This window comes from Photorhabdus heterorhabditis (genome assembly GCF_018448905.1).
Lineage (GTDB): Bacteria > Pseudomonadota > Gammaproteobacteria > Enterobacterales > Enterobacteriaceae > Photorhabdus > Photorhabdus heterorhabditis.
In genome coordinates this window covers 57,672-173,014 of sequence record NZ_RCWA01000002.1, presented here as the reverse complement: position 1 = coordinate 173,014, position 115,343 = coordinate 57,672, and the positions used below count along the sequence as shown (strand labels likewise).

Here is a 115,343-nt window from a genome sequence, read left to right as displayed (position 1 = left end):
CTCAGGTAAGAGTGCCTGAGTCACAGTAGCAAGTTCTTTAAAACATTCCCGTAGTTTTTCACTATGTTCATTAAGACGGCCAGCATTAGCCAGACGTGGAGGCTTTGCAGGATGGAATTGCACCAGATATTGCTCAACATGGCGGATAAAAGTATCTAACTGACCATTAAGTTGAAACAGTGTAATTTCTCCTTCAACTTCCAGTGAATCCCGAGCAACATCCGGTATATGATGGCCTTCATCAAGTACTAATAACAAATTCTTGGCGTCGGGTAGCACCGATTCACTCTCCAGTGCCGCCATCACCAACGCATGGTTAGCGACCACGACATCCACATTTTCGATTTCACGGCGAGCAATAAAAAATGGACAACGATGATAGTATTGACAATTACGTCCAAGGCAGTTTGCTTTATCTGTGCTAACTTTCGACCATAAAGTATCAGACAAAGCCAGTTTGTGGTGATCACGCAACCCATCCCAAGCAAAAGTTGTATAGTCACTGTGCAACCTGCGACACAGTTCTCTCTCTTCACTATTAGCAAGTTCTGTTTTGTCCTCAACCAAAAATATTAAATCTATCTGTCCACTGTTGTTTGCACAGATGGCTTCGAGATTACGCGGGCAAACATAACGACCACGCCCAAAGGCCCCAGTAAATTTCAAATCGGGAATGATTTTGCGTAGCAAAGGAAGATCTTTGCTGTAAATCTGATCCTGTAAAGCAACATTAGCAGTACTAACGACCAATGGCTTACTTTCTGATCTGCTCACAGCAATGCCAGGGATCAAATAAGAAAGGGTTTTACCGATTCCGGTTGGCGCTTCAATAACTAAATGACGCCCTTCTTGATCGGCAAGCGTTTTTGCAACTTCGGCAATCATCTGCCTCTGTGGCGCGCGGGGAATAAAGCCATTAATGTGTTGAGGTAACGCCTTATACCACTGGCTTATTTGATTTTTTATTGAACTGGAAAGTGCCATTGAACTCTGCTGTCATAAAACCGAAGCACTATTTTCCCACAGAGCAGAAATGAAATCAGCTCAATATCGAGACTACAAGGCTAATTAAATAATTTAACGCCAATTTCATGTCAATAAGAGGCGGACTAAACACACCAATAGTATATGACAATGACATTCATTTAACTTCATCTACTTAGCTGCTCAAAGCATCATTCATAATCCAAAAAGTAAGTTGGTTATTGCCTTGTCAGCTATTCAGAACCCTATATACTTTCTATTTTCTATGGCACCAGAGAACAATAATGAAAAAATTACTTATCATGTTCATCGCTATCTTTGCATTCGGTTCAATCGGCGGCGTATTTTTAGCGGGCCTTAATATGTACACCCGCTCAACCACACCAATGGAACCACCAACCAGTCAACAACAAGAGGCAACTACAGCGCCGATACAGCAATGATAACGGACCACGACACGATTTTATCTTTTATATAAAGTAGGAGCTTCCATGAATAATTCATACTTTGTCAGTGCACAATGGCTGAAGGATCATCTTGATGATGAAAATATCGTCATCCTTGATACAACCGCACCACCACCACCTCAACAAATTGATTGTCATAAACTCTGGCTAGATACACACATTCCCGGTGCCCAATTTTTTGATTTGGATAAAATTGCAAATCATCAAAGCGGATTACCTCATATGCTGCCAGATCCGCAAACGTTTAGTCAGGCTGTTGGAGCAATGGGCATTAGCGAAAATCATCTAGTCGTGGTTTACGACCAAGGCAATATGTTCTCTGCCCCTCGCGCATGGTGGACCTTCAAAATATTCGGCAGCCACAACGTTCGTATTCTTAATGGAGGTTTACAAGGCTGGCAACAAGCAGGATTTACAACAGAATCAGGTGAAGTGACACGCAATCCTCAAACCTTTAATACCCGTTTCGATGCCAGCAAAGTGAAATCACTGCAACAAATTCTGGCTTCGTTAAATGATCCACAAATTCAAATCGTGGATGCCAGAGCAACGGACCGTTTTCAAGCTAAAGCACCAGAGCCACGCCCTGGACTAAGAATGGGCCATATTCCTGGTAGTAAAAACGTTCCGTGGACTATGCTGGTAGAGAATGGTCACTTTAAATCATCAGCTGAAATTACAGATATTTTCCGTAAACAAGACGTTGACTTAAATAAACCTGTTATCGCGAGTTGTGGCTCAGGTATGACAGCCGCTGTTTTGGTACTAGGTTTAGATATAATCGGCAAGAAAGATAGTTACTTATACGATGGATCATGGGCTGAATGGGGAGCAAATGATGCCCTACCTCTGGAGAAATGATTAACCACAAAAGGGCATATTCACCCTATGCCCTACAATAAATAAAATAATCCCAGGATAAACTGTAAGTATTGACTTTGTAAATAATATAACCACTATTTAATACAAACATTCTGATATGCCTTTTTGATAATGAAATAGCATCCTACTTAATAATTTTCATATCGTTATTATTCAATTTATTAACTCCTTAATTAATGTTGTTTTTATCAAATAAAGTCACATGAAATAATTAAATAAGTATATTTAAATATTATTATCATTAACTTAAAATTCAACTCTATATTTTATTTAAAAATAAGATTAAGCTTATACATAGTATGTAAGGAAAATTGCATTCAAGTGTATTCAAAAGCTTTTGCTTGAACACTGCCTTGAAGCCCCTTTACTACAAAGAACAACAGATAAAATACCCAGGTACAGTAAATTATAAAAGAGTTGAATATTAATGTCTTAACTAGAACACAATATCAGCATTTATATTATAAAGATGGAGAGTAAAAATGGCTATTTACCTTAAAGATCAAAAAATAAATCTTGCGCTAAGCTTTATCAGTGGCTCAGGAAGCATAATAACCGAAAAACCAGAACCCACTCTCGTTGCAGAAAATATTAAAGAATCATTGGAAAAGAGTCTGGTTACGGCCAATAGTTTCTCTATCGTTTGGGGGCCTGCTGTCTTTCGTATTAATAATGGCGAAAACGCTAAGGATAATAAAGACGACCACGTTTTATTCATTGTGAAAAACCGCAGATCCCCATATGACTATCGAATCGTTATCCGAGGGTCATGGTCTGACATTAATTGGCAAGTTGAAAACTTTGCTGTACACGAAACTGTAAACTGGTCACTTTGGGACCCCAATATTCCTGAAGAATTTAAAGATGCCAAGATCTCTTATGGAACGCATATAGCATTAGACTATATTGTTAACCAAGTAAAAAGTAATAATACTCCTGGTTACGGCGAATCACTCATTGATGCAATTGATAAAATTGCCCAAGAAAAAGGAGTGCACAATATTACCATTACAGGGCACAGCTTAGGCGGCATTCTAGCTTCTACTCTCGGATTATACTTAAAACGGTTATATCTTAATAAGCGAAAAAATAATATTCGTATTCATGTTTGCTCTTTTGCTAATCCAAATACCGGTAATGATGTTTTTGCATCTTATATTAAATATGTCTTTAACGGCTCGTCAGTAACGAGCTATAAGAGCAATTTTTTAAGGATCTATAATCGTAAAGATGTTATTTCCTTGATCTGGAATTTGGATGGATTAGAAACAATTCCGACCATCTATGAACCATTAATTAAACTAGATGAAGAATTAATTAATAAATTTAAAAAGATTGTTCTTCTTGTAAAAGATAAAGGTTATACAAAACTCACTCCAAATTTACCTTTTACATCACCTATTTTAGAATTAAATCTAAATAAACAAGTCATTTTTCAACATATTACAGCATATGCAAATCAATATGGTATGAATTTAGTTGAAGTCAATGACGGTACTCAACCACCTATTGATGATATTGTTGTTATTAACAGTAATTTATCTCAAGATATTGTCGCCTATTTCTTACTTATACCTATTCCCGAAGATAACACTAATATTGCATAATCTGATTTATACCCGTTATCTTTCAAGTTGCCTGTTTGTTGGCTGCACTCACTCACCCCGGTCACAGAGTTATCTATGCTCCCGGGGATTCGCTCCCTTGCCGTCGCGATACATCTTGAAATCCATCGGGTATATATTGTTTTTTTATCCCAAAAAAATGGAGCTTTTAATAAAAGCTCCATTGAATACGATATCACTTATTTAAACATAATAATAAAATCATATTTATACAAACAATACTAATTCATTATTATTTAAGAATAATATCAATACTATTTCCCTACATTACTATTCTTTGGAAATTAATATAACATTGTAAAATTGCAATAATATTTTCACGTAATCATTAAAATTATAGCTCTTGTTATTCGCTTTTAATTTCATAATGAATAATTTATATTTTGTCAAATAAAACAATATCAAAAATTTCCATGAACTTATTTGACATATTTAAAAGTTATTATTAACTTTAAGTTTAATTCTACTTTTTATCTGAATAGAAGACTAAAAACATTAACTTTTGATGTTTAAACCTAAACATCAGACTAACATTTTTCATATAAAAAATAGGGAGTAAAAATGACTATCTCTTATGAAAACCAAAAGGTAAATCTCGCACTAAGCCTTATTATTAACTCTGGAGGTATAAAAACTTACAAACCAGAACCGGGCATCGTCTCGGAAAATATCCAAAAATCATTGGAAAGCAGTAAGGCTACCGCGAATAAATTCTCTATCGTTTGGGGGCCTGCTGTATTTCGTGTTGACAGCGTTGATATTGATAAGAAAAAGAGTGTTATAGACAAAAAGGACGATCATGTTTTGTTCATTGTGCAAAATCGCTATGACCCAAATGACTACCGCGTTGTCATTCGGGGATCATGGTCTGATATTAACTGGCTCAATGAGGATATTATTGTCTGTAAAACTACAGACTGGGCGCTATGGGATTCAAAATCACCTAAAAATGCGAAGATTGCTTATGGAACGAATATGGCATTGGATTACATTATTAATCAAATGAAAAGCAACAACTCTCCGGGTTATGGAGAATCGCTCACTGATGCAATTGATAAAATTGCCCTGAAAGGAGGGATACAAAATATTACCATTACAGGACACAGTTTGGGAGGCGTGCTGGCTTCTACCATTGGTTTATATCTAAAGAGACAGTACCTCGATAAAGGAAACAATAATATTCGTATTCATGTTTGTGCCTTTGCAGGCCCCACTGCCGGTAACGATGTTTTTGCTTCCTACACTGAATCTGTTCTTAATGAAATATCTACTGTTGGTTATAACAGTGATTTTCTGAGAATTCATAATAGTATAGATGTCGTTCCCCTAGCCTGGCATATAAATGGATTGGAGAAAATTAAGACTATTTATCCAATATTAACTGGCACAATTAACACTCTTATTTTTTTTGTTCTCGGTAAAAATTACACTCAAATATTCCCAGATTTCTCTATTCATTCAGATATTCCAATATCACCTATAATGTCGTTTGACGATCTACTCATTAATATCGGGAATCAACATGTTTATGCCTATACCAAAGAGTATGACATGAGTTTCATTACCATTGATGATAGTTCAAATATACCGACTGATTACGATATTATTGTGGTTAATGATAGCCTATCCGAAAGTATTGCTGAACTTTTCAAGTTTCTAACCAAAGGTAAAATCGATATTGCATAATTTTATTTTATTATGCATAGCTTTGATTTAGCATAAATGGAGCCTATATTATAGGTTCCATGCACGGTAATAAATTACATTTTAATAGAGTAATTCAATTATTTCTTCCTACATATCACTAAAATTACACCCATTCACTATCACTCACTTTGTAGATATACCCAATAGATTTCAAATTGCAGCACGGCGGCAAGTGAACGCATCCCCAAGAGCATAGATAACGATGTGACTGGGGTAAGTGAAAGCAGCCAACTTGAAAGATGAAGGGTATACCAATTTAAATTATTTTCCATAGGAAATATCACCACCACTTTCTCCATATTATCATTATTAAGAACTAATATAATTTCACAAAAACATAGCTTAATTTTTATCGCTTACTTTAAAGCTCATAATAGATAATTTATTTTGTTAAATAAATTAACATTAAATTACCCTATACTCATATGTAGCTAAATTAAAGGTTATTACGAACTTTAATTTTGTTTTTAGTTTTAATTGAAAACAAAAAATTGGTTGGCAACATTCAAATCGAAACATTAAATTAACATTTATCCTATAAAAAAATTGGAAGTAAAAATGACTATTTCTATTGAAGAACAAAAAATAAATCTCGCGTTAAGCTTTATTAGTAGCTCAGGAAGTATATTAACTTACAACTCAGAACCCGCTATCGTTTCAGAAAATATTAAAAAATCATTAGAAAGTAGTAAGATAACAGCAAATAAGTTCTCCATCATTTGGGGGCCTGCTGTTTTTCGTGTCGGTAATATTGATGTTAATAAGAAAAAAAGTGTTATAGATAAAAAAGATGATCACGTTTTATTCATTGTGAAAAATCTCGAAACTCCAAATGACTATCGAATTGTTATTCGAGGATCATGGTCTGATGTTAACTGGTGTGATGAGAACTTTAATGTAGGTACAACTGAAAACTGGTCAATTTGGGACCCCAAAGCCCCTAAAGATGCTAAAATTTCGAAAGGAACCCACATCGCCTTAGACTATGTTATTAATCAAATAAAAAGTAACAATACACCTGGTTATGGAGAATCATTGATTGATGCAGTTGATAAAATTGCTCTGGAAGAGGGAGTACAAAATATTACTCTTACAGGGCACAGTTTAGGTGGTGTATTAGCCTCTACTATTGGCCTGTATTTAAAAAGGCGGTACATCGAGAAAGGAAATAATAATATTCGTATTCATGTTTGCGCTTCTGCCTGCCCGTCCACCGGTAACGATATTTTCGCATCCTATGCTGAATCTGTTTTTGACGGAACATTAATACCGAGTTATAAAAGTGATTTTCTAAGGATACATAATCGTAAGGATATCGTTACCCTAGCCTGGCATATAAAAGGGTTAGAAGAAATTAAAGCTCTCTATCCAATATCATTTTTAATAGTTAACGGTTTTATCTCTAATGTGAAGGACAAAAACTATACCCACCTTACCCCTGATTTACCTTTTACTGAACCCAATTCAAGACCTTCTCTAGGCTTAGTTGAACAACTCGTATTTCAACATATTGATGCCTATACCGAACAGTATGGTATGAGCTTAGTCGCAGTTAATGATCGTTCTGATCCACCTGTTGATTATGACATTGTTGTGATTAACGATGGCCTTTCTCTCAGTGTTAATAAGCTTTTCTCATTCATAGCCGAAGGTAACGACGACACCAAATAAATTTATTGAGTTACCCCTTCCGCTGATTAAGTATGGAACCTTATTAAAGGTTCCATTACAATAATTGGTTCTTAATCAGCAATCACACTAAAGAAATCGCATGTGCTATATCAGCAGACGTTTTTAACTTCCTTATCTCTTCAAAGAGTGCTGTCGCTTCTTCATATTCTTTTCGTAAATAACCGAGCCACTGCTTAATACGAGCAACATGATATTGCCCGGTATCACCTTGCTTTTCCAACCGAACATATTTTTGTAATAACTGAACAACTCCTTGCCAGTGCATTTTAGGCTCGTTATATTTCACCACCCTGCCCAAATTGGGAACATTAAGCGCTCCCCGTCCGATCATGACAGCATCACAGCCTGTAATACCCATACAATTCTGCGCACTTTGCCAATCCCAAATCTCACCATTGGCAATAACCGGGATAGAAAGACGCTGACGAATTTCACCGATCGCTTGCCAGTTAATACGTTCCGCTTTGTAACCATCCTCTTTGGTCCGTCCATGAATGGTAATTTCCGTTGCACCCGCTTGCTGCACTGCATCAGCAATTTCAAATCGCCGATCACCACTATCCCAACCCAGACGAACTTTGACCGTCATAGGCAAATGAGAAGGTACAGCCTCACGCATTGCTTTTACCGCCTGATAAATCAGTTCCGGATCTTTTAGCAACGTCGCTCCACCACCACTACCATTGACCGTTTTCGACGGGCAACCACAATTCAAATCGACGCCATAGGACCCTAATTCAATTGCTCGCGCCGCGTTTTCTGCCAGCCATTGCGGATATTGGCCCAAGAGTTGAACCCGTACCAAAGTGCCAGATAATGTCCGGCTTTGGTTACGCAATTCAGGACAAAGCTTATAAAAAGATTTTACTGGCAACAGGCTATCAACGACCCGCAAGAATTCTGTAATGCACAAATCATACTCATTGATTTCACTCAGAAGTTCCCTGACTAAAGAGTCCAGCACACCTTCCATCGGAGCCAGTAAAACCCGCATTAATTAACCTCTGATGTTAGGCGCTTTATTTGATCGATCCGCATGATTGTTGCTACGCTGACGCGAAGGTGCCCCAGAACGGCGATGGCTATTTTTCTGACGGTTATCGCCACGTCCCTGACGGCCATTCTGAATAGGTTCAGCTTTGATGGTTGGATCTGGCTCATATCCGGGGATTGCCATACGGGGAATCTCCCGTTTCAACAGACGTTCAATATCTTTCAGCAATTTGTGCTCATCAACACATACCAGAGAAAGTGCCTGCCCTGTAGCATCTGCCCGCCCAGTACGACCAATACGGTGGACATAATCCTCAGATACATTAGGTAGTTCAAAGTTCACCACATAAGGCAGTTGATCAATATCCAGACCACGGGCAGCGATATCTGTCGCTACCAGCACCCTGATCCGACCCTCTTTAAAATCAGCCAGAGCACGGGTTCTTGCCCCCTGGCTTTTGTTACCGTGAATAGCTGAAGCCGTTACGCCATCCTTATTCAACTGTTCTGCCAGACGGTTTGCTCCGTGTTTAGTACGAGTAAAGACCAAAACCTGCTGCCAGTTACGACTGCCAATCAGGAAAGAAAGCAATTCACCTTTACGCTTTTTATCTACAAAGTGAACAAATTGCTCAATCTGTTCTGAAGCAGAGTTACGGCGGGCAACCTCAACACTGACAGGATTATGCAATAATTTACTAGCTAAGCTTTTGATCTCGTCAGAGAAAGTGGCAGAAAACAGTAGGTTTTGCCGTTTCGGTGGTAACTTATTCAGTACCCGGCGGATATCATGAATAAAACCCATATCCAGCATACGGTCGGCTTCATCCAATACCAAAATTTCCACCTGCGATAAATCAACCGCATTCTGGTGTTCAAGATCCAGTAAACGCCCGGGCGTTGCGATCAAAATATCGACACCACCACGCAATTTCATCATCTGAGGATTAATACTAACTCCCCCAAAGACAACCAAAGAACGCAGTCTAAGATATTTGCTGTAATCACGTACATTTTCACCAACCTGAGCCGCCAACTCTCGAGTTGGCGTCAGGATTAATGCTCTGACTGGCCGACGCCCTTTCGTCTGAACAGGGGAATTATTCAGCAATTGTAGCATCGGTAATGTAAAACCTGCGGTTTTACCCGTGCCTGTCTGAGCACTGGCTAATAAATCTTTACCAGCTAATACGACAGGAATTGCCTGCTGTTGGATTGGCGTTGGTGCTGAATAACCTTGATCTTCAATGGCACGTAAAATATCAGCACTTAAGCCGAGTGATTCAAAACTCATAAATAAGAAATACTCCAGACTTCACCATTCCTGAACTACATTCAGGGGCAGTTTTATGGGAAGAAAATCAGACGCGGTAAACACCACAAAGAAAATAACACAAACTGCAATGCGCCATATCTGGATTATTATATCAGATATATTTTCTGATGATGCAACTAAAACTACAGGTATTCACCCGGTAGTTTTCATGATCCGTGACATTTTTCTGTAATTTACATTGATTTACTATAAGTATAAGGTTAACCATATGATTGATATTTTGTTTAAGTCTTTTGATTATTTGCAACAGGACCCATATCCATGTCAGTCAACAACACTCAAACCTCCAGAGGCGAACAAGCCAAACAACAGCTACTCAAAGCAGCTCTTGAGATTTTCGGTAAATCCGGATTGGCTGGAGCAACGACCAGAGAAATAGCATTTCGTGCTCAACAAAACATTTCCTCTATAGCTTATTATTTTGGCTCTAAAGAGGGACTTTATCAGGCGGTGGCCCAATATATTACTGACACAATAAAGACTGAATTTACTGATCTTTTTAAAGAAATTGATGATTTTTTTTCATCACCAACTCCTTATTCACCAGAAAATATACTAAGGCTAATTCATGAAGGATTTCTTGGAATTAATCGTTTGATGATTGAAAAAGAGAGCATCAACATCAGCCTGATAATGGCCAGAGAACAGTTAGCGCCAACCGATGCCTATACCTTAATCCATGAACAGGCACTGGCTCCTCTCCACAATAGATTAAATAAGTTGATTGCTAACTATATTGGTGCTGATGAACATCAGCTTTCTACTATGCTCCATACACATGCTCTGATGGGTGAAATTCTCTCTTTCCGAATGGCACGAGAAACCTTATTACGCCAGACAAACTGGAATAATATCGGACCAGACGAGTACAAACTGATTGATCAAATCCTCATCCAACATATCGATTTATTATTAAACGGACTTAAAAAAGACAACTCATACAATTAGAACAATAGGGCGTATCATGTACCGCAAGAAACTAACACTAATAATATTGGTAGTCGCTGTTATTCTTGGCGCTATTTTAGGCAGTTACTATTATCAGAGCAAAAATGATAATACGTTAACACTCTATGGCAATGTAGATATACGCACGGTCAATCTCAGCTTCCGGGTTGGTGGTAAACTCGCCAGCCTGCAAGTTGATGAAGGCGATACGATCACGGCGAATCAGGTGATTGGTCAATTGGATAATGCACCATTCATTAACGCACTTAATAAAGCAAAAGCCACTCGCGATAGTGCTAAAGCGCATCTGGCAATGATGGAATATGGCTATCGCACAGAAGAAATTGCACAAGTGCGCTCGGAAGTTGCACAACGTGAAGCCGCCTGGCGTTTCGCTGATAATTTCCTCAAACGTCAGCAAGGTTTGTGGCAAAGCAAAGTTATTTCAGCCAACGAACTCGAAGATGCTAAGACTAACCGCAATCAAGCATTGGCAGCTTTGCAAGCAGCAAAAGATAAACTGAACCAGTTTCAAGCCGGCTATCGTAAAGAAGAAATTACAGAAGCCAAAGGCCAACTTGCTCAAGCCGAAGCAACTGTTGCTCAAGCGGAATTGGATTTACAAGACACTCACCTGACCTCCCCTTCGCCCGGTACCATCCTGACCCGTGCAATTGAGCCAGGCACGATGCTGGCAGCAAGCAATACTGTATTTACGCTTTCTTTAACTAATCCGGTTTGGGTAAGAGCTTATATCAGTGAAAGCCACCTTGGGCAGGCAACCCCGGGACGTGAAATCTTACTCTACACTGACAGCCGTAAAGATAAACCTTATCACGGTAAAATTGGTTTTATTTCGCCAACAGCTGAATTTACGCCAAAGAATGTCGAGACACCCGATCTGCGCACCGATCTGGTCTATCGGTTACGCATTATTGTTACCGACCCAGATGATGCTCTACGTCAAGGTATGCCAATTACCCTGCATTTTCCTGATTCAGACCAATAAGGAGCTGTCATGAGCAGCTCTGAATACACGATAAGGCTGGAAAAAGTAGAAAAAACTTTTCCTGGCCTAAATAATCCTGCGGTATCCAGTCTGACCGCAGAGATTTACGGTGGCTCTGTCACCGGACTTGTGGGACCGGATGGAGCAGGAAAAACTACGCTGATACGTATGTTAGCTGGCTTACTAAAGCCAGATAGCGGTTCTATTGAAATCATGGGGCTTGATCCGATTAAAAATGGCGTACAAGTACGATTTGAATTGGGCTATATGCCACAGAAATTTGGTCTGTACGAAGATCTGACCGTATTAGAAAACCTGAACCTATACGCGGATTTACGCAGTGTACAAGGTGACGAACGTCAAGAAACTTACGAGCAACTACTCACTTTCACAGACCTTACGCGTTTTACCGGGCGACTGGCTGGGAAGCTTTCCGGCGGCATGAAGCAAAAACTGGGACTCGCCTGTACTCTGCTTGGCAAACCCAAAGTTCTGCTACTGGACGAACCCGGAGTTGGCGTCGATCCGATAGCCCGCCGCGAACTCTGGCAGATGGTTCACGCATTGGCAGATGATGGCATGCTGATCCTATGGAGCACTTCCTATCTAGACGAAGCTGAACGATGCCGCGACGTCCTATTACTCAATCAAGGAAAATTACTGTATAACGGGCAACCGCAGCAACTCACTCAAAAGATGTCCGGGCGTTCCTTCCTGCTTGGCGCAAAACAGGATTCTCGCAGAAAAACGCTGCAACACGCCCTCACCCTACCACTAGTAACAGATGGCGTAATTCAAGGCAAATATGTACGGCTTATTATTAGACCTGATGCTTCCCCGCAAGAGCTGCTTAACCAACTTGAACTACCTGATGCTGAAATAGTTAAAGCGGCTCCCCGCTTTGAAGATGCTTTTATAGACTTACTCGGTGGTGGTCCTGCCCGTCGCTCAGAACTGGCGGAAATTATGCCACAAATTAACGTCAACCCTACAGAAACAGTGATTGAAGCACAGGATTTAACTAAGAAATTTGGTGATTTTGCTGCTACCGACCATGTTGATTTTCAGGTAAAACGCGGAGAAATCTTTGGCCTGCTTGGCCCAAACGGCGCGGGTAAATCCACTACGTTTAAAATGATGTGCGGGCTTATGGTACCGACTGGAGGTAAAGCGCTGGTATTAGGAATGGATCTGAAAATCAGTTCAGGGAAAGCGCGTCAACATCTGGGTTACATGGCGCAGAAATTTTCACTGTACGGCAACCTGACCGTTGAACAAAACCTGAAATTCTTTTCAGGCATTTATGGTCTATGTGGGCGCAAACAAAAAGAAAAAATCGATGGTATGGTCAACGCTTTCAATCTCAAATCGGTTTTACATCAAACAACCGACGAATTGCCACTAGGGTATAAACAACGTCTTGCTCTTTCCTGCTCACTTATGCATGAGCCAGATATTTTGTTTCTGGATGAACCAACTTCTGGTGTTGATCCGCAAATACGACGTGAATTTTGGTTGCATATCAACGGTATGGTAGATAAAGGCGTTACTGTCATGGTGACCACTCACTTTATGGATGAAGCCGAATATTGTGACCGGATAGGGCTAATATTCCGCGGTAAACTGATTGCCGCCGGAACGCCGGATGATCTGAAACAGCAGGTTGCTACTGACGAAAATCCTGACCCATCAATGGAGCAAGCATTTATTGATCTGGTCATTAACTATGATGAGGAGCCACAATGAGCCTAAATCAGCATGCTCCAAAGAAAGCAGTCCACTTCTCATGGGGGAGACTGAAAGCCCTTTGTGTAAAAGAGACCAAACAGATCTTGCGTGATCCCACCAGCGGGTTAATTTCTATTGTCATTCCGCTGATTCTACTGTTTATCTTTGGATACGGTATTAATCTCGACTCCAGTACCGTTCGTATTGGTATTTTAGTGGAGCAGCAAAGCGAAGATGCCCGTGAGCTGATACATGCTTTTGCTGGTTCACCATATATTGAACCCAAAATCAGCGATAATCGTCAGCAATTAATTAATATGATGCAATCAGGGGAAATACGCGGGCTAATTGTTATTCCTGTGAATTTCGATGCTCAACTTGCCCGCCCGGATGGTAAAGCACAGATCCAGGTCATTACTGACGGCAGTGAACCCAATACAGCCAGCTTTGTACAAAGCTATACCAAAGGAATATGGCAGATTTGGCTACAACAAAAGGGGCAAGATCAGGGAAACGCTGCCACTCCATTAATTGATATGCAAATCCGTTATTGGTTCAATCCAGCGACAATCAGCCAGCATTTCATTATTCCCGGCGCAATAACCATTATTATCACCGTCATTGGTGCAATCCTGACATCATTAGTCGTTGCACGGGAATGGGAACGCGGCACAATGGAAGCCCTACTTTCCACTCAAATTACCCGCACCGAACTATTGCTTTCCAAACTCTTGCCTTATCAAGTGCTGGGATCTCTCGCCATGGTGCTCTGCATGTTAGTGTCAGTATTCATATTGGGTGTACCATACCGAGGCTCATTGTGGATATTGTCTGCAATTACCAGCCTCTATCTGGCCACCGCCCTTGGTATAGGGCTACTGATCTCCACCGTTACACGCAATCAGTTTAATGCAGCAATGATCGCGTTAAATGTCGCCTTTCTACCTGCAATTATGCTTTCCGGCTTTATTTTCGAAATAAACAGCATGCCTGCATTTATTCAGATAGTGACCTATTTCATCCCCGCACGTTATTTTGTCAGCAGTCTGCATACTCTTTTTTTGGCAGGAAATATCAGCACAGTATTAATGATAAACCTATTACTACTGATTGCCTCGGCTGTTTTGTTTATTGGCTTAACCGCATGGAAAACCCGGCGTCGTTTGGATTAGAAAGGAGCTGTTATGTTTTATCGTCTTTACACACTGATTATTAAAGAATTACAGTCCTTGCTCAGAGATCCTCAGACACGAGCTATATTGGTTATGCCGGTTATCTTTCAGATGATCCTATTCCCACTATCTGCAACGCTTGATGTGACCAATGCTACCATTGCTATTTTTGATGAAGACAAAGGCAAAGCCTCTATTGAACTTACTCAGCGACTGGCAAAATCAAAAGCATTTCCTGACGTAATATTGCTGACTCACTCACAAGAAATACAGCCAGTAATCGATCGCCAGAAAGCTTTGTTAGTGGTACGTTTCCCCCAAGATTTCAGTTCTAAGATTGCCAGCCATGACCCTGTTTCCCTCCAGGTATTGCTGGATGGACGCAACTCAAACAGTGCTCAAATTGCTGCGGGCTATATCCAGGAAATTATCCTGAACTACCAACAAGAATTAGCAGGCAACATACCAAAAGCCAATAATAGTGAATTAGTAGTCCGCAACTGGTATAACCCAAATCTCGATTATAAATGGTTCGTCGTACCGTCTTTAGTTGCACTGATTACCACAGTCGGGATATTAACTGTCACTGCACTGTCAATTGCTCGAGAAAGGGAGCAGGGAACATTGGATCAGCTACTGGTTTCACCAATGACCACCGGGCAAATTTTCATTGGTAAAGCCGTTCCGGCTGTCGTTGTAGCTACTTTTCAGGCAACCTTAGTTTTAGCCATTGGTATCTTCTGCTATCAAATCCCATTTTCTGGCTCACTACCGCTGTTTTACTGCGCTATGCTGATATACAGTTTATCGCTGGTAGGATTTGGCTTATTAATATCTTCTCTTTGTTACACTCAGCAACAAGCCTTTATTGGTGTATTTGTCTTTCTTATGCCCGCCATTTTAATCTCCGGTTATATTTCCCCAATCGAAAATATGCCGGGATGGTTACAAAATCTCACTTGGGCTAATCCTATCTGGCATTTTAATGACATAACCAAGCAGATTTATCTCAAAGACGCGGATTTTACTGTTATCTGGAGAAGCCTGTGGCCTCTTCTGGCGATCACTGCCACAACTGGCAACCTTGCCTATTGGTTATTTCGACGGAAAATTGCTTGATAAAAACGGCCCTGCATTTTGACTAAGCAGGGCTTTATCAGAAACATATCAGTAAATTTAGCGACGATCGCCAAAAATACGCAACAACATCAAGAACATGTTGATGAAGTCCAGATACAGAGTCAATGCACCAACAATAGAGAATTTACGCAAATTCTCTTTATCATTCACATCCAGATCTTCACCCATTTCTTTCAGCTTCTGAGTGTCATAAGCGGTCAAACCAGCAAAAATAACTACTCCAATGTAGGTTACAGCCCACATCAACATTTCACTCTTTAACCAGAAGTTAACCAAAGAAGCCAAAATGATGCCGATCAATCCCATAAATAAGAAGCTACCAAGGCCACTCAGGCTACGTTTAGTGGTATAACCGTAAAAACTCAGTGCCCCAAACATCCCCGCCGTCACGACAAAAGTAGTCGCAATGGAGCCACCAGTATATATTTTAAAAATACTGGAAAGCGTTAGCCCTGTCAGAGCTGAATAGAGCATAAACAACCCAGTGGCTAATGAAGCGCCCATGCGGTTAATCATGCCAGAGAGGACAAAAACCAATCCCAACTGAGCAATAATCAATCCATAGAAAACGACTGAGTTTGAGAAAATATATGCAACAACAGCCTCACTTTGTGACGCATACCAAGCCACAAACGCCGTTAACAACAGACCACAAGTCATCCAACCATAAACCTGGGCCATATAAGCTTGCAGTCCGGTTCCCGCCTGTTGGATTATCGAACCGTTTGAGCGTGGATATCGATCCATAACGCTTACCTTTTATGACAATGTTTAAAGATTCAGGCTGTTTAACAGCAACAACCCATTCAAGTTTTATACATTATCACAGAATATAATCAAAACAATTAACCATTCAATAATTACTTGTATAGTCGTTTATTTACCTCATCAGTTTTCGAAGCGTTTCGCAAAAACAGGAAATAGCGTCATAACCAGCGTCTCGCCGCTTCCTGATCGCTTTCACGGGATTCAACCCAACGCTCACCATCAGGCAATAACTCTTTTTTCCAGAAAGGCGCCTTTGTCTTTAGGTAATCCATAATAAATTCAGCAGCGTCAAAAGCCATGCTACGATGCGCACTCGTGACACCAACAAACACAATTTCATCACCCGGATAGAACTCACCTACCCGATGGATAATGCTGATTCGCTGCAATGGCCAACGGCTGCGTGTTTCAATGATAATACTCTGTAGCACTTTTTCCGTCATGCCGGGATAGTGTTCCAGCCTCAATCCATTCACACTATCCCCCAAATTATGATTACGAACTTTACCCGTGAAAGTGACAATAGCACCATCTTCATCACATTGAGAAAGCCACTCGTACTCCTCCCCTATACTGAAATTTTCCAAGCCAACAAAGATACGGGTATTTTCCACTAATCACCCTCCAGTCACTGGTGGGAAAAAAGCCACTTCATCACCATCCTGTAATGGATGTCCGCCATGAACAAAAGATTGGTTTACGGCTGACAGCAATTTTCCATTTTCCAGCGCCAAAGCCCAACGTTCTCCTTTCGATATTAATTCATGTCTTAAACTATCAACGGTTGTGTAACTATTATCTAAATCCAGTGAATCAGTACCTACCAGCTCCCGTATTTGAGCAAAAAACAGTACCTTTATCATTATTCCGCCTTAAAATGGCCTAATTTTCCGCCTATTTTCTCGAGCAAACGAATTGGTCCAATGACCATATCTTTCTGTACAGCTTTACACATATCGTAAATTGTCAAAGCCGCGACTGATGCCGCTGTCAGTGCCTCCATTTCGACACCGGTTCTCCCTGTCAGACGACAACAAGATTCAATTCTTACTCGGTTATATTCTGTCTGAGCTTCTAGCATGATTTCTACTTTAGTCAGCAATAATGGATGACAAAGCGGAATTAATTCCCATGTACGCTTTGCCGCCTGAATACCCGCAATCCGGGCGGTTGCAAACACATCACCTTTGTGATGACTACCCTCAATAATCACGGCCAATGTTTCTGGCTTCATTTCAACAAAAGCTTCTGCCCGTGCCTCACGTGATGTGTCGGCTTTCGCAGAAACATCAACCATATGGGCTTCGCCGGTAGAATTAATGTGAGTCAATTGAGACATTTCTAACTCCTGAAAAAAACAATATCAAAACAGTCAATTAACCGCCGATGACAGAAAGATTTGGTGTGATACCGCTGTCACCTTGATGAAGGAAATGGGTTTCCCGTTTATGACGTAATCCCCCCTGAATACGCAATTTCAGATCATCCAGTTGTGCTTCGTTCGATAACAAATCTCGCAGTGGTATCCCCTGTTCACCAAACAGACATAAGTGAAGATTACCTATTGCAGAAACACGCAGACGATTACAGCTCCGGCAGAAATCTTTTTCATAAGGCATAATCAAACCAATTTCTCCCTGATAATCAGGATGACTGAAAACCTGAGCTGGGCCATCACTACGTGAGCGTTGAAGTTGATTCCAACCATTGTGTAACAAGTGTTCACGAATAGTCTCACCGGGAATGTGATACTTGCGAAACATTTCACCACCGTCACCGGTCTCCATTAATTCAATAAATCGCAATTGAATCGGACGATCTTTTATCCAATGCAGGAAAGCTGGCAGACTGATATCATTAACGTTTTTCATCAGCACCACATTAACCTTCACTTTACTGAATCCCGCTTCAAATGCCGCATCAATCCCCCCCATCACCTGAAAAAATTTGTCCTGTCCGGTAATCGCATGAAACTGGCGGGGATCTAGCGAATCCATACTGACATTCACTGCGGTTAAACCAGCCTCCTTCCATCTGGCAACATCACGTTCCATCCGATAACCATTTGTAGTCACAGCAAGGGTTTTAATTAATTTATTTTCACGAATAGAGGAAACGATATCAGTGAAATCACGGCGCATAGTTGGTTCGCCACCTGTCAAACGTATTTTCTCTGTACCAAGATCAGCAAACGCTCGACCAATATAACGGATTTCAGATAATGTCAAAAAGGAGTGGTGCCCGCGAGGTTTATAACCATCCGGCAGGCAATAAGTGCACCGAAAATTACATACATCAGTGATTGAGAGCCTCAAGTAATAAAACTTGCGGGCAAAAGCATCTGTGAGTTGTTCCACAATAACACCTTCCAAATATGGGAGATGCGGGCATTTCTGCACCACACCCTGGTGACTCAGTGGTCACGGCCAAAGCATCATATCGCTGTACAAAACGGTGACTTAGATGCAGAAGCTAGGCGTTAATTTCAACACCTATGATTCAGTGTAAAACGACATTCTCAATATAAATTCTAGCGCTTAAAAAAGAAAAATGCGAATATCCACTTTCGTTATATAATTTATTATACAATGACTTAGCAAATTCAAGAACAAATAACAAACAATCATAATGATCATTAGTAAAAACTTGTGTTAAATCACGGCACCAATCCAATTAATCGTGTTTTATAATAAATTACGCTAAAATTATTCGGTAAATATAAGTTCAGTCAGCAACAGGAATTCTATGCGAAACCGCACATTAGCCGATTTAGATCGGGTAGTTGCTCTAGGCGGAGGTCATGGCCTTGGGCGTGTCATGTCCTCTCTTTCATCACTAGGCTCCCGCCTGACAGGCATTGTCACCACGACAGATAATGGTGGCTCAACTGGAAGAATCCGGCGTTCTGAAGGCGGTATTGCCTGGGGAGATACCCGTAATTGTTTAAATCAGCTTATTACCGAACCCAGCGTTGCATCAGCAATGTTTGAGTACCGTTTCGGTGGTAATGGGGAGCTAGCGGGTCATAACCTAGGTAATCTGATGCTTAAGGCGTTGGATCATTTAAGTGTCAGACCTCTTGAGGCGATTAATTTAATCCGTAGCTTGCTGAAAGTTAATTCTCATCTGATTCCAATGTCCGAACAGCCAGTTGACCTGATGGCAATAGACGATCAAGGCAACACCATTTATGGTGAAGTCAATATTGATCAGTCGAACTGCATTCCACAGGAATTAATGTTATACCCTCCAGCTACAGCGACAAAAGAGGCACTGGATGCTATCACTCAGGCCGATCTTATTGTTATCGGCCCCGGCAGTTTTTTTACCAGTCTGATGCCATTACTGTTACTTGAAGATTTAACCCAAGCACTGCGTCGTAGCAACGCCAATATGATTTATATTGGTAATCTTGGGAAAGAATTAAGTGTTGCCGCAGCAGAGCTGACACTGAAAGATAAGCTAGAAATGATGGAAAGCAAAATTGGGCATCGGATAATCGACGCAGTTATTGTCGGCCCCTGCACAGATATCAGTGGACTCAGTGACCGAATTGTTACTCAGCAAATACTGGAAGCACAGGATATCCCCTACCGCCACGACCGTGAATTACTGCATCAGGCGTTGGAGAATACCCTGCAAAACCTTGGCTAATCATGAATTGGTAATAAACTGCTCACGCAATGTCTGAACCTGATCCCGAACATTAGCCGCCTGTTCGAATTCAAGATCCTGCGCATGCTGGTACATTTTCGCTTCCAGCTCGCGGATTTTGTTTTCCAACTCTTTGGCGGATAGCTTGCTGAATGCTTCTGTTGTGACAACCGTTTTGCCTCTGGTTTTCCCTTTACCACCAGCAGGCTGCCCAATTTGCAGAATATCACCGATCCTCTTATTCAGACCTTTTGGAACAATACCATGCTCTTCATTAAATATTTGCTGCCTGGCACGACGGCGCTCTGTTTCACCAATCGCTTTCGCCATTGAATTTGTAATTTTATCGCCATAAAGAATCGCTTTACCATGCAAGTTACGGGCTGCCCGTCCAATAGTTTGAATTAATGAACGTTCAGAACGCAGGAAACCTTCTTTATCAGCATCAAGAATTGCTACCAGAGAAACTTCTGGCATATCCAACCCTTCCCGCAGCAAGTTAATACCTACCAATACATCAAACTCACCTAAACGAAGGTCCCGGATAATTTCCACCCGTTCAACGGTATCGATGTCTGAGTGCAAATAACGAACCCGCTCACCGTGTTCTTCCAAATACTCAGTTAAATCCTCTGCCATTCTCTTAGTCAGAGTCGTCACCAGCACCCGCTCATTTTTCACCACCCGAGTGCGGATTTCGGATAATAGATCATCAACCTGAGTTGTTACCGGACGAACTTCCACTTCAGGATCAAGCAAACCGGTAGGACGCACTACTTGTTCCACGACATCACCAGCAGATTTTTCTAGTTCATATTTGCCTGGTGTTGCAGAAACATAAATTGTCTGCGGAGCTAGTGCTTCAAATTCTTCAAATCGCAATGGGCGGTTATCCAACGCGGAAGGCATACGGAAACCGTATTCCACCAACGTTTCTTTACGAGAACGATCTCCTCGGTACATACCACCAATTTGCGGGATTGTAACGTGTGATTCATCCACCACCAGCAAACCATCAGCAGGGAGGTAATCAAACAATGTTGGAGGTGGCTCTCCTTCGGCACGACCAGAAAGGTAACGGGAATAGTTTTCAATGCCGGAGCAATAGCCTAGTTCATTCATCATTTCCAAATCGAACTGAGTACGCTGAGTAACACGCTGCTCTTCCAGCAATTTACCATTTGCCAGCAATACCTTGCGCCGCTGCTCAAGCTCCACCTTAATCTCTTCCATTGCCTGAACAATACGCTCTCGCGGGGTAACATAGTGAGTTTTCGGATAAACCGTATACCGTGGAACATTGTACTGAACTTGTCCTGTCAACGGATCAAACAGTGACAGCCGTTCTACCTCATCATCAAACAGTTCAACACGCAAAGCGTGTTCATCAGATTCAGCCGGGAAGATATCAATCACCTCACCACGTACTCTGAATGTCCCCCGCTGAAATGCCTGATCATTGCGGGTATATTGCAGTTCGGCCAAACGCCGCAGAATTGAGCGCTGATCGATGATCATACCGTTGGTCAGATGGAGCATCATTTTCAAGTAACTATCCGGATCACCCAAACCATAGATAGCCGATACAGATGCAACCACTATCACATCCCGCCGCTCCAGCAAAGCCTTCGTTGCAGATAAGCGCATTTGTTCGATATGTTCGTTTACTGAGGCATCTTTTTCTATAAAAGTATCAGAACTCGGGACATAAGCTTCAGGCTGGTAATAATCGTAGTAGGACACAAAATATTCTACCGCATTCTCTGGAAAGAAATCTTTCATTTCACTGTAAAGCTGAGCCGCCAATGTCTTGTTCGGAGCAAGTACCATGGTTGGCCGGTTTAAATTCACTATTACATTAGCAATAGTGAATGTTTTACCTGACCCCGTTACTCCTAGCAGAGTCTGATGGGCAAGCCCGTCCTCCAACCCTTCCTGCAATTGGCGAATTGCCTCTGGTTGATCACCACCAGGCTCGAAGTCAGAACGTAATTTGAACACCTTACTCATAGGTATCTCACTTTCCCAAAACTCGTTTATCTATAATACTGGATAAAAAACCAGCTTCAAGCCAGTTTTACAAAAACATACTTAATTCAGGTAACTTCTACATTAATTGATCCATTAATATCAAAATAAATATTATTTTATCCCCAAAATCATCTTGATTTTTTCATTTTTCATATGATCGACTGAAAGGTAATAACACGAGGTATCATCCCCGAACATCCAGGGCTTGATTTTAATTAACTTATTGATATTAAAATAAATTAAAACTAAGACGAGAATAACATCAACCTTAACTAAAGCCGCGTATTTTCTTGCGTTACGCACCTTTTCTAAGTCTAATGCACAAGGTTATCCACAGGAATAGTGGATAACTCTATAAACCCTATTAACAGTACGAAGTTGCAACATCGTCCCACAAAAGAAGTAACCCCCAACAGTAAAAATTTTTACTATTTTTTTAACCTTATAATTCTAGTTATTCACTATCAGGAAAAAACATAATTCTCCTGAAAAAATAAGAATTTTCTTATTGAAATTCGGCACAAAATGAAGTAATTGCTCTCACACGACCAGATTAGCTTTCGCAACACTCTTGCATTGGACCAAGATTTACGGCAATTTTTGCTAAATCTGTTCAATGCTGCCCACATAAGGGTATCTGTCGAGATAAACGGGCCTTACTGTCTCAAACAGCAAACGATGCTAATTTCAGGGCAGAATTTTTATTCAATAAAAACCAGCAAGCAGTTTTCTTGTACAAAACTTGCTTACATAATAGAGGAGATAGTCATGGCTTCCACCTATTCGGAATAAAATGATCATTTTCATTTCAATAATAGGAATAACTCTTATTTCCTATGTTTCCGGTAACAACAAATTCAATTTCATTATTATGACCCCCTTGCTTCAAGAAGGGAGCAGGACAATGTTATCAAGAAAAAAATCACCTTATTGATACGCGTAACATTACATCTTTATCAAGGATATAATGTATATCCTTGATAAATTCATATCAACACGCCAACTGCTCTATATCTGTTATCTTTCAAGTTGCCTCTTTATTGGCTGCACTCACTCACCCCGGTCACAGTGTTATCTATGACATGGTTATCTATGCTCCCGGGGATTAGCTCCCTTACCGTCGCGATGCATCTTGAAATCTATTGGGTATATAAGATGGATTCCATAGTGAGTTTTCAAAAAAATGATAGATACAAAAATATAGGATCTACATTGCCTTAACAATACATCTAATATTCCGCTGGCTATTTTCGATCAAAAACCATTAAAATCAGTTCACCTTTGTACCTATCATCCACAATTTCAATCGTTTGCTGTTCCAAAGCATCTATGTTATCCCAAAACATTTGTGTACTGCCACTCCTTGGCTATTTTTATAGCGTTACCATTTAGTTAATTTATTAATTTAAACCAAGATGTTTATTTCACTTCCTCTATTCTAGAGTGGTTCCCTAGTGCTAAAAGAAATAACCAGTTTTCAAACTCGAAGGGTAAAATAGCTCTCCCCCGAGAGACTTATAGTTGGAATAATGTTTTGTTTGATGCTATTAAACTACTAAAAAACACATCAACACAACTTAACATTATTGTAATAGAATCCGTAAAGTCAACATAAAAATAAACATAAAGTTCATTTTCGTGTAAACTTTATAATGAATTTCACTTAATACCATGATTTAACTTTTATTTTTTAAATATAAATTTAAATTCATGAGCATTTTTTGACACAAAATATGCTAATATCAACAACCTGACATATAAGATATTAAAGTAAAATCAATAAATTATTGCAATGAGTGTTTTTTTCACACTGGAAAATATCAGTATGCAATATAGTAATACAGTAATTTTTACATAAGGGATTCTCATGAAAACGTCTAACGCACAGCGAAAAACAAATATCATTAAGAATATAGAATATCTGATACGTACCCGAGGTGAAACAAAGAGCTCATTCTCTAATCGAACAGGATTAACACGCACCACAATTTATAAAATTCTGGATGGACAAGTCAATAACGTACAACAATCTACTATTCTCCGAATTTCCGATTTTTTCGGTGTTTCCTGTGAGGAAATAGAAAATTACGACCTTGAACAATTAGAACGCCTCAATGAAACTCTTTCAACAGAAGGAAATAAAAACCCTTCAGCCATACCGATCATTCCACAATCTGAATTCTTATCCGTCTCTGAGAAAAAAATAGGCCAGCTTGTTACCGAGTACCCACTTACCTATTTCTTTGGTGACGAATCAAATATGCTAGCCATCAAAGTCGAATCGGAAATAGAAGATATCTTTATACCCGGTGAAGTGATCATAATAAAACGACCTCCCGCATTAGTAACCAATACCCCATTATTGTATTACTCTAATAAAATTGGTTTTTTTATCCGGCAAGAGAAAGCTCATGACAGCATAGATAGAAAACACGAAAAGTCTACCCAATTTTTGGGCTACATTGTAGGAGAAAGACTATAAATGCCGGCAAATCAGAAATTTAAGTTATTGGGATTTACAAGATACGGTAAATTATCAGCAAATATCATGGTGCTGGCAACGGGTAAGACCATTACTATGGGGCTGAAAGAATTGGTTGACAGTGATATTTCAGAAGATCTGAGCAGGCATGAACTCAGTACACTATATCGCAAATTATACAGCCACAGTAACATTGTGACAGCTTATGAACTTGGTGATCGTCATGAACGTTCATGGCAAGCGTATTTACTCATCAGTGTCGCACTCAGTACCATTTATATTTTCTCGACAATATGTGGCGTGAAGCCCATTCATGTCCCTTTTCTTAATATAGTCACTCCTCCTGGTGTTTTTATTTATCCAATAACTTTCTTGCTGGTCGATATTCTTAACGAATTCTACGGATTACGTCTGGCAAGAAGGACAATTATTATCTCATTTGCAGCAAATTTACTCTTTGTATTGGGGCTTTGGGGAACCGCACTCATACCCGGCGTTCCAGAATGGGAATTCGGTGACACTTACAGTGGAATAGTTAATAGTATCGTAGCCGTATTATTAGCATCATCCCTTGCCTATTTTATCTCTGAGAATATAAACTCATATCTTCTCTGTAAAATAAAGTCTCTCACGAATTCAAAATATCTTTTCCTGAGAGTAATAACCAGTACTGTAATCGCTTCAGCATTCGACAGTATAATATTTTGCTCAATTGCTTTTTATGATGTTCTCAGCATAGATACCATAAAAGAAATGATTATCGCACAGTTCTTAATTAAAGTTACCTATTCTATCTTGGGTGTAGGCCCTATTTATCTGGTACGAAAGATATTTCGTAATTATATCAATCGACCAATCGATAACCCAACCAACAAAGCAGTTGCCGAAATATAAAATAGCGAAGATACCTTTGTCAAACTATAGAAAAATTACTGAAAAATATAATTTTTATGCCGGAAAGCTCTTCCGGCCTATTAACTATATACCCAATAGATTTCAATTTGCAGCGCGGCGGCAAGAGAACGCATCCCCAGTCACATAGATAATTATGTGACTGGGGTAAGTGAAAGCAGCTAACAAAGCAGCAACTTGAAAGATGAAGGGTATAAATAATAATTCAATTAACTAGTAATTTTAAATCTATATGCTCACCTAAATGGTCAAAACATTCTCCCGTCAAATGAGGAATAACACCTAATAACGGAGCAGGTAGCATATGTTTTAATGTCGCCAGATATTCTTTCTGGCGTTTACCCGCTGGTTCAACCTCATTAGCTATCCAGCCTGCAAGATGTAATCCTGAAAGTTTAATAGCTTCTGCGGTGAGTAGTGCGTGATTAATACAACCTAGTTTCACACCAACTGTCAGAATAACAGGTAATTGTTCTTTGACTACCCAGTCAGCAAAAGTCGCCGATTCCGATAAAGGGGTATACCAACCGCCAGCACCTTCTATCAAAACCCAATCTGCTTTATTTTCTAGCCAGCGCAATCCTTCCGACATAATAGAAAAATCAATAGGTCGCTTTAAATCAGCACTGACAATATGGGGTGATGTCGCCTCAACAAATACTAATGGATTAACTTCATCATATTGCAAAGGTACAGAACTATTTGCCATTAATGCCAGTGCATCCGAATTACGAATGCCTTCTGGCGTTATTTCACTTCCCGAAGCCACTGGCTTATAACCTGCTGTCTTATATCCCGATTTATTCGCAGCCTGTAACAAAGCACAACTTACAACTGTTTTACCCACTTCAGTATCTGTACCCGTTAAAAACCAGCTCTTAATCACGATAAATAACTCCAAAAATAATTTGATAACTAAGAGGTAAATGTTTATTTTCTCGTGGATAAGCCTGTTCCAAAGCAGTCAATCGTCCACGGGTCATCAGTCCCTGCTGGCGCCCACTATGAAGATGAGTCGCTCCAATCCCTTTCAAGGAGGCCAATAGAGGAAGGATATTAGGATATTGCTGTCGATAGACCTGACTAATCAGGCAATGCCGGAAACCCTGGCAAGCATCTTTAATCGTCTGTTGTGGCAGAAAATGATTAATATGCTGATAATTATCAACCACACTCCAAGCTTGCTTCAATTCATATAACGAACCTTGCGCCAACGTGGAAAACAGAATCAGTCCACCAGGACGGGTTACTCGGTAAAGTTCTTTTAAAGCGCCGGATAAATTATCACACCATTGAACAACCAGATTACTGAAACAGATATCAACACTGCCGTCAGAAAGCCCTAAACATTCAATATCCCCTTGCAAGTAATAGTCAGCCACTTGCTGTTTACGAGCATGATCCAACATACCCGATGCCAAATCCAGTGCAATCACCTGCTTTCCCTGTTGCCGCCAACGGTGACTGAAAAAACCGGTACCACAGCCAGCATCCAATACTAATCTTCCAGGATGTCCATCCACTTGTTGCATGAGGAATTCACCTGTTTGCTGTTGCAATTTTGCCACAACATCATAATTGGCAGCGGCTCGTCCAAATGCCCCGGCAATCGCCCGTTTATTGACAGATTCAGCGACGGAACTCATACAACACCTCCGTCAGCATATCAATATCCTGTTGCGTATGACTGGCAGTCAGTGTGATACGTAGTCTGGCGCTACCCGGTGGTACGGTTGGTGGGCGAATAGCTTTGACCCAAATACCGTTTTGTTGCAGATATTGGGATAAAGACACACTTAGTTCATTATTGCCAACCATCAATGGCTGGATCGCCGTGGCTGAATCTGTCAGGGTAAATGGTAATTTCTGTGCTCGCTGACGGAAATAATCAATATTCTGCTGTAATCGTTGACGCAATTCATCACCAGATTGTATCTGCCGGACCGCTTCCGAAATAGCCTGCGCTTGTGCCGGAGGCATAGAAGTGCTGTAGATAAGATGACGTGAGTATTGAATCAGATATTCAGCTGTCTGCTCATCACAAAGCACCGCAGCACCACTCAACCCAAATGCTTTGCCAAAAGTCACAATCAGGATTTCTGGTTTTACTTCCTGTTGCCAGCAGTTTCCCCTACCCTGTTCACCACAGACACCAATACCATGAGCATCATCCACCATTAACCAGTTTCCAGAAGCGTTGGTTTGCTGATAAATATCAGACAATGGTGCCCTGTCACCATCCATACTGAACACCCCTTCCGTCACTACCAAGGTTTTCCCAGCACAAGGTTTTGCCAGTAAATCCTTAAGTGATTCAGGTTGATTATGTAGAAAACGCCGCAACTGAGCAGGGGAATGCATGGCAGCCTCCATTAATGAGGCATGACTCAGACGATCTGCAATAATTCGATCCTGCTTCGTCATTAACGCGGCAATCACCCCCTGATTAGCGGAATATCCTGAAATGAACAGTAATGCTTTTGGATAACCCAACCAATTAGCTAATTGCTGTTCCAGCACCTGATGAGCTTGCGTATAACCGGTAACATGACCTGAACCACCACTCCCAACGCCATATTGTTCCGCTCCCTGCTGCCATGCGGAAATAACTGCGGGATTTGCACTTAACCCAAGGTAATCATTACTGGAAAAATTGAGATATTTGCCATCAAAGGTATATAAAAATCGTCCATCTGATTTCTGATTAACCTGCCGCTGACGCCATAAAGAAGAGTCCCGGCGCTCGGATAATTGTCGGGAAAGATAAGCTGACCAATTCATCATAATGCCGCATTATAAAATTGTTCGTTATCTGCATTAATGATGGCTTCTGCCAAATACTGCTGCTGCTGATTATCCCCGAATGCCGTCTGCGTCTGCTGAGGATTAATACCCAATTTTCGGAATAGTTGTAAATCCTTATCTTCCGCCGGATTAGGCGTAGTTAATAACTTGCAGCCATAAAAAATAGAATTGGCGCCAGCCATAAAACACATTGCCTGCGTCTGCTCATTCATCTGTTCGCGGCCTGCGGATAATCGAACATGAGAAGCCGGCATCATGATCCTGGCAACGGCAATCGTGCGGATAAAATCAAAAGGGTCTACATCTTCGTTATCAGCCAGTGGAGTGCCTTTGACTTTTACCAGCATATTGATTGGTACACTCTCCGGCGGTTTTGGCAAATTCGCCAGTTGCACCAGCAAAGCAGCCCGATCGCGAATCTCTTCCCCCAAGCCGACAATACCACCAGAGCAGACTTTTATTCCCGCATCCCTCACCTTATCGAGAGTATCTAATCTGTCCTGATAGGTCCGGGTAGTAATAATGTTGCCATAAAATTCTGGCGAGGTATCAAGATTGTGGTTGTAGTAATCTAATCCCGCATCTGCCAACCGCTGAGCTTGTGAACTATTGAGCATGCCGAGCGTCATGCAAGTTTCCATCCCTAACGCTTTGACTTCTTTAACCATTTTCTCCAAATACGGCATATCCCGTTCATGAGGATTTTTCCACGCAGCCCCCATACAGAAACGGGTGGAACCTGCATTTTTAGCTTTACGGGCAGAATCAATCACCTGCTCCACTTCCATCAGCCGTTCTTTCTCAAGCCCTGTTTTATAACGGGAGCTTTGCGGGCAATATTTACAATCTTCCGGGCAAGCGCCCGTTTTGATGGAAAGTAATGTACTGACCTGTACCTGCTGTGGGTCAAAATACATACGGTGAACCTGTTGTGCTTGAAATAATAATTCAAAAAAAGGCTTACCAAACAGTTCTTGCGCCTGCTTAATTGTCCATTGCTTGCGTTCAATCACAATGACATCTCCAGTGTGAAAAAAGTCTCGTCAGTTTAAATAATGTCGCTATACTGTCAACCAATTTCAAATAAATTAGTTTACATGTATCCATTATGATTTCTTCCGATATTGAATTTGATCTGCGCCATATCTGGCATCCTTATACCTCCATGACCAAACCACTCCCGGTTTACCCTGTTGTTAGCGCTTCTGGGGTGGAGCTGGAACTGGCTGATGGTCGTAAACTGATAGATGGCATGTCTTCATGGTGGTCTGCCATTCATGGATATAACCATCCGGTACTGAATCAGGCAGCTAAGGCTCAGATTGATAAGATGTCTCATGTGATGTTTGGTGGAATAACTCATCCATCTGCGGTCGCACTGTGTAGGCAACTAGTCGCGATCTCTGCACCAACACTCGAATGTGTATTTCTGGCTGATTCAGGTTCTGTTGCGGTAGAAGTAGCGCTGAAAATGGCATTGCAATACTGGCAAGCAAAAGGTGAAAAACGTCAGCGCATTTTGACATTACGTCATGGTTATCATGGTGACACGTTCGGCGCTATGTCTGTCTGTGATCCCGACAATTCAATGCATAATCTTTACAAAGGCTATCTACCACCACATCTGTTTGCCGCATCACCTCAGTGTGGATTTAATTCTCAATGGAATGAACAAGATATCATCCCATTCCGCACTTTGCTGGAGCAGTATTCCCATGAGATTGCTGCGGTGATTCTGGAACCTATTGTACAAGGTGCTGGGGGAATGCGGATTTATCATCCTGAATATCTACGTCAAGTCAGAGCGCTCTGTGATCAACATCAGATTCTGCTAATCGCGGATGAAATTGCCACCGGTTTTGGTCGCACAGGAAAATTGTTTGCCTGTGAACACGCTGAAATTGAGCCGGACATTTTATGTGTAGGAAAAGCGCTGACAGGCGGCTATATGACGCTATCAGCAACGCTAACAACGCGTAAGGTAGCCGATACTATCAGCAACGGTGAAGCAGGCTGTTTTATGCATGGTCCAACATTCATGGGAAATCCATTAGCGTGTGCTGTAGCAGAAGCCAATTTGAAATTGTTATTACAAAGCCCCTGGCAACAACGAATTAAATCCATTGAAAACCAATTACGTACTGAGCTGATGTCACTAAAATTCCATGAAAAAGTCGCTGATGTCCGGGTATTAGGTGCAATTGGCGTGGTAGAGATGAAACAGCCGGTGGATATGGCTAGGTTGCAACACCATTTTGTCTCTAAAGGTGTCTGGATTAGGCCATTTGGCAAGCTAATCTATTTGATGCCACCTTATATTATTCAGCCAGAGCAACTTTCACGCCTGACAATGGCTATTTCCAGTGCAATCAATTTGTGATTTCCTGTTATTAAGCACACTTCCTGAAGTTACGGATAACATATAAGTTCAGCCAGTGATAATGGAACAAAAGAGCAAGTATCTGCTATCTGTCCATTATCACCATTCACATATTAATTTATCGCCAGCACTGTTACCCACATTGGACCTTTACCAACTGGATAACGGCTTAATTCAGTCAAATTACCGGTATATTCATCAATAGAAGAAACTGAGATATGGTCAGATTTCTGACCGGATACAATCAAGTATTTCCCACTATGATCGATAGCAAAACCGCGGGGCTGGGTTTCAGTTTTATAATGTCCTGCCAGAGTCAAATTGAAACCGTCTGGTGAAATAACAAAATGGCTAATCAAACTTGAGGTACGTTCGCTGGTATAAAGGTGACGACCGTCCGGTGTAATATGAATATCCGCAGACCAACGAACACCAGCAAAATCCTTCGGCAATGAATCGATAGTCTGAATAATCCGGTATTTCTCCCACTTACGATAAACATCAACAGTAGCGTCCAATTCATTAATACAGTAAATCACCTGTTGATTCGGGTGGAAAGCCATATGGCGAGGACCAGCACCCGTTGCTGTAGTCACTTCCTCCGCTCGCTGCTCGACCAGAGGACTCTCTTCTGCTATCTCAAAAATACGCGTGTGATCTTCTTTCAGACAAGGAACCAATAACTGTTTATTATCCCAATCAATATTGGCTGAATGCGGAGTTTGCAAGCCTTCAATAACCTGAACAGGCGCGCCGACAATACCTTGATCATCAATTGAGTTGATACTCAGATTGTTATAACTATAGGAAGCAGAGAACAAAAAACGGCCTTGCTTATCAGTAGAAATATGCGTCGGACTGCCTGGTATTGGTGAAATCCCTTGCTGCACTAACTCTCCATTAGCGCCAATCTGGTAAGTAACAATACTGAATTGTGGGCGGACCCCAACATAAAGGTGCTTACGATCCGGACTAACCACCATGGGTTGTACTTCTCCCGGCACATCAACTACCTGAATCAACGATAGCTCGCCCACACTATTCAGGCTCCAAACATGAATTTGACGACTGTTTGGACTCGCTATATAAACCACTTGTTTCATCTTCACTCCTCAATTATCCGTTACCATTTATTAACCTGTAACGACTCTTTATTGATTTTATCGGTTAAACTCACCGCACAATTGGCTTAACTTTATTCAGTTACAGTGTAATATCTTTTACATTAATATAGTTATGAGGCTAACCTATGTCATATCGCGTTATTGCACTGGATCTGGATGGTACATTACTGGCTCCTCAAAAGAATATCTTGCCAGAATCACTCGTTGCCGTGAATGAAGCCCGTAAGGCGGGTGTTAAGGTACTGATTGTTACTGGCCGCCATCATGTCGCTATTCACCCCTTTTATCAGGCTTTGCAGCTAGATACTCCTGCTATCTGCTGTAATGGTGCTTATCTGTATGATTACCATGAAAAGAAAGTATTAGCCTCAAATCCGCTATCACCTCAAGAAGCCATAAAAGTTCTCACATATTTGCAAGGCACAGATATTCACCGTCTGATGTATGTAGATGATGCCATGTTATATGAAGAACTGCATGACACAATTGCCCGCACCATAGCATGGTCCAATACCCTGCCTGAATCTCAACGCCCAAATATGCAGCATGTCAGTAGTTTTCAGCATGCTATTGGTGAAGTACAGTCTATCTGGAAATTTGCAACCTGCTCTCCTGATTTAGCAAAACTGCGAGAAATTACTGAACAGATCGAAAATGATATAGGTTTGGAATGTGAATGGTCATGGCTTGATCAAGTCGATATCGCCAAAAAAGGCAACAGTAAAGGAATGCGTCTGAAACAATGGGTTGAATCACAGGGAATAAGCATGAAAGATGTTATCGCTTTTGGCGATAATTTCAATGACCTGAGTATGCTGGAAACCGCCGGGCTTGGTGTTGCCATGGGTAATAGTGTGGATACAGTCAAAGAGCGCGCTGATCTGGTCACTCTAGATAATACTCAGCCAGGGATTGCCGAAGTTATCCGCAAATATGTTCTTTAACTGCTGATAACAATACCTACAAAACGACACTCAGGGGCGTTCTCAATGGAAACCCCATGAGTGATGAGTGACAAGTGACAATAATGGTAGTAGGTGTCCCCGTTTAGAGAAACAGATAGCAGCTTTGCCTCTCAAGGACAATTCTTACAACTACCGATTAAGAGAATTGCCGATTAAGAGAAACGCTTTTTATCTGGGCATAAAGCCACTGTCCTTGTCGCAAATTAAGCTCATCCCTTGCCCATGGAGTAATGCTTGCCCATAAGTAATGACCACTCAACGTCAATTTAACATCTACCTGCCCATCATCATCAAAAAATTCAACCACCTTTGCCGCCAAAACATTACGGATACTGCTACCACGCGGTGGCTCCAAGACCAGTGAAACATCAGAAGCATCTATTCTGATACGCAAATCAGTTCCCGGTTGAACATCAATTTTAGGCAACCATAAAACCTGGTCGGCTAATACCACCGCTGTCATTTCATAACGGCTATGGTGTTCAACCATTGAGACATTCAGAATGCTACTGAGCGTCTCTTTTTGTAACCAAAGGCGTAATACATTGCTGGACCAAACCTCCTCCAATTTTCCTACTGCCCTAACCTTCCCGTTATCCATTACAATCACATTTTCAGCCAGGCGAAGAATTTCATCCAGATTGTGGCTGACATACAAGATCGGAATTTTGACATCGTCAGAAAGCCTTTCAAGATAAGGCAACAATTCTCGCTTACGGGGAAGATCTAACGATGCTAGTGGCTCATCCATTAAAAGCAGTTCAGGGGCAGTCAACAAAGCCCGACCGATAGCAACCCGCTGTTTTTCACCGCCGGACAATGTAACAGGAAAACGGGATAATAAATGCTCAATCCCCAGCAAACTAATAATGCTATCAAATTCCGGCTTCATCACTGGAGACATACCGTATCGAAGATTGCCTTTTACCCGATAATGCGGAAAAAGCCGAGCATCCTGAAAGACATAACCTATACGGCGTTGCTCTGATGGCAAGCAGATACCTTTTTCAATATCCACCAATGTATGATCATTGAGGATAACCCGCCCTTTTTGTGGATGTATCAAGCCAGCAATAACATTTATCAGTGAAGTTTTCCCTGCACCTGAAAGGCCAAAAACAGCCGTGATACCTTCTGTTGGCAACTGCGTATTAACCTGTAAATGCAGATCACCAAGCTGCTTTTCAAAATCCAGTTTTAACATGTTGCCCCCAGACGTTTCCTGCCCCAACGGGTTAACCATTCAGAAACCATCAGTGACACCAACGCAAGAATAATCGCAATTACACATAAACGAGCCGCAGCAATTTCTGCTCCAGGCGTTTCAATCAGGGTATACATTGCCAAAGGGATTGTTCGCGTTTCACCTGGAATATTCGATACAAAGGTGATAGTTGCCCCAAATTCACCCAATGAACGAGCAAATGCCAAAATGGTACCAACAATAATACCCGGCAAAGAAAGAGGAAGTGTGATGGTAAAAAATACTCTAAACGGATTGGCCCCTAGAGTACGAGCTGCCTGTTCCAAACGTCGGTCAACACTTTCCAACGCCAGCCGTATTGCCCTGACCATCAGCGGAAAAGCAACAACAGCAGAAGCCAGCGCAGCACCATGCCAACTAAATGCAAAACTTATCCCAAACCAATCATATAACCATTCGCCAATAAATCCACGACGCCCCATGCTGATCAGCAGTAAATATCCCACGACCACTGGCGGCAACACCAGCGGCAAGTGGATGAGGCTGTCAAGTAATGATTTACCGGGAAACCGGAAACGAACAAGAATCCACGCCATCAAAATCCCAAATGGCAGACTGAATAACACCGCCACACCTGAAACTTTCAGACTCAGGATAATGGCTTGCCATTCGTATTCACTCAACATCTCCAAAAGATCTATTCCTAAAGTGGACGAAAACCGTAACGTTTGAAAATTGCCGCGGCTTCAGGGGTTTTCAAATATTCATAAAAACGGAGAACTACCGGATTATTGTGATCTTTGATAATCGCCATTGGGTATTCAATCGGTTTGTGGCTCTCTTCCGGGAAAATCCCCACAACTTTGACTTTATTACTGGCAGCTGCATCTGAACCATAAACAATCCCCAATGGAGCTTCAACACGTTCCACCAACGCCATACCACTGCGTACGTTACTAGTACGAGCTAGCAGAGGATTAACCGTCTCCCATACCCTCAAATATTGCAATGATTCTTTAGCATAGATACCAACCGGAACATGATCCGGATCACCGACCGCTAGGCGACCCCCGTTCAGCAAGGATTTCCATTTTGTCTCTTTATTAATTTCAACTTGATCGAGTTTGCTATCTTTCGATGCAATCAGAACCAATTGATTACCCAGAATAGTAAAACGGGTTTTATTAATAATCAGTTCCTTCCCAGAAACATAATCCATCCACTGTTGATCTGCGGAAATAAAAATATCTGCCGGAGCGCCTTGTACAATCTGACGAGCCAAAGTAGAAGATGATGCATAAGAAGCCACCACATCCCCTTTTGTCTCTTGCTTATACTGTATCAAAATATCATCAAGTGCATTGGTCAGCGAGGCAGCAGCGAATACTGTTACTTTTTCCGTAGCCCATGCCTGCCATGCTAAAGCAAAAGAAAAAACGATGCCTATCAACAACTTGTCAAAACTCTTTTTCATTTGTTTTCCACCTGCTATTACCAATTTGTTCGTTGTATATAACAAGATATAGCGCTAAATGGAAGGCTATCCTAATATTAATCGGCAAATTGTGAGCAACTTTCACTATCTGATTTCATTTGAATCAATATGCTAAAATAACAAAATCAGACAAATAGAAATGAACTTATTATGGTGAGCTAAAACAAATTACCCGACGAACCGTCGGGTAGTTAAAACAGTATCTGGTGTACAAAGAAATATTAGTTTTACTTTTCAGAATGGCCAATGCGGGAAATGATATTAAACAGTTCCCCAAAGCCATAAATTAAACCTAAAATTCCGGCCGTCATTACCGGTACCATGACCAGGGCGAAAGCCATACTTTTAATCAATTCAAACATAATAGCCTCACATAATGGCTCATAAAACGAGCCAACAACATAACACATTTTTAACCATAGCAAGTAATACCGCTATAATTAGATATCATTCTAAACAAAGACAAACAACTATAACCGGCTAAATGTGCGCTTTTGCGAGTTAACCAATAAAAATTTACAATTTTATTTCCTGAAAAAGACTATTATGCAAGCAGAAATTCTATTAACACTGAAATTACAACAACGGTTATTCGCCGATCCACGGCGAATATTATTACTAAAACAGATTAAAACAACAGGTTCTATCAGTCAGGGAGCAAAACTGGCTGGCATCAGTTATAAAAGTGCCTGGGATGCCATCAATGAAATGAATCAGTTAGCAGATGAAATACTGGTAGACCGAGTTACTGGTGGCAAAGGCGGCGGCGGGGCAAATCTGACCGATTATGGTGAACGTCTACTACAACTCTATGATTTATTGGCACAAATTCAACAAAAAGCCTTTGATGTGCTGAAAGATGACAAACTGCCCCTCGATAGCCTATTAGCTGCAATTTCCCGTTTTTCTCTGCAAACCAGCGCCCGTAATCAATTTTTTGGCACAATTATTGACCATGATCATAATCGGGTACAGCAACATATCTGTATATTACTAGCAGATGGTCAAACATCTATGAATGCTGCGTTGACAGAGCAAAGTGCCAAACGCCTTAGTCTGGTCAAAGGTAAGGAAGTACTGGCACTGATTAAAGCGCCTTGGGTGAAGTTAACCAAAGAACAATCCCCTGCCAGCCATTTCGATAATGCTCTGACAGGCCAGATCAGCCAAATCGAAACCGGAGAAGAAAATACAGAAGTCATCATCACTCTTGATGGCGGTGAAACCCTTTGCTCTATTCTGTCCAATCAAGAAGCTGACAACTTAAAACTACACTCTAAAGATAAAATCACAGCACTTTTTAATGCCGATCAAGTGATTATTGCAACTCTTTACTAAGATGTTAATTAAAAGTTAATATTGACATTCGCTGTCATTCCGCTTATTTGTGAAAACATATTTGCGTTGCTTAAAAAGGAATATAAAAATGTCTGAATTGCAAATAACGCAAGGCTGTTTCCGTTTAAGTGATACCCATACCTTACAATTACCTTCACTGAAAATTACTTCCGGCGAAAGTTGGGCTTTTGTTGGTGCCAACGGCAGCGGAAAATCATCATTAGCCCGAGCGCTTTCAAATAAATTAGTACGACTTTCTGGTGAACGAAAGTGCTCATTTCACACATGTATCAGCGTCTCTTCTGAACAATTACAAAAGCTAATTAAAGAAGAATGGCAACGCAACAACACTGATCTGTTAAGTGACGATGAAGATGATACTGGTCATACTGCGGCAGAAATTATTCAACTTCATCATAAAGATAATGAACTCTGTCTGGAACTGGCAAAACAGTTCGGCATTATGGATTTACTTTCCCGTCGTTTTAAATATCTCTCTACCGGTGAAACCCGAAAAACAGTACTTTGTCAAGCACTGATGGCTTCACCTGATTTACTCATCCTTGATGAACCTTTTGATGGTCTTGATGCATTTGCCCGTAGTCAATTTGCTGAATTGTTGGAAGCATTGTCATCAAAAGGCATCGTTTTAGTACTCATTCTTAACCGATTCAGTGAAATCCCCGATTTTGTTAATCAGATTGGTGTACTGGCAAATTGCTATCTGACATCTATTGGCACGAAAGAAAAAGTGATGGCAAACTCACTGGTTGCTCAACTCGTACACAGTGAAAAACTTGATGGGATTCATTTACCCGAAGTGGATGAACTCCGCATTGATGATCGATTAACACCTGATCAACCTTTGATTATTCTACGTAATGGTGTAGTTCAGTATAATGACCAGCCCATCTTATATGGACTAAACTGGCAGGTAAACCCGGGCGAACACTGGCAAATTATTGGTCAAAACGGAGCCGGGAAATCAACACTCCTTAACCTGATTACAGGCGATCACCCTCAAGGTTACAGTAATGAACTGATTATTTTTGGCCGTCAACGTGGTAGTGGTGAAACCATTTGGGATATCAAACGCCATATTGGCTATATCAGTAACAGCATGCATTTGGAATACCGTATTAGCATCAGTGTTCGTAATGTAATTCTGTCCGGCTTCTTCGATTCAATTGGTCTTTATCAGGCAGTATCAGATCGTCAGCAACAACTTGCTAATGAATGGCTAGCCTTACTGGGGCTATCTCAGGTCGCTAACAGCTCATTTCATAGCCTTTCATGGGGACAACAACGGCTGGTTCTGATAGCTCGCGCGCTGGTTAAACATCCGGCTTTACTGATCCTTGACGAACCCCTCCAGGGGCTTGATCCACTAAACCGTCAGCTGATGTTACGTTTTATTGATGTCATGATCGCTGATGGTGATACGCAACTCCTGTTTGTCTCTCATCATCAAGAAGACGCACCGCAATGTATTACTCACCGGCTGATATTTATTCCTGACGGTGATATATATCGCTACAAAACCGAGAAAATTTCTGATTGATTTCTGATAATTACCCGTTGTTAGCAACGGGAGCACTTATCCGACCAGTGAAAAAAGCATCGCAATTTAATCATCATACATTATTATTTTTTGCTCACTCATAACATCCATCATCAATTTTTGGTCTACTTTTCCGATCTTTTCTTTTAACCTATTAAAAAATAAAGGGAAATATATGATTTGGGGTTTACTTGCCATATCACTGGCGTTATTAGCTATACACCGCACGACTGCACTTATTGTCCTCCTCGCCGCTGTTATTACCGGATTTGTCACGCAAACTATGATTTATCCAGCGATTGCCACTATTACAATTATTTTTGTGTTAGGTGCACTACGTATCTATTTTCAGCAAAATAGCGTCATCAAAATAACCACTGAGCTGCTATTGCTCGCTTTTGGTGTCGCATTATTCCTGCATCTGATTCCAGGCTTTAATAACCTGAAATATCTCGATAAAGTTCAGGCAGGTCCTCATAGTGCCCCATTCTCAATGTATTTCAACTTTGATAAAGCACTCATTCCTTTCCTGCTGTTATGTTGCATGCCTAGATTATTCATAACAAAACCTCTGGCAAAAGTTCGGCCTTATGCATGGATAATCTTAGCTATTGCTATTCCCGTACTATTAAGCATAGCAACGGCTCTCGGAGGACTTGCGGTTGAACTACATATGCCACAATGGTTACCAGCATTTATTCTGGCAAATATTTTCTTCGTTTCTCTGGCAGAAGAAGCTTTATTCCGTGGTTATATCCAACAAAGGCTAAGTCAGTGGATTCATCCCTATTTTGCACTGATTATCACTGCCTTAATTTTTGGAGGCGCTCATTTCGCTGGCGGTCCATTATTAATGATTTTCGCTACACTCGCAGGATTAATATATGGGCTGGCTTGGATATGGAGTGGTCGCTTGTGGGTAGCTGTTGGGTTCCATTTCACACTTAACTTAGTTCATTTGTTGTTCTTCACTTACCCAATCAAACTGGTAACAGCGTTGTAATACATCAAATTTACCCGGAATATGTTCATCAATCTGTAAAAAATTAAGGTTTTCAGGCAAATAAAGTTATCGAACAAGACTATTGATTGCTGTTGTAGTGTATAGGGCAATATAATGCGCTCAGTTATCATTTAAGTTCGGTTTTTAAAAAGTATTGATAGGAGTTTAAGCTAATGGCTGTAACTAAACTGGTTCTGGTAAGACATGGCGAAAGCGAGTGGAACAAAGAAAACCGTTTTACTGGCTGGACTGACGTCGCTCTATCTGAAAAAGGTCGTGCAGAAGCTCAGCAAGCAGGCCAACTGTTGAAAGAAGAAGGTTTCGTTTTTGATTTTGCGTACACCTCTGTTCTGAAACGGGCTATCCACACTTTGTGGAATATTTTGGACCAAGTTGATCAACAATGGTTACCTGTTGAAAAAAGCTGGAAACTGAATGAACGTCATTATGGTGCCCTGCAAGGTCTGGACAAATCAGAAACTGCCGCTAAATATGGGGATGATCAAGTTAAACTGTGGCGTCGTGGTTTTGCTATCACTCCTCCAGATTTAACTCAAGATGATGAACGCTTTCCAGGTCACGACCCACGTTACTCAAATCTGACCCCAGAAGAATTGCCAGTGACTGAAAGCCTGGCAACCACTATTGAACGGGTCATTCCTTATTGGGAAGAAGTCATTAAACCTCGTGTTGCTAAAGGTGAGAAAGTGATTATCGCTGCTCACGGTAACTCTTTGCGCGCTCTGGTTAAATATCTGGACAACATGAGTGAAGAAGCCATTCTTGAGCTGAACATCCCAACAGCGGTACCACTGGTTTATGAATTTGACGAAAATATGAAACCAATCAAACATTACTATCTGGGTAACGCTGACGAAATTGCAGCGAAAGCAGCCGCTGTAGCAAACCAGGGCAAAGCGAAATGATTCATTGCCTATAGGCGCTGACTTTGTTCAGTAAATATAAAAACCGGAGTTGTCTATTCCGGTTTTTTTACATTCGAAAAACACTATCAGCCACGACGTGCTTTCACCGCCAATGACAATTGACGTAATAAAATTTCCGTATCAGCCCAACCAATGCAAGCATCAGTAATACTTTTGCCGTATACCAATGGTTGATCACTCTCTGGGTCCTGATTTCCTTCCTCTAAATGGCTTTCCACCATGACACCAATAATCGCCTTCTCTCCTGTCGCGATCTGCTCGCTGACATTTGAACTCACATCCATCTGCTTTTTAAATTGTTTGGAACTATTTGCATGACTGAAATCAATCATAATTCTTGCAGGTAACCCTGATTTTTCCAAACCTTGTTTCACCGCAGCAACATGCTCAGAACTATAATTCGGTTCTCTACCACCGCGCAAAATAATATGGCAATCGCAGTTCCCACTGGTATTCACAATCGCAGAATGTCCCCACTTAGTTACAGAAAGGAAACAGTGAGGTGTACTCGCCGAATTAATAGCATCAATTGCAACTTTGATCGCACCATCAGTACCATTTTTAAAACCGACCGGGCAAGAAAGACCAGAAGCCAGCTCACGATGGACCTGAGATTCAGTAGTACGCGCGCCGATTGCTCCCCAGCTCATTAGATCTGCCAAATACTGTGGAGAAATCATATCCAGATATTCACCCGCAGCTGGTAGCCCCATGTCATTGATATCCCGCAACAGCTGCCGAGCCAGACGCAAACCATCATTAATATCAAAACTATGGTTCATATGAGGGTCATTAATTAACCCTTTCCAACCAATCGTTGTACGTGGTTTTTCAAAATAAACCCGCATGACAATTTCCAAATCATCTTTTAGTTCTTCACGCAATTTATTCAATCGTTCAGCATATTCCATTGCCGCTTTAGGATCATGAATAGAGCATGGCCCAATCACAACTAACAAACGATCATCTTCACCAACCAGAATCTGATGAATAGTTTTGCGGGCCTTACGTACTGTAGATGCAGCATTTTCAGTTGCTGGAAATTTTTCAAGTAGTGCCACAGGAGGTAATAATTCTTTTATTTCTCTAATCCTTATATCGTCATTCTGATAATTCATAACCCTCTCATCCAATATCGCTGTATATTTATCTAAAACAATCTTGTGATTTCAATCTAACTGTTAGAAGCCAAACTGTAAATATTCTTTGTCGATAATAAATAAATCGGTATCTAACATAATACATGGAAAAATATAGCCAAATGTGGTCATACCTGTTTTGATTAGTTAAAATATCTTCAGAAATGATGATTATCAAAGTAAATATCTAAAAATATGCCGGAGATCGATAAAACAATTCTCTGGCATGTTTAAAAAAATTTATTCCACGCGAGATAACGGCTGCGAATGGTTTTTCTTCGCTGTCTGAATCCACAAACGAGAACCATTCAGGGCAATACCGGTGAGAATCACATACTGCAACGACATCGCCAAGACTCCCTGATGGTAATAGATAACAACACTTATCACGTTGATGACAACCCATACCAGCCAGTTTTCAACATATTTGCGGGTCATCAAAATCATTGCCACAATAGACAGTACCGTCATTATCGAATCCCAGAATGGGAACGCATCAGGCTCTAACACAGGCATTTGAACATTAAAACCAAACCCTTGCATAATCGTAATAGTAACCTGAGTCAAATAACCAAATACCTGATCGATATTAAAAGTCATCATGGCAATCAATAGCACAGAAATAAGACCGATGATTATCGTCTTATTTAGGCTTAACCAGCGTATTTTAAGTTCAATCTGCTGCTGATCATTAATCCGGCTCCAAGCATACCAACCATAAATATTTGCAGAAAAGAAAAACAATTGCAGTAATAAGCTAGCATATAGTTGAATCTGGAAAAAAATCACGGCAAATAACGTAACATTAATCAATCCAAACAGATAGTTAATTATCTTTTCCTGACTAGCAAACCAAATACATAACAAACCAGCAATCGTGCCTACTGCTTCAATCCATGATAAATCATAACCATTTTTACCTATTGGTATATTTACTAATATATTGTTAATACTGAAAAAATCCATCTGTTATGTCCCAATTATTATCTGTAGAAAAGTATTATACCCTATGGATTTCAAGATGCATCGCGACGGCAAGGGAGTGAATCCCCGGGAGCATAGATAACTCTGTGACCGGGGTGAGAGAGTGCAGCCAACAAAGAGGCAACTTGAAAGATAACAGGTATAGAGAGAGTAAGGAATATCCATGAGATACCCCTTATGAATCAAAATATCTCTATGGGTAATAAGCTATAGCGGAAATCGGTTAACTTACATCAAAATAGATATTTAAATCTGGCACGTGCTCCGTAGCGCTGATCGTTATGACTGTTGGCAATTTTGTTGTTAGCATCCGTTTCCAGCATGGAGACATAAGCGCCAAGATAGAGATTGAAGTTCTTCATATTCATGAGGTTAGGAATCTGATATGACGTATGGATGGTACTAATGTCGTATTCGCCAGGTTCATTGAACGGCTGATCAATATGTACGGTCATACCATCAGTGTTGAACTCTTTGATATTGTTGTGAGTATAGATATAGCCCAGTTCGAAGCGACGCCACATCACATTGATTCCAGCCGTGAAATTCTGCTCGCCCGAAGCATCCAAATAAGCAGTATTCAGGTTAGCGACAATACCGTTCTCGGGATCAGTCTCCAGATTGTTCCAACTCAGTGTCATACCGTAACCATTGCGGCTGGATTGATCGATCCATTGCCCTTGGGCATTTTTGTAACCATAGGCGTTGTTGACCACATTGCTTTCCATAGCCACTGCTGCACTAAATTGGTCTTTTTTCCAAGCGATCACTGGACGCAGATAAGCAACATTTTTATTATTATCCAATGTGTTACCGTGATAGAGGTTATCCTGAAATAGTGAAGTGCCGTCTTTAAGTAATGTATTGAGTTCGAAATACCAGTTACCCGCGTATTTGCTCAGCATCAGGCTACCACCACTGTTACTACGGCCACGTCCTTCTTTCATCATGTAGATATAACCGAAACCATCAGCATACAAGTCATTGGCAGTATTACCAGAATACTGAACAAAAGTGTCTTGATTAAGGGGAAACATGTCGTAAGCTTCAAAACGCCCGATTTTGGTCTGCCAGTTTTTCTCGTTGCCGAAGAAGAAAGCAGCATCATCGAGATTCATTTTTCCGGTCATATCTGCTAGCGGCTGCACACTGAAGCCAGCGAAGTTGCCATTCTGATTACTACGATAGCCATCTAATCCAATCAAAATACGGCCATTGATATTCCAGCGCTCTTTGTCACCCGGTTTCCAGTCTTTATTGTCGCTCGTTTTCAGTGAGGTAAGCTGACCACTTCGGCTAGTACCATCAAGATTAAACTCTACATCACCGTACAATTTCAGATTACCAAAGTCATTCAGCTTTAAATTACTGGTTAGTACGGCATTGTTTTTCTGAGAATCATTTTCCAGCGAAGCGTTGTGCTGTGCCACTTGCACAGTCTGCTGCTCGTTTTTGACGGAGTGTTGTTCCAGACGTTGCGTTCGTTGCTCGGCAGCTATGGCACGTGCTTCTGCTTGAGCAGCACGTTGTTCTGCCTGTTGCAATCGCTGCTCTAATGCTTCAAGGCGCGCTTCAATGCTGTTGGTAGGGGAAGCAAGGGCAGAAGCTGAAAATATTAATCCTGGAGCGACAATTAGATAGTAAAGATTTTTCATGGCATTCGCCCCATCAAGATATTAGTATTCTGTTCTACCAAATTGCAAAACCGATTTTTCAGTGCAAAAGATAATTGAGTTAATTGGCCGATAGCAATTAAGTTTGTTAACCAGCTCAAACTATTGTGATCAATTCCGCAAATTCGGCAGAAAGGTGAAGAAATGGTAAATCAGATACCCGTTATTATGTGTTCAATATGTTCAAGTATGCATCTGTAAGAAAGCGCTCAATTCATCAATGTATGGCAGCGCAGTCATCGCACCTTTAGCAGTAGTCGCCAATGCACCGCAAGCTTGGGCCTGAGTGATGACTACCGTCCATTCGTCATTCCGCGGGAAACGCCCCAGTTTTGCCAGTGCTGTCAACAGACCGGCAACAAATGCATCACCAGCGCCGGTCGTATCAACAGGAACAACCGGTGTAGCACCAAAATGACGGAGTTGTTTGCCATCGTGCACGTAGACACCTTCACGACCAAGCGTAACCAAAAGTAAGCATAATGGAAAACGATCCATCACCCAGTCAATCGCGTTTTCCAGTTGCTCAATGTTGCTGATAAAATTGAGTTCATCACGTGAGATTTTCACTACATCCGCCAACATCAGCGCCTCTTCCAAACACGGCCGCAATTCTTCTGGGTGCTTCCATACCTCCTCTCTGATATTGGGATCAAAACTCACCCAACCGCCAGCTGCCTTAATGTTTCCCATTGCCTTCAATGTGGTACTACGACTCGGCTCCTGCGACAAGGCGATTGAACAGGTATGTAACCATTCCCCAGCACTAAACTCCGGTACATCAGAGGGCTGTAGAAATAGATCGGCACTGGGAGTGACCATAAAAGTAAACGAACGCTCACCCTGCTGATCCAGATCTACTACCACCGTAGAAGTATGATATTCATCGTCCTGTACCATGTGACGGATATCTACACCTTCAGTGTGCAGCACCTGTTGCAGGAATGTGCCAAAGCTGTCTTTACCTACGCGACCAATAAAACCACTATTTCCTCCCAGCCGTGCGACACCCACGGCTACATTGGCTGGTGCACCACCGGGACACTTCAGATAGCTATTTGAAGTTTCAGGAACTAAGTCAACAACAGCGTCACCCAATACCCATACGCGATTAACCATGTTTAATCCCTGTTTCTCATCAAGGCCAAATAACGAGTTAAAATAAAGGAACCGATTTAGCAACTCAATAAAATCATGTCAAGCCGCATTAATAGAGTGAAAGAGATCAAAAAAATACAACTTTTACAATCGCAAAGTATGATTGTTGTTTTTATACAATGAGTCTCTTTTGAATAAACCTTTCAAGGCCCAGTATTAGAAGTTGAACGGCCAAACCAATATCAAGATCCTTCATAGTTGATTTAAACCTGACTTTAAGTTGCACAATACCTGCCAGCTTAACATCTCTGATTAGAAGGAGATTTATTACTGAAAACTAAAAATATTTTTAATAAATAATACATTAAAACTGTCATGAAGAATATTGAACCTCCTCAATTCTGTTACAAAAATTAGGATAAACAACCCTGCATGCTTATTGCTCCCACTGACACAATGTACGCGACCTATTCCGGCATGAAGTGCACCAGCCAAGTGGTGTTTTTTATTCTTACCCGGCGTAGCTATGTCATAAATCTACCAACGTCACTTCAACAAATTTTCAACAAGACAATAAAAATCATACCGAAAAGTAAGCACAACATTAATTTTTGAACAATAATTAGTAACTCTAGTAAATTATCCCTTAATAAGAAGTACTAACCATGAAAAAATTATCAGCTTGTCTTTTAGTATTGAGTATCACTGCCTTCGCGCCTAACTTTGCGTCTGCAAATATTTGTTTTCAAAGTGAGAGAAATCTGGGCAAATGCGCTAAATTATGTGCGCCAGTAATTGTCATTAGTCTTTTCTTTTCAACAATTTGTCTTTAAATTAATGAATAACAAGATATTAAATAAACAAAGTGACAAGAATAGCTTTGCTCTTGTCACTTTACTGTAAGATATATTAAACTAACCAGAAACATCAGGAAACCTTATAGAAACAGTCGATCATTTTAAATAAAATCCAATCATAATTAAATGAACCACTTAATCGAAAAACCTACAGGACTATATTAATCAATATCTCACAGCAAAAATAAATAAACCACAATGAGTTATCTCAGCTTAAAAAGCTATTTTTTTCATGAATAATCATTGAAGTAACATATATATCAGACAAAGTAACATCATAAAATAATTATTTATATTACCTCTACATTACATTATTTAAGAGACACAGCTTCCAAAAATTTTCATTAATGGATGATAGTTACATTGATAGGCAGAAATATTAGCCCCAACCCATTGTTCAACATCCACAGATTCAAAAGAAATATTATATCCACAGTTTATAACAATATATTCAAATAACAGACGTTGTGTTCGCCCATTTCCTTCTCTGAAAGGATGAATCACATTGAGTTCTGCATAATATCCAGCTAGTTTTCTAATGAACTCCTGATAGTTTAGTCCTACGAGATAATTTTCACTCGCTAACATATTGAATATTCTATTTCCTTCTATTTCAATACGTTCAGCATTGCAGAAACGGGTATTACCTTTTGATATATCAATTGTTCTCAACTGACCAGCCCAATCATATAAATCCGCAAATATTTGTTTATGAAGTTGACACCAAAACGCTAAATCGTAAGGTGGTTCCCGAAATGAAATATTTAATATAGCAAGCTCAGTGAATTCCCTTTCTGCTTGTTTCAGAATGACTGAATCACAAATACCTAATTTATTGACGAGAATATCTGTGCCTAAGTATGTGTAGGGATCTTGCCCTGCACCATATTTATCTACCATAATCTCCTCGCTGTTCACTGTATTTTCTAATTAAATTATTTCTCAGATTTTCTTGTTCTTCTTTAGTCTCAGGCAAGCTATTCATAATAATATTTATGCCTTCAAGACGCATACTATGCCTGTAGTTTTTCAGTTTTATTCGATCAAAATAATGTTTCTTTTCATTATAAGTTTTCATTATTATTTTTTTATTTTTTTGGTTTCTAATATCTCTTTCTTGCTGATGGGAATACTTAAACTTAGCGAGATCTAAGTCCCGCAATTTACAGTTAATTGCCTGACCACTTTCAAACATTCCCCAAGAAATCACTTCGAAATAACTAGCCTTACCATTTCTAATACGATTAATCTTTACTTCTAAGTCTTGTTGCAGTGTTTGCAATACCTGTTGTACTTTACGCTCAGATATCCCTGTCGCATCCATAATTGAACGCGTGTTAGGATGATTTAATTTAGTCAGAGCCGCCATAACAGCTAATTCATATTTCATTTGCATTCCTAAATACGTATATATATGCAACAGCAGTATAAAACACCAAAGTAACAAAAACCATAAAGGAGAATAAAGTTATTACCGGCGTCTCCTATAGAGCACATGCTCATGAAGCGGATGACCATTCGGTAATAAAGGATGCAAGAAAGTGTTTTCATCTTTCACCATTCCAAGCTTTTCCATGACTTTTTGAGATCGCAAATTAGAAACTGTAGTAAATGCAACCACTTCCTCAAGTTTTAATCGAGTGAAAGCAAAATCTAATGCCTTACGAGCCGCTTCGCTAGCATAACCTTTCCCCCAAAATGGTCTATCAAGACGCCAGCCAATTTCGACACAAGGTGAAAAAGGTAATTCCGCTATAGGAATATTCAAACCTACAAAACCAATAAAATCCCCAGTTTCTTTCAGCTCTACCGCCCATAATCCCCAATCACCCTGTTGCTCAAATTTCTGGCTAATTTTATCCACCATTGCATTACTTTGTTCAACCGTTAAAGTGGCAGGAAAGTATTCCATAACCTCCGCGTTACTATTCAAATGGAAGAACGGTGTTCTATCCTCCTCTTTCCATTTCCGCATTATTAATCTATTTGTTTCCAGTATCACTATTATACCCGTTATCTTTCAAGTTGCCTCTTTGTTGACTGCACTCACCCCGGTCACAGAGTTATCTATGCTCCCGGGGATTTGCTCCCTTACCGTCGCGATATATCTTGATATCCATTGGGTATATTCGCATTTTTTAGATTCATATCAACCAAGTGAATTAAAACATATCCAATAGGTAGGCTCCTATAATGCACAACAAGCCTAAAGAGAAATAGGGCAAACTAATTTAAAAGATTAAAAATTTATCGGAAGGGAATGGCCCGTGCCGGAAACCATCAGAATCACACCTCACACGGGCCTGACTATCAGGCACTGGTTTTTACCGTGGCCTTATCTTTGGATTTATCATTATTGCTATCTTTAATTGGTACAACACGCTCAGATGCAGATTTCTCTTTATTCTCACTCTGTTCCGATTGACCTAAAAACAAACCTCCACGCTTGATAGACATACTGCCACAACGACTGATACCACGTAGTTCACCATGTTCGAGAATATCCAACGTTGCTGCACAGCAAGTTCCTTCAACATTGCCATCAATAATGATTTCTGGGGCGCTGAGTTCACCTTCAACTCGTCCGGCATGCATAATTCTAATCGCCCCCTCTTTCACTCGGATATTCCCAATCACTTTGCCCCAGATCTGTATATCACCTTCCACATCAATATCGCCCTTAAATACCGAGCTTTTAGCAACAATTGTACAACGGCGGGCTTCTGCATTAGTGTTCTTTTTATCATCAACAGCTTGAGACACAGGTTCAACAGCCACTGTCTCTGTTTTTTTTCCAAACATAGTTTTTAATCTCGACCTCATGTGAATAAAGCAAAATATTAAAGCCAAAAAAGAGAGAATCGCTGTCACCGCACAGCTAAGAAGATCACCAGCCAGATAGAATCCCAGAGCAATACTCCACATGACCCATATACAGCTCAGAAAAATGTTGTCTGAAAAACGATGTTTTGCCATGTTCTTTCGCATTCTTATTATTTTTCATGTTTTTTTCATTAGAAAATACAAATCAAATCACTATTCTAACAGAACCAATAGCAATCAATGCTAAGGGAAAGCCGGTATTTACCATGTTATTAAACGGTTCAAACCATTATCCATTCTTCTATTAGGCTCTTAGATAACAATTAATAAAGAAAATTTAACATTAAAATGGAAACATCAACTATGAATTTGATAACATAATTTAATAATAAAGTCACGTTATTAATGTTTAATTTTATTTACAAATCAAACGATAATGAAAATATTTATCAATCAGATAAGGCTGATATGACAATAATTAGAGATAGGAAATGAAGAATGGAATACTCAATAGAAATGATAATTTAACCTCTAAGATCCTCTTGAAAATTACCGAATTCCCCAGTTTTATGATTAAGGAATTTAATCAAGCAACAACTATTGAAAAGTGCAAATGACTATTAATATGAACATGCTAAGTTCCCCCACTAGCATGATTTTGGAGGCTTATCAGGTTTATTAATATCCCAGGGTAAAGCCAACCATACTTTTAAAATCACTCGAGACAATAACCGCTGAACTACCGGTTTCAAACTGCAATTTTTCCAGCGGATTTCAACATGCTCTGGAGCTGAAGCTCTCTCATCTTTCAACATTACACCAGAACTCACAGTATAATCGAAAGTGTTTGGAGCGTTGGAATACGGCACAGTGATAATAGCGTCGTTGAAAGTAACAATGTAATGATCTTGATCAGCCTTATTTACAACAGAAACAATGCTAAATGTTAATATAGCCACTATAATAATTTTATTCAGTTCCATTTCTAATCATTAATATAAGCTAAGAATGAAAATACGTTTTAAATAACAGCTCACTCCATTAGGCTATTTTATTTTCCATCCTTTGTGGCAAAGAGTAAACCTTAGCAAGGTTAAAACTGTCTTCAATAACAACGCCTATTTGATATAGACAGTAAATAACTTTATAATCTCTCATAAATGAAATTTATTGAAAAATAATTAGAGTACAAAACTCATTGTCATAAATACAGCTGTCAAAAAACACAGATAAATGACTTCATATGCAAGAAATATTATTGAATACAGAGAAATGAAAATTATTTCATTAGAAATTCTACCTTAACCCCATAAGACGCCAAAAAATTAATATGACACATTGATCATCCAGAAATATTTACATATGAACAATTACCCTATCGACTTTTTAAGTATTACAGAATAATTGAATTAATAAAAACAAAAAATACAAATTCAAATAATTTCACAACAAAATACTTAGATAACATTTCAATACTATAATTTGCGATCTATAGTATCGCAAATTATATCTACATGAGAATAAAATTCTTTATGTGGTTTATTTTTCAAATTAAAAGATCTAAAATTTTAATTTTTCGATATAATCAATTGACATCGCATAAAAACCAACCATGGCAAAACTGGATATATCCGGTAATTCGTTATGAACGGACATCCAGACTGCCCTCGTGTGTTGAAATTAACTGTTGGATTACCCCACGTAACTCAAGATATCTGACTAGATTCAATAAAGCCTGGAGTTAATATGGAAAATCGGAAAGATTCGACTCAACCTTCCCAAATAGATCAAGTACTTAATGTCATATCCAAATTATGTACTGTCCGAAAAATGCAAGTGGCTCCCCCACCAGAATCATGGCCTAGCACTCGTGATGTCGCAGAACAGTGCAATTTCACTATCTACAAAGCTCGTTATCTATTATTGAAGCTGGCCAACAAAGGATTAGTTATGGTTACTCCATCTCCCGTTAAAAACTCTCTTCGATGGTATATATCGGAAGACAAAATTAAACCCATCTAATGACTACAAATCTGAAGAAATGGGTGTTTACTCTACACAATAGGGCCTGTCCAAACAGTCTAAAACTTGAAAAGACAACATACGGCCCTATAGTGTTATTTATTCAAATAGATAATATAACTGCATGCCAATGCCAAAATGCTGACGATGGTAAATGTATTCTTATTTAGATAATCTGTCCTATCATTTCTGCTATGATTGCATTAGCGACTTTATTCTTTTAATTATAAAAGTCCTAGTAAAAATTTCCAGCACAGAAATGTAATAACCAATTAATATTATTTCATATCAGAGGAAGCTAACATGGAAAAATTACATTATTGGGAAAAGGATGAATACATCATTACTACAGATAAAAATCAGTTAGATATTACGATCATACAGCAGTTTTTGACAAAATCCATTTGGGCAGAAGGAATTGATAAAGAAAAAGTCAGATTGTCGATAGAAAATAGCTTGAACTTCGGTCTATATAAAAATACTCAGCAAATAGGATTTGCTCGTATTGTGACTGACTTCACAACCTTTGGATATATCAATGATGTTTTTGTTTTAGAGAACTATAGAGGATTAGGATTAGGACGCTGGCTGATGGAATGTTGCCTAGAACATCCCCAAATAGCACAACTTCGCCATATTATGCTTGTCACTTCTATGACTCCGTGGCTGTATGAAAAAGTGGGTTATTCGCCGGTAAATGAAGAAAATTTTGTCTGGCAAATGGTTCGGCCAGATATTTACAAACAACCGAAAATATAAAATTGTAATATCAATTTGCTGATAATATCAAATAATGAGTCAATGCCCGATCATTTCATCGGGCATAATGACTACGATAGCCACATTATTACAACAAGCACACGGCTATTGTTTGATTATCTGGAATCTTTTGACCCACACAGGATTAGAAACTGGCATTAACACCCAAGCTAAAAGAATAGGTGTGATTCTGTACATCACCATCATTACGTGATATTGATGCAAAAGCGCCCCAATCCTTATTAATAACAGCATTCATACCAACGATATATTCACCCCAATCGGTATCCTGTTTTGGGCTTTTTCTAACGGAAAATGTCTCAGTTGAATTGATCGCACTGCGAATTTGATAACGTTTCTCACCAAACTGATGGTTAAACCGAACTTCGGCATAGGGATTAAAACGACCAAAATTCGTGTCCAGCCGCCAGCCTAATGTTCCAACTTGAGAGTCGTAACGCTGATCGCTAAAATTCATAGCCGTACTGTTATTACCCGATTCACGATAACCTTTGACATAACTTTTATCCCAGGCGTACTGGATGATCGGGCTAGTCATAACCGTAGATGTCAGAGGAATATCCCAACCCGCTGTAATGCGCCCTCCCCATTGATGACCGGTAGTCGAAGCATGCTCATTGCGCAGCCACTCATTGAGCACGATACCACGAGTAATGTCCTCATATTTCATGTCTAAATAGTGAAGATCACCACTAATCCAACCTTTATCATAGTAACGCCATAAACCGTAGGCGGTGAATACATAACCACGGCCATCATAGCGGAAATTATTCACTGAACGATTATCTTGATAACGCGAGATCATCCCACCTAACAAAATATTATCCGAGAGCTGATAGTCACTACCTAGTGTTAAAGTATGATTATGATTACCACTATAACCACCAAATACACCTATTTTACCTTGCTCATTACCCACGCCACGTAGCTGTTGCAAACGACCGTCAAGAGAGGCAAGTGCCCCCTTCACCGGCATATTGTTGGCTTTCGTCAGTAACATAGCCTGCTGTGGAGCATTAAGGATTGAAATAATGTACTGACCAATCATGTGCTGTGCAGCAGGAGTTGGATGAAAATCGTCAGCAAATAAAAAAGGCATATTCTTATCAAAATCGGGATGATTAGAATCACAATCTTTGGCATTAACACCCTGGGGACAAGCGTAACCTATAGTATTAAGAAAGCCATAGCGTAGAGGATCTGCTATCACTTCATGCAAAAGCGCATTAACATCAGCACGAACGATATTGCCCTTCCCTTGACTCAGTTTTTCATCTTCTAATCGATTATAACTATCAACCAGATCTGACGCACCACGGCTATGCTTTTCATAATTATCAATTAATTTCTGAGTTATCACCTCCGCTTTTTTAGCATCACCTCCTGAAGCGTTAGAGCCGATATTTTTGAAAACACCTTGGATAACTTGAAGACGGGTGTCTTCATCAAGTGTTGGATACTGATTAACTGCCGCATGAACTTTATTCAGCGCTTCCTCAACTTGTTTTTGGGTAGCGCCTCCAATTGCGAGTCCTTCAGAGATAATGGTTTCCATAAGCTTCGGAGTGATACCAACATCAGGAACCGTAGGCACGATCACCAATCCGGCCCCCGCATCAAGAAGCATATGTACCTGGGATGCAGCAGCGTTCGCACTCTTATTAATCGTATCTTGTGCTTTACCCAGATCTTTCAATGCATCCTTAACATCATTACCACCAATCCAATGAACATATATGCCATTAGAATCTGCACGACCACCATGGCTCGCCAGATAACGAGTTATCTGATCCTGAGTGTTATCTTCACTATTTAAACTGGTAACAGCAGTCGCACCACCAGCAGCATAATTCGTTCCTCCGTCGTTAGAGTGGGTCAGTTTAGTTCCTAAATGTTGAGCAATAATATCGTTATATAGATCACTGGTCTTACCATTTACTGTGTATCGCCCCTTATTTCCACTATCACTTAGGCTATCGCCAAAAACATATAGATTGTCATAAGCGTGTGCGTTCGAAATTGCACTTATCGAAAGTGCTAATATGCCTGGTGCAAATATAAATGACCGTTTCATTAATATGATCCTCAAGAAATAATTTTATATTTATCATTGAACTAGCCGTCCAACTGGAATGAACAACCCAAATAGAATCTACGTTGGTGAAATATAACGCGTTCCTTCCCTTGGCTAACCAATACCTCATTATAGTTAGTAAGAGGGAATATCCTGCATTGTTTTTTTACATCTTAAGGTTTAGTGTTGCTTAATAGTTCAAATAACCAATTCGGTTAAAATTCAACTAGCTATAAAAGATAATATTAGACCAAATAGACTGATCTCTCCCCCCCACTTCATGAAATAGATCACAAAATAGCAACAATTTTAACAATTTGAGTTCTTAGTGAGGATAACAGCTAAGTCTGGGTAATATCTGAAGCGATCCATCACAATAAACGTGATAGCATCAATTCATCATCGATTTAGCAAAATAGAAGATTAAGAAAAATGAATATAAAAATTCAGCAGGCAATGAAGACAGATTTCAATAAACTGCTCGAAATCTGGGAAGCCTCCGTGCGGGCAACACACGATTTTTTATCTGACAAACATATTAATGAACTACGCCCATTAATTCTGCACACCTATTTGCCAGCACTGACTGTTTATAAAGCAATAAATGACAAATGCGAAATTGAGGGTTTTATCAGTGTCGATCGGCATCGGGTTGAAATGCTGTTTATCTCCCCTGATTCCCGCGGTAAAGGCATCGGCAAAGCACTTCTGAATTTTGCTATCGCTGAATTAGGTATCAATGAACTTGATGTCAATGAACAAAACACTCAAGGCGTTGATTTCTATCGGCACCAAGGATTTAACGTTTTCAACCGTTCAGAAATTGACGGCCAAGGTAATCCATTTCCGTTATTACATATGCGGATTGAACGACTGAACCCCGAAGCGGTATAACTGACTCCAGTTCAACACCACGCCATAGTTGCCAACACAGCGAAGGTAGTTTCCTGATACCTTCGCTATTCATGACTTTTTCACTTCAAATTAAATTCGATCGCTAACGTGATATCTCTCGGCAAACCGGGCGGTTTCACGCCTACTGACCGGGCTTGTTGGATAGCCGCAAGCGCAGCCCGATCCAATTCGTCAGCTCCCGAACTCTGCACTAATTGAGGATTGGTCAGATCACCGCTGTCCAGCAAGCTAAATCTTACTTGTACCGTACCCTGTTGTTTCATCTTTTTCGCCCGACGCGGATAACGTTTATGTTTTTCAATTTCACGACGTAGGGCTGACTGATAGCCTTGTAAATCATCGGAACCCAAACCGATCATCGGTTGGCTGGTTGTTGCCTGACGCGCCCCAGTTTGTGAATCCGCAACATCTTTTCCTGCTGCCTGAGAATGATCCGCTGTTTGCACTGTTTGGTTTTGCTCAGTTGTCGGTTGACTTTCACGTTCCGCTAGTTTTGGCTGACGATCTTCTACCGGTTTTTTCTGTGGTTGAGGTTTGTTCCGTGGTTTGGTATCTGTATGTTCTTCCAGCGGTTGCCTCTTCCGTGGCCAATCCACGGGTTTATTGAGCGCAATTTTTGCCTCAAGCGGTGACTCCGCTACCACAATTTCTGGTGATCGTGGCGGAGGAATCGGTTCCGGCTCTATAGATTGCTTTTGCTCAGCAGGTGCCGTTGGAGCCACCATTTCTATTGACATACTGATTATTGGCGAATTCACTGATTGATTATTCGCGCTGTCATCCTGTAATAAATGCCATGCCATAAACACAGCGATTCCTACATGTAACAGCAAAGAAACAGCCAAGCCAATATATAGACGATTTTTCACCATAATTTAAGCCATCTTTCCGTTCGTTATCTGTAGAGACTGCCAGTTGTCTTAACAGCCAACCGGCTAATCTCCCTTAAAGAGTCAGAACTGACTGGTGACACTCAGCTTAAACGTTCGTCCGGGCGCTGGCATCATGGAACGAGTTAACGGGTCCAAATAATAGCGATCAGTTAAGTTAGTGCCGGATAATTCGACGACAATATTTGGCGTAACCTTATAATTAACATAAGCATCCACGGTCATTACCGGATTCCAACGCATTGGGTTATTATTTATCCCTTTATAAATTCCCGGCATTTTTTTCATTAACCACTTTTCATCCTTATTCTCCACGCTACTGTGATACAACACCCGGCTACCAATTTCTAAATCTTCATTTAATAACCGACCGCCAATATTCAGATTAAGAGAATAACGCGGAGGAATCGTTGTTCTTAAAAAACCACCGGGGAAACCGCCATCAATACATTCTGGAACACCAAATTTATTGGTCGAATCTAACCTGCTTGATGTCGTTTTATCACAAACTTTATTTTTAAGATTATAAGATAGGCCAAAATGGGTAAAGAAACCACCGTTATCATAACGGCCTTGTACTTCTAAACCCGATAATTTCTGTTTATCTAATTGAGTAAATTTAAAGTTACTATCACGGTCAAAAATATTTTCTATGACGGTATTGTAATAAGCGAATTTAATATCTGCATTATTCTCTGCTCCCAGCAGATGGCTTAAATCCTGCACATAACCGACTTCAACGGTTTTGCTCCGTTCAGGTTTAAAAGCACGTGCGGGCTTATCCGTCAAACCAGAAGAAAAGCCAACGGTATCTTCAAAAATACTCGGCATACGTACTGCTTCAGCGTAACGGGTATAGATACGGGCATTATCAGATACATAAGCCGTTGCGGAAAATACCGGCGCCCAAGCATGATCCTTACGTTTAGGTTGTTTAGCCCAACGCTCTTGTTCACTTTTTTCTTTATAAACACCACTATCACTGATACTCAATATTTCTCCTGAACTATCAACATAACGGCTATTCTGTTGAGCGCTACTATATTCATATTTATATACTTCTTTTTTAGTCACAGGATCAATAATGCGTTCATTCATATCAAGCTCCCCATTAAAGTAGGGGTTATCTTGTTTATATAACTTACCATCATCACGATATTCCCACAGCACATCTACTGGCACCATAAGGCGAGAAACTGAATCTCGCTCTTCTGATACCAAGTAATCCTTTTCAGAATACTCGCTAAATTCATCATCAGTTAAACACTCAAAACATTCATCAAACTTTTTATATAATTCAGCTTCCCGTTCGGTAAGTGTTCTCTTATATTGTAAACCCTGACCAACCAGCTTTTTACTTTTACTATAACGGGGGTCACGGACAGCTAAACGTTCATTTAAAAAATCATCCTTAGACCAATAACTCACTCGCCTGGCGCCAGCGCTTAATGCCAGCCATGAGGTAGGACGCCAGTCAAAATTAAAAGCAATATTATTTTCCTGACGCCGCCCCTTTCTTGGTAGTGAACGGAAATTAGAGAAACTCTTTGCTTCATAATCATCATGTGAACCCAAACGTTCCCGTTGCAGGCTGGCCGACAATGTTAAATCCAGATCCGCCGTCAATGCAAAAGCATTAGAAAGGTCAACCCCCCAGCGGTTATTATGTGCATTAGTGGAAGAAGTATCGACTAAACGACCATCTTTATTCGGATCTTTTCTCTGCTGATTCTTATCCCAGACCTCATCCCGATCTCGCGGTTCACGTGGATATCCCCCGGCAGTATTAGTATCGCTAATAGTACGGGTAACCCAGAATTTCATATCAAAATCAACCCATTTGTTCCCCTCAGGCTGCCATTTATAATCCACGTTAAACGCCTGCTGATGGACATTAGCCAAGGGCCATTGCGGTACCACATTATCCTCAGCCCGCACCCAACCAAGTCGCGAAGGCATAATTTCACCGTAAGTTGTTTTGGTATCGCGAATACCAAACTCAATAGTCTGTTGATTAGCCAAGTGCCAGGTATTTTTCAGTAACCAGGATTCCATTTCACTGGAGGTATTCGGTACTTCATTGCCAGGGCGATATATGCGTGCCGCAAAAGGCAGATAAGGATCATACGCTCGGGTACCGCCATCAAGAATAACTTTATCCTCATTACTGATCGGAACATCATAACGATGAGCACCTCCCTTACCAGCAAAATAGTTGCCTTTACTGCGATAACTATAAGCCGCCATTAAATCAAAATATTCCTGCCGGGTACCTACCGCCAGACGTATCGCATTATCTTTCAGGCCCAATAATTTATTATCTGTTGAAGTTTTCGGCGTAATTTCTAATGCGGGATCAGCATAATTAAACCCCTGCATAAAATCAGGAATATCACGATAATCTTGTCCCAATTGCAGATTCGGTACACGTTCCTTGACCGAATTACTGCTGGTTTCCAATTTCAAATTAATACCGAAACGCTCATTTGCCGGTACCACATCATCAATACCCAGGGTTTTTATCATTACGGCGCCACCTATCGAACCCTTTACCCCACGAGTCAGTGATGGCCCTTTTTCTATTTCAATACTGCTGATCAAATTAGGATCAATATAATTACGGTTATTGGCGCCGTTATAACCACGCCAGGTCGTAATCGCCTGTTCAGTACCATCAATAGTCACAGGTACCCGCCCCTGTCCCTGGATGCCGCGGATATTAGGATCTAATGCGCCACTGTTTCTGGAATCTCCACTGAATACGCCAACTGCACTTTTTAAAACATCCGCCGGGGAAGCGCCTTTATAGCGTTCTACCAAATCCTTACCTAAGTAAATATTGGTAATATCTTTATCGTAGACCGCATCATAACCTGCCTGATCTTTTTCGCTGGTCGCGGAAACATTGATCTTACCTAAGTCAGCCTTATTTTCAGCGGACTGTTTGACTGGCTGAGAAGAAGCCATTGGTGTTTCTGCATCAACGCGATCAGGTATCATGCCGTAGGTTAACGCCAGCATGAATGTTATTTTGCTATATTTATTATTTAATTTATACATAGTGATTATCTGCCATATTACGGATTTAAATAATCGATTACTTCAATTAGCATCAGAAATACTTTTCGAACTTAATTAACACTTCATTCTTGTTATATGAATATAACCAATCGACATTGCTATTATTTTTTCTGTATCGATAAGTGATTACTGGTGTTAAGCCGAAAACCTCAAATTTAGGCATACTGAGAATTGCCGAATAGAGTTGTTCATTGTCTTTACGACGTGCGCCTAACGGCACACTGTAATCACCAAATTGCCGCTGACGTAACGCGGTAAAAGCCACTGCATTAATTCCCGGATACAGTTGAGTGGAAATACCTGCCCGTATTCCTTGCTGTTGATAATCATCCGCTTTTTCAACACTGGTCTTATAAATCCAGTCACCGCCCGCAAAAGTAATTGTTTGATCTGTTAAATAATAAGATAACGTAGCATAAACAGATGCCATATTACCGTTATTATTATTATAAAGTTTATGATAACGGAACTGTTTATATTCACCTTCCAGATTCAGTGCCAGATTTTTGGATAAAATATTCATCCATTCAGTTTTCGCTCCCGTGGTGCGATAACGGAAACGATTACCGACATGATTAAACTCAATAATTGGCCCCATCAGGAAATCATTTTTCAGCGCTTTATAGTTATACCCCAAATAAGCGGAAGTGGTATTTTCATTTTCATCACTATGATGACGGTAACTTTCTCCATAAGTCATCGAACGCAGAAAGATACCGTGATGGCCACTTAGCGGATATACCTTACGCAACGTGGCATCATAACTCATTCCATTCGCCTTCTTCGCCAAAGGCAATTTACGTTCAGTCCTGCAACTACCATTTTCATAATATTCGGTGCAAACAGGAGGCTGATTCGGAGACATATTAGTGTTATCGTTAAAAATATAGCCTACAGAAAAAGATCCACGCCATGAATTACGCAAACTAATGGCATCCTGATAACTGGTTATATTCTTAATGACTGCCGGTGGTAATTTATTTTCGTTATTATGATTATCAGCAAAAATTTCATTAAACAGTAAGCGGGCCTCTTTATTTTTTTGGTTTTCATAATAAACCCTAGCCAGCTCCAATTTAGCACGAGTAAAATCAGGTTGTTTGTGCAAGATAGTTTGATAATGCTGTTCCGCCGTGACTAAATCACCCTGTGAACGTGCAATATTTGCCTGAGCAAAATAGACCAATTGGGTATCATGACCAGGTAGCTTCTGATACATTGACAAAAAGCGCTCGACATCCTTTACTTGTTGATGATTAATGGCTAAATACAATGCCTGACCAATATCATTGACATTATTTTCGACGCTAAAAGTCAGACCATTAAGTACTATCGATAAATTATCGCTATTCTGATTAACTATTTCATCAGTGATGATCTCTTTTTCTTGCTCCTGCAAATTTCGCTGTACGTTATGCCACAATCTTCTACCGGTATCTTCATCTGCCAAAACCCAAGAAGAATAAACAAATAAACAGCTAATCAATATGGTAAAACGGATAATGAGGCTATTTAACATTGGGATATCACTGCGTTATAGTCGGACCAATACATAAGCAAAATAAGACAAAGTCCCTATGAACTTTGCCTTATTCAGCTAACACAAATTCATATTATGGGTTTTTAGTCCCGCCAAAAGCGGTATCTTTACTGTGATCCGTAGGGAACGTAGCAGCTCCTGCTAAACTAGCTGCATTATCACCAAAGAAGTGGCCTCTGTTTGTACCGACAGCATCTCCGGCTGTTGCCCTACCGGCAAATGAACCATCTGCTCTAATTCTGGAATTAATATTAACGGTTAGTGCACTATTCGCTATTGAACCATTCAGCCTTTTCTGGCCAAAATCAGCAGTAAATGTGCCTTGCAGAGCATTGTTACCACTATATTGGTTAATTCCTTTAACCGTATAAGTCGCTATGCCGCCAGTAGGCAAATTAGTCGTCACATCTTTACCAGAATAATAAGCGGCATGGGTAGTATCACTGACTTTACCGGTCTGTGACCATTCACCAAAATAGACATCAGCATTCGCCAGCTTACTGAAGTTAAATACTCCCATACCTTCATGGCTACTTGATCCAGGCATAGAGATTTTATGAATTCCGTTCTTATCCGCTTCGACATAACGAGCAAGACTTGCGAAGCTGGTAATCTGACCTCTAGCAACAGATTGCACCCCAATTCCAGGCTCTCCACCTGGGGTCGGATGACCACCACCACGCGGTTCAGTTACTCCAACTCTAATACTTTGATTGTAAGTATCAAAATTTTGGGTTTGCCCAAAACCCGGCGCAGCTATTGCTTGTGTAACTAATCCACATGTACCTAATACTGCAATTAACACTTTAACTTTGTTCATAACATATCCCTTATGTGACTAATTAAATGTTAGATATTGCTTAATTACATAGTTTTAGTACCGTCCGAAGACTGCTGCGCATATTAACGCACTTTTAATAAAAAATGAAATGATAATCATTATCAAAAATTCATTACATATACTTGTATAAAATGACAATAAATACAGCTAACTATCTAATTATTAAATCAATATTTACCATAACCATAATATACTAATGGAGCTAATCTTAAGTGGAAAAAACTAATAATAAGTGTAAAAAAATCAATACACGCAAATAAATACAATGCATATTATTTCAATAAGAAACTAAAACTATAGTTATTATGCGTAATAAACACTAATATAATTCTTATTATTGGTCTAAAATTAATAAAAATTTATTTAACAATGAAAAACAAAAAACCTAGAAAGATAACTTATTTTATTGATTTAAAAATAAAAAATTATTCTACAAAATTTAAATACAATTATTCAAAAAAATATCACTAATATATAATTAGCCAAAATCACTAAAATAAACATATTACCATAACGCTTTAAATTCAAAAAAACACAACCTAAAAATCATTCGGAATTTAATAACCATAATCTTAAAAAGTAAATTATTATTCACGACGGAATTTTTCTTAAAATAAATTTCCAAATGACAATATCGATATCATTTTCTCTATATGAAAGAATTGAATAAGTTATTTAAATATACCCTTCATCCTTCAAGTTGCTGCTTTGTTGGCTGCGTTCACTTACCCCAGTCACATCGTTATCTATGCTCCTGGGGATGCGTTCTCTTGCCGCCGCGCTGCAATTTGAAATCTATTGGGTATAAATCCAGAAAAATTCCTTGCCTTTCGACAAGGAATTATGTAAAAACTTCAGACATGATCGCTTTCAAGTCAATATCAGCATCATTCAGGTTCTTTGTATCCTTGCTGTATCAACATAATTTCCCAATGTTCTAATATAGATTTAGATTCTTTATCCCCCATATCAGCCATTTTCCGGAAATATATTTTCGCTTTCTCTAAATCCTGTGGGACATTACTATCGCCATGTAAATAAGTCACAGCGATATTATTATATGCTCTTATAAACCCCAGATTACCTGCTCTTTCGTAAAGTTCTATTGCCCTTTTTACATCTTGTTTATCTCTACCTTCATATTTATAAATTCCACCTAGCCAATATAAAGATAATATATGATTTTTATCTAAACCTAATGCTTTATTGTAATAATACTTAGCCATTTGATAGTCTCTTTCAGATCTTGATAATGCACTATCGCTATATAAACGCCCCAACAAAAAATTAGCATCCGCACTCCCTTTTTCCGCCAATTTTTCTAAGTTACGGAACTCCCCAACGGTTCTGGGTATTTTCAAAGTAATTTCCTTATCCTCATAATTCATACCTGTAAAAACCGTTTTCGGAACATATTTTTCTACATTTTCCGCATACACATTAGAAGCCAATAAAACCATCATCAAAATAATATACTTCATGATATTGTCCTAAATTATTTACCAAAATATTCTGTGGCTGAATGAGATCATTCTGAAGGTTTTCAATGGCTACATCACTATTTTGTTCTATAAAATCCCCCAAAGGGTTGACTAATTTATCAATTTTATTATCTTGGTAAAAATAATTACTTTCCCCTTGCTTAAACCAGACATCAACAATATCTGTATTTCTACCATCCATCCAATTAACAGATGATGCTAAACCATGATAATTACCTTCAGAGTCAAAATACTCCATTTCTTTATAGTTCAAATTAATAGATTCAATTCCAACTTCCTCCATACTTTTCAATTCACCTTGATCTGTATAAGCATCCCGGTTCTTATCTTGCCATATCTTTAGAGAAGACCACAACAAATCATTAGCATCCAATATCCCATCTTTATTAGAGTCTAAGTCCAATAAAGCTTCAAAGCCATTTTTCGCTTTTTTACCAGAAGAAAGTATGGTTTCCTCTCCAAATAACTCACTTCCATTGTTAATTATGCCATCATTATTCCTATCAAGAACTAAAAAGCCATCATTTTCATTTATCCAACCAGTTTTAGTCTTATCTCCGTTACCCTCAAAATCAAATTTTATACCTGAATCAATAGCAATCGTCTTAACACCATCTCCATTAAGATCTATTACTATAGGTGTTCTATATTTATTAGCAATATGCTCTATGTATTCAGCAACATTATTAGGAGTAGATCCTAGACTCAAATTTATTCCAGCATTTTCAGTCAACTCTTTAATAAAATGAATACAATTAAAAGCTCCAAGATGATAATCTGGAGGGGCTATCTTTCCTTCTTTATAATCTTTAACTGTTTGGTAAAGTCTAATCACATTCTAATGATGTGGATAATTTCCTGAGATAATAGTCAGACTAGATGCCTCTGGATAATTAATACGGTCATTAAAAGAAAGATTATCCTTTGGCGTCCAAATACTATCTCCAATACTTAATCCTATAGTAATTGACCCCAATCTATCAGTATCCTTATCATAACTTGTAACTGTCATAAAAACGTGACCAAATTTCGACGGAGCATCATTAAGTATAGCAGATCCTCTTGGAGCTGCATGGATAGTGACTGAATTAGGATAATATATAGCTTGATTCAGAGAATCTGAGTCTATCTGTGTGGTTATAGACATGTCTTCTATTTTCTTAACAACATAATGTTTAGGGGTATAATTTTTCATTTTTAATATGTCTCTTTAGTCCTTAAGTTATTATTTAATAGAATAATTTCGCAATGAAATTACTATCACCTATTTATAAAATAGCGATTTCTCTCTTCATTATTTGTAACTAAAACTAGATTTTTATGCCAAATTGCCTATGAGCATAAATAATCTCATTAATATTATAAATATAACCCATATATGTCTTATATTTATTTTGAATAACGACTTTACTGCCAACTAATTATTTTCAATGAGATTGAAATTATTTCACAATAAAAAAATAAGAATCCAAACAATAAACTAGTTAATTTAGCGTAAAAAACCCCTCACTTAAATAAATGTGTATCTGTATGGCTTTTATAACTATTTTACTATATCGTATAATATTATAGTGTAAATCAGGACATTAATTGAGAAACGACCATTCTTTCTCTAAATCTTAATATGATTAATAGTAAAACAGAGTTAACAAAAAGACCTAAAACCAACCCATACCAAAATCCCACAATTCCCATGCTATCGGTTATCCAGTCTGTCAAAGCCAAAATAAACCCTAATGGTAAACCCACTAACCAATAGCCAAATAACGGCGCATAAAATACCGACCGGGTATCATGAAAACCTCGTAGAATACCAGATAAAGCCGCCTGACAAGAGTCAAAGAATTGGAACAAACATAATAGAAAAATTATATTAATCGCGATTAATATGACTCCATGATCGTTAGTATAGAGTGAAACAAATGAACTTGCGAAATAGTAGATTAAAACACCGATAACCGCGGAAATAGATAATATTAAAGCAATTGAGATCTTTATAGTCCCTGTTAATGATGTTTTATCTCTCTTTCCAATATAGGAACCTACCCTTACTGTCACCGCGGCTGCAACTCCCCCAGTTATTGTATAGATAATAGAGGTAATATTAAGCATAATATTATGCGCGGCAATGACTTGAGCACCTAAAGGAGCGGCAGTGATAGCAATCACATCCAGAAAAACCATTTCAACAAAAAGCGCCAACCCACTTGGCATGCTAATATAAAAAGTACTGATTAAATCCTTATATTTTGGCAAACTGAAATCTGGCCTATATCGACGATATTCATTCTTTAGCAAGAAATAGATAACCAAACATATAGCACTCAGGTTATTAATAACCGCAGTTGTAATGCCCGCTCCAATTCCCCCCATTGCTGGAAAACCCAATTTTCCATAAATAAATATATAATTTAATGGTATATTCAACAATAAAGCACCAGTAGACAAATACATGGCGGTTTTCGTGTCTTCCAATCCTTGTAGAAATGAACGAAAAACATTAAATATCATAACACTAGGAACACCACACGCCATTGCAAGAACATAGCCTTGGGTAATTTTTAAAATATTCTCATCTATGCCTATGAACGAAAGTAGCCAGCTAACTAATATTAATAAAAGAATTATTGGTATCGAAAGTATCACCGCCAGAAACAAATAATTTCTAAGACTTGCTTTAATTCCTTCGTCATCATGTTGCGCTTTCTGCTTTGCTACATCTGCTGCCAACATGATAATCATCCCATACCCTAATACAAATATAGGAAACCAAATACTACTTCCTAATGTTACAGCGGCTAAATCAGCCGTAGCATAGTGGCCAGACATCACAATATCGACAAAACTCATTGCCGTACGTGCTATCTGACTAACGATGATAGGTAAAGAGAAAAATAAGAGCTTTTTTAACTCTAGCCGGTTTGAAAACTTAGTCATAAAAATTCCATTAATTTATTGGTTAGTACCAATATTGGTCATACTAACAATAAATTACGACCAAAATCATTTAGAAAAATTTAGCATGATGAGTATACCTCCTATTTTCTCTCAGGCAACAACGAAACAATAAATTAAAGCAATCTAACGAAAACTAACTATTTCACAGAAATTTTTGTGATCTTTCTAAAAGATTGAATATTTATTTGCGTATTTTGTTCTCATTTTTTATTTTAATCGTTAATGTTATTTTGCTGAAATCGTTGAAGTCTTTTTTGATAATATCCACATTATTAAAAAATAAAGACACCAGCATAGCTAAAACAGATAATTAGTCACTTTTTCAAATTATTTCTTTAATTAATAAATGATGAGTGAAAATATAATGTTTACATAGATATATAAATTAAGCTCCTTATACCCAATCGTAAATGGGGCTATGGTTCTAATAAAAACCACTATACCCAATAGATTTCAAGATGTATCGCGACGGCCAGGGAGCGAATCCCCGGGAGCATAGATTACTATGTCATAGAGAACGATGTGACCGGGGTGAGTGAGTGCAGCCAACAAAGAGGCAACTTGAAAGATAACAGGTATACAACTATTCACCCAAAATACATGTCATCTTACCGATATAAAGAAGAGATCAAAAATGAAACCAGAAACTCTTGCTATCCATGGCGGATATTCCCCTGATCCAACAACTAAAGCCGTTGCCGTTCCTATCTATCAAACAACGTCTTATGCATTTGACGATACTCAACACGGCGCCGATCTGTTTGATTTAAAGATCGAGGGAAACATCTATTCCCGTATTATGAACCCAACCAATGATGTACTGGAAAAACGGGTTGCTCTACTTGAAGGAGGGATAGCCGCTTTAGCCGTTGCATCTGGTATGGCTGCCGTCACCTGTGCGATTCAATCCATTGCTAGCATCGGAGATAACATTGTATCTGTCGCTAAGTTATATGGCGGCACGCATAACTTGCTGGCTCACACATTGCCTCGGTTCGGTATTGAGACCCGATTTGCTGAACACGACGATATTGCCACATTAGAGTCACTGATTGATGATCGCACCAAAGCGGTATTTTGTGAATCTATCGGTAACCCAGCAGGTAACATTGTTGATCTGAAAAAATTTGCAGAAGTCGCTCATCGTCATGGCGTTCCCTTAATTGTTGACAATACTGTCGCTACCCCCGCTTTGTGTCGCCCCTTCGAACATGGCGCTGATATTGTTATTCACTCTTTAACTAAGTATATGGGAGGACATGGTACTACTATTGGTGGCATTATTGTTGACTCCGGCAATTTCCCCTGGAAAAAACATCAGCAACGATTTGCTATATTGACTACCCCAGACCCGTCCTACCATAACGTCACCTATACTGAACAATTCGGTAAAGCTGCATTTATCGGACATTGTCGTGTTGTACCGTTACGTAACATGGGAGCAGCATTGTCTCCTTTTAATGCTTTCCTTATTTTGCAAGGATTGGAAACACTGGCATTAAGAATGGAGCGTCATACTGAAAATGCGCTAAAAGCCGCTCACTATCTGCAAGATCACCCTCAAGTTAGCTGGGTGAAATATGCAGGACTGCCAGACCACCCAGAACATGCTCTGGCTCAACATTATATGCACGGGAAACCATCAGCCATTCTCTCTTTTGGTATTAAAGGCGGCCAGCAATCTGCCGCAAAATTTATTGACGCGTTAAAGCTGATTGTGCGCTTAGTTAACATTGGTGATGCTAAATCACTCGCCTGCCACCCAGCGTCAACAACTCACAGACAATTAAATAATGAAGAGTTAATTGAAGCCGGCGTATCACATGATATGATCCGCCTATCAATCGGCATTGAACATATTGATGATATTATTGCCGATCTTGCCCAAGCTTTAGATGCATCGAAATAATTCAGAATAACCATATACCACCCCGTTTATCAAAACGGGGTGGTATATCTGCTACAACTGCGTATTTACTATCTCTATTTCAATTATTTTGCCCCACCAATATTACCAGCTTTCATTATTTATCAATCACATTAACTACACAATTCATGGAATGAGCCTCCAGAACTGACCATTATTACCTGAATAACTAGAACGAAAGTCATAGGGTTAACAGATTAAATCGGTAACCCAAGCACTAATATTCGATAAAGTTATCTATTCCTACCTCAACACAAAAAATGAAATCAGTATCACTTATTTTTTGGGTTCATATAAATACAGGTTAGGAACAAGCGGCTCGAACGTAAATAGGTAAAAATATCTGAGCGGCGACTACTCACATCAAACATACAAGGAAAAATATATGAAGGTTCAGTTAGCCTCTATGTTGTTATTAAGCTCATTACTCAGTGGGTATGCTTCGGCCCAACTTCCCGAGGGATTCAGCAGCACTCCATCATTCGAGGATAATTTCAATGGTACAACGCTCGATACCCAGAAGTGGGATTATCGTGGCCTGGGTGTCAGAAAAAATTGTATTAATACTCAATCAGCCGTTACCGTACAAAACGGTTACTTAACAATAAAAACCTATTCCAATAGTTCTTCTGGCAAGTTACAGAATTATTGCGGAATGATTTCGACCCAAAAAAGTTTCTTGCAATCATATGGCTATTGGGAAGCAGCTGTCAGATTTAATCGTGCAGAAGGTAATCAGGTCGCATTCTGGATACAGTCACCAACAATAGGTAATGATCTCACAAATCCAGAAAAATCAGGCGTCGAAATTGATGTATTTGAGCACTTAGCCGAAGCAACGCAGGAGCAATATAATCATGCTATTCACTGGAATGGTTATGGCAGCGCTTATAAGGGATGGTCAAAGAAACTGTCTATGACTCAGCTTGCTGATGGGAAATTCCATAAATTTGCCGTGGCATGGACACCGAATGGTTATACATTTTATGTTGATGATATTCCCCAAAATCTATCGGGTCTGGATCAAATCCCAATCTCAATCGCCAACCAATATATTATTTTAAGCTCTGAAGTACCACGCAGTTTTCCAACTCAGGGTTATGGCCCCATTAATGAAACCACTGCAACATTCGATGTTGATTATGTAAGAGTTTATCCGTATATCAGTAATAAGAAGTAACCCTCTTTTTTGCCGGATTTTATTCCGGCAATACACAAAGAAAAAACAAACAAGTAGTGGCGTCCAATCACTGGACGCCACTTTCTCATTAAAATGTTACATTCATTTTAGCCCACACCGTCCTACCCGGTTCATTCACTGAAGTATTCGCTGAATAACCAAAGGTGCTATTACCCGCAAGGTTAAGATGTTCGCTATATTCTTTATCCAAAATATTGTCAATGCCAGCACTCACTTTGACATTTTTGTTAACCTTGTAAGCAACGTTCGCAGAAAGTACGCCAAAACCTGGACTGCTTTCAAAATCTTTACCAACAACGTTTCCTTGATTCACAGCAATCCGATGCTGGCTGCTCACCAAACGCCATAAACCGGTACTACTCCAATCGCCACGTTCATAAGTCAAGCCGAAACGGGCTTCCAGAGGTGGAATCTGAGGCATCGGCTTATTATCGATGGTATTTTCACCCCAAGAATAAGCAAGGCTGGCATCCGTTTTCCAATGTTCTGTCAGTTGATAACCAAAGCCCATCTCTCCCCCCATAATATTGGCATTGACATTATCAGCCTGACTGATGCGAGCATTGTGAGGGCTATATCTAAATAAGATGAAATCATTTACCCGCCCTACATAAGCGGATACCCAGCTATTAAAACGTTCACTGGTATATTGAGCACCGATATCAAGCTGAGTGGTTTTCTCGCTTTTCACCCCATCAAAAGCACTAGCACTACCAGCCGGACCATATTTAGGAGAAAAGAGTTCCCAATAATCAGGAAAACGCTCGGTATAGCCAACACCGGCATAAAACATCAGTGGCACATCAGCAAGAGTATGCTCTAAACGCATAAAACCACTTGGCAAGGTATCATTGCGTTCCTTCTCACTATTTCCAGCAAATCTTTTTACCAAAGTGCGATCAAGACGAGCACCCGTTATCAATTCACTCTGTTCTGTGGCATACCAGGTCAATTCGCCAAACAAACCATAATTATGGAATTGAGCATCTTTTTGCCATGCGCCGCCAGCTTTATTACGATGGGTATTGGTTTGCGTATCTGCACCGCTTTCCAGTTTGAAATCTTGCCATATCCAGGTCCCCATAGCTCTTCCGCCCACGACACGGCGATCCAATTGCATCGACATACCGCTGTTCATATTCATGTGCATGCCACACATATGCTTACAGGTCGAAGAAGGCATACTCATGTTCGGAGAACGCAGGGTGATATTGTCCATAATATGGTTGGTGTAGTTGTAATAAACCTGAGCTTCAACTTTATCAAAAACCTCACCAATGTTAGATTTCTCAAAACGCAGACCGAGACTTTCACGTTTGAATTGTGATCCATCCATGCTGCGCCCAGCATAGCGGGCCTCTCCATCACCCTTCCCTGCGGTTAATTCAAATAATGTATCTTTATCTGGCGTCCACCCTAATGCCAGATCACTATTCCATTTATCCCAGCGAGACGGGACACGATATCCACCGCCATCTTTGTAATCATCTGAACGGGACTTATTTCCCATTAAACGTAAATATCCCAATTCACTGCCAATACTGGCATCAACATTGCCATCCCAACGACTATTTGAACCAGCCAATCCACTGGCATTGACCTTTACCCCCGGCGCCTCAAATCGAGGATATTCACGTTCAAACCTTATGGTACCTGCTGAAGCACCCGGCCCCCACAACACGGATTGAGGCCCTTTAATCACCGTCAACAAATCATAGCTTTCCGGTGAAATATAAGATGAAGGTGCATCCATTCTGCCCGGACAAGCACCCAGCATTTCTGCACCATCAGTTAAAATCTTAAGCCTTGAGCCAAACATTCCCCGAAATACCGGGTCACCATTAGTCCCACCATTACGGATTTGTGAAAATCCGGGTATGGTTTTTAAATAGTCAGAACCGTCACTGGCCGGAACGGGCTGACGGGGCGTTTTTGGCGAAGTGACAATCGCCAAAGGCGAATGCAAGGGCGCGGTTACGGTGATGACATCCCCATCATTGATTTTTGGGTTATTCTTATATTCATGTGAATCTGATGTCGTTTCCGCCGCATATCCATTGAAAGCAGCTAGCAGAAAAAGCGGCATTGCCGAACTAATACAACGAGATAGCTTATTTTTTTTATGAGAAGAATTTCTTTCAAACATTTATTTTTCCTTAATACGAACCCACCCCTCGAAAGATCTCTCTCAAAAGTGGAATACGTCACAGAATCCAACCAAATAGTTTTTGGCATAAACAGACTTTTCCTGACTCAACAATTAGCAGGAAAAAGCTTTTCGTTATGTTTAAATCAGTGGGATCAGATCTGTTCAGGCGGAGCGCGAGGTAACGAATCAGAAAAGATGAAATGCGGCAGAAAGGAAGCTACGGTTTGAATCGGTGGTGGCCGTGAAGTCAGCGAAGTTGACCAAAATAGCGGTGTATTCGCCAAATCCAGCATAGGTACATGGATCAGAAAAACGCAGTATCCACAGGCAATATCCTCCAACATCGACATACCACCACCGACATGCATACCCATCTGCATGCCATCATGATGGTTAATACTGGAAGAAACGTCAGAATGAGACATATGCCGGGGAATATCATCGTTAGATGACATCACCATATGGCAATCGACCACTTTCGATGAATGAGCCTCACCAATGCGCGCATGTTCCAGTGACCGGGAAATCACTGGCGCAATGAACAACATCAGTATCGCGAATATACCGAGCCAAGCTGGCAGGCGGCACCGCGATGGGTAAAATTGGATCAGTGACAAACTAAGCCTATTCTTGTAGAGAACACATTCAGGGACGGGATTGTACGTATTTAACGGCCAAATGTTAAAACACTTTATGCAGGAATGTCGTTTTGACAGCAAAATTTGATGTTTTTCTCAGATTAGCGAGATGTATTATGTTCATTAACTCGACCAAAAATATCGAAAATCCAGCCTGCCGCAATAGCTGCATTCTTAGCAAGATAAATGTAACGATAAAAGCCAACGGTACCTAACGTGAAACTCATTGCTCGTTCTTCACTATTTAGGAAACCATTGTGAGAAGTTAGCTGCATAATTCCTAAATAAATGACAACAATACCCACAGTCTAAGTGAATTCCAAATGAACACCGAACAAAATCACAGAGATTAACGTCACGAGCAAAGGCATTGCCCCATGCGTAATAAAGGTAGATTTGATTCAGTATGTCTCCACAATTCTGTTTCCATATTGCCCCTTATATATAATCCATAGACCTTCATATTACAGCCGCATTTTTTTATCCTCAACAAAAAATACTCATTATAAAAGCCTTAAGTTATGCAACTTTTTACGGTTGTGAACATCAGAAAAAACGCAGATTGGCGTTTTCTATGGCTGAAATACAACACACGATAAAACGGAATAAGAGAACCGGTCCCCAACCGATATTTTTTGCTCGATTAATTAGGAATAGTCTTAAAAATAAACTCATTGATATTATTTTGTGATTTAGGTAACATTTTTTGACATGAACAGATATTCACCACAAGACGAACAATATCTGATTAATTTTTTATACTTAATTATTTAATTCTGATGGTTTTGTACTGGAAGGGAAAAAATACAAAAAATTTACCTTTATAACCACCAATGAAAACAGAATATTACACTGCATTATTGCTGAAAGACAGTGCAGGTTAAATTATCAGTCTCCGAATGGAGTTAACACGACGAATACGAGTTATCCGTCATGACATCTTTTTTTAGGGGCATATTTGAGGGAAGTTTTGCTAAGAATTTTACTCGCCCCATTACTTAAACTTAAAACACTGGAGAAAATTGTGACTTTACGTACCAAAACAGTTCCCAAAATTTGGGGAATCATTACTAAACAATTAAACATGAGCAACCATACATTCAAAATGTCGGCCTGGAAAAATTATTGCGAATCTGCGTTAAATGATGCTTTAGTTTATGCTCTGCATTCTTGCAGATTCTTACTCCTCTATTTGAGTGTGATTTCCCGAAATATTTTATTGTTCCCAATTCTTCTCTGCGAGTTATTATTGGCAGCTCCATCATTCGCACAAACAGAAATACCGTTAACAACATCAGATATTCGCACTTCTATCGGTCCAGTGGTAAAGGGTGGAGTATACAACTATGCACCTTCCGTGATGTTAGACGGGGTATATCGGATGTGGTGGTGTGGTTCCGATCCCACTCATCCCGGTGACCATATTTTCTATGCCGAATCTCCATCTCTTGATGGCCCTTTCCGTGCTCGTGGGGGTAAAAATGCTTACCAGATTGTTTTTTCTCCCGACAAGGCAGTGAACGCATTCGATAAAGTCCATACTTGCGATCCCTCTGTCATACGAGTTAATGGTACATATTATATGTATTACGGTGGATGGGACAGTATTCGCACTGAAATCGGAGGCATAACAAAAATTGGCCTCGCAACAAGTACTGACGGAATTAACTGGACACGTGCAAACAATGGTAATCCGATAATCTTACCCGCTAACAAGAAGCTAGATGGAAATCCTTACGGAGCAGGCCAACCCTCCGTGTCCTATCTCAATGGTATGTTTTACCTTATGTACACGGATACAACCGGAGCAAATTCCCTGGATAAAATTTACGGCGGCGGTGGACAATATATTTTAAGATCTCCCGATCCAACCTTTCAAAGTGAAGTGGAAGAACTTACTCCGAATGGATTCGTCACAAAAACGGAAGAGAATCACACCGAATACCGTCAAAACTATTGGGTAAGCGTCGATATGCAGTTTTCTGATGCACTCAATGCATGGATCGTAGCTCACAATGATGGCTCCAGACTATCTTTGAGCTTTTATCCGCCAGACTTCTCTACGAAAATTTACAACGATGTCCAATTAAGCACTTCCACTGTAGAAGGTCCCGGTATTGTATCAAGACCAGATAAGCACTCAGTTGTCTCAAGTACCGGACAGTGCAGTACACTGCCAATTGATGTTATCAATGCGACTGCGCGTAATTTCCCTCGTAAGTCGCCTACAAACTTGGCACATATTGGTATCGACATCAGTGCTGGAATGAGCTGTAAAAGTATGCTTCCCAGTCAGGTTGCGAATATCTACGAAGGCTATGGAATTAAAGCAGTCGGTCTACCTTTAACATTTGTTGTATCAGGAACGCGTTTTCAAGCTGATTCCATTCGACCAATTCAGTTCTTAACTAAGAACTTCGTCGAAGTCACACCTGAGATTTTCCATGCCATTCCATATGGAGCTTCATTAAAAATCGGTGCTCCTGCTATTGGCACAGCTGGACAACCAGCCGCATTTCTTCTTAATTCTGCTAAATGGCCGGTGAATGGATTAAAGATAATCAGAGATAATAAATCATCGATTAAGATGGTACCGTCAGCTAAATACGATTCCTATCCAACAAAACATCCACTCTACCTAGTGCAATAACCATTTCACTAACCGAATCAAGCATAACAACATCTTGATATGCTGATTTTTATACTACACCATGGTCGTAGACGCGATATCTGAACGTTCACGACCATGTACTGGCAGGATGAATTTCGGGATGAAATTTTCAAACTATCCGCAAACCAATAACGAAAAATTTAGTCTTAAATCGTTTGGCCCCATAAGCATAGGCAATCCATTTCCACAATCAAACTTATTAAACTTTTCTCTTGGATTAGAGCTACAATCTGTTAGCAAAAAACAACTTCTCGAATAACTTCCAATGAATCTGGGTTTTCAACCAGAGAAAGATCGCCCGGTTCACGCCCTTCACATATTGCTTGCAAGGTTCGACGCAGCATTTTTCCTGAACGGGTCTTAGGCAACTGAGACACGAAATATACTCGTTCCGGGCGACCCACATTGCCAATTTGTTTATTTACCAAACCCATCAAAACCTTTTCCAAAGAGGCAAAATGCTCAGCATTCTGGATTTCCCTTCCATCCTTAAGAACCGCAAAAGCAACGGCAACTTGCCCCTTGACAGCATCCTTAATGCCAATAACAGCCACTTCAGCAACATCTTCATGGCTGGCAAGACACTCTTCTATCTCCCGCGTTCCCAAGCGGTGTCCCGCAACGTTAATCACATCATCCGAACGCCCCAAAATAAAATAATAGCCGTCACTATCACGGATACCCCAATCGAATGTGGAATAAACCGGATGATCGAAGTGGCACCAATAAGTATTGATAAAACGCGTATCATCACCATAAATAGTTTGAATACAACCCGGCGGCAAAGGCCCCTCAACAACCAGCATGCCCTTTTCGTTATCACCGCACTCTTTGCCGGTTAATTCATTAATAAGCTTGACATGAAAACCATACATCGGGAAACCCGTACTACCAAATCGGCTCGGTCTGTCATCCAAGCTGCGTGCAATCGCCATAATCGGCCAGCCTGTCTCAGTCTGCCAGTAATTATCAATAACAGGGACGTTGATAGCCTCAGCTATCCAACGGACAGTATGTTCATCAAGCGGTTCTCCCGCCAAATACAATGACTTAAGTGATGAAATATCATATTGTTCAATATATTCAACTGGATATTTTTTCAATACACGAATAGCCGTAGGTGCTGAAAACATCCGGGTTACCTGATACTTTTCCACTATTTTCCACCAAATGCCCGCATCCGGCTGTATCGGCAGCCCTTCATACATGATCGTCGCCATTCCCGCGATCAAAGGAGCATAGGCAATATAAGAATGCCCTACAACCCAGCCAATATCTGACGTACAGAAAAACACTTCACCGGCTTTACCACCAAAAATAACATCCATGGATGTCGCTAATGCGACAGCATAACCTCCAACATCACGCTGCACTCCCTTTGGAGTACCCGTCGTGCCAGAGGTATAGAGCACACAGGAAATCTCATTGGATTCAAGCCAGATCACAGGCACATCAGCATTAAGGTATTGCTGCCGCAATGTCATAAAATCGATATCTCTTTCAGGTACCCAAGACATTTCAGCCAGTCCACGATTAACCATCAGTATATGGCGCGGTTTGTAGTTCGCCAGTTCGATAGCTTCATCTAACAACGGCTTGTAAGGAATGATCTTTCCACCACGAGATCCCCCATCAGCAGACACCACCAGCACAGGTTCGGCATTATCCAACCGTGTGGCAAGACTATGGGAAGCAAAACCACCGAAGACAACAGAGTGAATAGCACCGATACGAGCACAAGCAAGCAAAACAAACAGCGCTTCAGCAATCATCGGCATATAAACCAAAACTCTGTCGCCTTTTTTAACGCCCAAAGAGAGCATCATAGCGGCAGTACTGTTCACTTCCTGATGTAATTCCCTGAAGGTGAATACTTTCTCACTATTCGTTTCGGTCGAGATCGTGATGAGCGCTTTAGCATCAGGCTGGCTTTCCAACCAGCGATCCAGCGCGTTGTAACACAGGTTGGTCTTCCCTCCACAAAACCAACGGGCAAATGGAGGGGTATTATGATCTAAAACCTGCTCAAAAGGATGTTGCCAGAAAATACGTTGAGCCTGTTCAGCCCAGAAAAAATTTGGTTCATCAATGGATTGCTGATAAAAAGCTTTGAATGACATAATCTCTCCTGATGCTGCATAGATGATAGAGGCAGCGCTCCGGGAGAGCAGCCGCTGATAGCATTTTAGATCATATAACGTACAAATCGAGGTATTCGTTTACAGGCATATTTTCCAGCAATGAACGGTCAAGGGAGACAGATAAAATCCTTCTCTGCTGGGTTTCAGGGAACTGGCGTGCCAGATTGGTTTTGAATTTTTGCAGCAATAATGGCATGCCTTCTTTGCGACGACGAGCATGGCCGATAGGGAATTCAACCGTGACTTCATCAAGCTGGCTACCATCTGCTAACGTCACTGTTAATGCATTGGCAATAGAGCGTTTTTCTGGATCGTGATAATCACAGGTAAAATCAGGGTCTTCAACACACACTATTTTTTCCCGCAGTGCATCAATACGGGGATCTGCCGCAACGCTATCTTCATAATCCGCAGCCGTGAGGCGGCCAAAAATCAAAGGCACTGCAACCATATATTGAATACAGTGGTCTCTGTCAGCAGGATTACTTAATGGGCCTTGTTTATCGATAATCCGAATACAAGCCTCATGGGTTCGAATAGTGATTTTTGCAATGTCATCAATGGCTTTACCGATGTCTTTCAATTGCTGATGCAGACTCATTGCCGCTTCTACAGCAGTTTGTGCATGAAATTCTGCCGGGAAAGCGATCTTGAACAACACATTTTCCATCACATAAGCACCATATGGACGCTGGAATTCAAAAGGCTGACCATTGAACAGGACATCATAAAATCCCCAGGTCTTTGCAGTTAGTACCGAGGGATAGCCCATTTCACCTTTTTGCACCATCAGGGCTAAACGGACCGCACGAGATGTCGCATCACCCGCTGCCCAAGATTTACGTGAACCCGTATTGGGAGCATGACGGTAAGTTCTCAGCGCCTGCCCATCAACCCAAGCAAGCGACACGACACTCAGAAGTTCTTCCCGATTCAACCCCAGCATTTCAGCAACAACGGCGGTTGAAGCCACTTTTACCAGAATAACGTGATCCAGCCCAACTTTATTAAACGCATTCTCCAGTGCAAGGCATCCCTGGATCTCATGTGCTTTGATCATTCCGATCAAAACGTCTTTGATCGTGAGAGGCTTTTTCCCTCCCGCGACGGCATTCCTTGATAACCAGTCAGCCACGGCCAATATACCACCGAGATTGTCGGATGGATGTCCCCATTCCGCCGCAAGCCATGTGTCATTAAAATCTAACCACCGGATCATCGTACCAATGTTAAATGCCGCCTGTACGGGATCAAGCTGAAACTGGGTTCCCGGTACACGTACACCATTAGGCACAACCGTACCCGGCACAATCGGCCCCAGTAGTTTCTTACAGGCCGGATATTCTAGTGCCTCTAGCCCACAGCCTAACGTATCAAGAAAACAGTAATAGGCCGTTTCATGTGCGACGGATGATGTGATGGGGTATTCCATAACATAATCCACAATATCCACAATAACTTGATCATATTCAGGACGGTTATTTGTAACAGAGGTAGACATAATAATTCCTTGTTAAAAAAACAGTAATGCAGGAAATCCCACACCAGAAATAACGTTATCCACGTTCATCAATTGGCATAAATACCCGATTTTCGGGTCCGGTATAGTTGGCCGAAGGCCGAATAATTTTATTATCAATACGCTGCTCAATGATGTGAGCAGCCCATCCCGCTGTACGAGCCATCACAAATAGCGGTGTAAACATCGCAGTTGGCACCCCCATCATGTGATAGGAAACCGCAGAGAACCAATCAAGATTTGGGAACATTTTTTTATTAGCCCACATCACCGATTCCAGTCGGTCCGCAATATCAAACATTTTGGTTGTTCCAGCCTGTTTGGAGAGTTTCAAAGCCAAATCTTTAATCACTTCGTGACGGGGATCTGAGACGGTGTAAACCGGATGACCAAAACCAATAATGACCTCTTTTCTTTCCAAACGCGCCAAGATATCTATCTCTGCTTCGTCAGGATTTTCATAACGCTGTTGAATTTCAAAAGAGACTTCATTTGCTCCACCGTGTTTTGGTCCTCGTAATGCGCCAATCGCCCCGATGATAGCGGAGTAAATATCCGTACCAGTTCCTGCGATAACCCGACTAGTAAATGTTGAGGCATTAAACTCATGTTCTGCATAAAGGATCAGGGAGGTATGCATGGTTTTTTCCCATGCTTCGCTGGGTTTTTTACCATGCAGAAGGTGAAGAAAATGCCCCCCTATCGACTGATCATCGGTTTCTACCTCAATGCGGCGTCCGTTATGGCTATAGTGATACCAGTAGAGCAACATGGAACCAAGAGAGGCCAGCAGTCTGTCAGCAATATCACGCGCACCCGCGAGATTACGGTTGTCTTTCTCAGGTAATGTGCAACCAAGAACAGAAGCTCCAGTACGCATGACATCCATAGGATGAGCAGCAGCAGGCAATGTCTCCAGTGCAGCTTTAACGTTACTCGGCAAGCCTCGCAATGCTTTTAATTTCGTTTTATAAGCGGCCAGTTCAACGCGAGAAGGTAGTTTTTCATGGATCAACAGGTAGGCAACTTCCTCAAATTCACATCGGGTTGCTAGATCAAGAATATCGTAACCGCGGTAGTGCAAATCATTACCCGTCTTTCCAACTGTACAAAGTGCTGTGTTACCCGCACTGATTCCTGAAAGGGCAACAGATTTTTTAGGCTTGAATGTGGTTGACTCAGTCATCGTCTTCTGTTCGCTCATGGGATCACCTCTACTGTTTTATGCCACATAAAGTGATGAAATTGGGTGGAACTGTTTCGTCATTGAGATTTTTTCTGGGAGAAAAGCGCATCCAGTTTTTGTTCAAAATCGTAGTAATTGATGCTTTCGTATAATTCGTTGCGAGTTTGCATCATGCTGATCACATTCTTCTGTGTCCCTTCGCGGCGAAGTGTGGTGTAAACCTGCTCAGCCGCTTTATTCATTGCCCGAAAAGCAGAAAGCGGGTAAAGCGCCATGGAAACATCCACACTTTTCAACTCTTCGGTAGTGAAAAGTGGAGTCGCCCCAAATTCGGTAATGTTAGCCAGCACTGGAACCCTAGTTGTTGACGCAAATGCTTTATACATATGCAATTCAGTAATCGCCTCAGGAAATAGCATATCCGCCCCGGCTTCAATATAGGCTTTAGCCCTGTCAAGCGCTGCTTCTAAGCCTTCAACAGCTAAAGCATCAGTACGAGCCATAATGACGAAATTCTTATCAGTACGAGCATCGACGGCGGCCTTAATGCGATCAACCATTTCCTCTTTAGACACAATCTCTTTATTCGGACGATGGCCGCAGCGCTTCGCGCCGACCTGATCCTCAATATGTAATCCCGCAGCGCCGGCTTTAATCATTGAACGCACTGTGCGGACCACATTAAAGGCAGAAGAGCCAAAACCGATATCGGCATCCACCAGCAATGGCAAATCACACACGTCTGTAATACGACGAATATCTGTCAGCACATCATCCAGCGTTGAAATTCCCAGATCAGGCATACCCAATGATCCCGCCGATACACCACCACCAGAGAGATAAATAGCTTTATAACCCGTTCGTTTTGCCAACAATGCATGGTTAGCATTGATAGTACCAACAACCTGTAATGGAGATTCAGCTTCTATAGCCTGACGAAATGCCAAACCAGCAGAGTAAAGCGCCATACGCAACCTTTATTGTTATTAAAATGAAATTCATTTGTTACTAAGCAATGTATGTGCCAATTAGAGTATAAAGATGATTAGCAAACTCAAAAACAAAGATGATTTAAGAGTTAATGAATTGTTTTTAAATTAAAAAATAGCATTTAAGACATTTGCTATGCTGTAGGAAAGCATCATTGATACAAAATCGCATTTGTTTCATAATGAATCATTAATGTTTCACAAAACATTAATGAAACAATTCAGAAACATTAAATTATTGTCGTGGGAAAAACGAAAACAGCGCACACTTAGGGGAACAGAATGGCAGAAGCACAATCAGTATCAGTAGGTCGTGATAGCAGTGAAAAACCGGTCATTTGGACAGTCTCTGTTTCCCGTCTTTTCGATCTATTCCGCGATATCACGCCAGAGTTCGACCATCAGGCCGATATCACGCCCATCCAACTTGGTTTTGAAAATGCGGTCCAGCATATTCGTAAGCGTTTAACAACCGAACGTTGTGATGCAGTACTCTGTGCCGGCTCTAATGGCGCCTATTTGAAACGTCGTTTGTCTGTACCTGTTATCATTGCTAAGGCCAGCGGGTTCGATTTTATTCAGGCATTAGCCCGCGCACGACAAATCAGCTCCCGTATTGGCGTTATCACCTATCAAAATACATTGCCAGCACTGGAAGAATTTCAGCAACGCTTCAACTTGCGTATTGAGCAGCGCAGCTACGTAACGGAAGAAGATGCACGGGCACAGATCAATGCATTAAAAGCTATCGGCATTAAGGTAATTGTCGGTGCCGGACTCATTACCGATCTCGCTTATGAGGCTGAACTTGTGGGGGTCTTTGTCTATTCTGCCGATTCTATTCGCCAAGCATTTCATGACGCCTTGGATATCGCCAGAATGACCAAGCTCAACCAAGCTGCCATTTCTACCTATCCAACAGAGAATACCTTACATATCCGCCACACTCTCAGTGATATCCAGGGAGATTCAACCGTGATGGAGCATGTGCGCAATACCATCATGTTATATGCCCGTTCGCCTGCCACAGTGCTGATACAAGGGGAAAGCGGTACAGGGAAAGAGCTGGTGGCTCAAGCCATTCACCATGAATATACCCTGCGGTATGGTCAAGTTACGGGTAAACATCGGCGTCCGTTTGTTGCCGTTAACTGCGGAGCCATTGCTGAATCCCTGCTGGAAGCTGAATTGTTTGGTTATGAAGAAGGAGCTTTCACTGGCTCCCGACGTGGAGGGCGCGCCGGTCTTTTTGAAGTTGCCCATAGAGGCACGCTATTTCTGGATGAAATTGGTGAAATGCCATTGCCTCTTCAAACGCGGCTATTGAGAGTACTGGAAGAAAAGTCCGTTGTCAGGGTAGGAGGACACCGTCCAATTACCATTGATGTTCGGATCATTTGTGCCACACATTGCGATTTGGATACCTGGGTGCAAGAAGGGCGTTTTCGAACCGACCTGTTCTATCGTCTGAGTGTATTACGGATCAACATTCCAGCACTCAGGGAAAGGGGCAATGATATTAGCCTATTAGCACTAGAATATCTGCGGCGAGCATTTGCTGCATTAAATTTGCCAGTCTCACAATCAAGAGTACAAGAACTTTCTGCCTGTCAGGAAGCATTACAAGCCTATCATTGGCCTGGTAATGTCCGAGAACTGCGTAATCTCATGGAGCGGATCGCGTTATACCTCAGTGCCCATCCTGAACATACATTGACACCAAAATTGATATTGGCACTTTCACCGGAGCGCCAACCTACACGCTGGCTGACAGAAAAAAGGGCGAAATCCTTACCTTCTCTGACTGAACCACCTTCATTTGTTGCACCGCTTTCCGTTCATGAAACCTTGAAACGATTTTCTGGCAATCACCGGGCAACCGCAGAATATCTGGGAATTAGCCGTACTACGTTGTGGAGACGGCTGAAAAAAGAAATGGCAGGGAATACGGGAATAAAGCAACAAATATTGACGAAAAAGTGATTTAAAACGTCGTCTTGAAATGCTTGCGATAATCCTGCGGCGTACTCCCGAACGCCCGGCAGAAACTACGGCGTAAAGTGTCTTCACAACCGAAACCACAACGGGAAGCTATACACTTGAGCGATAGCGTGGATTCAACCAAAAGATGACGTGCTGCTTCCAGACGGAATCGCTCCACCGCTTTGGCTGGCGTAATTCCTACATGTTGGCCGTAGTGGCGCACGAAGCTACGCTCACTCATATTGGCACGAGCGGCCAAGGCTATCACAGAAAGATCACCTGCCAAATTGTTGGTCATCCAGGCGTGCAGATCTGCAAATTTACTTGTGCTACTTTGTAACGCCAGCGGAGCACTAAACTGTTCCTGCCCACCAGGACGTTTAAGAAACATAACAAGGTTCCGTGCAACATCCAGTGCCATTTTATGACCGAGATCTTCTTCCAGCAGCGCCAGAGCCAGATCGATACCTGCGGTAACACCGGCAGAAGTCCACACCGGACCATCCTGAATAAAGATGGGATCACATTCTACCTGTAATTTACTGTAACGCCGGGCCAGTTCGGCGCAGCTGCTCCAATGAGTGACGACTCGGCGGCCATCAAGCAACCCGCAGGCAGCCAGAACGAATGCCCCACTGCATATAGACACAATACGCCTAGCCAAAGGTGCATGTCCCTTTAACCAATTACGCAATGGCGGATGGCTCGCCGCTGACTCAACGCCGATTCCCCCTACAACGATCAAAGTATCAGCGGGAGAATCCAACTCAGGCAAGGGTTCTGCCTGTACACTTATTCCGGCCTCTGTCATTACTTGCCCGGGATCACAAGCCACGACTTTTATGGTGTAGGGTTGTCTGTGACCGGACTTCTCTGCCAGATCATTAGCTGTTGTAAAGACCTGCAATGGCCCTGAAAGATCCAGCAGATTTATATTGGGGAAGATCAGCAAATAGAGAGTTTTAATGTTCATAAGGAAATTATGGCACTTGGCGTAAATTGTCGCAATATTGGCATATACGCCAATTAACTAACGGTTACAGTTATCCCATCAATTCACTACCGGGAATATAAACATTCCGCGATCGATAAAGGTAACGGCACACGTATTTCGGTTCGCTTTCAATCTCGATAAGGAAAATTTCGCCATGAAAAATATATCTATTGATAGAAGAAACTTTATTATTAAATCTGCACTGACAATTTCATCAATAGGCATTTTTGCCAATCAGAATGCTTTTGCCAAAGAACGCTCTGTAGCATTACCTTCGGCAATGAAAGCATCATCTGGAGGAAAGCCCACCCTTGCTTTTGTCATTTTTCCGGGCATTACACCCCTTGATATGATTGGTCCCGCGACGATTCTTACAATAGGAGAATGGTTAAATATTGAATATGTTTGGCGCGATTTACTTCCGGTACGTACTGAGCTGGAACATATATCATTCTCACCGAGTATAACATTTGAGCAGTTAGACAAAGTGGATATCTTATGTGTTCCCGGCACCGGAAATCCTTATGCTTTACTTAACGAATTAGACATGCTTGATTGGATACATAAAGTGGGCAGTAAAGCATCCTGGGTAACAAGCGTGTGTACCGGATCTATTCTGCTAGGAGCCGCTGGCTTGCTAAAAGGGTATAAAGCGGCGACTCATTGGTCGATGATGGACAATCTCAGCAAGTTCGGTGCAATACCGGTCAATAAAAGAGTCGTTATCGATAGAAACCGGATCACAGGGGGCGGCGTTACTGCGGGGATTGATTTTGGTTTAACATTGCTCGCGGAAATTAAAGATGAAGAACACGCACAAATAGCTCAATTGGCGCTGCAATATAACCCAAAACCTCCGTTCAATAGCGGCACTCCAGAATTCGCAGGAAAAGAGATAACCAATGCCACACGTCAGGCCATATTTTCCAATGTAGAAAAACAGACGCCTGGTTATAAAGAAATATTGATTAAAAGTGCCAAGAGAATATCAGATATCTACTGAGTTTATTTCCGTATTATGGCTTAATTAATCTGTTTCAGCCTTGCCAACAGCTTAAGCAGATTTATTTTAGCAATTGATCATTTACCAATAACGGAAATACCTTTTATTCTAAGAACAACTCATTCAGAGGTACATATACTCTTCATCTTTCAAGTTGCTGCTTTGTTGGCTACGCTCCCTTGCCGTCTCGATCCATCTTGAAATCTATTGGGTATATTAAGATCACAAACTGTCCGTAATGAGGCAGGTAAGTGTATCTCTAGAAAATCTCTGGCAGTATCAATATGACTTAAAAACTTTTTAAAAATAGCGTCATGTGGCGTTGGTGTATTTTTTCTTTTCATAATAGAAATAGTAGCATACTTTCTTTTATATTGAAGGAATATTAAACAAAGAATAACAATTTCTTGTCTTATTTTTTCACCCTATTGTACGATGTTTTCTATTTAGTGAGTCAAAGTCAGATTAATTTCGGAGAAATACCGTTTGCGACTTGAGTGCCGAAACGGTATTTAAGCTAATAATTAATAGACTTCAGTTAAATAATTCAGCAATTAAATATTGTGAAAAATTATACTTATTGAATCCAGTCTAATTAACTATTCCTCTACATATGATTTTACAGCGGATATTAACGCGTTAATATCTGAAGAACAGAGATAGGGTTTTAATGCATTAAATTTCTCTTCTGACCAATCATATATTTTTAACGCTAACAGTTCATTTATGATGTGCGGTACAAATCGATATTTAACTAATTTCGCAGGCGAGCCAGCTACAAGACTATATGGCTCAACATCTTTAGTTACGACGCTATTAGCCGCAACTATAGCACCTTCTCCGATAGTGACACCTGGCATAATCATTGAACGAATACCAAGCCACACGCCATCATGAATATGCGTATCACCTTTGCCTATGTATGCGTCTTCAATATATTCCATGAATGGATATAAACAGAACCAATCTGCTCTGTGCGTATTGTTTCCACCCATAAGAATAATGGTTTCAGCACCTATGCAAACATAATCGCCAATATACAATTTATCAATTGGCCACTTAGACTCCCATTGAAGACTGATCTTATCACCGTATAAATAACGCACGACAGATTCTTCAAAATCACCACTCCAACAATCACTGTAGTAGCTATGAGTGCCTTTGATAATAATATTTTGATTGGTTACAGCTTCATGTAAAAGTTGGGTTTTCGACCAATGTTTTTCTTTCATGGTAAACAGTCTCTATTGATTATTTATTTACCATAGAATGCTTTCTATGGTGATGTATTCGCATTCAAAATACATCACGTCTAGCTGATTCGAGGCTGATTTAATAATGGGATTATTTTCATCTTAAACAATATCGCAGTAATTAACCTGGCTACATCATATAAAAAAATACACTTTTAATGTGAACCACTCGGTATTTTCAGGAAGAGGCAAACTGGAGCGGGTGAAGGGAATCGAACCCTCGTCGTAGGCTTGGGAAGCCTCTGCTCTACCATTGAGCTACACCCGCTTTGGGAATAACATAAATTATTATAGCGATTTCATTGGCACCAGCAAGCCATTATTTATTTAAGCTGTCTATATTTCAATCAATTGAAAATAAAAACTCCCCTGACCGCTATGCCACAGGGGAATTAAAATTTAAAACTTAATTCTGTCTGTTATTTCTGTGGGCGCATCGCCGGGAACAGAATAACGTCACGGATGGTATGGCTGTTGGTAAATAACATGACCATACGGTCAATACCAATACCCAAACCGGCTGTCGGTGGCATGCCGTGTTCCAAAGCCGTTATATAATCTTCATCATAGAACATCGCTTCATCATCACCTTCATCTTTCTGACGAACCTGTTCTGCAAAACGTTCTGCCTGATCTTCAGCATCATTCAATTCTGAGAAGCCGTTCCCAATTTCACGTCCACCAATAAAGAATTCAAAACGGTCGGTGATAAACGGATTTTCATTATTACGGCGAGCCAACGGAGAAACTTCTGCCGGATATTCAGTGATAAATGTGGGTTGAATCAAGCGGCTTTCAGCCGTTTCTTCGAAAATCTCACACTGAACGCGACCGAGTCCCCAGCTTTTTTCAACTTTAATACCAAGAGATTCAGCAATAGCCACCGCTTTATCCATATCTTCCAGATCTGCCATATTGGTCTCAGGGCGATATTTGCAAATAGCTTCTTTCATGCTCATTTGAGCAAATGGTTTACCGAAATCGAATTCCTGCTCACCATATTTAACCAGTGTATCCCCCAAAACATTCTGAGCCAGGGTACGGAATAACTCTTCGATCAGCACAATCAGATCTTTGTAATCTGCATAAGCCATATAGAGTTCTAACATCGTGAACTCAGGGTTATGGCGCGGAGATACACCTTCATTACGGAAGTTACGGTTAATTTCAAACACACGCTCAAAACCACCAACTACCAAACGTTTCAGGTAAAGTTCCGGCGCAATACGCAGATACATATCAATGTCCAACGCATTGTGGTGAGTAATAAACGGACGTGCCGCCGCACCACCAGGAATTACCTGCATCATCGGTGTTTCTACTTCCATAAAGCCTTTACTGATAATAAAGTTACGCATCACCGACAAGACCTGAGAACGAATCTGGAAAGTCTTGCGCGATTCTTCATTAGCAATCAAATCCAGATAGCGCTGGCGGTAACGGGTTTCCTGATCAGCCAAACCGTGGAATTTATCCGGCAATGGACGCAGAGCTTTAGTCAACAAACGCAATTCCGTACAATGAACAGAAAGCTCACCGGTCTTGGTTTTAAACAACTTACCCCGGGCGCCCAGAATGTCTCCCAAATCCCATTTTTTAAATTGTTCGTTATAAATACCTTCCGGCAAATCATCGCGAGCAACATATAACTGAATACGACCGCTCGCATCCTGTAGCGTGACAAAAGAAGCCTTACCCATGATGCGACGAGTCATCATACGACCGCCAACTGTCACTTCAATATTCAGTGCTTCCAGCTCTTCTTGGGCTTTGTCGTCATATTTCGCGTGCAGCTCTTCTGAAATGTTTTCACGATGAAAATCATTTGGGAAGGCAATGCCATTTTCACGTAAAGCCGCGAGTTTTTCACGGCGGGTTTTCAGTTCGTTATTTAAATCGGGAGCCTGTTCGGTACCCTGTTGTTGTTGTGACATTTTAGTTCCTCATAAGCCAGCTTTAAGGCTTGCTTCAATGAATTTATCCAGATCGCCATCCAGCACAGATTGAGTATTGCGAGTTTCAACACCGGTGCGCAAGTCTTTGATGCGTGAATCATCCAGAACATAAGAACGGATTTGGCTGCCCCAGCCAATATCAGATTTGTTCTCTTCCATTTCCTGCCTGTTAGCATTCTTCTTCTGCATTTCCAGTTCATACAGCTTCGCTTTCAGCTGTTTCATTGCCTGGTCTTTGTTTTTATGCTGGGAACGGTCATTCTGACACTGAGTCACAATGTTAGTTGGAATATGGGTAATACGCACCGCAGATTCTGTTTTGTTAACGTGCTGTCCACCTGCACCTGATGCGCGATAAACGTCAATACGTAAGTCTGCCGGGTTAATTTCAATATCAATATCATCATCAACTTCAGGATAGATGAACGCAGAGCTGAATGAGGTATGACGACGACCACCAGAATCAAATGGACTCTTGCGGACCAAACGGTGAACACCGGTTTCAGTACGCAACCAACCATAAGCATAATCACCTATGATTCTAATAGTCGCTGATTTCAACCCGGCAACTTCACCATCCGATTCTTCAATGATTTCTGTTTTAAAACCTTTGGATTCAGCCCAGCGCAGATACATACGCATCAGCATACTTGCCCAATCCTGAGCTTCAGTACCGCCAGAACCTGCCTGCAAATCAAGATAACAGTTAGCACTGTCATACTCACCAGAGAACATACGGCGGAATTCTAATTGACCCAATTTGCCTTCAAGCTGCTCCAATTCCGCCACCGCTTCATGGAAAGTCTCTTCATCGTCAGCTTCTACGGCCAATTCCAACAAACCCTGTACATCTTCCAGACCTTGCTCAAGCTGATCAATGGTCTCAACAATCTCTTCCAGTGAGGAGCGTTCTTTACCCAAAGCCTGTGCCCGTTCAGGTTCATTCCAGACATCAGGTTGTTCCAGTTCGGCATTAACTTCTTCTAAGCGTTCTTTTTTGACATCGTAGTCAAAGATACCCCCTCAGAACCGTTGTCCGTTCAGACAGGTCCTGAATGTGGTTTTTTACCGGATTAATTTCAAACATATTTTAGTGTCTTACGTTGTGTAGTCGTAAATAAACGGGATGTTTTTCGAACCGCGCATTGTAGCGGATTTGGCAAAGGGTTTATAGCATTTCAACCGATTTGTCACGTATTCATTGCTGCCAGTTTATGGAAATGCTCATGCATCATCTTGATTCTCGATAATTAAGTAAGTTTCCCGTTGAGCTTGCACAGCACAAAACGGTCTGGCTGGCGATTTTACATCAGTCTAGATTCTACACTCTCTGATAATTGCAGAGAATCAACCACGCCCAGCTCCCCGATAGATACAGCATGGCTAAAAGCGTCTTATTCACTGCCATATTTAATAATTTATCGACGATGTTATCCCTTTGTTTATTTTACATTTACCTAATCCGCCATAACCATTTAAAAGCACAAATGCAGGGATAGTAAAATTTTTATATATACCTGTTATCTTTCAAGTTGCCTCTTTGTTGGCTGCACTCACTCACCCCAGTCACATAGTTATCTATGCTCCCGGGGATTCGCTCCCTTGCCGTCGCGATGCATCTTGAAATCTATTGGGTATAAAAAACAAAGTTAATTCAACAAATACGTTTTTCAGGAAAATAATTAACTACACTTCATCGAAGCCCATTAATCATTAGTAAAAAGTAAAAAGTAAAAATCCATCAGTGTAAAACCGAATGGACTGGTATTTAAACACTTTCTCTCCGCTATTGATGCCTTGTTAAAACCATTCAAAATTACAGTCTCAATAGCGCCAGTAAAAATAAAATCGACGATAATTAACGTTTATTAAACGTAAAACTACGATATGCCATGATGATTAAACCCGCCCCAAATTAGACATTAAAAATAGTTAAAATCTCACCCCAATTAAAATCGGGGATTAATACCATGGATTTTAAAACTGGCCTATTATATAATTATCAGAAAAAATTAACTCTATTAATGTTTATATCCCTTTTTGTGGAAAATAACAAATAAGAATATCAATTATTTAATCAAAAATGTATTTTCAAAAATGAAATGATTTTATTAATGTTTTCAATTTTAAGTAAACTTTGTCTTAAATCAGTTAAATAATCGTTACAGGAATAAGAAGTACCAGAATATAATCACGAAAATCCTTCTCTTCCATCATCGGTAGCGATTCAATATCGCGCCATATTTTATCCAAAAAAGATAAAAAAACTCCTTCTCTTGCCATATACAGATATATCATCTTATCACTAGGAAACCTGTGGGGCTTTGTTTTATAAGGAATTAGTCTTTAATTAAAAATATCTTTATAATCTCTTCCTAAGCTATTAATTAAATCTTCAATATTGATCGCCATTATTTATCTAACCTGTTTATTCATATCTAACCTCTAAATCAGGTTCCCCCATGAGAGTGTTCTAACGGTTGTTTTATCCATTGAGTTTAAAAATAGAGGAGGCATATCGCCGTTATATGAATTATTGTTATCATAAACATTGATTAATACAAATTCCACTGAACGCAGTCTCCTTGAAACATTGTGAAAAGTTAACCTCAGACCGGACTCTGGTTTACAAAAAAACTCATCATCTCCTTCAAAAAATATTCAAACTTATTAGCTGGAATAATCTGTTTTTCAATTAGTTGCTCTGCTGTTTGTCCCAAATTTTTAACTACTTCTACAGCATATATCATTATTTATACCACCCTTGATCTTTATTAAGGCGATGTAGTTCTTCACGTGCCTTGTTCAATACTTGGTTGTGATGAAAAGGATTGGAAAAACCCTTTTCATCATTTACGTTAATAAGGCCAAAGATGCTGGATCAAAAGTTGTACATCACGATTGCCTCTAAACTCATTAACATCCAGTTTATAAGCAAGTTCCACTTCACGGACACTGTTATCCGGCCAGCAAGTTGGATCGATATTGAATGCGATACCATCCAACATCGGTCCACCATTTAATGGTTCTACGATCACTTTTAAATGGCGTTCTCCGACAATGCGCTGTTGATGTAGCTTGAATTTACCGTCAAAAACAGGTTCCGGGAAGGCTTGCCCCCAGGGACCACCATCACGCAACATTTCAGCAATCTCCAGGGTCAGTTCACCAATCGCCAACTCACCATCACTCCAGATAACACCTTCAAGTTGCGAAATATCCAACCAATCTGCCATCAGAGCAGAAAAGTGATGCTGGAATTGTTCAAATTTATCCTGTTCAAGTGACAGACCAGCAGCCATTGCATGACCACCAAATTTAAGTATGAGTCCTGGATTTAAAGTATCAAGCCGCTCAAGGGCATCACGCATATGCAGCCCCAGAACTGAACGGCCAGAACCTTTTAAAATACCGTCACCCGCCGGTGCAAAAGCGATAACAGGCCGGTGAAAACGTTCTTTAATTCGGGAGGCCAGAATTCCCACCACTCCCTGATGCCATTCTGGATGATAGAGCGCCAGTCCATAGGGTAGTTCCGTACTGGTACGTTCAAGTTTGTCACAAATTTGCAGTGCTTCTTGCTGCATTCCCTGTTCTATTTCACGACGGGTATGATTAAGTCCATCCAATTCGCAAGCTATCTGACGCGCTTTTGCCATATCATCAGTTAGCAATAAAGCGACGCCAATAGACATGTCATCCAGACGCCCCGCCGCATTCAATCTTGGCCCCAGAAAAAAGCCCAAATCGCTAGCGGTCAGTTTATGAGCTTCACGTTTGGAAACTTCCAGTAATGCACGAATCCCCGCGCAGCAACGCCCGGCACGAATGCGATTCAACCCCTGATAAACCAGAATCCGGTTGTTGGTATCCAAAGGCACAACATCAGCAACGGTTCCCAACGCAACTAAATCCAGCATTTCAGCCAAATTCGGCAGAGCAACGCCCTGTTTTTCAAACCATTGCTCTTTTCTCAGCGCCGCTCTCAAAGCAGACATCAAATAAAATGTGACACCCACTCCCGCTAATGATTTAGACGGAAACGAACAATCAGACAGATTGGGGTTAATAATGGCATCAGCGGCTGGCAGAATCTCACCCGGTAAGTGATGGTCTGTCACAATGACTTTCATCTGGTGCTGATGAGCAGCCATGACTCCATCATGAGAAGAGATGCCATTATCCACGGTAATAATAAGATCTGCGCCTTTTTTGACGACTTCCTCTACCACCTGTGGACTTAAGCCATAACCATCTTCAAAACGATTTGGCACCAGATAATCCAGATTACGATATCCCATTGCCCGTAATGCTCGGAGCGCCAGCGCCGTACTGGTTGCACCGTCAGCATCGAAATCGCCAACAATAACGATACGCCAATGTTCATGCAACGCTGCCAGTAATAGCGATACCGCCTGTTCCACACCACTCAGATGCTGATAATTGAGCAATCCCTGAACACTGCGATCCAATTCATTAGCTTGCTGGATACCCCGAATGGCATATAAACGACGCAGTAACGGATGAATCTGTGGTGGAAGGTAACTGTCATCCACCGCCGGGCGGCGGCGGAGTTGTGTTTCAATATTCACTAAACTTATTTACCACGCTGATCTAATGCCTTTGCCAAAGCTTCTGGTGGCATGTATCCACCTAACAAATTGCCATCTTTAAGGATAATCGCAGGCGTTCCCTGCACGCCAAACTGGAGACCCAGTTTATAATGGTTAGCGATATCCACCTTACAGCCCTTGATTGGCGAAATATCATTACCTTTAAACGCCGCATCCAGCGATTTCTGTGGCGTTGCACTACACCAGATAGATTGCATCTCTTCAGCAAACTTATTCTGCATGCCCTGACGAGGGAATGCCAAATAGCGAACAGTAATCCCGAGTTTATTGTATTCCTGCATATTTTCATGCAGCTTATGGCAGTAACCACATGTAATATCCGTGAAAACAGTCACAACATGTTTCTCTTCTGGCGCTTTGTAGATAATCATCTGGTCTTTCATTGCTTCCAGCTTTTTCATCAACAATTGATTACTGACATTCACAGGAGAACTACCACTGACGTCGTAAATTGGCCCTTGCAATAAATATTTACCGTCATCAGATAGATAAATGATACCTTGCTCGGTCACTATCGTATTTAAACCAACAATAGGTGATGGTTTGATACTTTCTACCTTAATCCCCAATTTTTGCATCGTTCCATGAACAGCGCCATCATCAGCAAGTACATTTCTGCTAAACAAGGCCAGCAAAAGAGAAAAATATAAGACGCTTTTTTTCATTTTCAGTTCCTTTAAATCCATGCTCACCCACGCGGATGATGTTGTTGATGTAGCAATCTGAGTCGTTCTGTTGCTACATGAGTATATATTTGTGTTGTGGATAGATCGCTATGCCCCAGTAACATCTGCACAACTCGTAAGTCAGCACCATGATTAAGCAAATGCGTTGCAAATGCATGCCGCAAAACATGGGGAGATAGCCGTTCAGTATCAATTCCGGCCAGTACGGCATAATGTTTAATCCGGTGCCAGAAAGTCTGTCGGGTCATTTGTTGCCCCCGGTTGCTGGGAAAAATTACATCCAACGTTGCACCATTCAGCAACTCGTTTCTCCCGTATTCCATGTAATTCTCCAGCCAATAAATTGCCTCTTCTCCTAAAGGCACCAGCCGTTCTTTATTTCCTTTACCAATGACTCTCACCACCCCCTGACGTAGACTGACATCGGAAAGTGTCAATCCCACTAATTCAGATACCCGTAAACCACAAGCATAAAGCACCTCAAGCATCGCTTTATCTCTCAGTTCTAAGGGCTGATCTGTCCGAGGCGCATTAAGCAAAGCTTCTACCTGCTTTTCACTTAAATCTTTAGGTAATCGCTTAGGTAACTTCGGTGCAGATAAAAGCGCAGTTGGATCATCGGTCCGCATTTTTTCCCGGTAAAAATACTGGAACAATTGACGCATAGCACTGAGTAAACGCGCTGAGCTACTGGCTTTATATCCTCCATCTACGCGTTCTGCCAGAAAAGATTGCAAATCAATCGATTGGACAGATAATAAATCATGACCGTAATGAACCAGCCAGTTATCCAATGCTTGTAAATCCAACCGGTAAGAAACAAGTGTATTTTCCGCAAGATCATGTTCCAACCAGATAGCATCAAGAAATTGTTCTATCAATGGATTTATCAACTGAGTCTGCTTTTCTGACACGAAACTCTTTCCTTAAATTTGCAAATCTATGTTGGCTATTATGCCTGAAAAAGCAATTATTCTGTTACAATGCCTGCCCTAATGTTCAAAAACCATAATAATTAACGATGAAAATTGGTCTTTTTTACGGTTCCAGCACCTGTTACACCGAAATGGTAGCAGAGAAAATCCGCGATATACTCGGTGAAGATTTAATTGATCTCCACAATATCAAAGAAACAGTACCTGAATTAATGGAAGAATATTCGGTACTGATCCTCGGCATCCCAACATGGGATTTTGGTGAATTACAGGAAGACTGGCTGGCTATTTGGGATCACATTCCTGCCCTCAATTTACAGGGAAAAATCATTGCCATGTATGGTATGGGTGATCAGATTGATTATGGCGAATGGTTCCTTGATGCTCTCGGTATGCTATATCACCATCTACTCCCTTCAGGTGTGCACTTTATTGGCTTCTGGCCGACAGAAGGTTATGAGTTTACCAGCCCGAAACCATTAACGGATAATGGTTCACAATTTGTCGGGCTGGCTTTGGATGATGTCAACCAGTATGAGCAAACCGATGAGCGTTTATCACAATGGTGTATGCAAATCCTGCAAGAATTGGAGTCCCTACTTTAAATCAGGAAAATTTCAGCGCAATCAAATATCAAGATATTGCAACAACAATTGATTGATATTACGCCATTCATCTTGTGGCATGCTGTCGGATGCTATCCATAAACGGATTTTTTTCTGATTATACAAAGATTGAGCTGTGATCAATATTCCATAGCGACATAGCCACGGCTGCCGGATAATTTGCCACTCATGTTTCTTCCATTGCAGCCTATTATCATTGAGCAGAACTAAAAGCCCCTGTGATTTTCGGATATTTTTCTGGCTACGCCCCCAACTGGCAATAATCAACAATACCAAAGGAAGCCAGAAAATCCAGAAAATAGCGTCATCCGTAGGCCATGGAGCAAGCAATATGATAAATGCTATCGCACCATGGATACAGGTAGAAATCAGCTGGGTATTCCAAGATACCCTGAGATTACATTTCCACAGGACCACGATCTTTATTTCTATTCTGAATAAGTTTAATCATACGGAATAACTCTTCATCTTCCGGACGCCCATGATTCATTAGCCAGTTAAACAGGTCAGGATCAGCGCATTCGAGTAAACGAATAAAAAGCCGTTTATCATCATCACTAAGTGAGTCATATTCATACCTAAAAAACGGCATGATTGAAATATCAAGCTCACGCATTCCACGCCGACATGCCCAATGTATACGTGCTTTATTATCAATATCCATGTTCAAACAATCCCCTTTTTTATTCTCATTATCTATGTTAAATCCATTAGCCAGTAAGTCGCCCAGCAAACTCATGCATCATGCCAGCTAATAGCAATAATAACTACTTGCATTGTGCTTCAGCTCTTTTACCATTGATACATCATTGGCTCAAATATCTGATTGGCAGGATGTATCATGGCTTATAAAACTCCATTTTCTTCACAATCTCCATTGTCTTCATCAACCCTTCCCCTGACTTTAATCTCTCTGGATGACTGGGGCCTGGTAACAGCAACCGGGCCGGATACAGAAAAGTATCTGCAAAGTCAGGTTACAGCAGATATTTTCGCACTGGCAGCGAATCAACACGTGCTTAGTGCACATTGTGATGCAAAAGGTAAAATGTGGAGTAATCTACGCCTCTTTCATCGTGGTGAAAGTCTTGCTTATATTGAGCGTCGCAGCGTGCTGGAAAACCAGCTTACAGAACTGAAAAAATATGCGGTATTCTCTAAAACTACGCTAGTTCAGGATGAAAATGTAGCGTTGCTAGGTGTTGCAGGTAAAGGCTGCCGTGAGGCACTGAATAATATTTTCCCAACACTACCCGATGCTGATAATGCTGTTACTGAACATGAAACGACAACTTTGCTCCATTTTGCCCTGCCATCTGAGCGTTTCATGTTGATTACCGACCCAGCAACTGCTGAGCAGTTAACAGAAAAACTCCAGGCTCAGTTTAATAATAGCGAACAGTGGCTGGCATTGGATATTGCCGCCGGCTTCCCGGTTATTGACGCTGTAAACAGTGCACAGTTTATTCCACAAGCAACTAACCTTCAGGCACTGGAAGGCGGAATATGTTTTAAAAAAGGGTGTTATACCGGTCAAGAAATGGTGGCCCGTGCTAAATACCGTGGAGCAAATAAACGGGCAATGTATTGGTTGGCTGGCAGTGCGGCCAAAATTCCTGTCGCCGGAGATGATCTGGAATGGCAACTGGGAGATAAGTGGCGGAGAACGGGTACCGTTTTAGCTGCCGTGAAGCTGAATGATAATAGTGTCTGGGTACAAGTCATCATGAATAATGATATGGAAAGCAATAGTGTATTCCGTATCCGTGACGATGAAGGACATTCACTCACTATTCAGCCTCTGCCTTATTCTCTCGATGAAGAAAAATAATTAATGAGGTTTATATGTCATTAGCAGTACCTGCCGTTGATTTTGGCCCTTTTACTGATGTAATTGGTTTTTTGATGGAATTGGATAAGCTGAAGAACGTTCAACGGCGGACTAAGTTATTGGATAACCAGCGTCAGGAAAATTCCGCAGAACATAGCTGGCATTTCGCTATTGCTGTAATGAGTTTTGCGCCTTATATGAAAGGGGTAAATACTCAGCGAGTTATCCAGATGGCATTAATTCACGATATTGTAGAAATTGATGCTGGTGATGTGATGGTTTACGATTTAGCTGCCCGTGAAGCCATTCATGAGCAAGAAGTTAAAGCCGCCAACCGTCTTTTTGGTTTATTACCCGAACCTCAGAAAAATCACTTTATGTCGCTGTGGCAGGAGTATGAAACAGGAGAAAGTCAGGATGCCCGTTTTGCTAAAATGCTGGACAGACTGATGCCCGTTCTGATGAATTTGCATAATAAAGGCCAGAGCTGGGTAGAAAATGATATTCGCCTGGAACAGGTGATTAACCGCAATAAATTTATTGCCGATGTTTATCCTGAATTCTGGCAATACTTGTTACCCCAACTGGAAGCGGCTCAAGCTAAAGGCTGGTTAAAATAACTTAAGGGAACGAATCCCCGGGAGCATAGATAACTCTGTAACCGGGGAGAAATACTTTATAGAGTTAATTATCCCACCAAAATAATAATCTTACAGAAAAGAAAATCAGGAGTAGTCCCATTATCCTTTCAATCCAGTGTCCATAACTGACAAATCTATTTCTTACTGCCATGCTTGAAAATATCAGGCTTACAAACACAAACCATAGTGCATTGACAGCACACATCCAGAAGCCATAAAAAATCTGTATGCTCATAGGTGTTTTTGAGCTGACCACGGTAGTAAATATGGCTAGAAAAAATAATGTCGCCTTTGGGTTTGTTGCATTAGTAACAAAACCCGTTATTAATGAACGAGATAAACTTTTATTAATCAGGACGCCTGAATTATCACCTTGATTTTCCGCAATCACACTGGTGTCGGCCTTTTTTCTCATAAAACAGACACCCAGATAAAACAGGTAAACACCACCAATCAATCTGACGGTATTCAATAACCAAGGCAAAGCGTGCATTATTGTACCAATACCAATCAATGTATAAATAACATGTACAGAAATCCCGGCACCAATACCAATCGCTGTATAGATCCCCGCCTTTCGACCAAAACTCGTACTTTGTCTCACCGTGACCGCAAAATCAGGCCCCGGAACAACAACAGCTAAAAAGTGGATTAAAGCTAGCTCTAAAAACTCATGTAGAAAAATGGACACATTAACTCCAAAATGACAAAGGTTCTGCCATACCCCTATACCCGATAAAACATGACAAACTTAAACGAATGCCACTGCTACCCGGAGAAACCGCATGCATACGACGCGAATTAAACAAAATCAGATCACCCGGTGATGGTCTAATCACAACATCTGGATTACCCAGTAAAGCGGGAGCTATTCCATAACTCTCTCGACGCATTTCATCGAAAGCCTCAGGCGAGATTTCTTTATTCCAAATATACAGTTCACCACCATCTTCAGGCTTTTCTTTGACAAAAACTTTGATCGTGCCTCAGGCACTTAGTTCCCTTCTTAAGCAAACCTCAGGTTAATATAGGCAGCCAGATTAAACAATTGTATCAACGACTCCGAACCACTAACCCTATCCCTAAACAAACGGGAATAACACCTAAGACCCCAATAAAGCTGGGCATTTCATGCAGTAAAACCCCCGCAAGTACCAATCCAAACACCGGGTTCAGAAAATGACAGGCGCTGGCTTTGCTTGCACCGGCAGTACGGATAAGGTGAAACCACAACAGCATAGCACCGATAGAGACAACCAATGCAAGATAGAGAGATACAATCCAGAAACGTCTGTCCAAATTTACCGTTGACAAGTTTTCAAAAAGCAAGGACAACACCAGCATAATGAATCCTGCGATAATCGTTGACCATGTGTTGATCCAAAAAGGAGAAATATCACTGGCATAACGTCGATAAACAATGGTTCCACACGTCATAGAAACTGTACTTAACCCAACCAGCGCAAATCCCAGAAGCTGGAACTGAGTGGAATCGCCTTCAACCAATTGCCCATGAACAATAAGCCATACACCGCAAATACTCAGTATGAGACCTGCCAGTTTTTTCTTGGTTAAAAGCTCCCCGAGCGTAAAGTGTGCCAGTACAGCCGTAATAATGGGGGCTGTACTGATGATAATGACGATAAATCCCGCCGGAAGAATTTGTAACGCATAAAAACTCAGTCCAAGATACAGTACATTGTTCAACATCCCCAATATCAATGCCAGCAGCCACGAACGGGGTTTACGGTCGGGTATTTTGACACTAGGTATAAACCCCATGATCAATATCATGAACAAGCCAGCCAGCAGGAATCGTATGGCTAGTAAAAACAAGGGCGGTGATGACTCAATGCCAAACTTTCCGGCTATAAAGGCTGAACTCCAAAGTACAGAGAATAGAATAGCCATCAGCAATATTTTAAGGTTTTCTTTCATATTCAATGTTGAGTTGTATTTTGTGTTCATGGCTGACTTATGTTGTTATGTGATTATTTGCCTTTAGTGTACTCGGACGATTTCATCCAGTTATCATCGTAAAATTTCGATAAATATTTGAGTCCAGAATCAGGAACGATAGTCACAATACGCTTGCCCTTCCCTGCATGCTGCTTGTTTTTCCTGGCTCACTTTATCAGGCATGGTAAGAACAGCACGGTAGCCTCTGGCTGCGGCAATCATCGCTACTGCTGCGCCCGTGTTTCCCGATGTATGTTCAACCAGCGTTCCTCCTGGTTTGAGCACACCACGCCGTTCTGCATCATTGATAATGAAAGCCACAATGCGATCTTTTATACTGCCACTGGGGTTAAAATATTCCAGTTTCGCCTGAATTAACGCACTTCCATTCGCTATTCTTCGCAAATCAACCAACGGTGTACACCCAAAAACCGTATCAACAAATTGGGGAGTACGCGATACCTCACTGATACTCACCGACATATTTACCTCCTTATATTTTTTAAGATCTTCCCCTATTTCATTGGGGTACTGGCAATAACTGCAACAGTATGGGCCAGTTGCTCACCTTGGTTGAGGTGAGACAGTGCCGCTTCTGCATCAATCGCATACGGTGCTAGCCGTTTTTCTATTTCCTGGGCATTTTTTGCAGCATATTCTGAAGAGATAAATTCGAACGTTTCCCTGACAGCATCGACAGGATAAAAATAGAATGGACCCAATCCCTTTTGCTGATTACAGGCATAACCCGAGATAACATCAAAAGGCTCAGATTGTTCCTTCCAGTTGTAAACAATAATCTCAGGCTCATACCCCTCCGTTCTTGCCATTAAAAGCATTGACTCAAGGGGAACACGTGCGCCTATACACGACACGGCCTTCCCTGTCTCTGTCAACAAAGGTTTCGCCTGTTTCAGAAAAAGGCGATGCAATTCGAGCAAATAATTTTGTTCATTCGTTGACGTTTCAGGCTGTTCCCATATCGCAAAGGTAGAACTGTTTACACCCTCCAGTAAATGAACAGTTTCCGGTAATGGAATATTGGGCAAGTTTTCATAAATTAAATCAAATTTTATGCCCAAAGACATAAGCGGTTCACAGAGATCACCACACACGGCATGGATACTAATGTCATCCTTCGTGATATTGCGATGGAGGTTTCTCTGCGCTAACTTCACTACATCTTCATGAAGATCAGTCACTGTAAGCGTCGATGGCGTTAAAATTTCTGTTGCAACCAGTGCATCTATTCCCGCGCCAGTTCCTATTGCGGCAAAATTTCTCACTTTATGTCCTTGGCGGGAAAGAGCGTTGAATGCAGGTAATGCAGCCGTTACGACCCAGTCGGCCCGTTGATTATCAATTTTAGGCGGATAAGTATTTGGAGTTACAGTGATATTCAAAGGCTCTTTCAGGTTAGTGGGATTCTTTTGTTCACTGGAAATAGAAAAAAAATCGCCCCAACAAAATTTAATATCCTCGCCAATTTCACTGTCATAACCAACATAACTCATTTTATAACTCCTTTGTTATTTTATAATTTAGTGGAATTAAAATATACAAATAACTTTAACAAAATTACAATATGATTATTTATACAGTTCCGCTTATTAACTATATGAAATTTATCAAACATGAAGTATTAAAACAGGAAATGATAGTCAAAGGTTAAAATGACAATCTCATATTTCTCAATAATCAATTTATTAAACTTAATCAATTAGAAAACACCTTCAAAATAGAACATTAGAGACACCGTAGTCCGATAAGTTTCCTCTTGAAACTAAATCGCAACTACGTGTCTCTAATTTGATGACGCTTAAACAACCCGAAGGTTATTCTACTTCGCAATTGCCTTAATTTGCAGTCGATACGTAATCAATGATGCAAGTTCAGCCAGCGGCTTATCACTTAACAACAATTCCAGAGGAATATCCAAACGTAATTGTTTATTGATTTTTTGTACCAACATTAAACCATTCAATGAATCAATACCGTTGTTAGTCAAAGGTAGATCAGGATGGAATACTTCTACTGGCGTCCCAGCAATCTCACCACAAAAAGTCTGTAGCAAGCTAACGACATCGTCCAGATCACTTACTGCAACCGCCGCTTCTATGGGTAAAGTCTGAACAACATTTTTTTGCTGAATATCACGCAATAGCGGTAGGTGACGCATCTGGCTGGAAAGTAAATTTGACCAATTCGTCAAGAACGGCACCAGTTGCGGCTCCATCCGAGCAAACAAACGATCTAAAACCGCTAATCCCTCCTCTGAACCGAATGGCTGTAAGCCACTGTTTTCCAGTATTGGCAGCGTTCGACTATCCCGCAAAGCAATCCCTGCTTCCCATGGCCCCCAATTAAGGCTTAACGCAGGTAAACCTTGCTGACGCCGTAAGCAGGCCAAGCTATCCAACATGGCATTAGCCGCTGCATAAGATGCCATACCCGGTAAAGCCAATAATGCCCCCAACGAGGAAAACATAACGAAATGATCTAAAGGTGCATCCGACAACGCTTGATGCAATGTCCAGGCAGCTAATGCTTTAGCGGCAAATACTCTATCAAACGCCTCGGGACTGAGTTCACGATATCCCTGATCTTCAACATGCGCAGCACAATGAATCACCCCACGCAGCGGTTGGCTGGTTTGTTGTCGATACTCAGCCAAACAAATGTGGGTTCTTTCTACATCACCAAGATCAATCGGCAAATAATTCGCCTCAATCCCTTGTTGATTCAGCATTTCCAATAACGCTTGATCAGCCGTGTCAAGGACACGACGACGCCCGATCAATAACAAATGTCGAGCACCATGCTGTACCATCCAAGGAATCAATTGACGCCCCATATCACCAAAGGCACCCGTCAGTAAATAGCAGCCATCTGGACGAAAACGCACTGGGGGTAACGCGGGTATTTCAGGTAATGGCACAAGGCGTAGCACATAACGTTGATCATGGCGCAAAGCCAATTGATCCTCGCCATCATCTGTCAACAATGCGTCCCACCATTTGGCTGGAGCCGTGGTGCTGTCAATATCCAGTAATCCGCCCCACAGTGCGGTCGCTTCCTGTTGACCAATAACACGCATCATTCCCCATAATGCTGCGGCAAATGGATCAGGCAGATCCTGCTCAGTGATTTGATGAGCACATTGAGTCACTATCCACAAACGTGGTTTTGTCGACCGTTCGGCCAACGCTGCACACAAATGGATCAACGAAGGATAAGCCATTTGCGGAGCCTGCAACGGCCAGAGGATCAGGATTCTTTCGGTTTCAACAGGAAGAGTATCAATTAATTCTTGGATTTTCTGATCATTGTCGAACTGACCAGAATACAACGAGGCACACCCACCACGGCGTTGCAACTCATCAGCCAACGCTTCTGCCAGAGCGTTTTCACCCCCAAGGATAGCCCATTGCGTCATAGATTCTGTCGATGGCTGAGCAGGGAGTTTACGCCACTGTGGTTGGCCGACAACCAGATTGTGCAGTTTGGTAGACAAGCTGTTTTTTCTATTACCAACAAGCTGAACGCAAAATCCGCTGATCTGGCAAAGCAACATACCGCTATCAGTATAGACATCAATATCACCAAGCCATTGTTGTTTTGTCTGCTGAGTATTTCGGGCATGAGCATGAACCCGACCTGACAATTTACCATTGATACGCAAATGCTGAATACTTACCGGGATACGGAACTCGTTAGCAGGAATTGGCGCGTGAACATCAACAGACTGAATCGCTAACAATGATTGGAAGATGCCATCCAAAGCCGCTGGGTGAAAATCCATTCCCTCCAGTGCAGGTGGTAATTCAATCTCACAGATTGTTTCTTCTTTACCAACAAACGCATGGCGCAGAGTACGAAAAACACCACTATAGCTGAAATGCAGATGTTGAAATGCCTGATACAACATCTCTTGGTTCCATATGCAAGGATAGCGATCATTTGCCACTAATGGAGGAATAGCACAAGTAGTCGCACCCGGTACAACGATGTTCACCTGTGCACTGGCTGCAAGTTGGTAATGTGCACTCTCATCCAGATTACGGGTAATGTATATTTGCACTTCCATTTGCTGGCGATCTAACTGTGTCTTTAACCTGAATTCTATGCCTGGCTCCAGCAGTAAAGCCGATTGCAACACGATATTATCAAGCGCCAATCCAACGCCTGGAAAACAGATACGCGCCGCCGCCAACATGACTTCAATATAGCCCGCAGCCGGAAACATTGCATTTCCCATGACAACATGATCGAGTAACCAAGGCACTTGTTCCACAGCTAACCCAGCTTGCCAACTCTCTCTACCCGGCTGGGCTTCGCCCAATAATACACCGCTCAATATACGTAATCGGCGACGACGGCTAATCTCTGGCTCATACCAATAAGATTGCTGATGCCAAGAGTAAGTGGGGAGATCCATTGGGCAAGCGGTAGGCATTAAAGCCCGCCAATCCGGTTCAATGCCAGCTTCAAACAGTTGTCCTAACAATTGTGACCAATTCTTCCCTGAACGACAAGCAAACACCTTCCCTCGATAAGGCTGGCTCCAATCCTTCAATCCTGCACTCAATAGGGATTTAGGTGAAATTTCCAGAAAATGGTGGAAACCCGCTTTGAGCATATTTTCTACCGCATCGTCAAAACGGAATGGCGAGACGACATTGTCAGCCCAGTGCTCGAGACTCAACTTACCACTAATCAACTCCCCGGTGACTGATGAAAACACTGGCAATAAGGGTTCTGCCGCAGGAACCGTTGCCGCATCCGCAGTCAACCCAGCCCTGATTGACTCTATATAATGGGAATGAGAAGCAATTCTATAATTGAGCCAACTACTGGCAATACGCTGCTGCTTTAAGCGCTCAGCAACAGCTGTTAATCCACTTACAGGTCCGGACAATAAGCAACGGTCAATACTATTACGCCCAGCTATCACCACAGCAGGATCGGCACCGGAGGCAGACAAATGAGGCAATATCTGCTCAACTGTCGCTGCCACGATTAATAATCCGCCGCCTTTATTCAACACACGTCCCAGATAATAATAACGCTGATGTAACAGTGTCAGTGCTTGCGTCAGATCATACATTCCCGCCAGATAACAAGCCGCCGTTTCACCGGAACTATGTCCAAGTAACGCCGCAGGCTTGAACCCCCACTTCTGCAACTGCGCAGCCATTGATATTTGCACGGCAAACTGCATCGGCGGCTCTATCAGTTCATCGGCAGAGATCAATGCCGCATATAAGGAAGGTGCAGAAAATCCCGTCCAAATTGCCTCACAACGCTCGAATTGTTCAGTAAATTCAGGAAATTGCTGAAACCAAGCGATAGAGTCTTGCCAATCTTCACTGCCAATACCAGCAAATACCCAAGCCAGATGATCAACTTTTTTATTATTCTGCTCCGACGACATATTCAGATTAGTCAACCGCTGTCGCAACTGTTCTCGGTTACTGAATGTGATCCCCTTACGTAACGGAAAGCGGTGACGAGTCGTCGCCAAGCTATAACACAAATCATCAAGAGCAATATCCGGCTGCTGTTGCAGCAAATCAGCAATGCTCTGCGCTTGTTGCTTTAGAGAAAACTCAGACTGCGCAGATAATGGCAGCATGAAAGCTTGCCCTTGCGTCGTCCGAAGTTGTACGGAAGACTCTGGGTTATTGCTTAACACCACATGAACATTCGTTCCACCAAAACCAAAGGAATTCACCCCAGCTATCACTTTTCCTTCGGGCAGTGGGGTTAACTGCCGTGGAACTTGCAATCCCAATTCAGTAAAACGAATGTAACGGTTAGGCGGATCGGCATGTAAATTGCCCGGTACCTGTCCCCGTTGTAAACACAATACCGCTTTAATTAATCCAGCAATGCCTGCCGCGGCTTCTGTATGACCAATCACGGATTTACACGCGCCAATCAACAATGGACGGTCTGTCGGATCTGGCCGACATACCAGTCCCAGCGCTTCCGCCTCTATCGGATCGCCTACTGCGGTCCCGGTACCATGCGCCTCAATATAATCAATCTCTTCTGGGGAAACCCCCGCCTGAGCACAGGCCATCCGAATTACTCGTTGTTGTGCCGCACTACTTGGCTGGGTAATCGTGGGCGTGCGGCCATCTTGATTGGCCGCTGAACCGTGGATCACCGCCAGAACGGGATCGCCATCCTGTAAAGCCGCATGCAACGGTTTCAGCAAAACAGCGCCTACCCCTTCGCTACGCACATAACCATCAGCGTTAGCGGAAAAACTATGACAGCGGTTAGTGAATGATAGAAAACCGGTACGGCTTTCCACTACCGAAAAATCAGGCATCAGCATTAACTGGCTGCCACCCGCCAGCGCCAGTTGTGATTCTCCGCGCCGCAAACTTTCACAAGCCAAATGGACCGCTAACAGGGACGATGAACAGGCGCTATCAATGGTCAGGGACGGCCCCTGAAAATCAAACGCATGGGATATCCGGTTTGACAACATGGTTCCCATTGCACCGGTTGAGGTATAACCGGTAGTCTGACGCAAATCAGTAAATTGCAGGTGCATATAATCATGAGTGAAGGCACCGATATAGACACCAACCGCCTGACCCGCCAACGATTTTGGCGATATTCTCGCCCGTTCCAACGTTTCCCATGTTACCTGTAACATCAGACGATGCTGTGGATCGATAAAAGGCGCTTCTGTATTACTAATATCAAACACCGCTGCATCGAAGCCAGTAACATCAGCGATAAATCCGCCTTCTCGCGCTACCATTCTCCCCGGCAAATTGCGATCTCGGGAACTATAAGCCTGAGTTGACCAGCGTTCTGGGGGAACTGGGGTAATTGCGTCACTTGAACCACACAACAGCTGCCAGAATTCCTCTGGAGAGCTAACCCCTCCCGGGAAACGGCAAGCCATACCGATAATGGCAATCGGCATATTGTCGCTTCTCATCATATTGATATCCATAGTGGTATTCTTTACTCCGATTAGTCGTTTGCTAGATCATCGTGCTTACTTATCAACACCAAGTCGTCGGGCTGGGAATACATTTCGGCGGATGAGGGGGCAATCCCGGCGTCATCAATGACTGATAGCTGATACCCGTATTGAGTAACTGATAGCGCAAACCGCTTGGGCAAGTGGTGGCTCCATCCATTGCCTGAGTGATATCAATTGTCACCCCAAAAGCAACATTAATCGGTTGTAATGTATTATCAGCCGCAGTACGGATGATACGTAATGGTGCTCCGCCACAAACTTGCAGATGGTTATTGCCGACTTCACTCACCCGAATCACAATAAAGTTACAATATCCCCGGTAACTCAGGTCAGTATCTGGCGGTTGATTGGAGATAATCCAATATTGATCATTTTGCTTTTCGATAATTTTGGCATTAGATAACAAGCTGTAACCGTTATCAGTAAATACCTGACGCAACTCTTTTGAAACCGCGCCATTATCTAATGAACTCATCAGCTCAAGCGCCGCACTGAATAAAGGCACACCGGTCAGCTTTTTGCCTGCTTCCTCAAACGGTAAAGCCACTGCGCCATTAGTCAGATTAGCCCCGGTCAATTTAGCTTCCGTGAAAATAGTGCCTTGAATTGAAGCAAAGGCCAGCGATGCTGGTTTAAGACCTTGGGTTGGTTCTAACATTGCCTTGCTGAAGTCAGTATTCACCAGATTAGCATAGGACAAATTCGCACCATATAACCGTGCCTGAGTAAAATTCATCGTCGCTAAGTTAGCATTCGACAAATTGACCTGTTCTAAATTAGCGTTATCGGCTCTGGCGTTACTGCCGTACCAATGAGCGCCGGACATATCAACCGCATACAGATTAGCGCCTGTCAGAATGGCATTAGGCATAAATGTATTGGCAAGAATTGCTGCATTACCACCACTGTCTTGAGCAACGTTTAATTGCCCATCCTGATAGTGAATAAATAACGGTTTACCGTCATGTTCCACCAGCCAGCTCTGACCCGGCTGACGAACCAACACCACTGCCTGACCATTAACTAATACCTTCCCCTGATACAACATTTGACGTAACTGTTCAGGCAATTGCTGATTATCCAGCGCTTGAGCATCGGCTTCATCCAAATGTGTCACTGTGGATAAAGCACCAAATTGAGCGCCAGTTAAATTGACGTTCTCCAGACTCGCATTAGACAAATTCGCACCAACTAAAGAGACATTCCCCAGAACAGTGGCACCAGCCAGATTAGCACCGACCAGAACTGCGCCATTCAGTGACGTAGAATCCAGATTTGCCTTTTTCATCGACGCCATCAGGAATATGACTTGATCCAGATTCTGGCTGCTCAGATTAACGCCATCCATCTGTGCCTGAGTAAAATCCGTTTTAGCGGTAATCGTGGCATCAACCAAGTTCATCTCTGTCAACACCGTCGCTAATAAGGTACTGTCGCTGAGGTTAAGCTGACTATAACCGGTAGTTAACGATAATCGGGCGTTGGTCAGATTAGCGCTACTGAAATTAACATGATTGATATTCGCCCCGGTAAAATCAGTCCCTACTAACGTTGCTTGACTAAAATTCGAGGTCTGCAAAGTGGTATTTTGCAAATTCACCAACGTCATGATCGCCCCGGTAAAGTTGCAGGAAGCCAGACTGGCGCCGCTGAGATCAACATTAACCAGATTCGCCTGAGATAAATCAGCATTCTCCATGATCACCGAAGGTAACAACGCGCCAGAGAAATCCGCACCGGGCGCTTTTAGACGATTCAATACCGGTTGACCACCACTGCTCTTACAGCCACGGAAAATGGCGTTTGGTAGCTCAGCGTCAGGCATATTGGTATCACTACCGACGAGACACTTTTCAAAAAGCGCATTTTTACCATGAATATGCGTTAGATCAGTCTTACTTAAGTCACAACCACCAAAATTACAATCATCAACTTTGACATTCGTTAAATCCGCGTCAAGCAATGTCGAACCGCGCAAGTCGGCATTAGACAAATCGACAGCCATCATCACCATTTCATTCAAATTCTCTTCGGCGAGATAAGCAAAACGCAGATCGGCTCCCATGGCTCCCCATTCTTTGAGAAATTCCAGGTCCTTTGTCACGATAGTACGAGTAAATTGGGCTGACAGGGGCGGACTGCTAGTGACTGCCTGCCAAGTCAGCCCAGATTGTTGCGCCACCAAATAGCGGTCACCACTACTACTGATACGACGCAGGCGAAATCCAGATCCTCCTACTTCTTCCAACCGGATCTCCGCAACCGTACCAGTGCGCGGTTGATTAGCTTGAGGAGTATTGCCGCTCGCAGCTAAGTATTGACCATTGCCAGCCTGTAACCAAAAGTTAGTCATGCCATAAGCATTAATCATTTGATTTATCGCCCCGGATTGCTTGGCTGACAGGTTAAGCGTACCATCCGCCTGAACAGTAATCAGTTGGCCAGAAGGCGCTGCAAATTGCCATTTGCCAGCAAAAGATCTGGATTCACTCATGTCATTATCCTCGCAGCAATTGATTTACAGAAACCTTTCCAACTCTCCCAGCCTGACCACCGCTGGCGCTAATACCGCCAATAGCATATTCTCCATCGGCTGCATGTGAACCATCACCATTTACCCCACCGCGCCCAGCTATCCCCCCAGCACCACCGGGCTGCCCGAATCCTCCATTCCCGCCATTAGAGGCAGCAGATACCGGTTTTGGTAAGCTAGTCTGGATATATCTGACCCAAACATGCCCTCCATCTCCGCCATTACCTCCATTGCCGCCATTTCCACCATTGCCACCGTTACCACCGACACCACCCGGCTTGCCTGACGATGATGAATTACCACGGCCACCATTGCCGCCATCCCCCCCATTGCCACCGTAACCCGCTATGCCACCATCACCACCATTACCGCCATTATTGCTAATACGTACTACACTCTGTACGTCAAAATGCGTACAACGCAGGGCAAACCACCAGCCAGAACCTGATTGACCATCCAGTCCACTCTGACCAGATTGACCATCACCACCAGGGCTACCGGCAGTGGCTGGCTCACGACGAGAAGCATTCTGACCATCAGCCCCCCGTTGGCCATCAGCACCATTGGCCCCATCAGGGCCATTCACGCCGTTAGTACCCCAAATTTGAATATCTGCGACCATAACTCCCCCTTGCGGTTATTGTTTTTTGCCGTTGATATAAATTGCACCGATAGAACCTGCTTTTCCGGCAGCGCCTGTAGTCCCCGATGAACCACCCTTACCTGGGCTACCCCCGCTACTACCTTTACCACCAGAACCACCGGCGCCACCAGCGCCCCCAGAACCACCGTTGCCGCCTTTACCACCGTTACCGCCAACCGCCCTAGCTTGGAACGTCGCACTTCCTCCTTCCTGGTAAGTAAAATAGATGTTGCCGCCGTCACCCGCATTACCGCCGTTACCACTTCTACCCCCGTTGCCGCCATTTCCCCCATTACCACCATTTCCAGCATTACAGTTGTCGGTAGAACCGCCGCCATTCCCGCCTTTTCCACCGCTGCCGCCATTCCCACCGTTACCACCGTTACCGCCATTACCACCTTGCGTCAGCATATTCACAAAGCCACTAAGGGTACCTGTTTTAAAATTAACATCATTCGCATTCCCACCTTTCTCGCCATCACTTCCGCCAGCCCCGTCAGTACCACTGCCACCAGCGGTACCATTGGTAGCCGACGTTGCACAGGAATTTTTATTATCTTTACCAGCGCTACCATTGCTGCCGTCTCTTCCACTGGCGCCATTGTTTCCGCCCCCACCATCACCTCCGTTACTGCCAATATTTTCGATGTTCGGGCCATCATTATCACCCGGGGATGGATATGGGTTTGGGGAATTAATTACGACGACTTCGTTCGCTTCAACCGTGCCGTTGGTCAAATAAATAATCTTACCGCCAGGTTCAATCGTTATCTTATTAAACACCAAGTTAACAGGTTCACCGTGACTCTCTTTACTTCCTACAATCAATGGGTTACTTGCAGTGACAACGATATCTTCACCACTGTATAACGCGACTTTCATCGGAAAACGTTTAGCATTCAGAATATCTTCATAATCCTTGACTAAAGGAGAATAACCGTAGATATAAGCGCTGAAAGCTTTGCATATATCAGCATGATTACCGGTGACATTCGCCAACCGTTCAGCTGAATAGGGTTCAGGTAGCGGATGATGCGGTTCCATTCCGCCTGGTCCATACTCGCTGTCAGGCACCCCGCCAAGTTCCTTCATCTCTTGGATGGTTTGTACAGTAAAAAACGCGGGTGGCACCGTGGCTATTTTCGGGTCGTTAGAAAATATTACCGGCCCGTCAAGGTCCGAAGTTTTCAATTGTTTTGGCTGCCGCTCGGTACCGGTCAAATGATAATGCTCACGCAACATAGCCAAAGTTTCGTTAACTGTTTTCAGTTTATTCATGGGTATTCTCCTGAGTTTGGATATAAGTTTGTACGTTTAGGATCACATTAGCGTCACATATCAGTTGCCCACCCGGTTCAATCACCAGAGTGTCTACTGCTACCACGATCGGCAGTGAATTTGGGCTGCTAATTTCCAAAATCTCACCATTAGCAATCACCAATTCTCCAATCGCAAAAACATCAATGGCTGCCGGAAATGCTATCGGTGCCTCAACCGGGGGGATGCCAGAAATAGCCAACAGTTCCGTTGCCGACGGCACGTTTGACTGGTAAGAAGGAGCCAACGACTGTGGGTCGTTAGGCCGTAAAGAGCCTTGCGACGAAGATGGAATAACAACTTTCTCCGTTACATCACTCTCCGAGAGACCTAATAACTGCAAGACCGCTTTAAATCCTGAACTATAATTTCTTGATGTCATATTTATCTCCGAGAAACTGTAGACAGAAATAATCTGCAAATTATCGCTATCTACTGTGCAAATGACCGGGTAACGGGTATTAACATCTGTAATGATGAAATAACCATTGTTATTGATAGTTTCGATAGTTGCCTGATGACTAAGAGGGTGTTTGTTCTCCGCAAAAACTGCGTGGATTTTATCCATATCGTGTTGCTGGAATATCGGTAATTGATCGATACCCAGATCGAATATCGGTGTAGTCGGCGTCCATTGGCTGATTTGTGGCTGGGTCCGTTGATTTTCCCCTAGGATCTTGCCGTAATTCATTGCCACCAAGGTACGGAATGAATCTATCGCCAGATGCGCGGCAACAATATGCTGACGTTTAGTCGGATCAGGTACCAGTGTCGAATCAGGGACAGTGACTAGGAACTTACCGCTAGGCTCATAGATATCGAGGATATAATCCGTTGGATCGCGCCCTTCATTACGGTATGACAGAATGTAAATATATCCCTTAGATTCAACCGCAACATCCAGATAAGTTATTCCCGCTGGCTTATTCAGTGGCATATAAGCCAAATAATCAGCCACTGTAATTTCAACAGGATTCGTTGCATCAAGGGTTAACAGCCAGGAACGGGCGCCGGCAAGATCATCAATTTGCCATTTAACACCTTGACCGATAGCGATAACCCGCACATTACTCAAATCGTTATAGACGGATACTGTTTGTCCCTGAGCAGTTAGCGTGTAAGTTGCGGGTTTTTGCGGGTCATATACCAACCAGCTCTGCCCTTGCTGTATCACGTCAACCGTTGTGCTGCCAACTGGGTCAATATTACCGTCTGTGGTCTGGTTATAACTCAGATAGATCCCATCTTGCGCAAAGGTGGCAATAATCTGCTCATCCAGTACGCCAGTATTGAGTGAATGTATAAAGCTCGGATCACTGTTACTAAACAGGAATGTCAGCCCTTGTTCACGGAATGCTTGTTGTAATGCTGGAGAGAACACCTGAGCATCCAGTGTTGCCTGATACTCAGCAGTAGCCAGTTTAAACAGTGTTGCCCCTGGAAAACTTGGAAATGGGTTGCCTTTAGTATCAAACGCCTGAACACGGGTATTGATTGTTTCCAGTAATAAGATGCGACCATCTGGCGTGACAGTCAGGGCAATTGGCCCATGCATTAGCCCTTGTCGAATCCCTTCTCCAGAGACAATCTGGGCTGCTGGCGCCTGAGCATCCGGGTAACCCTGATCTCCCAACGGCAGAATCTGCATCTTGCTGTATTGCCAACTGACCGCAATAACATAACCACTCGGATGAACCACCATTGCATCCAGATGAGGAATCGTGAAAGTTCCCCAAGACAGCGGATTATCCGTTAAACCAAAATCATGTCTGCCGTCACGCAGATCGACCCGACGCAAGTGATATTCGCCAAATCGTGAATCAATAATAAAGTTGTAAGGCGTGATAGTTTTGTTGTCCGGTCCTTCGCCAAAGCTGTTATAGCTGATCAGGGGTTGTACTTTGAAACCCACCTCGGATAATTTCAGACGCTCATTCAGCGTGTCGTTGCTCAAAGTGGAAATGTTTTGTAGCACATACATCTGGCCGCTATTGGGTGGACTTAATGGATCTTCCAGTGGAATATCCTGACCGGAAGCCTGATAGCAATAACCAACCTGATAATCTGAATTCAGGATTGTCATATTGACCAGCTTGCAGATGTTATTACCTACATTGCTACAATTGGTTGAAGACTGGGTTTCCAACGGCACGCTGCCTTCAATCCACTGATACTCTTTTTTATCGCTATCGTAAGACAACTGTTCCCAATATTCGTATTGAGTCACCTGAGTCAGAGGCACTAACATCTCTTTTATAATGCCACTGACGCGCATAATGCCTTCATTGGGGTCGCCTGGTTGTGCATTTAGCAGCTCACTGGCGTAGCTCCCCGCTAACCAGCCAGTAGCCGAATAAACATTCGCCTTGATTTTCAGGGTTCCACCCCAGCCAACCGAATGGAAATTAAAGGATAGCGGGGTATTGGAACCGGTGGTAGGTAATGGAATCGTCTGGGTGTAATAGGTGCCGTTGGTATATTCGACCGTTACCTGACACTGTACTCCCACCGGCGGCCAAATCGCGGTTTCCGGGCGCCCCACTTCACCATGAGCAGGATCGGGATGCAGGGTAAAAGCCAACGTCATCTGACGCTTGATATCCACTTCCAAGGTAGCTGGTGTGGAAAGCAATTCCCCCGTCGTCACTGCAATCTGCGCAACATCCAGCGCAATTGAAGCAAGCCGGAATGCCCAACCCACCACCGGAACCGCTTGAGCGGCTGCACTAGCGGCTATCTTGGCGGTAACATAAGCGGCTAATGCTTCCATCCCTTTTTTAGCCAGAATACCAATGGCAATACTGGCTAAACTGGTGAGCACTTTTTTAGTATTAAATAACGCTGAACCAACCGCGGCACCACCACCAATCAACGGGAAAGCAATGCCTGCCAGTATGGCAACGTTATCCTTATTAGAAATAAAATCTTTATACCACTGACTATTGGTCACTGCGGCGCCAGCCAACATCATCAGGGCTGGAATACCGTACTGGAACATGCCAGTTAAAATCACACCCGGCCAGACAATCGGATTTTCCCAGCGGGAAGTTCCCAAGCCACCAAACAAGAATTTAGCCGCCTGAGCTTCAGCCGGCCAAGGCAAGCCAAATTTAGTGGGATCAGTGGGCATCGGAATCCCCATGATCGTATTGACATTAGCCAACACACCAAGAGCTTTTTGTGATGGCGTTTCAAATAATGCCGCCAGCTCTTTAGGGAAATAAAACGGCCAATCACCATCAACCGTTGGATTATCGATCGGCTGTTCCATTTGAGTGTCTTTAAAGAATTGAATATAAACACCAAGCTGACGTAAATATTTATTCTTAAAGTCAATGGAAAAATAATTTTGGCCGGGATCGTAACGGATGCTGTCGGCGTATACATCCATCCCGTGATTGGGAGTACGGTTAGTGGCGGTCCAAATTTGATTAGTATCTCGCTTAACAGCTAATGCGGAAGTTTGATCTTTGAACTCGGTAATATCGATAGATGCACTTTGGCTGACACTCCAGTTATGATTTTGCAGTCGATCATCATTATGCGAAGTTTTCAGTGCATTAGATGCTGGCGAGCCTGAATAATTCCCCGTTTCATCCGATAGGTTATATTGCATCACCGGATCACCTTCGGCGAAAATCACCTGTCCGTCTTGACCCACCCAGTCAAACTCATAGAACATTGCGCTGCCATCAGGGGCAACCAATTGACCATAAGTGGCAAAACCGCCTATCTCTGTCGCGGGTCCCTGACTCGATATTGATATAGCCAGTTCATAAACTCGGTTATATTGCTGTGGGTCTATTGCCTCCGGTGGGGCAATATGTGCATTCATAACAATTGATGCCGAATAAGCCTGACTGTTAGACAATTCCGGATGGGAAAACACAACAGAGCAGGCAACATCCCACGGAGTTTTCATTTCATTAGTCGCAACCAACAAATCGCCGCAATCAATAGAATTTCGCGCTAAATGTTGGCTTTTAACACCGAGAGCACTAAGTTTACCCGGCAAAGCCATCTCTATATTATTTACGGCCAGTTTTTCTATGTTACGTTTGGCATAACGATGTAAATGAGCATTGGGAATATGATAAGAAAGATGATAAAGAACCGGTAATGAAGAGCGATAAGGCCCAGATTTATCACCAACCACTTTAATTAGCGTAACGTGATGAGGTAAAAAATAGTGTTCGGGTACTTCCGCAAAGTGGCTAATATTGTGTGAACCGTAGCGCAGAACCATATCTATTGCCGGATTCTCGCCAGCCGCCTTAGCTAAACTTGACTCATCATGTTCTTGCAACGGTATATTATATTCACCCACCCAGAGACTCAATTGACTGGATTGGGTACGTAAATGACCTTGAGCTAAATCAAAATGTAAAGTATGTGTCTTCATTTGAATTTTATCTCTATAAGTAATTATTTTCGGTATCACAAGAAACTCTTAATAACCGTATAAATCATTTGATCACAAAATTTAAATAAATAATCCCCATGAAAATTAATATATCTCTTCAAAAGCCTATTTATTAACCAAAAATACCTAGAATTAATTAAATGCCACATTTATCCACTCTATGTAAAATGATCAAATGTGGCATTTAAATTCCATCAATAAAATAGTAATGTTATTCTCAATTTTTTCCATCAAATAAAGAAGATATTTCTGTGATACATTACAATTTTTTAATGTATACCAATTCATTATCCCAACTTAAAACCTATAGAATTAGATAATATCACCATGGTAAAATAAATCTGCCACGTGGAATAGTGCATTTTCAATCAAATAACAACCTGATACAAACAGAACGCGATTATTTCATAATGAAATTATAAATATAAATCAAGAAAAAACCGTAAGTTAAATCGATGTTATACATTATATATCCTATATTCTTAGAATAAACTCTCACCTTAAACCAACAAATAAAACATTTAAATACATTTACCAAACTTGAACTTATTATTATTTTATAAATATAAAGAAAACCATGAAATGAAATATTTATTTTACTATTACCCGCATGTCATCACAGGCGGGTAATATCTCCCTTATTATCCATAATATAAGAACTATCGTGACTATTATCTCTTTGTTTAACCGTTAATATGTGAGTGCAACAAATCTGAATGTCCACTCACATAATTTCTCTATGAGAGCGTCTCGGGTCATTACTGACGTTCTCCATTAATATACACATAACCCTTAACACCAGTTGCTCCGGCAAGCCCATCGTTACCCGATGCACCAATTTTGCCATTGCTACCACTAGGAGAACCGCTACCACCATAGCCTCCGCCTCCACCGTAACCAGCATAACCCCCTTCCCCCCTCATCCCACCCGCAGACTTAGCATTAAAGACAGGGCTACCACTCTC

94 protein-coding genes, 1 tRNA gene, 2 pseudogenes and 1 riboswitch (2 of these 98 cut by a window edge) are annotated in these 115,343 nt (G+C 41.5%); of the genes and pseudogenes, 31 read left to right on the top strand and 66 right to left on the bottom strand.

All coding sequences use genetic code 11. The features are described 5' to 3' along the window. A protein-coding gene (gene dinG / locus EAE89_RS01975) for an ATP-dependent DNA helicase DinG (RefSeq protein WP_214085291.1) crosses the window boundary here: on the bottom strand, nucleotides 1-984 show its 5' end (the start). The gene continues 1,137 nt to the left of window position 1, outside the view; the window shows 984 of its 2,121 coding nt (coding positions 1-984); it begins with the start codon at nucleotides 982-984; its stop codon lies beyond the left edge, outside the window. Nucleotides 985-1,268: 284 nt separating this feature from the next. Between dinG and EAE89_RS01970 the strand changes: the two genes are divergently transcribed. The 5 genes from EAE89_RS01970 (at nucleotide 1,269) to EAE89_RS01950 (ending at nucleotide 7,336) form a co-directional block, all read left to right on the top strand. After that, complete coding sequence (locus EAE89_RS01970) at nucleotides 1,269-1,427, top strand: hypothetical protein (RefSeq protein ID WP_167338252.1); 159 nt, start codon at nucleotides 1,269-1,271, stop codon at nucleotides 1,425-1,427. 48 nt (nucleotides 1,428-1,475) lie between these two features. After that, nucleotides 1,476-2,312, top strand: coding sequence for a 3-mercaptopyruvate sulfurtransferase (sseA, locus tag EAE89_RS01965; RefSeq protein ID WP_214085290.1), 837 nt, complete (start codon nucleotides 1,476-1,478; stop codon nucleotides 2,310-2,312). Between the two features lie 503 nt (nucleotides 2,313-2,815). Next, nucleotides 2,816-3,940 carry a lipase family protein gene (locus EAE89_RS01960; RefSeq protein WP_054475064.1) on the top strand — a complete coding sequence of 375 codons (1,125 nt, stop codon included), beginning with the start codon at nucleotides 2,816-2,818 and terminating at the stop codon, nucleotides 3,938-3,940. Between the two features lie 579 nt (nucleotides 3,941-4,519). After that, the gene (locus EAE89_RS01955; RefSeq protein ID WP_054475065.1) at nucleotides 4,520-5,644 is read left to right on the top strand and encodes a lipase family protein; all 1,125 of its coding nucleotides are present in this window, start codon (nucleotides 4,520-4,522) and stop codon (nucleotides 5,642-5,644) included. A gap of 579 nt (nucleotides 5,645-6,223) precedes the next feature. After that, complete coding sequence (locus EAE89_RS01950; protein ID WP_214085289.1) at nucleotides 6,224-7,336, top strand: lipase family protein; 1,113 nt, start codon at nucleotides 6,224-6,226, stop codon at nucleotides 7,334-7,336. Between the two features lie 82 nt (nucleotides 7,337-7,418). Here the strand turns inward: EAE89_RS01950 and dusC are convergent, their stop codons facing one another. Both dusC and rhlE read right to left on the bottom strand, forming a co-directional pair. After that, entirely contained in the window at nucleotides 7,419-8,351 is a 933-nt protein-coding gene (gene dusC / locus EAE89_RS01945) for a tRNA dihydrouridine(16) synthase DusC (protein ID WP_054475070.1), read from the bottom strand. Between the two features lie 3 nt (nucleotides 8,352-8,354). Then, nucleotides 8,355-9,644, bottom strand: coding sequence for an ATP-dependent RNA helicase RhlE (rhlE, locus tag EAE89_RS01940; RefSeq protein ID WP_054475071.1), 1,290 nt, complete (start codon nucleotides 9,642-9,644; stop codon nucleotides 8,355-8,357). 55 nt (nucleotides 9,645-9,699) lie between these two features. Between rhlE and EAE89_RS01935 the strand changes: the two genes are divergently transcribed. The 6 genes from EAE89_RS01935 to EAE89_RS01910 all read left to right on the top strand — a co-directional run bounded on the left by EAE89_RS01935 (nucleotide 9,700) and on the right by EAE89_RS01910 (nucleotide 15,662). Continuing rightward, on the top strand, nucleotides 9,700-9,858 hold the full coding sequence (locus tag EAE89_RS01935; RefSeq protein WP_161804193.1) for a hypothetical protein: 159 nt from the start codon (nucleotides 9,700-9,702) through the stop codon (nucleotides 9,856-9,858). A gap of 89 nt (nucleotides 9,859-9,947) precedes the next feature. Beyond that, on the top strand, nucleotides 9,948-10,634 hold the full coding sequence (locus tag EAE89_RS01930) for a transcriptional regulator (RefSeq protein ID WP_054475073.1): 687 nt from the start codon (nucleotides 9,948-9,950) through the stop codon (nucleotides 10,632-10,634). Between the two features lie 16 nt (nucleotides 10,635-10,650). Next, nucleotides 10,651-11,643: a secretion protein HlyD gene (hlyD, locus tag EAE89_RS01925; protein ID WP_149616415.1), complete on the top strand. Its 993-nt coding sequence runs from the start codon at nucleotides 10,651-10,653 to the stop codon at nucleotides 11,641-11,643. 9 nt (nucleotides 11,644-11,652) lie between these two features. Further along, complete coding sequence (locus EAE89_RS01920) at nucleotides 11,653-13,389, top strand: ATP-binding cassette domain-containing protein (RefSeq protein ID WP_054475078.1); 1,737 nt, start codon at nucleotides 11,653-11,655, stop codon at nucleotides 13,387-13,389. Then, complete coding sequence (locus tag EAE89_RS01915) at nucleotides 13,386-14,543, top strand: ABC transporter permease (RefSeq protein WP_149616414.1); 1,158 nt, start codon at nucleotides 13,386-13,388, stop codon at nucleotides 14,541-14,543. Before EAE89_RS01920 ends, EAE89_RS01915 begins: the two co-directional genes overlap by 4 nt. A 12-nt stretch (nucleotides 14,544-14,555) precedes the next feature. Beyond that, nucleotides 14,556-15,662, top strand: coding sequence for an ABC transporter permease (locus tag EAE89_RS01910; protein ID WP_054475081.1), 1,107 nt, complete (start codon nucleotides 14,556-14,558; stop codon nucleotides 15,660-15,662). Nucleotides 15,663-15,719: 57 nt separating this feature from the next. Here EAE89_RS01910 and EAE89_RS01905 read toward each other — a convergent pair whose 3' ends face one another. From EAE89_RS01905 to moaA, 5 genes are all read right to left on the bottom strand, one after another. After that, a complete protein-coding gene (locus tag EAE89_RS01905; RefSeq protein WP_054475082.1) occupies nucleotides 15,720-16,430 on the bottom strand; it encodes a Bax inhibitor-1/YccA family protein in 711 nt (236 codons plus the stop codon). A 179-nt stretch (nucleotides 16,431-16,609) separates the two neighbouring features. Further along, the gene (gene moaE / locus EAE89_RS01900) at nucleotides 16,610-17,065 is read right to left on the bottom strand and encodes a molybdopterin synthase catalytic subunit MoaE (protein ID WP_214085288.1); all 456 of its coding nucleotides are present in this window, start codon (nucleotides 17,063-17,065) and stop codon (nucleotides 16,610-16,612) included. 3 nt (nucleotides 17,066-17,068) lie between these two features. Further along, nucleotides 17,069-17,314 (bottom strand): molybdopterin synthase sulfur carrier subunit, encoded by a 246-nt coding sequence (moaD, locus tag EAE89_RS01895; protein WP_214085287.1) that lies wholly within the window; start codon nucleotides 17,312-17,314, stop codon nucleotides 17,069-17,071. Next, nucleotides 17,314-17,790: a cyclic pyranopterin monophosphate synthase MoaC gene (moaC, locus tag EAE89_RS01890; protein ID WP_054475089.1), complete on the bottom strand. Its 477-nt coding sequence runs from the start codon at nucleotides 17,788-17,790 to the stop codon at nucleotides 17,314-17,316. The genes moaD and moaC overlap by 1 nt, the downstream gene beginning before the upstream one ends. A gap of 37 nt (nucleotides 17,791-17,827) precedes the next feature. Beyond that, nucleotides 17,828-18,811 (bottom strand): GTP 3',8-cyclase MoaA, encoded by a 984-nt coding sequence (gene moaA, locus EAE89_RS01885; RefSeq protein WP_200905745.1) that lies wholly within the window; start codon nucleotides 18,809-18,811, stop codon nucleotides 17,828-17,830. Then, a riboswitch (molybdenum cofactor riboswitch) is annotated at nucleotides 18,798-18,942 on the bottom strand. (Overlaps the previous gene by 14 nt.) Before the next feature lie 254 nt (nucleotides 18,943-19,196). On the opposite strand from moaA, the gene yvcK reads away from it, so the two are divergent. Next, nucleotides 19,197-20,105 (top strand): uridine diphosphate-N-acetylglucosamine-binding protein YvcK, encoded by a 909-nt coding sequence (yvcK, locus tag EAE89_RS01880; protein ID WP_054475090.1) that lies wholly within the window; start codon nucleotides 19,197-19,199, stop codon nucleotides 20,103-20,105. Here the strand turns inward: yvcK and uvrB are convergent, their stop codons facing one another. Beyond that, the gene (gene uvrB / locus EAE89_RS01875) at nucleotides 20,106-22,115 is read right to left on the bottom strand and encodes an excinuclease ABC subunit UvrB (RefSeq protein ID WP_214085286.1); all 2,010 of its coding nucleotides are present in this window, start codon (nucleotides 22,113-22,115) and stop codon (nucleotides 20,106-20,108) included. It lies immediately after the preceding gene. A gap of 1,888 nt (nucleotides 22,116-24,003) precedes the next feature. Between uvrB and EAE89_RS01870 the strand changes: the two genes are divergently transcribed. Next, nucleotides 24,004-24,618 (top strand): helix-turn-helix domain-containing protein, encoded by a 615-nt coding sequence (locus EAE89_RS01870; protein ID WP_054475094.1) that lies wholly within the window; start codon nucleotides 24,004-24,006, stop codon nucleotides 24,616-24,618. Next, nucleotides 24,619-25,512 carry a queuosine precursor transporter gene (locus EAE89_RS01865; protein ID WP_149616411.1) on the top strand — a complete coding sequence of 298 codons (894 nt, stop codon included), beginning with the start codon at nucleotides 24,619-24,621 and terminating at the stop codon, nucleotides 25,510-25,512. A gap of 223 nt (nucleotides 25,513-25,735) precedes the next feature. On the opposite strand, the gene bioD is transcribed toward EAE89_RS01865, so the two are convergent. Genes bioD through bioB form a run of 4 tightly spaced genes read right to left on the bottom strand, consistent with a single transcriptional unit; the run spans nucleotide 25,736 to nucleotide 29,348 of the window. Next, complete coding sequence (gene bioD / locus EAE89_RS01860; RefSeq protein ID WP_149616410.1) at nucleotides 25,736-26,416, bottom strand: dethiobiotin synthase; 681 nt, start codon at nucleotides 26,414-26,416, stop codon at nucleotides 25,736-25,738. Then, the gene (gene bioC, locus EAE89_RS01855) at nucleotides 26,409-27,176 is read right to left on the bottom strand and encodes a malonyl-ACP O-methyltransferase BioC (protein WP_054475100.1); all 768 of its coding nucleotides are present in this window, start codon (nucleotides 27,174-27,176) and stop codon (nucleotides 26,409-26,411) included. The genes bioD and bioC overlap by 8 nt, the downstream gene beginning before the upstream one ends. Then, nucleotides 27,160-28,311, bottom strand: coding sequence for an 8-amino-7-oxononanoate synthase (gene bioF, locus EAE89_RS01850; RefSeq protein ID WP_149616423.1), 1,152 nt, complete (start codon nucleotides 28,309-28,311; stop codon nucleotides 27,160-27,162). The genes bioC and bioF overlap by 17 nt, the downstream gene beginning before the upstream one ends. Next, nucleotides 28,311-29,348, bottom strand: coding sequence for a biotin synthase BioB (gene bioB / locus EAE89_RS01845; RefSeq protein ID WP_054475105.1), 1,038 nt, complete (start codon nucleotides 29,346-29,348; stop codon nucleotides 28,311-28,313). The genes bioF and bioB overlap by 1 nt, the downstream gene beginning before the upstream one ends. A gap of 95 nt (nucleotides 29,349-29,443) precedes the next feature. Here bioB and bioA point away from each other — a divergent pair, with 95 nt between their 5' ends. Next, complete coding sequence (bioA, locus tag EAE89_RS01840; RefSeq protein ID WP_214085285.1) at nucleotides 29,444-30,715, top strand: adenosylmethionine--8-amino-7-oxononanoate transaminase; 1,272 nt, start codon at nucleotides 29,444-29,446, stop codon at nucleotides 30,713-30,715. Nucleotides 30,716-30,828: 113 nt separating this feature from the next. On the opposite strand, the gene pgl is transcribed toward bioA, so the two are convergent. After that, nucleotides 30,829-31,818 carry a 6-phosphogluconolactonase gene (gene pgl / locus EAE89_RS01835; protein ID WP_054475110.1) on the bottom strand — a complete coding sequence of 330 codons (990 nt, stop codon included), beginning with the start codon at nucleotides 31,816-31,818 and terminating at the stop codon, nucleotides 30,829-30,831. 146 nt (nucleotides 31,819-31,964) lie between these two features. Between pgl and EAE89_RS01830 the strand changes: the two genes are divergently transcribed. After that, on the top strand, nucleotides 31,965-32,783 hold the full coding sequence (locus EAE89_RS01830) for a pyridoxal phosphatase (RefSeq protein ID WP_214085284.1): 819 nt from the start codon (nucleotides 31,965-31,967) through the stop codon (nucleotides 32,781-32,783). Nucleotides 32,784-32,940: 157 nt separating this feature from the next. On the opposite strand, the gene modC is transcribed toward EAE89_RS01830, so the two are convergent. The 4 genes from modC to EAE89_RS01810 form a co-directional block, all read right to left on the bottom strand. Then, complete coding sequence (gene modC, locus EAE89_RS01825) at nucleotides 32,941-34,008, bottom strand: molybdenum ABC transporter ATP-binding protein ModC (RefSeq protein ID WP_214085283.1); 1,068 nt, start codon at nucleotides 34,006-34,008, stop codon at nucleotides 32,941-32,943. Beyond that, nucleotides 34,002-34,694 carry a molybdate ABC transporter permease subunit gene (modB, locus tag EAE89_RS01820; protein ID WP_054475114.1) on the bottom strand — a complete coding sequence of 231 codons (693 nt, stop codon included), beginning with the start codon at nucleotides 34,692-34,694 and terminating at the stop codon, nucleotides 34,002-34,004. Before modB ends, modC begins: the two co-directional genes overlap by 7 nt. A 17-nt stretch (nucleotides 34,695-34,711) precedes the next feature. Beyond that, nucleotides 34,712-35,482: a molybdate ABC transporter substrate-binding protein gene (gene modA, locus EAE89_RS01815; protein WP_214085282.1), complete on the bottom strand. Its 771-nt coding sequence runs from the start codon at nucleotides 35,480-35,482 to the stop codon at nucleotides 34,712-34,714. A gap of 248 nt (nucleotides 35,483-35,730) precedes the next feature. After that, a complete protein-coding gene (locus tag EAE89_RS01810; RefSeq protein WP_072161774.1) occupies nucleotides 35,731-35,865 on the bottom strand; it encodes an AcrZ family multidrug efflux pump-associated protein in 135 nt (44 codons plus the stop codon). Nucleotides 35,866-36,049: 184 nt separating this feature from the next. Here EAE89_RS01810 and modE point away from each other — a divergent pair, with 184 nt between their 5' ends. From modE to gpmA, 4 genes are all read left to right on the top strand, one after another. Then, nucleotides 36,050-36,841, top strand: coding sequence for a molybdenum-dependent transcriptional regulator (modE, locus tag EAE89_RS01805; protein ID WP_054475119.1), 792 nt, complete (start codon nucleotides 36,050-36,052; stop codon nucleotides 36,839-36,841). 88 nt (nucleotides 36,842-36,929) lie between these two features. Further along, complete coding sequence (gene modF, locus EAE89_RS01800; RefSeq protein ID WP_054475120.1) at nucleotides 36,930-38,402, top strand: molybdate ABC transporter ATP-binding protein ModF; 1,473 nt, start codon at nucleotides 36,930-36,932, stop codon at nucleotides 38,400-38,402. 178 nt (nucleotides 38,403-38,580) lie between these two features. Then, a complete protein-coding gene (locus EAE89_RS01795) occupies nucleotides 38,581-39,405 on the top strand; it encodes a CPBP family intramembrane glutamic endopeptidase (RefSeq protein WP_214085309.1) in 825 nt (274 codons plus the stop codon). Nucleotides 39,406-39,578: 173 nt separating this feature from the next. Further along, a complete protein-coding gene (gene gpmA / locus EAE89_RS01790) occupies nucleotides 39,579-40,331 on the top strand; it encodes a 2,3-diphosphoglycerate-dependent phosphoglycerate mutase (protein WP_214085281.1) in 753 nt (250 codons plus the stop codon). An 86-nt stretch (nucleotides 40,332-40,417) separates the two neighbouring features. On the opposite strand, the gene aroG is transcribed toward gpmA, so the two are convergent. From aroG to EAE89_RS01745, 9 genes are all read right to left on the bottom strand, one after another. Further along, nucleotides 40,418-41,470 carry a 3-deoxy-7-phosphoheptulonate synthase AroG gene (gene aroG, locus EAE89_RS01785; RefSeq protein WP_054475124.1) on the bottom strand — a complete coding sequence of 351 codons (1,053 nt, stop codon included), beginning with the start codon at nucleotides 41,468-41,470 and terminating at the stop codon, nucleotides 40,418-40,420. Nucleotides 41,471-41,731: 261 nt separating this feature from the next. Next, nucleotides 41,732-42,457, bottom strand: coding sequence for a nicotinamide riboside transporter PnuC (pnuC, locus tag EAE89_RS01780; protein ID WP_054475126.1), 726 nt, complete (start codon nucleotides 42,455-42,457; stop codon nucleotides 41,732-41,734). A 251-nt stretch (nucleotides 42,458-42,708) separates the two neighbouring features. After that, complete coding sequence (locus EAE89_RS01775) at nucleotides 42,709-44,130, bottom strand: carbohydrate porin (protein WP_214085280.1); 1,422 nt, start codon at nucleotides 44,128-44,130, stop codon at nucleotides 42,709-42,711. 201 nt (nucleotides 44,131-44,331) lie between these two features. Next, entirely contained in the window at nucleotides 44,332-45,267 is a 936-nt protein-coding gene (locus tag EAE89_RS01770) for an aminoimidazole riboside kinase (RefSeq protein ID WP_149616403.1), read from the bottom strand. A 1,151-nt stretch (nucleotides 45,268-46,418) separates the two neighbouring features. Continuing rightward, nucleotides 46,419-47,003 carry a putative adenosine monophosphate-protein transferase Fic gene (locus tag EAE89_RS01765; RefSeq protein WP_054475131.1) on the bottom strand — a complete coding sequence of 195 codons (585 nt, stop codon included), beginning with the start codon at nucleotides 47,001-47,003 and terminating at the stop codon, nucleotides 46,419-46,421. Next, complete coding sequence (locus EAE89_RS01760; RefSeq protein ID WP_054475132.1) at nucleotides 46,993-47,493, bottom strand: YhfG family protein; 501 nt, start codon at nucleotides 47,491-47,493, stop codon at nucleotides 46,993-46,995. The genes EAE89_RS01765 and EAE89_RS01760 overlap by 11 nt, the downstream gene beginning before the upstream one ends. Nucleotides 47,494-47,574: 81 nt before the next feature. Continuing rightward, entirely contained in the window at nucleotides 47,575-48,078 is a 504-nt protein-coding gene (locus tag EAE89_RS01755) for a GNAT family N-acetyltransferase (RefSeq protein ID WP_244866071.1), read from the bottom strand. A 335-nt stretch (nucleotides 48,079-48,413) separates the two neighbouring features. Then, entirely contained in the window at nucleotides 48,414-49,079 is a 666-nt protein-coding gene (locus EAE89_RS01750) for a bactofilin family protein (protein ID WP_054475135.1), read from the bottom strand. A gap of 494 nt (nucleotides 49,080-49,573) precedes the next feature. Beyond that, the gene (locus tag EAE89_RS01745) at nucleotides 49,574-49,909 is read right to left on the bottom strand and encodes a fimbrial protein (RefSeq protein ID WP_054475137.1); all 336 of its coding nucleotides are present in this window, start codon (nucleotides 49,907-49,909) and stop codon (nucleotides 49,574-49,576) included. 763 nt (nucleotides 49,910-50,672) lie between these two features. On the opposite strand from EAE89_RS01745, the gene EAE89_RS01740 reads away from it, so the two are divergent. Together EAE89_RS01740 and EAE89_RS01735 are read left to right on the top strand one after the other, a co-directional pair. After that, nucleotides 50,673-50,948 carry a FaeA/PapI family transcriptional regulator gene (locus EAE89_RS01740; RefSeq protein WP_054475139.1) on the top strand — a complete coding sequence of 92 codons (276 nt, stop codon included), beginning with the start codon at nucleotides 50,673-50,675 and terminating at the stop codon, nucleotides 50,946-50,948. Between the two features lie 303 nt (nucleotides 50,949-51,251). Further along, on the top strand, nucleotides 51,252-51,707 hold the full coding sequence (locus tag EAE89_RS01735) for a GNAT family N-acetyltransferase (protein WP_054475141.1): 456 nt from the start codon (nucleotides 51,252-51,254) through the stop codon (nucleotides 51,705-51,707). A 145-nt stretch (nucleotides 51,708-51,852) separates the two neighbouring features. Here the strand turns inward: EAE89_RS01735 and EAE89_RS01730 are convergent, their stop codons facing one another. After that, nucleotides 51,853-53,802: an autotransporter outer membrane beta-barrel domain-containing protein gene (locus tag EAE89_RS01730; RefSeq protein WP_214085279.1), complete on the bottom strand. Its 1,950-nt coding sequence runs from the start codon at nucleotides 53,800-53,802 to the stop codon at nucleotides 51,853-51,855. Between the two features lie 432 nt (nucleotides 53,803-54,234). Between EAE89_RS01730 and EAE89_RS01725 the strand changes: the two genes are divergently transcribed. Then, nucleotides 54,235-54,696, top strand: coding sequence for a GNAT family N-acetyltransferase (locus EAE89_RS01725; RefSeq protein WP_152911955.1), 462 nt, complete (start codon nucleotides 54,235-54,237; stop codon nucleotides 54,694-54,696). A gap of 80 nt (nucleotides 54,697-54,776) precedes the next feature. Here the strand turns inward: EAE89_RS01725 and EAE89_RS01720 are convergent, their stop codons facing one another. The 8 genes from EAE89_RS01720 to EAE89_RS01685 all read right to left on the bottom strand — a co-directional run bounded on the left by EAE89_RS01720 (nucleotide 54,777) and on the right by EAE89_RS01685 (nucleotide 65,508). Further along, nucleotides 54,777-55,589 carry an energy transducer TonB gene (locus EAE89_RS01720; RefSeq protein ID WP_214085278.1) on the bottom strand — a complete coding sequence of 271 codons (813 nt, stop codon included), beginning with the start codon at nucleotides 55,587-55,589 and terminating at the stop codon, nucleotides 54,777-54,779. Nucleotides 55,590-55,670: 81 nt separating this feature from the next. Next, a complete protein-coding gene (locus EAE89_RS01715) occupies nucleotides 55,671-58,667 on the bottom strand; it encodes a TonB-dependent receptor domain-containing protein (RefSeq protein ID WP_214085277.1) in 2,997 nt (998 codons plus the stop codon). Nucleotides 58,668-58,719: 52 nt separating this feature from the next. Then, nucleotides 58,720-60,207, bottom strand: coding sequence for a surface lipoprotein assembly modifier (locus EAE89_RS01710; RefSeq protein WP_214085276.1), 1,488 nt, complete (start codon nucleotides 60,205-60,207; stop codon nucleotides 58,720-58,722). 94 nt (nucleotides 60,208-60,301) lie between these two features. Next, nucleotides 60,302-61,048 (bottom strand): Slam-dependent surface lipoprotein, encoded by a 747-nt coding sequence (locus tag EAE89_RS01705; RefSeq protein WP_214085275.1) that lies wholly within the window; start codon nucleotides 61,046-61,048, stop codon nucleotides 60,302-60,304. Between the two features lie 908 nt (nucleotides 61,049-61,956). Further along, nucleotides 61,957-62,550, bottom strand: coding sequence for a tetratricopeptide repeat protein (locus EAE89_RS01700; RefSeq protein ID WP_214085274.1), 594 nt, complete (start codon nucleotides 62,548-62,550; stop codon nucleotides 61,957-61,959). Continuing rightward, entirely contained in the window at nucleotides 62,510-63,406 is an 897-nt protein-coding gene (locus tag EAE89_RS01695; RefSeq protein ID WP_214085273.1) for a hypothetical protein, read from the bottom strand. Before EAE89_RS01695 ends, EAE89_RS01700 begins: the two co-directional genes overlap by 41 nt. A 3-nt stretch (nucleotides 63,407-63,409) precedes the next feature. Next, on the bottom strand, nucleotides 63,410-63,766 hold the full coding sequence (locus EAE89_RS01690; protein ID WP_214085272.1) for a hypothetical protein: 357 nt from the start codon (nucleotides 63,764-63,766) through the stop codon (nucleotides 63,410-63,412). Nucleotides 63,767-64,149: 383 nt separating this feature from the next. After that, nucleotides 64,150-65,508 (bottom strand): MATE family efflux transporter, encoded by a 1,359-nt coding sequence (locus tag EAE89_RS01685; RefSeq protein WP_214085271.1) that lies wholly within the window; start codon nucleotides 65,506-65,508, stop codon nucleotides 64,150-64,152. Nucleotides 65,509-66,163: 655 nt separating this feature from the next. Here EAE89_RS01685 and EAE89_RS01680 point away from each other — a divergent pair. Beyond that, nucleotides 66,164-67,438 (top strand): bifunctional O-acetylhomoserine aminocarboxypropyltransferase/cysteine synthase, encoded by a 1,275-nt coding sequence (locus EAE89_RS01680; RefSeq protein ID WP_214085270.1) that lies wholly within the window; start codon nucleotides 66,164-66,166, stop codon nucleotides 67,436-67,438. A gap of 403 nt (nucleotides 67,439-67,841) precedes the next feature. Further along, the gene (locus EAE89_RS01675) at nucleotides 67,842-68,636 is read left to right on the top strand and encodes a glycoside hydrolase family 16 protein (protein WP_054475163.1); all 795 of its coding nucleotides are present in this window, start codon (nucleotides 67,842-67,844) and stop codon (nucleotides 68,634-68,636) included. Between the two features lie 88 nt (nucleotides 68,637-68,724). Here the strand turns inward: EAE89_RS01675 and EAE89_RS01670 are convergent, their stop codons facing one another. From EAE89_RS01670 to EAE89_RS01660, 3 genes are all read right to left on the bottom strand, one after another. Then, on the bottom strand, nucleotides 68,725-70,803 hold the full coding sequence (locus EAE89_RS01670) for a TonB-dependent copper receptor (protein ID WP_214085269.1): 2,079 nt from the start codon (nucleotides 70,801-70,803) through the stop codon (nucleotides 68,725-68,727). A gap of 155 nt (nucleotides 70,804-70,958) precedes the next feature. Then, nucleotides 70,959-71,423, bottom strand: coding sequence for a DUF2946 domain-containing protein (locus EAE89_RS01665; protein ID WP_214085268.1), 465 nt, complete (start codon nucleotides 71,421-71,423; stop codon nucleotides 70,959-70,961). A 122-nt stretch (nucleotides 71,424-71,545) separates the two neighbouring features. After that, complete coding sequence (locus tag EAE89_RS01660) at nucleotides 71,546-71,719, bottom strand: hypothetical protein (RefSeq protein ID WP_161804194.1); 174 nt, start codon at nucleotides 71,717-71,719, stop codon at nucleotides 71,546-71,548. Between the two features lie 749 nt (nucleotides 71,720-72,468). Between EAE89_RS01660 and EAE89_RS01655 the strand changes: the two genes are divergently transcribed. After that, on the top strand, nucleotides 72,469-74,094 hold the full coding sequence (locus EAE89_RS01655) for a glycoside hydrolase family protein (RefSeq protein WP_054475171.1): 1,626 nt from the start codon (nucleotides 72,469-72,471) through the stop codon (nucleotides 74,092-74,094). 254 nt (nucleotides 74,095-74,348) lie between these two features. On the opposite strand, the gene EAE89_RS01650 is transcribed toward EAE89_RS01655, so the two are convergent. Genes EAE89_RS01650 through prpB form a run of 4 tightly spaced genes read right to left on the bottom strand, consistent with a single transcriptional unit; the run spans nucleotide 74,349 to nucleotide 79,929 of the window. Then, complete coding sequence (locus EAE89_RS01650) at nucleotides 74,349-76,259, bottom strand: propionate--CoA ligase (RefSeq protein WP_339423025.1); 1,911 nt, start codon at nucleotides 76,257-76,259, stop codon at nucleotides 74,349-74,351. A gap of 46 nt (nucleotides 76,260-76,305) precedes the next feature. Then, entirely contained in the window at nucleotides 76,306-77,757 is a 1,452-nt protein-coding gene (locus EAE89_RS01645) for a bifunctional 2-methylcitrate dehydratase/aconitate hydratase (RefSeq protein WP_214085266.1), read from the bottom strand. 55 nt (nucleotides 77,758-77,812) lie between these two features. Beyond that, a complete protein-coding gene (gene prpC / locus EAE89_RS01640) occupies nucleotides 77,813-78,979 on the bottom strand; it encodes a bifunctional 2-methylcitrate synthase/citrate synthase (protein WP_054475176.1) in 1,167 nt (388 codons plus the stop codon). A gap of 59 nt (nucleotides 78,980-79,038) precedes the next feature. Next, a complete protein-coding gene (gene prpB, locus EAE89_RS01635) occupies nucleotides 79,039-79,929 on the bottom strand; it encodes a methylisocitrate lyase (RefSeq protein WP_054475177.1) in 891 nt (296 codons plus the stop codon). Between the two features lie 303 nt (nucleotides 79,930-80,232). Between prpB and prpR the strand changes: the two genes are divergently transcribed. After that, nucleotides 80,233-81,933: a propionate catabolism operon regulatory protein PrpR gene (gene prpR, locus EAE89_RS01630; protein ID WP_149616391.1), complete on the top strand. Its 1,701-nt coding sequence runs from the start codon at nucleotides 80,233-80,235 to the stop codon at nucleotides 81,931-81,933. A 1-nt stretch (nucleotide 81,934) separates the two neighbouring features. Here prpR and EAE89_RS01625 read toward each other — a convergent pair whose 3' ends face one another. Beyond that, a complete protein-coding gene (locus tag EAE89_RS01625) occupies nucleotides 81,935-82,906 on the bottom strand; it encodes a GlxA family transcriptional regulator (protein ID WP_054475181.1) in 972 nt (323 codons plus the stop codon). A 175-nt stretch (nucleotides 82,907-83,081) separates the two neighbouring features. On the opposite strand from EAE89_RS01625, the gene EAE89_RS01620 reads away from it, so the two are divergent. Beyond that, nucleotides 83,082-83,930, top strand: a complete 849-nt coding sequence (locus EAE89_RS01620) for a DJ-1/PfpI family protein (protein WP_054475183.1) — start codon at nucleotides 83,082-83,084, stop codon at nucleotides 83,928-83,930. 188 nt (nucleotides 83,931-84,118) lie between these two features. On the opposite strand, the pseudogene EAE89_RS01615 reads toward EAE89_RS01620, so the two are convergent. The 9 genes and pseudogenes from EAE89_RS01615 to xerD form a co-directional block, all read right to left on the bottom strand. After that, a pseudogene (locus tag EAE89_RS01615) lies at nucleotides 84,119-84,274 on the bottom strand (Rpn family recombination-promoting nuclease/putative transposase); the annotation flags it as partial. Between the two features lie 255 nt (nucleotides 84,275-84,529). After that, nucleotides 84,530-85,162, bottom strand: a complete 633-nt coding sequence (locus tag EAE89_RS01610) for a CatB-related O-acetyltransferase (protein WP_214085265.1) — start codon at nucleotides 85,160-85,162, stop codon at nucleotides 84,530-84,532. A gap of 215 nt (nucleotides 85,163-85,377) precedes the next feature. After that, a tRNA-Gly gene (locus EAE89_RS01605) sits at nucleotides 85,378-85,451 on the bottom strand. Nucleotides 85,452-85,602: 151 nt separating this feature from the next. Continuing rightward, complete coding sequence (gene lysS / locus EAE89_RS01600) at nucleotides 85,603-87,117, bottom strand: lysine--tRNA ligase (protein WP_214085264.1); 1,515 nt, start codon at nucleotides 87,115-87,117, stop codon at nucleotides 85,603-85,605. A gap of 9 nt (nucleotides 87,118-87,126) precedes the next feature. After that, nucleotides 87,127-88,225, bottom strand: a protein-coding gene (gene prfB / locus EAE89_RS01595) for a peptide chain release factor 2 (protein ID WP_110882716.1) whose coding sequence is annotated in 2 segments (ribosomal slippage) — nucleotides 87,127-88,149 and nucleotides 88,151-88,225 — 1,098 coding nt in all. Because the reading frame shifts where the segments join, the coding sequence is not laid out codon by codon here. A 1,079-nt stretch (nucleotides 88,226-89,304) separates the two neighbouring features. Next, nucleotides 89,305-89,478 (bottom strand): annotated as a pseudogene (locus EAE89_RS23420) (DUF6392 family protein); the annotation flags it as partial. 518 nt (nucleotides 89,479-89,996) lie between these two features. Then, complete coding sequence (gene recJ / locus EAE89_RS01590) at nucleotides 89,997-91,730, bottom strand: single-stranded-DNA-specific exonuclease RecJ (protein WP_054475190.1); 1,734 nt, start codon at nucleotides 91,728-91,730, stop codon at nucleotides 89,997-89,999. 5 nt (nucleotides 91,731-91,735) lie between these two features. Then, nucleotides 91,736-92,437, bottom strand: coding sequence for a bifunctional protein-disulfide isomerase/oxidoreductase DsbC (dsbC, locus tag EAE89_RS01585; RefSeq protein WP_054475287.1), 702 nt, complete (start codon nucleotides 92,435-92,437; stop codon nucleotides 91,736-91,738). 23 nt (nucleotides 92,438-92,460) lie between these two features. After that, complete coding sequence (xerD, locus tag EAE89_RS01580; RefSeq protein WP_054475192.1) at nucleotides 92,461-93,372, bottom strand: site-specific tyrosine recombinase XerD; 912 nt, start codon at nucleotides 93,370-93,372, stop codon at nucleotides 92,461-92,463. Nucleotides 93,373-93,479: 107 nt separating this feature from the next. On the opposite strand from xerD, the gene fldB reads away from it, so the two are divergent. Further along, a complete protein-coding gene (fldB, locus tag EAE89_RS01575; protein ID WP_214085263.1) occupies nucleotides 93,480-93,998 on the top strand; it encodes a flavodoxin FldB in 519 nt (172 codons plus the stop codon). Between the two features lie 21 nt (nucleotides 93,999-94,019). Here the strand turns inward: fldB and EAE89_RS01570 are convergent, their stop codons facing one another. Beyond that, nucleotides 94,020-94,436: a protein YgfX gene (locus EAE89_RS01570; RefSeq protein ID WP_214085262.1), complete on the bottom strand. Its 417-nt coding sequence runs from the start codon at nucleotides 94,434-94,436 to the stop codon at nucleotides 94,020-94,022. Next, nucleotides 94,417-94,683: an FAD assembly factor SdhE gene (gene sdhE / locus EAE89_RS01565; RefSeq protein ID WP_054475288.1), complete on the bottom strand. Its 267-nt coding sequence runs from the start codon at nucleotides 94,681-94,683 to the stop codon at nucleotides 94,417-94,419. Before sdhE ends, EAE89_RS01570 begins: the two co-directional genes overlap by 20 nt. Nucleotides 94,684-94,860: 177 nt before the next feature. On the opposite strand from sdhE, the gene ygfZ reads away from it, so the two are divergent. Then, complete coding sequence (gene ygfZ, locus EAE89_RS01560; RefSeq protein WP_214085261.1) at nucleotides 94,861-95,850, top strand: tRNA-modifying protein YgfZ; 990 nt, start codon at nucleotides 94,861-94,863, stop codon at nucleotides 95,848-95,850. A 14-nt stretch (nucleotides 95,851-95,864) separates the two neighbouring features. Then, a complete protein-coding gene (locus tag EAE89_RS01555) occupies nucleotides 95,865-96,470 on the top strand; it encodes an HD domain-containing protein (protein WP_054475200.1) in 606 nt (201 codons plus the stop codon). Between the two features lie 64 nt (nucleotides 96,471-96,534). Here the strand turns inward: EAE89_RS01555 and EAE89_RS01550 are convergent, their stop codons facing one another. The 11 genes from EAE89_RS01550 to EAE89_RS01500 all read right to left on the bottom strand — a co-directional run. Beyond that, nucleotides 96,535-97,182 carry a LysE family translocator gene (locus EAE89_RS01550; protein WP_054475201.1) on the bottom strand — a complete coding sequence of 216 codons (648 nt, stop codon included), beginning with the start codon at nucleotides 97,180-97,182 and terminating at the stop codon, nucleotides 96,535-96,537. A gap of 1 nt (nucleotide 97,183) precedes the next feature. Then, entirely contained in the window at nucleotides 97,184-97,471 is a 288-nt protein-coding gene (locus EAE89_RS01545; RefSeq protein WP_149616385.1) for a 2OG-Fe(II) oxygenase, read from the bottom strand. A 73-nt stretch (nucleotides 97,472-97,544) separates the two neighbouring features. Next, a complete protein-coding gene (locus EAE89_RS01540) occupies nucleotides 97,545-98,459 on the bottom strand; it encodes a DMT family transporter (protein WP_214085260.1) in 915 nt (304 codons plus the stop codon). A 99-nt stretch (nucleotides 98,460-98,558) separates the two neighbouring features. Then, nucleotides 98,559-98,933: a pyridoxal-phosphate dependent enzyme gene (locus tag EAE89_RS01535; RefSeq protein ID WP_054475209.1), complete on the bottom strand. Its 375-nt coding sequence runs from the start codon at nucleotides 98,931-98,933 to the stop codon at nucleotides 98,559-98,561. Nucleotides 98,934-98,965: 32 nt separating this feature from the next. Continuing rightward, nucleotides 98,966-99,964 (bottom strand): class I SAM-dependent methyltransferase, encoded by a 999-nt coding sequence (locus tag EAE89_RS01530; RefSeq protein WP_054475211.1) that lies wholly within the window; start codon nucleotides 99,962-99,964, stop codon nucleotides 98,966-98,968. Nucleotides 99,965-100,290: 326 nt separating this feature from the next. Continuing rightward, the gene (locus tag EAE89_RS01525; RefSeq protein ID WP_214085259.1) at nucleotides 100,291-105,417 is read right to left on the bottom strand and encodes a type I polyketide synthase; all 5,127 of its coding nucleotides are present in this window, start codon (nucleotides 105,415-105,417) and stop codon (nucleotides 100,291-100,293) included. 64 nt (nucleotides 105,418-105,481) lie between these two features. Further along, nucleotides 105,482-107,956, bottom strand: coding sequence for a pentapeptide repeat-containing protein (locus tag EAE89_RS01520; RefSeq protein ID WP_054475215.1), 2,475 nt, complete (start codon nucleotides 107,954-107,956; stop codon nucleotides 105,482-105,484). A 4-nt stretch (nucleotides 107,957-107,960) separates the two neighbouring features. Continuing rightward, nucleotides 107,961-108,617 carry a hypothetical protein gene (locus tag EAE89_RS01515; RefSeq protein ID WP_054475216.1) on the bottom strand — a complete coding sequence of 219 codons (657 nt, stop codon included), beginning with the start codon at nucleotides 108,615-108,617 and terminating at the stop codon, nucleotides 107,961-107,963. Nucleotides 108,618-108,632: 15 nt separating this feature from the next. Beyond that, on the bottom strand, nucleotides 108,633-109,916 hold the full coding sequence (locus EAE89_RS01510; protein WP_054475218.1) for a hypothetical protein: 1,284 nt from the start codon (nucleotides 109,914-109,916) through the stop codon (nucleotides 108,633-108,635). Continuing rightward, entirely contained in the window at nucleotides 109,909-114,357 is a 4,449-nt protein-coding gene (locus tag EAE89_RS01505; protein ID WP_214085258.1) for a C-type lectin-like domain-containing protein, read from the bottom strand. Before EAE89_RS01505 ends, EAE89_RS01510 begins: the two co-directional genes overlap by 8 nt. Nucleotides 114,358-115,136: 779 nt before the next feature. Further along, nucleotides 115,137-115,343 carry the 3' portion of a hypothetical protein gene (locus tag EAE89_RS01500; RefSeq protein ID WP_054475220.1) on the bottom strand. Its footprint extends 1,050 nt past the window's final position, so 207 of the gene's 1,257 nt are visible here — the last part of the coding sequence; its start codon lies beyond the right edge, outside the window; it ends in the stop codon at nucleotides 115,137-115,139.

Bases quoted from the DNA above. Each gene is read 5' to 3' on its own strand.
- EAE89_RS01970 (WP_167338252.1), top strand. From the start codon at position 1,269: ATGAAAAAATTACTTATCATGTTCATCGCTATCTTTGCATTCGGTTCA.
- sseA (WP_214085290.1), top strand. From the start codon at position 1,476: ATGAATAATTCATACTTTGTCAGTGCACAATGGCTGAAGGATCATCTT.
- EAE89_RS01960 (WP_054475064.1), top strand. From the start codon at position 2,816: ATGGCTATTTACCTTAAAGATCAAAAAATAAATCTTGCGCTAAGCTTT.
- EAE89_RS01955 (WP_054475065.1), top strand. From the start codon at position 4,520: ATGACTATCTCTTATGAAAACCAAAAGGTAAATCTCGCACTAAGCCTT.
- EAE89_RS01950 (WP_214085289.1), top strand. From the start codon at position 6,224: ATGACTATTTCTATTGAAGAACAAAAAATAAATCTCGCGTTAAGCTTT.
- dusC (WP_054475070.1), bottom strand. From the start codon at position 8,351: ATGCGGGTTTTACTGGCTCCGATGGAAGGTGTGCTGGACTCTTTAGTC.
- rhlE (WP_054475071.1), bottom strand. From the start codon at position 9,644: ATGAGTTTTGAATCACTCGGCTTAAGTGCTGATATTTTACGTGCCATT.
- EAE89_RS01935 (WP_161804193.1), top strand. From the start codon at position 9,700: ATGGGAAGAAAATCAGACGCGGTAAACACCACAAAGAAAATAACACAA.
- EAE89_RS01930 (WP_054475073.1), top strand. From the start codon at position 9,948: ATGTCAGTCAACAACACTCAAACCTCCAGAGGCGAACAAGCCAAACAA.
- hlyD (WP_149616415.1), top strand. From the start codon at position 10,651: ATGTACCGCAAGAAACTAACACTAATAATATTGGTAGTCGCTGTTATT.
- EAE89_RS01920 (WP_054475078.1), top strand. From the start codon at position 11,653: ATGAGCAGCTCTGAATACACGATAAGGCTGGAAAAAGTAGAAAAAACT.
- EAE89_RS01915 (WP_149616414.1), top strand. From the start codon at position 13,386: ATGAGCCTAAATCAGCATGCTCCAAAGAAAGCAGTCCACTTCTCATGG.
- EAE89_RS01910 (WP_054475081.1), top strand. From the start codon at position 14,556: ATGTTTTATCGTCTTTACACACTGATTATTAAAGAATTACAGTCCTTG.
- EAE89_RS01905 (WP_054475082.1), bottom strand. From the start codon at position 16,430: ATGGATCGATATCCACGCTCAAACGGTTCGATAATCCAACAGGCGGGA.
- moaD (WP_214085287.1), bottom strand. From the start codon at position 17,314: ATGATAAAGGTACTGTTTTTTGCTCAAATACGGGAGCTGGTAGGTACT.
- moaC (WP_054475089.1), bottom strand. From the start codon at position 17,790: ATGTCTCAATTGACTCACATTAATTCTACCGGCGAAGCCCATATGGTT.
- yvcK (WP_054475090.1), top strand. From the start codon at position 19,197: ATGCGAAACCGCACATTAGCCGATTTAGATCGGGTAGTTGCTCTAGGC.
- uvrB (WP_214085286.1), bottom strand. From the start codon at position 22,115: ATGAGTAAGGTGTTCAAATTACGTTCTGACTTCGAGCCTGGTGGTGAT.
- EAE89_RS01870 (WP_054475094.1), top strand. From the start codon at position 24,004: ATGAAAACGTCTAACGCACAGCGAAAAACAAATATCATTAAGAATATA.
- EAE89_RS01865 (WP_149616411.1), top strand. From the start codon at position 24,619: ATGCCGGCAAATCAGAAATTTAAGTTATTGGGATTTACAAGATACGGT.
- bioC (WP_054475100.1), bottom strand. From the start codon at position 27,176: ATGAGTTCCGTCGCTGAATCTGTCAATAAACGGGCGATTGCCGGGGCA.
- bioF (WP_149616423.1), bottom strand. From the start codon at position 28,311: ATGAATTGGTCAGCTTATCTTTCCCGACAATTATCCGAGCGCCGGGAC.
- bioA (WP_214085285.1), top strand. From the start codon at position 29,444: ATGATTTCTTCCGATATTGAATTTGATCTGCGCCATATCTGGCATCCT.
- pgl (WP_054475110.1), bottom strand. From the start codon at position 31,818: ATGAAACAAGTGGTTTATATAGCGAGTCCAAACAGTCGTCAAATTCAT.
- EAE89_RS01830 (WP_214085284.1), top strand. From the start codon at position 31,965: ATGTCATATCGCGTTATTGCACTGGATCTGGATGGTACATTACTGGCT.
- modC (WP_214085283.1), bottom strand. From the start codon at position 34,008: ATGTTAAAACTGGATTTTGAAAAGCAGCTTGGTGATCTGCATTTACAG.
- modB (WP_054475114.1), bottom strand. From the start codon at position 34,694: ATGTTGAGTGAATACGAATGGCAAGCCATTATCCTGAGTCTGAAAGTT.
- modA (WP_214085282.1), bottom strand. From the start codon at position 35,482: ATGAAAAAGAGTTTTGACAAGTTGTTGATAGGCATCGTTTTTTCTTTT.
- EAE89_RS01810 (WP_072161774.1), bottom strand. From the start codon at position 35,865: ATGTTTGAATTGATTAAAAGTATGGCTTTCGCCCTGGTCATGGTACCG.
- modE (WP_054475119.1), top strand. From the start codon at position 36,050: ATGCAAGCAGAAATTCTATTAACACTGAAATTACAACAACGGTTATTC.
- modF (WP_054475120.1), top strand. From the start codon at position 36,930: ATGTCTGAATTGCAAATAACGCAAGGCTGTTTCCGTTTAAGTGATACC.
- gpmA (WP_214085281.1), top strand. From the start codon at position 39,579: ATGGCTGTAACTAAACTGGTTCTGGTAAGACATGGCGAAAGCGAGTGG.
- aroG (WP_054475124.1), bottom strand. From the start codon at position 41,470: ATGAATTATCAGAATGACGATATAAGGATTAGAGAAATAAAAGAATTA.
- pnuC (WP_054475126.1), bottom strand. From the start codon at position 42,457: ATGGATTTTTTCAGTATTAACAATATATTAGTAAATATACCAATAGGT.
- EAE89_RS01775 (WP_214085280.1), bottom strand. From the start codon at position 44,130: ATGAAAAATCTTTACTATCTAATTGTCGCTCCAGGATTAATATTTTCA.
- EAE89_RS01770 (WP_149616403.1), bottom strand. From the start codon at position 45,267: ATGGTTAATCGCGTATGGGTATTGGGTGACGCTGTTGTTGACTTAGTT.
- EAE89_RS01765 (WP_054475131.1), bottom strand. From the start codon at position 47,003: ATGGTAGATAAATATGGTGCAGGGCAAGATCCCTACACATACTTAGGC.
- EAE89_RS01760 (WP_054475132.1), bottom strand. From the start codon at position 47,493: ATGAAATATGAATTAGCTGTTATGGCGGCTCTGACTAAATTAAATCAT.
- EAE89_RS01755 (WP_244866071.1), bottom strand. From the start codon at position 48,078: ATGCGGAAATGGAAAGAGGAGGATAGAACACCGTTCTTCCATTTGAAT.
- EAE89_RS01750 (WP_054475135.1), bottom strand. From the start codon at position 49,079: ATGGCAAAACATCGTTTTTCAGACAACATTTTTCTGAGCTGTATATGG.
- EAE89_RS01745 (WP_054475137.1), bottom strand. From the start codon at position 49,909: ATGGAACTGAATAAAATTATTATAGTGGCTATATTAACATTTAGCATT.
- EAE89_RS01740 (WP_054475139.1), top strand. From the start codon at position 50,673: ATGGAAAATCGGAAAGATTCGACTCAACCTTCCCAAATAGATCAAGTA.
- EAE89_RS01735 (WP_054475141.1), top strand. From the start codon at position 51,252: ATGGAAAAATTACATTATTGGGAAAAGGATGAATACATCATTACTACA.
- EAE89_RS01730 (WP_214085279.1), bottom strand. From the start codon at position 53,802: ATGAAACGGTCATTTATATTTGCACCAGGCATATTAGCACTTTCGATA.
- EAE89_RS01725 (WP_152911955.1), top strand. From the start codon at position 54,235: ATGAATATAAAAATTCAGCAGGCAATGAAGACAGATTTCAATAAACTG.
- EAE89_RS01720 (WP_214085278.1), bottom strand. From the start codon at position 55,589: ATGGTGAAAAATCGTCTATATATTGGCTTGGCTGTTTCTTTGCTGTTA.
- EAE89_RS01715 (WP_214085277.1), bottom strand. From the start codon at position 58,667: ATGTATAAATTAAATAATAAATATAGCAAAATAACATTCATGCTGGCG.
- EAE89_RS01710 (WP_214085276.1), bottom strand. From the start codon at position 60,207: ATGTTAAATAGCCTCATTATCCGTTTTACCATATTGATTAGCTGTTTA.
- EAE89_RS01705 (WP_214085275.1), bottom strand. From the start codon at position 61,048: ATGAACAAAGTTAAAGTGTTAATTGCAGTATTAGGTACATGTGGATTA.
- EAE89_RS01700 (WP_214085274.1), bottom strand. From the start codon at position 62,550: ATGAAGTATATTATTTTGATGATGGTTTTATTGGCTTCTAATGTGTAT.
- EAE89_RS01690 (WP_214085272.1), bottom strand. From the start codon at position 63,766: ATGAAAAATTATACCCCTAAACATTATGTTGTTAAGAAAATAGAAGAC.
- EAE89_RS01685 (WP_214085271.1), bottom strand. From the start codon at position 65,508: ATGACTAAGTTTTCAAACCGGCTAGAGTTAAAAAAGCTCTTATTTTTC.
- EAE89_RS01680 (WP_214085270.1), top strand. From the start codon at position 66,164: ATGAAACCAGAAACTCTTGCTATCCATGGCGGATATTCCCCTGATCCA.
- EAE89_RS01675 (WP_054475163.1), top strand. From the start codon at position 67,842: ATGAAGGTTCAGTTAGCCTCTATGTTGTTATTAAGCTCATTACTCAGT.
- EAE89_RS01670 (WP_214085269.1), bottom strand. From the start codon at position 70,803: ATGTTTGAAAGAAATTCTTCTCATAAAAAAAATAAGCTATCTCGTTGT.
- EAE89_RS01660 (WP_161804194.1), bottom strand. From the start codon at position 71,719: ATGCAGCTAACTTCTCACAATGGTTTCCTAAATAGTGAAGAACGAGCA.
- EAE89_RS01645 (WP_214085266.1), bottom strand. From the start codon at position 77,757: ATGTCTACCTCTGTTACAAATAACCGTCCTGAATATGATCAAGTTATT.
- prpC (WP_054475176.1), bottom strand. From the start codon at position 78,979: ATGAGCGAACAGAAGACGATGACTGAGTCAACCACATTCAAGCCTAAA.
- prpB (WP_054475177.1), bottom strand. From the start codon at position 79,929: ATGGCGCTTTACTCTGCTGGTTTGGCATTTCGTCAGGCTATAGAAGCT.
- prpR (WP_149616391.1), top strand. From the start codon at position 80,233: ATGGCAGAAGCACAATCAGTATCAGTAGGTCGTGATAGCAGTGAAAAA.
- EAE89_RS01625 (WP_054475181.1), bottom strand. From the start codon at position 82,906: ATGAACATTAAAACTCTCTATTTGCTGATCTTCCCCAATATAAATCTG.
- EAE89_RS01620 (WP_054475183.1), top strand. From the start codon at position 83,082: ATGAAAAATATATCTATTGATAGAAGAAACTTTATTATTAAATCTGCA.
- EAE89_RS01610 (WP_214085265.1), bottom strand. From the start codon at position 85,162: ATGAAAGAAAAACATTGGTCGAAAACCCAACTTTTACATGAAGCTGTA.
- lysS (WP_214085264.1), bottom strand. From the start codon at position 87,117: ATGTCACAACAACAACAGGGTACCGAACAGGCTCCCGATTTAAATAAC.
- dsbC (WP_054475287.1), bottom strand. From the start codon at position 92,437: ATGAAAAAAAGCGTCTTATATTTTTCTCTTTTGCTGGCCTTGTTTAGC.
- fldB (WP_214085263.1), top strand. From the start codon at position 93,480: ATGAAAATTGGTCTTTTTTACGGTTCCAGCACCTGTTACACCGAAATG.
- sdhE (WP_054475288.1), bottom strand. From the start codon at position 94,683: ATGGATATTGATAATAAAGCACGTATACATTGGGCATGTCGGCGTGGA.
- ygfZ (WP_214085261.1), top strand. From the start codon at position 94,861: ATGGCTTATAAAACTCCATTTTCTTCACAATCTCCATTGTCTTCATCA.
- EAE89_RS01555 (WP_054475200.1), top strand. From the start codon at position 95,865: ATGTCATTAGCAGTACCTGCCGTTGATTTTGGCCCTTTTACTGATGTA.
- EAE89_RS01540 (WP_214085260.1), bottom strand. From the start codon at position 98,459: ATGAACACAAAATACAACTCAACATTGAATATGAAAGAAAACCTTAAA.
- EAE89_RS01535 (WP_054475209.1), bottom strand. From the start codon at position 98,933: ATGTCGGTGAGTATCAGTGAGGTATCGCGTACTCCCCAATTTGTTGAT.
- EAE89_RS01530 (WP_054475211.1), bottom strand. From the start codon at position 99,964: ATGAGTTATGTTGGTTATGACAGTGAAATTGGCGAGGATATTAAATTT.
- EAE89_RS01525 (WP_214085259.1), bottom strand. From the start codon at position 105,417: ATGATGAGAAGCGACAATATGCCGATTGCCATTATCGGTATGGCTTGC.
- EAE89_RS01520 (WP_054475215.1), bottom strand. From the start codon at position 107,956: ATGAGTGAATCCAGATCTTTTGCTGGCAAATGGCAATTTGCAGCGCCT.
- EAE89_RS01515 (WP_054475216.1), bottom strand. From the start codon at position 108,617: ATGGTCGCAGATATTCAAATTTGGGGTACTAACGGCGTGAATGGCCCT.
- EAE89_RS01510 (WP_054475218.1), bottom strand. From the start codon at position 109,916: ATGAATAAACTGAAAACAGTTAACGAAACTTTGGCTATGTTGCGTGAG.
- EAE89_RS01505 (WP_214085258.1), bottom strand. From the start codon at position 114,357: ATGAAGACACATACTTTACATTTTGATTTAGCTCAAGGTCATTTACGT.